The organism is Blastococcus sp. SYSU D00868 (genome assembly GCF_054050575.1).
Genome location: NZ_JBJGZO010000005.1, coordinates 1 through 112,843 on the forward strand (window position 1 = coordinate 1; position 112,843 = coordinate 112,843).

Annotated in this window: 112 protein-coding genes and 1 riboswitch (1 of these 113 cut by a window edge); of the genes, 66 read left to right on the forward strand and 46 right to left on the reverse strand. The window is 75.6% G+C overall.

The annotated features are described in order from the left end of the window. On the forward strand, positions 1-181 hold a 181-nt coding region (locus ACI79F_RS05845; protein ID WP_456546182.1), incomplete at its 5' end, for a DUF2382 domain-containing protein. Positions 182-239: 58 nt separating this feature from the next. On the opposite strand, the gene ACI79F_RS05850 is transcribed toward ACI79F_RS05845, so the two are convergent. Continuing rightward, positions 240-1,511: a M18 family aminopeptidase gene (locus ACI79F_RS05850; RefSeq protein WP_456546181.1), complete on the reverse strand. Its 1,272-nt coding sequence runs from the start codon at positions 1,509-1,511 to the stop codon at positions 240-242. A gap of 52 nt (positions 1,512-1,563) precedes the next feature. Here ACI79F_RS05850 and ACI79F_RS05855 point away from each other — a divergent pair, with 52 nt between their 5' ends. The 6 genes from ACI79F_RS05855 (at position 1,564) to ACI79F_RS05880 (ending at position 6,813) form a co-directional block, all read left to right on the forward strand. After that, positions 1,564-2,475, forward strand: a complete 912-nt coding sequence (locus ACI79F_RS05855; RefSeq protein WP_456546180.1) for an AAA family ATPase — start codon at positions 1,564-1,566, stop codon at positions 2,473-2,475. Next, a complete protein-coding gene (locus ACI79F_RS05860) occupies positions 2,468-3,613 on the forward strand; it encodes a vWA domain-containing protein (RefSeq protein ID WP_456546179.1) in 1,146 nt (381 codons plus the stop codon). The genes ACI79F_RS05855 and ACI79F_RS05860 overlap by 8 nt, the downstream gene beginning before the upstream one ends. A gap of 65 nt (positions 3,614-3,678) precedes the next feature. After that, entirely contained in the window at positions 3,679-4,800 is a 1,122-nt protein-coding gene (locus ACI79F_RS05865) for an XdhC family protein (protein WP_456546178.1), read from the forward strand. A 44-nt stretch (positions 4,801-4,844) separates the two neighbouring features. Continuing rightward, on the forward strand, positions 4,845-5,372 hold the full coding sequence (locus ACI79F_RS05870) for an MOSC domain-containing protein (protein ID WP_456546177.1): 528 nt from the start codon (positions 4,845-4,847) through the stop codon (positions 5,370-5,372). A gap of 65 nt (positions 5,373-5,437) precedes the next feature. Beyond that, complete coding sequence (locus ACI79F_RS05875; RefSeq protein WP_456546176.1) at positions 5,438-6,112, forward strand: hypothetical protein; 675 nt, start codon at positions 5,438-5,440, stop codon at positions 6,110-6,112. A gap of 5 nt (positions 6,113-6,117) precedes the next feature. Further along, a complete protein-coding gene (locus tag ACI79F_RS05880) occupies positions 6,118-6,813 on the forward strand; it encodes a hypothetical protein (RefSeq protein WP_456546175.1) in 696 nt (231 codons plus the stop codon). Between the two features lie 11 nt (positions 6,814-6,824). On the opposite strand, the gene ACI79F_RS05885 is transcribed toward ACI79F_RS05880, so the two are convergent. Then, on the reverse strand, positions 6,825-7,448 hold the full coding sequence (locus tag ACI79F_RS05885; RefSeq protein WP_456546174.1) for a hypothetical protein: 624 nt from the start codon (positions 7,446-7,448) through the stop codon (positions 6,825-6,827). Positions 7,449-7,684: 236 nt separating this feature from the next. Here ACI79F_RS05885 and ACI79F_RS05890 point away from each other — a divergent pair, with 236 nt between their 5' ends. After that, positions 7,685-8,824: an NDMA-dependent alcohol dehydrogenase gene (locus ACI79F_RS05890; RefSeq protein WP_456546173.1), complete on the forward strand. Its 1,140-nt coding sequence runs from the start codon at positions 7,685-7,687 to the stop codon at positions 8,822-8,824. A 76-nt stretch (positions 8,825-8,900) separates the two neighbouring features. Next, positions 8,901-10,796 (forward strand): AAA family ATPase, encoded by a 1,896-nt coding sequence (locus ACI79F_RS05895; protein ID WP_456546172.1) that lies wholly within the window; start codon positions 8,901-8,903, stop codon positions 10,794-10,796. Positions 10,797-10,863: 67 nt separating this feature from the next. Here the strand turns inward: ACI79F_RS05895 and ACI79F_RS05900 are convergent, their stop codons facing one another. After that, positions 10,864-11,742 (reverse strand): LuxR C-terminal-related transcriptional regulator, encoded by an 879-nt coding sequence (locus ACI79F_RS05900; RefSeq protein ID WP_456546171.1) that lies wholly within the window; start codon positions 11,740-11,742, stop codon positions 10,864-10,866. Between the two features lie 151 nt (positions 11,743-11,893). Here ACI79F_RS05900 and ACI79F_RS05905 point away from each other — a divergent pair, with 151 nt between their 5' ends. After that, positions 11,894-13,594, forward strand: coding sequence for an AMP-binding protein (locus tag ACI79F_RS05905; RefSeq protein ID WP_456546170.1), 1,701 nt, complete (start codon positions 11,894-11,896; stop codon positions 13,592-13,594). A 51-nt stretch (positions 13,595-13,645) separates the two neighbouring features. Here ACI79F_RS05905 and ACI79F_RS05910 read toward each other — a convergent pair whose 3' ends face one another. After that, complete coding sequence (locus ACI79F_RS05910; RefSeq protein ID WP_456546169.1) at positions 13,646-14,773, reverse strand: NDMA-dependent alcohol dehydrogenase; 1,128 nt, start codon at positions 14,771-14,773, stop codon at positions 13,646-13,648. A gap of 164 nt (positions 14,774-14,937) precedes the next feature. On the opposite strand from ACI79F_RS05910, the gene ACI79F_RS05915 reads away from it, so the two are divergent. Beyond that, a complete protein-coding gene (locus tag ACI79F_RS05915; protein WP_456546168.1) occupies positions 14,938-16,338 on the forward strand; it encodes a bifunctional 3-(3-hydroxy-phenyl)propionate/3-hydroxycinnamic acid hydroxylase in 1,401 nt (466 codons plus the stop codon). 62 nt (positions 16,339-16,400) lie between these two features. Further along, the gene (locus ACI79F_RS05920) at positions 16,401-16,604 is read left to right on the forward strand and encodes a hypothetical protein (RefSeq protein ID WP_456546167.1); all 204 of its coding nucleotides are present in this window, start codon (positions 16,401-16,403) and stop codon (positions 16,602-16,604) included. Positions 16,605-16,673: 69 nt separating this feature from the next. On the opposite strand, the gene ACI79F_RS05925 is transcribed toward ACI79F_RS05920, so the two are convergent. Further along, positions 16,674-17,153: an SRPBCC family protein gene (locus tag ACI79F_RS05925; RefSeq protein WP_456546166.1), complete on the reverse strand. Its 480-nt coding sequence runs from the start codon at positions 17,151-17,153 to the stop codon at positions 16,674-16,676. Between the two features lie 64 nt (positions 17,154-17,217). Between ACI79F_RS05925 and ACI79F_RS05930 the strand changes: the two genes are divergently transcribed. Continuing rightward, positions 17,218-18,420 (forward strand): cysteine desulfurase-like protein, encoded by a 1,203-nt coding sequence (locus ACI79F_RS05930; RefSeq protein WP_456546165.1) that lies wholly within the window; start codon positions 17,218-17,220, stop codon positions 18,418-18,420. A 62-nt stretch (positions 18,421-18,482) separates the two neighbouring features. Here the strand turns inward: ACI79F_RS05930 and mftR are convergent, their stop codons facing one another. Next, entirely contained in the window at positions 18,483-19,085 is a 603-nt protein-coding gene (gene mftR, locus ACI79F_RS05935) for a mycofactocin system transcriptional regulator (protein WP_456546164.1), read from the reverse strand. Positions 19,086-19,209: 124 nt separating this feature from the next. On the opposite strand from mftR, the gene mftA reads away from it, so the two are divergent. The 5 genes from mftA (at position 19,210) to ACI79F_RS05960 (ending at position 22,884) form a co-directional block, all read left to right on the forward strand. Beyond that, a complete protein-coding gene (gene mftA / locus ACI79F_RS05940) occupies positions 19,210-19,329 on the forward strand; it encodes a mycofactocin precursor MftA (RefSeq protein WP_456546163.1) in 120 nt (39 codons plus the stop codon). Positions 19,330-19,337: 8 nt separating this feature from the next. Beyond that, positions 19,338-19,664 (forward strand): mycofactocin biosynthesis chaperone MftB, encoded by a 327-nt coding sequence (mftB, locus tag ACI79F_RS05945; RefSeq protein WP_456546162.1) that lies wholly within the window; start codon positions 19,338-19,340, stop codon positions 19,662-19,664. Next, the gene (mftC, locus tag ACI79F_RS05950) at positions 19,661-20,887 is read left to right on the forward strand and encodes a mycofactocin radical SAM maturase (protein ID WP_456546161.1); all 1,227 of its coding nucleotides are present in this window, start codon (positions 19,661-19,663) and stop codon (positions 20,885-20,887) included. The genes mftB and mftC overlap by 4 nt, the downstream gene beginning before the upstream one ends. Before the next feature lie 341 nt (positions 20,888-21,228). Then, on the forward strand, positions 21,229-22,044 hold the full coding sequence (locus ACI79F_RS05955; RefSeq protein WP_456546160.1) for a mycofactocin-coupled SDR family oxidoreductase: 816 nt from the start codon (positions 21,229-21,231) through the stop codon (positions 22,042-22,044). Between the two features lie 9 nt (positions 22,045-22,053). Continuing rightward, the gene (locus ACI79F_RS05960; protein WP_456546159.1) at positions 22,054-22,884 is read left to right on the forward strand and encodes a mycofactocin-coupled SDR family oxidoreductase; all 831 of its coding nucleotides are present in this window, start codon (positions 22,054-22,056) and stop codon (positions 22,882-22,884) included. A 10-nt stretch (positions 22,885-22,894) separates the two neighbouring features. On the opposite strand, the gene ACI79F_RS05965 is transcribed toward ACI79F_RS05960, so the two are convergent. Next, on the reverse strand, positions 22,895-23,374 hold the full coding sequence (locus ACI79F_RS05965; protein WP_456546158.1) for a pyridoxamine 5'-phosphate oxidase family protein: 480 nt from the start codon (positions 23,372-23,374) through the stop codon (positions 22,895-22,897). Between the two features lie 222 nt (positions 23,375-23,596). Between ACI79F_RS05965 and ACI79F_RS05970 the strand changes: the two genes are divergently transcribed. Both ACI79F_RS05970 and mftE read left to right on the forward strand, forming a co-directional pair. Continuing rightward, positions 23,597-24,889 carry a multidrug effflux MFS transporter gene (locus ACI79F_RS05970; protein WP_456546157.1) on the forward strand — a complete coding sequence of 431 codons (1,293 nt, stop codon included), beginning with the start codon at positions 23,597-23,599 and terminating at the stop codon, positions 24,887-24,889. 20 nt (positions 24,890-24,909) lie between these two features. Continuing rightward, positions 24,910-25,647, forward strand: a complete 738-nt coding sequence (mftE, locus tag ACI79F_RS05975) for a mycofactocin biosynthesis peptidyl-dipeptidase MftE (protein ID WP_456546156.1) — start codon at positions 24,910-24,912, stop codon at positions 25,645-25,647. A gap of 24 nt (positions 25,648-25,671) precedes the next feature. On the opposite strand, the gene ACI79F_RS05980 is transcribed toward mftE, so the two are convergent. Continuing rightward, the gene (locus ACI79F_RS05980) at positions 25,672-26,682 is read right to left on the reverse strand and encodes an iron-siderophore ABC transporter substrate-binding protein (RefSeq protein WP_456546155.1); all 1,011 of its coding nucleotides are present in this window, start codon (positions 26,680-26,682) and stop codon (positions 25,672-25,674) included. 84 nt (positions 26,683-26,766) lie between these two features. Between ACI79F_RS05980 and ACI79F_RS05985 the strand changes: the two genes are divergently transcribed. The 8 genes from ACI79F_RS05985 (at position 26,767) to ACI79F_RS06020 (ending at position 36,730) form a co-directional block, all read left to right on the forward strand. Then, positions 26,767-27,309, forward strand: a complete 543-nt coding sequence (locus ACI79F_RS05985; RefSeq protein WP_456546154.1) for a cysteine hydrolase family protein — start codon at positions 26,767-26,769, stop codon at positions 27,307-27,309. Between the two features lie 26 nt (positions 27,310-27,335). Further along, entirely contained in the window at positions 27,336-28,784 is a 1,449-nt protein-coding gene (mftF, locus tag ACI79F_RS05990; RefSeq protein WP_456578890.1) for a mycofactocin biosynthesis glycosyltransferase MftF, read from the forward strand. A gap of 82 nt (positions 28,785-28,866) precedes the next feature. Next, positions 28,867-30,177: a GAF domain-containing protein gene (locus ACI79F_RS05995; RefSeq protein WP_456546153.1), complete on the forward strand. Its 1,311-nt coding sequence runs from the start codon at positions 28,867-28,869 to the stop codon at positions 30,175-30,177. 105 nt (positions 30,178-30,282) lie between these two features. Then, positions 30,283-31,542, forward strand: a complete 1,260-nt coding sequence (locus ACI79F_RS06000; RefSeq protein WP_456546152.1) for an MFS transporter — start codon at positions 30,283-30,285, stop codon at positions 31,540-31,542. A gap of 193 nt (positions 31,543-31,735) precedes the next feature. Next, a complete protein-coding gene (locus ACI79F_RS06005) occupies positions 31,736-32,224 on the forward strand; it encodes a (2Fe-2S)-binding protein (RefSeq protein ID WP_456546151.1) in 489 nt (162 codons plus the stop codon). Next, positions 32,221-34,713, forward strand: coding sequence for a xanthine dehydrogenase family protein molybdopterin-binding subunit (locus ACI79F_RS06010; RefSeq protein WP_456546150.1), 2,493 nt, complete (start codon positions 32,221-32,223; stop codon positions 34,711-34,713). Before ACI79F_RS06005 ends, ACI79F_RS06010 begins: the two co-directional genes overlap by 4 nt. Continuing rightward, positions 34,710-35,567, forward strand: coding sequence for an FAD binding domain-containing protein (locus ACI79F_RS06015; protein WP_456546149.1), 858 nt, complete (start codon positions 34,710-34,712; stop codon positions 35,565-35,567). Before ACI79F_RS06010 ends, ACI79F_RS06015 begins: the two co-directional genes overlap by 4 nt. 95 nt (positions 35,568-35,662) lie before the next feature. Continuing rightward, positions 35,663-36,730: an SRPBCC domain-containing protein gene (locus ACI79F_RS06020; protein WP_456546148.1), complete on the forward strand. Its 1,068-nt coding sequence runs from the start codon at positions 35,663-35,665 to the stop codon at positions 36,728-36,730. Between the two features lie 69 nt (positions 36,731-36,799). Here the strand turns inward: ACI79F_RS06020 and ACI79F_RS06025 are convergent, their stop codons facing one another. Genes ACI79F_RS06025 through ACI79F_RS06035 form a run of 3 tightly spaced genes read right to left on the reverse strand, consistent with a single transcriptional unit; the run spans position 36,800 to position 38,791 of the window. Further along, positions 36,800-37,432: an alpha/beta hydrolase family protein gene (locus tag ACI79F_RS06025; RefSeq protein ID WP_456546147.1), complete on the reverse strand. Its 633-nt coding sequence runs from the start codon at positions 37,430-37,432 to the stop codon at positions 36,800-36,802. Further along, positions 37,429-38,091, reverse strand: coding sequence for an HAD-IA family hydrolase (locus ACI79F_RS06030; RefSeq protein ID WP_456546146.1), 663 nt, complete (start codon positions 38,089-38,091; stop codon positions 37,429-37,431). Before ACI79F_RS06030 ends, ACI79F_RS06025 begins: the two co-directional genes overlap by 4 nt. 4 nt (positions 38,092-38,095) lie before the next feature. Beyond that, positions 38,096-38,791 carry a DedA family protein gene (locus ACI79F_RS06035; protein WP_456546145.1) on the reverse strand — a complete coding sequence of 232 codons (696 nt, stop codon included), beginning with the start codon at positions 38,789-38,791 and terminating at the stop codon, positions 38,096-38,098. 90 nt (positions 38,792-38,881) lie between these two features. Here ACI79F_RS06035 and ACI79F_RS06040 point away from each other — a divergent pair, with 90 nt between their 5' ends. From ACI79F_RS06040 to ACI79F_RS06050, 3 genes are all read left to right on the forward strand, one after another. Next, on the forward strand, positions 38,882-40,180 hold the full coding sequence (locus ACI79F_RS06040; protein WP_456546144.1) for an amidohydrolase family protein: 1,299 nt from the start codon (positions 38,882-38,884) through the stop codon (positions 40,178-40,180). A 208-nt stretch (positions 40,181-40,388) separates the two neighbouring features. Then, positions 40,389-40,703, forward strand: a complete 315-nt coding sequence (locus tag ACI79F_RS06045; protein WP_456546143.1) for a hypothetical protein — start codon at positions 40,389-40,391, stop codon at positions 40,701-40,703. 11 nt (positions 40,704-40,714) lie between these two features. Then, a complete protein-coding gene (locus ACI79F_RS06050) occupies positions 40,715-41,317 on the forward strand; it encodes an endonuclease domain-containing protein (RefSeq protein WP_456546142.1) in 603 nt (200 codons plus the stop codon). Between the two features lie 59 nt (positions 41,318-41,376). Here ACI79F_RS06050 and ACI79F_RS06055 read toward each other — a convergent pair whose 3' ends face one another. Continuing rightward, complete coding sequence (locus tag ACI79F_RS06055; RefSeq protein WP_456546141.1) at positions 41,377-42,192, reverse strand: MBL fold metallo-hydrolase; 816 nt, start codon at positions 42,190-42,192, stop codon at positions 41,377-41,379. A gap of 77 nt (positions 42,193-42,269) precedes the next feature. Here ACI79F_RS06055 and ACI79F_RS06060 point away from each other — a divergent pair, with 77 nt between their 5' ends. The 6 genes from ACI79F_RS06060 to ACI79F_RS06085 all read left to right on the forward strand — a co-directional run bounded on the left by ACI79F_RS06060 (position 42,270) and on the right by ACI79F_RS06085 (position 49,367). Then, positions 42,270-44,138 carry a cation:proton antiporter domain-containing protein gene (locus ACI79F_RS06060; protein WP_456546140.1) on the forward strand — a complete coding sequence of 623 codons (1,869 nt, stop codon included), beginning with the start codon at positions 42,270-42,272 and terminating at the stop codon, positions 44,136-44,138. A 29-nt stretch (positions 44,139-44,167) separates the two neighbouring features. Then, on the forward strand, positions 44,168-45,682 hold the full coding sequence (locus ACI79F_RS06065; protein ID WP_456546139.1) for a TldD/PmbA family protein: 1,515 nt from the start codon (positions 44,168-44,170) through the stop codon (positions 45,680-45,682). Next, the gene (locus ACI79F_RS06070) at positions 45,679-47,067 is read left to right on the forward strand and encodes a metallopeptidase TldD-related protein (RefSeq protein WP_456546138.1); all 1,389 of its coding nucleotides are present in this window, start codon (positions 45,679-45,681) and stop codon (positions 47,065-47,067) included. Before ACI79F_RS06065 ends, ACI79F_RS06070 begins: the two co-directional genes overlap by 4 nt. A 171-nt stretch (positions 47,068-47,238) precedes the next feature. Then, a complete protein-coding gene (locus ACI79F_RS06075) occupies positions 47,239-47,541 on the forward strand; it encodes a hypothetical protein (protein ID WP_456546137.1) in 303 nt (100 codons plus the stop codon). A 109-nt stretch (positions 47,542-47,650) separates the two neighbouring features. Further along, on the forward strand, positions 47,651-48,106 hold the full coding sequence (locus tag ACI79F_RS06080) for a hypothetical protein (RefSeq protein WP_456546184.1): 456 nt from the start codon (positions 47,651-47,653) through the stop codon (positions 48,104-48,106). A gap of 253 nt (positions 48,107-48,359) precedes the next feature. Continuing rightward, positions 48,360-49,367: a C40 family peptidase gene (locus ACI79F_RS06085; RefSeq protein ID WP_456546136.1), complete on the forward strand. Its 1,008-nt coding sequence runs from the start codon at positions 48,360-48,362 to the stop codon at positions 49,365-49,367. 97 nt (positions 49,368-49,464) lie between these two features. On the opposite strand, the gene ACI79F_RS06090 is transcribed toward ACI79F_RS06085, so the two are convergent. Next, entirely contained in the window at positions 49,465-50,040 is a 576-nt protein-coding gene (locus ACI79F_RS06090) for a YdeI/OmpD-associated family protein (RefSeq protein ID WP_456546135.1), read from the reverse strand. Then, positions 50,037-51,062: a uroporphyrinogen decarboxylase family protein gene (locus ACI79F_RS06095; protein ID WP_456546134.1), complete on the reverse strand. Its 1,026-nt coding sequence runs from the start codon at positions 51,060-51,062 to the stop codon at positions 50,037-50,039. Before ACI79F_RS06095 ends, ACI79F_RS06090 begins: the two co-directional genes overlap by 4 nt. Positions 51,063-51,146: 84 nt before the next feature. On the opposite strand from ACI79F_RS06095, the gene ACI79F_RS06100 reads away from it, so the two are divergent. Then, positions 51,147-51,725, forward strand: a complete 579-nt coding sequence (locus ACI79F_RS06100) for a gamma carbonic anhydrase family protein (protein WP_456546133.1) — start codon at positions 51,147-51,149, stop codon at positions 51,723-51,725. Between the two features lie 3 nt (positions 51,726-51,728). Here ACI79F_RS06100 and ACI79F_RS06105 read toward each other — a convergent pair whose 3' ends face one another. Beyond that, positions 51,729-52,805 carry a threonine aldolase family protein gene (locus ACI79F_RS06105; RefSeq protein WP_456546132.1) on the reverse strand — a complete coding sequence of 359 codons (1,077 nt, stop codon included), beginning with the start codon at positions 52,803-52,805 and terminating at the stop codon, positions 51,729-51,731. Between the two features lie 110 nt (positions 52,806-52,915). On the opposite strand from ACI79F_RS06105, the gene gdhA reads away from it, so the two are divergent. Beyond that, on the forward strand, positions 52,916-54,265 hold the full coding sequence (gdhA, locus tag ACI79F_RS06110; RefSeq protein ID WP_456546131.1) for an NADP-specific glutamate dehydrogenase: 1,350 nt from the start codon (positions 52,916-52,918) through the stop codon (positions 54,263-54,265). A gap of 74 nt (positions 54,266-54,339) precedes the next feature. Here the strand turns inward: gdhA and metX are convergent, their stop codons facing one another. From metX to ACI79F_RS06140, 6 genes are all read right to left on the reverse strand, one after another. Next, entirely contained in the window at positions 54,340-55,476 is a 1,137-nt protein-coding gene (gene metX / locus ACI79F_RS06115; RefSeq protein WP_456546130.1) for a homoserine O-acetyltransferase MetX, read from the reverse strand. Position 55,477: 1 nt separating this feature from the next. Continuing rightward, entirely contained in the window at positions 55,478-56,770 is a 1,293-nt protein-coding gene (locus ACI79F_RS06120) for a bifunctional o-acetylhomoserine/o-acetylserine sulfhydrylase (RefSeq protein WP_456546129.1), read from the reverse strand. 43 nt (positions 56,771-56,813) lie between these two features. After that, a riboswitch (SAM riboswitch) is annotated at positions 56,814-56,929 on the reverse strand. Positions 56,930-56,985: 56 nt separating this feature from the next. Beyond that, positions 56,986-57,423, reverse strand: coding sequence for a hypothetical protein (locus tag ACI79F_RS06125; protein ID WP_456546128.1), 438 nt, complete (start codon positions 57,421-57,423; stop codon positions 56,986-56,988). 83 nt (positions 57,424-57,506) lie between these two features. Then, positions 57,507-58,397, reverse strand: coding sequence for a mechanosensitive ion channel family protein (locus ACI79F_RS06130; RefSeq protein WP_456546127.1), 891 nt, complete (start codon positions 58,395-58,397; stop codon positions 57,507-57,509). An 87-nt stretch (positions 58,398-58,484) separates the two neighbouring features. Next, positions 58,485-59,285: a thioesterase family protein gene (locus tag ACI79F_RS06135; RefSeq protein ID WP_456546126.1), complete on the reverse strand. Its 801-nt coding sequence runs from the start codon at positions 59,283-59,285 to the stop codon at positions 58,485-58,487. Positions 59,286-59,302: 17 nt separating this feature from the next. Further along, positions 59,303-59,683 (reverse strand): hypothetical protein, encoded by a 381-nt coding sequence (locus ACI79F_RS06140; protein ID WP_456546125.1) that lies wholly within the window; start codon positions 59,681-59,683, stop codon positions 59,303-59,305. Between the two features lie 128 nt (positions 59,684-59,811). Between ACI79F_RS06140 and ACI79F_RS06145 the strand changes: the two genes are divergently transcribed. Next, complete coding sequence (locus ACI79F_RS06145) at positions 59,812-60,204, forward strand: VOC family protein (RefSeq protein WP_456546183.1); 393 nt, start codon at positions 59,812-59,814, stop codon at positions 60,202-60,204. A gap of 60 nt (positions 60,205-60,264) precedes the next feature. Continuing rightward, positions 60,265-61,221 carry an EamA family transporter gene (locus ACI79F_RS06150; protein WP_456546124.1) on the forward strand — a complete coding sequence of 319 codons (957 nt, stop codon included), beginning with the start codon at positions 60,265-60,267 and terminating at the stop codon, positions 61,219-61,221. Positions 61,222-61,266: 45 nt separating this feature from the next. Here the strand turns inward: ACI79F_RS06150 and ACI79F_RS06155 are convergent, their stop codons facing one another. Continuing rightward, positions 61,267-62,283: an ABC transporter substrate-binding protein gene (locus ACI79F_RS06155; RefSeq protein ID WP_456546123.1), complete on the reverse strand. Its 1,017-nt coding sequence runs from the start codon at positions 62,281-62,283 to the stop codon at positions 61,267-61,269. 110 nt (positions 62,284-62,393) lie between these two features. Between ACI79F_RS06155 and ACI79F_RS06160 the strand changes: the two genes are divergently transcribed. After that, positions 62,394-63,377, forward strand: coding sequence for a siderophore-interacting protein (locus ACI79F_RS06160; protein WP_456546122.1), 984 nt, complete (start codon positions 62,394-62,396; stop codon positions 63,375-63,377). A 104-nt stretch (positions 63,378-63,481) separates the two neighbouring features. Here ACI79F_RS06160 and ACI79F_RS06165 read toward each other — a convergent pair whose 3' ends face one another. Genes ACI79F_RS06165 through ACI79F_RS06175 form a run of 3 tightly spaced genes read right to left on the reverse strand, consistent with a single transcriptional unit; the run spans position 63,482 to position 66,497 of the window. Then, complete coding sequence (locus tag ACI79F_RS06165) at positions 63,482-64,327, reverse strand: ABC transporter ATP-binding protein (protein ID WP_456546121.1); 846 nt, start codon at positions 64,325-64,327, stop codon at positions 63,482-63,484. Continuing rightward, positions 64,324-65,415, reverse strand: coding sequence for a FecCD family ABC transporter permease (locus ACI79F_RS06170; protein WP_456546120.1), 1,092 nt, complete (start codon positions 65,413-65,415; stop codon positions 64,324-64,326). The genes ACI79F_RS06165 and ACI79F_RS06170 overlap by 4 nt, the downstream gene beginning before the upstream one ends. After that, the gene (locus ACI79F_RS06175; protein WP_456546119.1) at positions 65,412-66,497 is read right to left on the reverse strand and encodes a FecCD family ABC transporter permease; all 1,086 of its coding nucleotides are present in this window, start codon (positions 66,495-66,497) and stop codon (positions 65,412-65,414) included. Before ACI79F_RS06175 ends, ACI79F_RS06170 begins: the two co-directional genes overlap by 4 nt. Positions 66,498-66,677: 180 nt before the next feature. On the opposite strand from ACI79F_RS06175, the gene ACI79F_RS06180 reads away from it, so the two are divergent. Continuing rightward, complete coding sequence (locus tag ACI79F_RS06180) at positions 66,678-67,151, forward strand: Lrp/AsnC family transcriptional regulator (RefSeq protein WP_456546118.1); 474 nt, start codon at positions 66,678-66,680, stop codon at positions 67,149-67,151. A gap of 43 nt (positions 67,152-67,194) precedes the next feature. Here the strand turns inward: ACI79F_RS06180 and ACI79F_RS06185 are convergent, their stop codons facing one another. From ACI79F_RS06185 to ACI79F_RS06200, 4 genes are read right to left on the reverse strand one after another with little or no spacing between them, the layout of a single operon-like run. Continuing rightward, positions 67,195-68,640: a gamma-aminobutyraldehyde dehydrogenase gene (locus ACI79F_RS06185; protein ID WP_456546117.1), complete on the reverse strand. Its 1,446-nt coding sequence runs from the start codon at positions 68,638-68,640 to the stop codon at positions 67,195-67,197. Beyond that, positions 68,637-69,002: a hypothetical protein gene (locus tag ACI79F_RS06190; RefSeq protein WP_456546116.1), complete on the reverse strand. Its 366-nt coding sequence runs from the start codon at positions 69,000-69,002 to the stop codon at positions 68,637-68,639. Before ACI79F_RS06190 ends, ACI79F_RS06185 begins: the two co-directional genes overlap by 4 nt. Next, positions 68,992-70,542 (reverse strand): FAD-binding oxidoreductase, encoded by a 1,551-nt coding sequence (locus tag ACI79F_RS06195; RefSeq protein ID WP_456546115.1) that lies wholly within the window; start codon positions 70,540-70,542, stop codon positions 68,992-68,994. The genes ACI79F_RS06190 and ACI79F_RS06195 overlap by 11 nt, the downstream gene beginning before the upstream one ends. Further along, entirely contained in the window at positions 70,542-72,017 is a 1,476-nt protein-coding gene (locus ACI79F_RS06200) for a (Fe-S)-binding protein (RefSeq protein WP_456546114.1), read from the reverse strand. The genes ACI79F_RS06195 and ACI79F_RS06200 overlap by 1 nt, the downstream gene beginning before the upstream one ends. A gap of 110 nt (positions 72,018-72,127) precedes the next feature. On the opposite strand from ACI79F_RS06200, the gene ACI79F_RS06205 reads away from it, so the two are divergent. The 5 genes from ACI79F_RS06205 (at position 72,128) to gabT (ending at position 77,794) form a co-directional block, all read left to right on the forward strand. Continuing rightward, positions 72,128-72,943: a FadR/GntR family transcriptional regulator gene (locus ACI79F_RS06205; protein WP_456546113.1), complete on the forward strand. Its 816-nt coding sequence runs from the start codon at positions 72,128-72,130 to the stop codon at positions 72,941-72,943. After that, positions 72,940-73,644 (forward strand): cache domain-containing protein, encoded by a 705-nt coding sequence (locus ACI79F_RS06210; protein WP_456546112.1) that lies wholly within the window; start codon positions 72,940-72,942, stop codon positions 73,642-73,644. Before ACI79F_RS06205 ends, ACI79F_RS06210 begins: the two co-directional genes overlap by 4 nt. 151 nt (positions 73,645-73,795) lie before the next feature. Beyond that, positions 73,796-75,322, forward strand: coding sequence for an APC family permease (locus ACI79F_RS06215; protein WP_456578888.1), 1,527 nt, complete (start codon positions 73,796-73,798; stop codon positions 75,320-75,322). Continuing rightward, a complete protein-coding gene (locus tag ACI79F_RS06220; RefSeq protein ID WP_456546110.1) occupies positions 75,319-76,365 on the forward strand; it encodes an LLM class flavin-dependent oxidoreductase in 1,047 nt (348 codons plus the stop codon). Before ACI79F_RS06215 ends, ACI79F_RS06220 begins: the two co-directional genes overlap by 4 nt. A gap of 79 nt (positions 76,366-76,444) precedes the next feature. Beyond that, positions 76,445-77,794, forward strand: a complete 1,350-nt coding sequence (gabT, locus tag ACI79F_RS06225) for a 4-aminobutyrate--2-oxoglutarate transaminase (protein ID WP_456546109.1) — start codon at positions 76,445-76,447, stop codon at positions 77,792-77,794. Between the two features lie 6 nt (positions 77,795-77,800). Here the strand turns inward: gabT and ACI79F_RS06230 are convergent, their stop codons facing one another. Next, positions 77,801-79,009, reverse strand: coding sequence for a saccharopine dehydrogenase family protein (locus ACI79F_RS06230; RefSeq protein WP_456546108.1), 1,209 nt, complete (start codon positions 79,007-79,009; stop codon positions 77,801-77,803). A 140-nt stretch (positions 79,010-79,149) separates the two neighbouring features. Here ACI79F_RS06230 and ACI79F_RS06235 point away from each other — a divergent pair, with 140 nt between their 5' ends. Beyond that, positions 79,150-80,646 carry an APC family permease gene (locus tag ACI79F_RS06235; protein ID WP_456546107.1) on the forward strand — a complete coding sequence of 499 codons (1,497 nt, stop codon included), beginning with the start codon at positions 79,150-79,152 and terminating at the stop codon, positions 80,644-80,646. Further along, the gene (locus ACI79F_RS06240; RefSeq protein ID WP_456546106.1) at positions 80,643-81,065 is read left to right on the forward strand and encodes a universal stress protein; all 423 of its coding nucleotides are present in this window, start codon (positions 80,643-80,645) and stop codon (positions 81,063-81,065) included. Before ACI79F_RS06235 ends, ACI79F_RS06240 begins: the two co-directional genes overlap by 4 nt. A 31-nt stretch (positions 81,066-81,096) precedes the next feature. Here the strand turns inward: ACI79F_RS06240 and ACI79F_RS06245 are convergent, their stop codons facing one another. After that, the gene (locus tag ACI79F_RS06245) at positions 81,097-82,482 is read right to left on the reverse strand and encodes an aspartate aminotransferase family protein (protein ID WP_456546105.1); all 1,386 of its coding nucleotides are present in this window, start codon (positions 82,480-82,482) and stop codon (positions 81,097-81,099) included. Between the two features lie 195 nt (positions 82,483-82,677). Between ACI79F_RS06245 and ACI79F_RS06250 the strand changes: the two genes are divergently transcribed. Then, entirely contained in the window at positions 82,678-82,908 is a 231-nt protein-coding gene (locus ACI79F_RS06250; RefSeq protein ID WP_456546104.1) for a hypothetical protein, read from the forward strand. 15 nt (positions 82,909-82,923) lie between these two features. Here the strand turns inward: ACI79F_RS06250 and ACI79F_RS06255 are convergent, their stop codons facing one another. From ACI79F_RS06255 to ACI79F_RS06270, 4 genes are all read right to left on the reverse strand, one after another. After that, positions 82,924-83,325: a DUF2237 family protein gene (locus ACI79F_RS06255; RefSeq protein ID WP_456546103.1), complete on the reverse strand. Its 402-nt coding sequence runs from the start codon at positions 83,323-83,325 to the stop codon at positions 82,924-82,926. A gap of 16 nt (positions 83,326-83,341) precedes the next feature. After that, entirely contained in the window at positions 83,342-84,064 is a 723-nt protein-coding gene (locus tag ACI79F_RS06260) for a mycothiol-dependent nitroreductase Rv2466c family protein (RefSeq protein ID WP_456546102.1), read from the reverse strand. A 75-nt stretch (positions 84,065-84,139) separates the two neighbouring features. Then, positions 84,140-85,273 (reverse strand): hypothetical protein, encoded by a 1,134-nt coding sequence (locus tag ACI79F_RS06265; RefSeq protein WP_456546101.1) that lies wholly within the window; start codon positions 85,271-85,273, stop codon positions 84,140-84,142. 93 nt (positions 85,274-85,366) lie between these two features. After that, positions 85,367-86,251, reverse strand: a complete 885-nt coding sequence (locus ACI79F_RS06270) for a hypothetical protein (protein ID WP_456546100.1) — start codon at positions 86,249-86,251, stop codon at positions 85,367-85,369. A gap of 173 nt (positions 86,252-86,424) precedes the next feature. Between ACI79F_RS06270 and ACI79F_RS06275 the strand changes: the two genes are divergently transcribed. Further along, positions 86,425-88,410: an acetoacetate--CoA ligase gene (locus ACI79F_RS06275; protein ID WP_456546099.1), complete on the forward strand. Its 1,986-nt coding sequence runs from the start codon at positions 86,425-86,427 to the stop codon at positions 88,408-88,410. On the opposite strand, the gene ACI79F_RS06280 is transcribed toward ACI79F_RS06275, so the two are convergent. From ACI79F_RS06280 to ACI79F_RS06290, 3 genes are read right to left on the reverse strand one after another with little or no spacing between them, the layout of a single operon-like run. Next, the gene (locus ACI79F_RS06280; RefSeq protein WP_456546098.1) at positions 88,360-89,112 is read right to left on the reverse strand and encodes an NUDIX domain-containing protein; all 753 of its coding nucleotides are present in this window, start codon (positions 89,110-89,112) and stop codon (positions 88,360-88,362) included. The genes ACI79F_RS06275 and ACI79F_RS06280 overlap by 51 nt on opposite strands. Beyond that, on the reverse strand, positions 89,109-89,480 hold the full coding sequence (locus ACI79F_RS06285) for a DUF4406 domain-containing protein (RefSeq protein ID WP_456546097.1): 372 nt from the start codon (positions 89,478-89,480) through the stop codon (positions 89,109-89,111). Before ACI79F_RS06285 ends, ACI79F_RS06280 begins: the two co-directional genes overlap by 4 nt. After that, positions 89,477-90,277: a DeoR/GlpR family DNA-binding transcription regulator gene (locus ACI79F_RS06290; RefSeq protein ID WP_456546096.1), complete on the reverse strand. Its 801-nt coding sequence runs from the start codon at positions 90,275-90,277 to the stop codon at positions 89,477-89,479. Before ACI79F_RS06290 ends, ACI79F_RS06285 begins: the two co-directional genes overlap by 4 nt. A 140-nt stretch (positions 90,278-90,417) precedes the next feature. Here ACI79F_RS06290 and ACI79F_RS06295 point away from each other — a divergent pair, with 140 nt between their 5' ends. Continuing rightward, positions 90,418-91,683: an acyl-CoA dehydrogenase family protein gene (locus tag ACI79F_RS06295; protein WP_456546095.1), complete on the forward strand. Its 1,266-nt coding sequence runs from the start codon at positions 90,418-90,420 to the stop codon at positions 91,681-91,683. Between the two features lie 43 nt (positions 91,684-91,726). Here the strand turns inward: ACI79F_RS06295 and ACI79F_RS06300 are convergent, their stop codons facing one another. Then, positions 91,727-92,938: an Nramp family divalent metal transporter gene (locus ACI79F_RS06300; protein ID WP_456546094.1), complete on the reverse strand. Its 1,212-nt coding sequence runs from the start codon at positions 92,936-92,938 to the stop codon at positions 91,727-91,729. 97 nt (positions 92,939-93,035) lie between these two features. Between ACI79F_RS06300 and ACI79F_RS06305 the strand changes: the two genes are divergently transcribed. Then, a complete protein-coding gene (locus tag ACI79F_RS06305; RefSeq protein WP_456546093.1) occupies positions 93,036-93,557 on the forward strand; it encodes a hypothetical protein in 522 nt (173 codons plus the stop codon). Here the strand turns inward: ACI79F_RS06305 and ACI79F_RS06310 are convergent. Continuing rightward, positions 93,534-94,802 carry a TetR/AcrR family transcriptional regulator gene (locus tag ACI79F_RS06310; RefSeq protein ID WP_456546092.1) on the reverse strand — a complete coding sequence of 423 codons (1,269 nt, stop codon included), beginning with the start codon at positions 94,800-94,802 and terminating at the stop codon, positions 93,534-93,536. The genes ACI79F_RS06305 and ACI79F_RS06310 overlap by 24 nt on opposite strands. Positions 94,803-94,899: 97 nt before the next feature. Here ACI79F_RS06310 and ACI79F_RS06315 point away from each other — a divergent pair, with 97 nt between their 5' ends. The 4 genes from ACI79F_RS06315 (at position 94,900) to ACI79F_RS06330 (ending at position 98,708) form a co-directional block, all read left to right on the forward strand. Next, a complete protein-coding gene (locus tag ACI79F_RS06315; protein ID WP_456546091.1) occupies positions 94,900-95,829 on the forward strand; it encodes an alpha/beta fold hydrolase in 930 nt (309 codons plus the stop codon). A 156-nt stretch (positions 95,830-95,985) separates the two neighbouring features. Next, on the forward strand, positions 95,986-97,113 hold the full coding sequence (locus ACI79F_RS06320; RefSeq protein ID WP_456546090.1) for an amidohydrolase family protein: 1,128 nt from the start codon (positions 95,986-95,988) through the stop codon (positions 97,111-97,113). 48 nt (positions 97,114-97,161) lie between these two features. Next, on the forward strand, positions 97,162-98,313 hold the full coding sequence (locus tag ACI79F_RS06325) for an amidohydrolase family protein (RefSeq protein ID WP_456546089.1): 1,152 nt from the start codon (positions 97,162-97,164) through the stop codon (positions 98,311-98,313). A gap of 53 nt (positions 98,314-98,366) precedes the next feature. Beyond that, the gene (locus ACI79F_RS06330) at positions 98,367-98,708 is read left to right on the forward strand and encodes a Rieske (2Fe-2S) protein (protein ID WP_456546088.1); all 342 of its coding nucleotides are present in this window, start codon (positions 98,367-98,369) and stop codon (positions 98,706-98,708) included. A 138-nt stretch (positions 98,709-98,846) separates the two neighbouring features. On the opposite strand, the gene ACI79F_RS06335 is transcribed toward ACI79F_RS06330, so the two are convergent. Together ACI79F_RS06335 and ACI79F_RS06340 are read right to left on the reverse strand one after the other, a co-directional pair. Beyond that, a complete protein-coding gene (locus ACI79F_RS06335; protein WP_456546365.1) occupies positions 98,847-101,483 on the reverse strand; it encodes a putative bifunctional diguanylate cyclase/phosphodiesterase in 2,637 nt (878 codons plus the stop codon). Positions 101,484-101,591: 108 nt separating this feature from the next. Beyond that, positions 101,592-103,133 carry an acetolactate synthase large subunit gene (locus ACI79F_RS06340; protein WP_456546364.1) on the reverse strand — a complete coding sequence of 514 codons (1,542 nt, stop codon included), beginning with the start codon at positions 103,131-103,133 and terminating at the stop codon, positions 101,592-101,594. Positions 103,134-103,209: 76 nt separating this feature from the next. Between ACI79F_RS06340 and ACI79F_RS06345 the strand changes: the two genes are divergently transcribed. The 5 genes from ACI79F_RS06345 to ACI79F_RS06365 all read left to right on the forward strand — a co-directional run bounded on the left by ACI79F_RS06345 (position 103,210) and on the right by ACI79F_RS06365 (position 106,815). Next, on the forward strand, positions 103,210-103,608 hold the full coding sequence (locus ACI79F_RS06345; protein WP_456546363.1) for a hypothetical protein: 399 nt from the start codon (positions 103,210-103,212) through the stop codon (positions 103,606-103,608). Positions 103,609-103,682: 74 nt separating this feature from the next. After that, positions 103,683-104,201: a hypothetical protein gene (locus ACI79F_RS06350; RefSeq protein WP_456546362.1), complete on the forward strand. Its 519-nt coding sequence runs from the start codon at positions 103,683-103,685 to the stop codon at positions 104,199-104,201. 81 nt (positions 104,202-104,282) lie between these two features. Beyond that, entirely contained in the window at positions 104,283-105,074 is a 792-nt protein-coding gene (locus ACI79F_RS06355) for a DUF4097 family beta strand repeat-containing protein (RefSeq protein WP_456546361.1), read from the forward strand. An 11-nt stretch (positions 105,075-105,085) separates the two neighbouring features. Next, on the forward strand, positions 105,086-106,027 hold the full coding sequence (locus ACI79F_RS06360; RefSeq protein WP_456546360.1) for an ATP-binding cassette domain-containing protein: 942 nt from the start codon (positions 105,086-105,088) through the stop codon (positions 106,025-106,027). Next, positions 106,024-106,815: an ABC transporter permease gene (locus ACI79F_RS06365; RefSeq protein WP_456546359.1), complete on the forward strand. Its 792-nt coding sequence runs from the start codon at positions 106,024-106,026 to the stop codon at positions 106,813-106,815. Before ACI79F_RS06360 ends, ACI79F_RS06365 begins: the two co-directional genes overlap by 4 nt. A gap of 78 nt (positions 106,816-106,893) precedes the next feature. Here the strand turns inward: ACI79F_RS06365 and ACI79F_RS06370 are convergent, their stop codons facing one another. Further along, positions 106,894-108,090, reverse strand: a complete 1,197-nt coding sequence (locus ACI79F_RS06370) for an acyl-CoA dehydrogenase family protein (RefSeq protein ID WP_456546358.1) — start codon at positions 108,088-108,090, stop codon at positions 106,894-106,896. Positions 108,091-108,210: 120 nt separating this feature from the next. Here ACI79F_RS06370 and ACI79F_RS06375 point away from each other — a divergent pair, with 120 nt between their 5' ends. Next, positions 108,211-108,912, forward strand: a complete 702-nt coding sequence (locus tag ACI79F_RS06375) for a hypothetical protein (protein WP_456546357.1) — start codon at positions 108,211-108,213, stop codon at positions 108,910-108,912. 13 nt (positions 108,913-108,925) lie between these two features. Further along, positions 108,926-109,366 carry a DUF4190 domain-containing protein gene (locus tag ACI79F_RS06380; protein WP_456546356.1) on the forward strand — a complete coding sequence of 147 codons (441 nt, stop codon included), beginning with the start codon at positions 108,926-108,928 and terminating at the stop codon, positions 109,364-109,366. Positions 109,367-109,438: 72 nt separating this feature from the next. Here the strand turns inward: ACI79F_RS06380 and ACI79F_RS06385 are convergent, their stop codons facing one another. From ACI79F_RS06385 to ACI79F_RS06395, 3 genes are all read right to left on the reverse strand, one after another. Further along, complete coding sequence (locus ACI79F_RS06385) at positions 109,439-110,392, reverse strand: HpcH/HpaI aldolase/citrate lyase family protein (protein ID WP_456546355.1); 954 nt, start codon at positions 110,390-110,392, stop codon at positions 109,439-109,441. A gap of 97 nt (positions 110,393-110,489) precedes the next feature. Then, positions 110,490-111,383 carry a DMT family transporter gene (locus tag ACI79F_RS06390; RefSeq protein WP_456546354.1) on the reverse strand — a complete coding sequence of 298 codons (894 nt, stop codon included), beginning with the start codon at positions 111,381-111,383 and terminating at the stop codon, positions 110,490-110,492. 71 nt (positions 111,384-111,454) lie between these two features. After that, positions 111,455-112,324, reverse strand: coding sequence for a PhzF family phenazine biosynthesis protein (locus tag ACI79F_RS06395; RefSeq protein ID WP_456546353.1), 870 nt, complete (start codon positions 112,322-112,324; stop codon positions 111,455-111,457). 26 nt (positions 112,325-112,350) lie between these two features. Between ACI79F_RS06395 and ACI79F_RS06400 the strand changes: the two genes are divergently transcribed. After that, positions 112,351-112,843: the start of a magnesium transporter MgtE N-terminal domain-containing protein gene (locus ACI79F_RS06400; RefSeq protein ID WP_456546352.1), read on the forward strand. Its footprint extends 746 nt past the window's final position; the window shows 493 of its 1,239 coding nt (coding positions 1-493); the start codon lies at positions 112,351-112,353; the stop codon falls past the right edge of the window.

Sequence of the window (112,843 nt, forward strand, 5' to 3'; positions counted from 1 at the left end):
GACGCTGCACGCCGAGCGCCCCGTGGTCGCCAAGGAGGCCGTGCCGGTGGAGCGGGTCCGCCTGGACAAGCAGACCGTCACCGACACCGAGACGGTCAGCGACACCGTCCGCAAGGAGCAGATCGAGATGGAGGGTGGCGAGACCACCCTCGACCGCGACCGCGACGGCCGCATCGGCTGACCGTCCGCGAGACCGCCGCGCGGCCCTGCTCCCTCCCGGGAGCGGGGCCGCCGTCGTCTCAGTCGGTGAAGCAGCTGGTCAGCGCGTCCACCACGAGCGGGACGTCGAGGGCCGAGGCCAGCTCCCGGCAGGAGTGCATGGCCAGCATGGGCGCCCCGATGTCGACCGTCGGCAGGCCCAGGCGGGTGGCGGTCAGTGGGCCGATGGTGCTGCCGCACGGCAGGTCGGCCCGGGACACGAAGTACTGGAACGGCACCGACGCCTCCGCGCACCGCTCGGCGAACCACGCGGCGCCGGCCCCGTCGGTCGCGTAGGCCTGGTTGGCGTTCACCTTCACCACCGGGCCGCCGCCCAGCTGCGGCCGGTGCGCCGGCTCGTGCCGGTCGGACCGGGTCGGGTGCACGGCGTGCGCCATGTCCGCCGAGACCAGCCGCGACCGGGCCAGCGCGCGCGGCAGCGCCTGCGGGTCCCCCGGGTCGGTGACGGCGACGAGCCGGGCGACGACGTCCTCCAGGAAGCTGCCGCGCGCGCCGGACATCGAGCCGCTGCCCACCTCCTCGTGGTCGTTGGCCACCAGCAGCTGGGTCCGTGGTCCGGCCGGCGCGGCGAGCAGCGCGGTGACGCCGGCGTGGCAGCTGGCCAGGTTGTCCAGCCGCGGCGCCGCGACCCAGGTGCCGTCCGCGCCGGCGGTGCCGGCCGGCTGGGTGTCGGCCAGGACCAGGTCGTGCCCCAGGACGTCGCCGGCGGCCACCCCCGCCGCCTCCGCGACCGCGGCGGTGAGGTCGTCGGCGTCGGCGAGGTCCTGCGACCACACCGGGACCAGCTCCCGCTGCGGGTCGAGGGTCAGCCCGTCGCGCACGCTCCGGTCGAGGTGGATGGCCAGCGAGGGCAGCCGCACCGGCGCGCCGGGCAGCCGGACCAGCGCCTGGGCGCCGCCGCGCAGCACGACCCGGCCCGCCACCGTGAGCTCGCGGTCCAGCCAGGTGTGCCACAGGCCCCCGCCGTAGGGCTCGACCCCCACCAGCCGGTACCCGGCCTGCCGGACGTCGGAGCGGGGCCGCACCCGGAACGTCGGCGAGTCGGTGTGCGCCCCCACCATGCGCAGGCCGGCCCCGCCCAGCGGAGCGCCGCCCACCCGGAAGGCGATGAGGCTGCCGGACCGGACGACGAAGTGCCCGGCCCCCGGCTCCAGCGCCCAGGCGTCGGCCTCGGCGAGCTCGGTGAACCCGCCCGCGGTGAGCCGTCGGGCCATCTCGGCGACGGCGTGGGCGGGGCTCGGGGCGGCGTCGACGAAGGCGCGCAGGTCGTCGCCGGATCGCGGGTCGGGCATGCCCGCCATCGTGCCCCGACCGGCCGGCGCACGAGGTGGGATGCTCGGCCACGTGACTGAGACCACCGTGCCCCCGGCCGCGTCGGCGGCGGGGTTCGCGGATCCCGACGCGCTGGCCGAGGCGCTGCGGGACACCGGCTACCTGCCCGACGAGGGCCTGGCGACCGCGGCGTACCTCGCGCTGGTGATGCGCCGTCCGCTGTTCCTCGAGGGGGAGGCGGGCGTCGGCAAGACGGCGCTGGCGCGGGCGCTGGCCGAGGTGACCGGCCGCCCGCTGTACCGGCTGCAGTGCTACGAGGGCCTGGAGGCCAGCCAGGCGCTCTACGACTGGGACTTCGGCCGCCAGCTGCTGCACCTGCGCGCCGCGGAGGCCGCGCACGCCACCGGCGACACCGAGCAGCTCGAGGCCTCGCTCTACGACCGCCGCTTCCTGCTGGCCCGGCCGCTGCTGCAGGCGCTGGAGGACGCCCCGAGCGTGCTGCTGGTCGACGAGGTCGACCGCGCCGACGACGAGTTCGAGGCCTTCCTGCTGGAGGTGCTGAGCGACTTCACGATCTCGATCCCGGAGCTGGGCACGGTGCGGGCCGAGGTCCCGCCGCTGGTGGTGCTCACGTCCAACCGCACCCGCGAGGTGCACGACGCACTCAAGCGGCGCTGCCTCTACCACTGGCTGCAGCACCCGGACTTCGACCGCGAGGTGGCGATCCTGCGTACCCGGCTGCCGGAGGTGACCGAGCGGCTGGCGCGCGAGGTGGCCGCGGCGACGGCGAAGCTGCGCGGGCTGGACCTGCTCAAGCCGCCGGGCGTGGCCGAGGCGATGGACTGGGCGAGCGCGCTGCACGCCCTCGGGGCCCGCGAGCTCGACCCGGACCTCGCCGCCCGGACGCTCGGCGCGGTGCTCAAGTACCGCGAGGACACCGACCGGGTGCACGCCCTGGCCCGGGGGGCGCTCTTCGGTGGCTGAGGCGGTCGGGGCAGACCGGGAGGCGAGCGGGGAGGCGCAGCGGGACGTCGTCTCCACCGTCCTCGGCTTCGCCCGCACGCTGCGGGTCGCCGGGGTCGCGGCCTCCCCGGACCGGGTCGAGGCGATGCTGCAGGCGGTCGGCGCCCTCGACGTCCTGGACGCCTCCGACGTCTACTGGGCCGGGCGGCTGACGCTGTGCGGCGGGCCGGACGACCTGGAGCGCTACGACGCCGCCTTCGCCGCCTACTTCGCCGGGGAGGCGCCGCGGATGCGGTCCGTGCCGGCCGAGCAGCGGCAGGTCGTGGCGCTGTCCGCGCCGCTGGAGGCGGGCACCGGCGAGGGGGACGACGAGGCCCCCTCCGACGTCGCCGGGCAGGCCAGCGCCGACGAGGTGCTGCGCCACCGGGACGTCGCCGAGCTCACCCCGGCCGAGCGCGAGGAGATGCGCCGGCTGTTCGCCCTGCTGCGGCCGGCCAGCCCGATGCGGGCCTCCCGGCGGCGGCGGCCGAGCGCCCACGGCTCGGTGCACGCCTCCCGCACCGTGCGCCGGGCGCTGCGCGACGGCGGAGAGGTGACCCGGCTGCTGCACCGCCGCGCCCGCCCGCGCCCGCGCCGCGTCGTCCTGCTGATCGACGTCTCCGGCTCGATGAGCCCCTACGCCGACGCGCTGCTGCGCTACGCGCACGCCGCGGTGCGCGCGCACCCCGCGGCGACGGAGGTCTTCACGATCGGCACCCGGCTCACCCGGGTCACCCGCGAGCTGCGGCTGCGCGACCCGGACAAGGCGCTGGCCGCGAGCGGGGCGGCGATCCCCGACTGGTCGGGCGGCACGCGGCTCGGCGAGGTGCTCAAGGCCTTCCTCGACCGGTGGGGGCAGCGCGGCACCGCCCGCGGCGCCGTCGTCGTCGTCTGCAGCGACGGCTGGGAGCGCGGCGGCACCGAGCTGCTGGCCGAGCAGATGGCGCGGCTGCGCCGGCTGGCGCACGCGGTGGTGTGGGTCAACCCGCACAAGGGCCGGGACGGGTACGAGCCGCTGACCGGCGGCATGCAGGCGGCGCTGCCGTCGTTAGACGCGTTCGTCGCCGGGCACAGCCTGGCCGCGTTGGAGGAGCTGACGGGAGTGATCCAGCGGTGTTGAGGTGTTGTGCGGAGTGCCATAGCGCAGGTCTCCTGCGCTGCGGCACTCCACTGGAGGAGGCGTAGATGCGGGACGTGCTCGACGACCTGGTCGGCTGGTGGCAGGCGGGGGAGACCGTCGGCATGGGGACCGTCGTCGCCACCTGGCGCTCGGCGCCCCGCCCCGCCGGCGCCTCGATGCTGGTCGGCCCGGACGGCACCGCGGTGGGCAGCGTGTCCGGCGGCTGCGTCGAGGGCGCCGTCTACGAGGAGGCCCGCGACGTCGTGGAGACCGGCGTCCCGACGTTGGAGCGCTACGGCGTCAGCGACGACGACGCCTTCGCCGTCGGCCTGACCTGCGGCGGGATCCTCGACGTCTTCGTCGAGCAGGTGTCGCGGGAGTCGTTCCCCGAGCTCGGCGAGATCGCGGAGTCCGTCGACCGGCACGAGCCGGTCGCGGTCGTCACCTGCGTGAAGGGCCCGGAGGACCGGCTAGGCAAGCGGCTGGTGGTCTGGCCCGACCGCGCCTCCGGGACGCTGGGCCTGCAGCGGCTGGACGACGCCGTCACCGCCGACGCCCGCGGCATGCTGGCCGCCGGCCGCACCGGGCTGCTGCACGTCGGCCACGACGGCGAGCGCCGCGGCGACGAGCTGACCCTCTTCGTCAACTCCTTCGCCCCCGCGGCCCGGATGGTGGTCTTCGGCGCGATCGACTTCGCCGCCGCCGTCGCCCGGGTCGGCGCCTTCCTCGGCTACCGGGTCACCGTCTGCGACGCCCGGCCGGTGTTCGCCACCCCGAAGCGCTTCCCGGACGCCCACGAGGTGGTCGTCGAGTGGCCGCACCGCTACCTGCAGGCCGAGGTGGACGCCGGCCGGATCGACGAGCGCACCGTGCTGTGCGTGCTCACCCACGACCCGAAGTTCGACGTGCCGCTGCTGGAGGTCGCGCTGCGGCTGCCGGTCGCCTACGTCGGCGCGATGGGGTCGCGGCGCACCCACGACGAGCGGATGGCGCGCCTGCGCGAGGCCGGCATGACCGACGCCGAGCTGGGCCGGCTCGCCTCTCCCATCGGCCTGGACCTCGGCGCCCGCACGCCGGAGGAGACCGCGGTCTCGATCGCCGCGGAGATCATCGCCGGCCGCTGGGGCGGCACCGGCGAGCGGCTGACCGGCGTCGAGGGCCCGATCCACCGGACGGCGGACCGCTGAGCGCGGAGCTCCCCTTCGCCTACGACGTCGAGGTCGTCGGGCTCGTGGTCTCCCCGGTGCACCGCTACGACGGGCGGCCGGGCGGCGTCGTGCCGGCGCAGGAGGGCGACCGGGTCACCCGCGCCGAGGTGCGGGCCGGGTACGGCGTCGTCGGCGACCGCTACGCCGGCCGGGCCGCGCACCGCGACGCCGCGCTGACCGTGCTCGCCGTCGAGTCGCTGGAGGCGGTCGCCGCCGAGCTGGGCGTGCCGCCGTTCGACCCGCTGCTGGCCCGGCGCACCGTCGTCCTGCGCGGTGCGGAGGTGGAGGCGCTGCGCGGGGTGGAGTTCGCGCTGGACTGCGGCGAGGGCGTCGTCCGGCTGCGCGGCGGGCGGCCGGCCAACCCGTGCGCCTGGATGGACGTCGTCCTCGCGCCCGGCGCGCACCGCGCCCTGCGCGGCCGCGGCGGCGTGCGCTGCGCCGCGCTGTCCGACGGGGTGCTGCGCGTCGGGCCCGCCGTCCTCACCGCGCCCGTGCCGCTGGACCCCGCGCGCGCCGGGGACGCCGTCCGGCCGGTGCGCCGCGCGGTCTGAGCCGCCGACACGCCGTCACCCAGCGCATCCGGCGGCGACACCGCGTGTCACCGGACCATCGGGGCATGCGCCTCCCCCAGCTCGTCGCCGCGGCCTCGGCCGCCCTGCTCCTCACCGCCTGCGGAGGCGGGGACGACGACGCGGCGGCGGACCGCACGGGCCCCGAGGTCGCGGCCGCCGCGGCCGACGCGCTCGAGGAGGCCGGCTCCGTGCACGTCGAGGGCAGCGTCAGCCAGGACGGCGGCGAGGTCTCGATCGACCTGCAGCTGCAGGGGGACGACGCCGCCGGGACCGTCGCCATGAACGGCGTCGAGGTGGAGCTGATCGCGGTCGACGGCGCCCAGTACGTGCGCACCGGGGCGGACTTCTGGGCGTCCTCGGGCGTGCCGCAGGAGGTCGCGGCGACGCTGGACGGGCAGTGGGTCGCGCTGCCCGCGGACGCGTCGTCCGACTTCTCCGACCTGACGCTGGCCGGCATCGTCGACGGGCTGCGCGACCCCGGCAGCCCGATCCGCGACGAGGTGGGCGAGGACGAGATCGACGGCCAGGACGTCCTCGTGGTCGAGCAGGAGGACGGCAGCCGGCTCTTCGTCTCCGCCGACGACCCGGCCTACCCCCTGCGGCTGACCAACGAGGGTGAGCAGGGCGGCTCGATGGACCTCGGCGACTTCGGCGAGGAGCAGGACATCACGGCGCCGGAGGGCGCTCTCGACCTCACCCAGCTCCGCGGCACGGGCTGAACCCCGTGCGCGTCCGAGCCCTGGCCCTCGCCGGCCTGTCCGCCGTCGCGCTGACCGCGTGCGGCGCGACCGAGGTCGCGGGCTCCGCCCGCCCGGCCGCCGACGCCGCCGACGGCGCCGAGGTCGGCCACCGGACCGGCCCGGAGCTCGCCGACGCGGCCGCCACGGCGCTCGAGCACGCCGGCTCGGTCCGGGTGCAGGGCACCGTGGGCATGCACGGCGGCAAGGTCGACGCCGACATGCGCCTGCAGGGCGACGACGTCGACGCGATCATGGACCTCGACGGCACGTCGATGCGGCTCGTGCTGACCGACGGCGAGCTGTTCGTCCGGGCGTCCGCGGGGTTCTGGGCGGCGCAGGGCCTGCCGGAACCGGTGGTGACGCAGGTGGCCGGCGCCTGGGCGCGCACCCCGGCCGACCCGCTGCTCGGCGCGGAGGAGATGACGCTGGCCGTCCTCGCCGCGGAGGTGCGCTCGCCGACCGGCGCCACGATCGCCGACGAGGTGACCGCCGGCGAGGTGGACGGCCGGCCGGTGTGGCTGGTCGAGGCCTCGGACGGCAGCGTCACCTCCGTCGCCGCCGAGGGGACGCCCTACCCGCTGCTCCTGACCACGCCGGGCATGGGCACCGCGCGGCTGAGCGCGTTCGGCAGCGTCGAGCCGGTCGTCGCCCCGGCGGACTTCGTCGACCTCGGGAGCTGAGCCCGGCCGGCTCAGTGCCCGACCGGGAAGGACGCCGAGACGGTCAGCCAGCCGACGCCGCCGTCGCCCGGCCGGCTCATCAGCACCCGCCCGTCGTCGTAGACGCCGACCTCGCTGTAGGGGACCCCGTCGCGGCTGGCGACGAAGTCGTGGTTCCAGGCGGGCCGCGCGGACTCCGGGAGCAGGGCGATCGGCGCGTTCGCGGCCCAGAACCCGTCGGGGTCCCGGAGGTGGACCTGGAGGTAGCAGATCCCGTCCACGACGCGGTAGCGGGCGCCGTCCCCGGTGACCAGGAAGCCGCCGCTCACGTCGAGGGGGCGCCACCCGGTGTCCACCTGCTCGGGAGCGGCCTTGTCGCTGTCCCGGGCGGGGGCGTCGGCGGCCCGGTCGGCCAGCGGGCCGACCGTCATCAGGGCCCACACGACCGCTGCGGAGACCACCGCGGAGGCGAGTGCGGGAGTGAACCGGCGCGTCACGGCCCGCCTCCCGCGGCCGGCCCGCGGTGCGTCGTCCGCGGCGGCGGGCCCGGCGGCCGCCGGCGGCGACCACTCGAGCGTCGACTGCCGGGACCGGACCTCGAAGGGCGTGGTGGCGGCGCGCGGAGCGGGGAGGTCCCAGTCGGGCGGCTGGGTCACGCGGGGTTCCCGGAGGACGTCGGCACGCCGGGATGGTGACCGAACCCGTTCCGGCTTGCCCAGGTCGCTCCCTCCTCCGGGCGAGGCCCGGCTCCCCCCGTCCGGGGGTGGCTGCGGTCACACCCCCGCCGCAGGATGGCGGTCACCCGCCGGGCAGGCTCCACGAACGCAACCGTCGGGTCTCGTCCGTGTAGCACGTCCGGTGCCCGCGTCCGGGGCCGGGGACTGGAGGGTCGATGAAGACCAGGGCAGCCGTACTGCGCGAGGTCGGTCAGCCGTTCGAGATCACCGAGTTGGAGCTCGACGAGCCCAAGGCCGGCGAGGTGCTCATCCGCTTCGTGGCCGCGGGGCTGTGCCACTCCGACGAGCACCTGCGGCACGGGGACATCGTGCCGCGGTTCCCCATCGTCGGCGGGCACGAGGGCGCCGGGATCATCGAGAAGGTCGGCCCCGGGGTGACCCGGCTGCAGCCTGGCGACCACGTCATCTGCTCGTTCCTGCCGGTGTGCGGCCACTGCCGCTGGTGCTCGACCGGCAAGTCGAACCTGTGCGACATGGGCGCGACGATCCTCGACGGGATGCTGGCCGACGGCACGTACCGGTTCCACGACGCCGAGGGCAACGACTACGGCGGCATGTGCATGCTCGGCACCTTCAGCGAGCGCGCCGTGATCAGCGAGAACTCCGCGGTGAAGGTCGACCCCGACCTGCCGCTGGACAAGGTCGTGCTGATCGGCTGCGGCGTCCCCACCGGCTGGGGGTCGGCGGTGCACGCGGCGGCCACCGAGCCCGGCGACACGATCGTCGTCTACGGCATCGGCGGCATCGGCATCAACAGCGTGCAGGGCGCGGCGCTGGCCGGGGCGCGCAACGTCGTCGCCGTCGACCCGCTGCCCAACAAGCGGGAGGCCGCCGAGCAGCTGGGCGCCACGCACAGCTGCGAGACCGCCGAGGAGGCGCACGAGCTGGTCCAGGAGCTCACCCGCGGCGTCGGCGCGGACAAGGCGATCATCACCGTCGGCGTCGTCGACGCGAAGGTGGTCGGCGACGCGGTGAACACCATCCGCAAGGGCGGGGTCGCCGTCATCACCGGCCTGGCCGACCCGACCAAGAACAACATCGAGCTCAACAGCGCGATGCTCACCCTCTTCGAGAAGACGGTGAAGGGCAGCCTGTTCGGCTCCGGCGACCCGTTCCACGACATCCCGAAGATGGTCGAGCTGTACCAGTCCGGGGACCTCAAGCTCGACGAGCTGATCACCCAGACCTACACGCTCGACGAGGTCAACCAGGGGTACAAGGACCTCGTGGACGGGAAGAACATCCGCGGCGTCGTCCTCTTCGACACCCCGCCGCTGGAGGGCGCACCCGCCTGAGCCGCTGGGACCGGCGCACCCGGGGCTGTTCTGCCGCCCCGGGTGCGCCGCCCGCACCGAGCTGGAGAGGGGTCGCGTGACCCAGGCACCACCCGGCACGACGCCGGACAGCGCGCCGCACCCGGTGATCGGCCTGCGGCGGGAGCGCGAGGTGCTCACCGTCGCGCTGCGCACCAACCGGCACGTCGTCCTCGAGGGGCCGCCGGGCACGGGCAAGTCGACGCTGCTGCGCGCCATCGCCGCCGACGTCGGTCAGGAGGTCGTCTTCGTCGAGGGCAACGCCGAGCTCACCCCGGCCCGGCTGATCGGCCAGTACGACCCGGCCGCCGTCCTCGCCGACGGCTACGTGCCGGCCAGTTTCACCGACGGGCCGCTGCTCACGGCCATGCGAGGCTCGGGCCTGCTCTACCTCGAGGAGCTCAACCGCATCCCCGAGGAGACGCTGAACGTCCTCATCACCGTGCTCACCGAGGGCGAGATCACCGTGCCGCGGCTGGGCCACGTGCACGCCGCGGCGGGCTTCCGGCTGATCGCGGCGATGAACCCCTTCGACGCCATCGGCACCGCGCGGGTGGGCCAGGCCATCGCCGACCGGATGTGCCGGGTCGTGCTCGGCTACCAGGACGAGCAGGCCGAGCGCTCGATCACCGGCGCCGTCACCGCGGCCCCCGCGGACCTCACGGCGCTGGCCGTCCGGCTGGTGCGGGCCACCCGGGAGCACCGCGACGTCCGCATGGGCTCCTCGGTGCGCGGCGCGATCGACCTCGTGCTGCTGCTCGGCGGGCTGCTGGAGATGCGCGGGATCGGGCACCTGTTCGCCGACGGCGCGCGGGAGACCACCCGGGACGCCGCGCACGCCGCCCTGTCGGGGCGCATCCGGATCGCCGACGGCGTCGAGCGCACCCCCGAGTCGGTCATCGACGACCTGCTCGACCAGATCTGGCCCGAGGGCGGGCCGCCGCCGGACGCCGACCCGCCCGCCGCCCCCGAGTCCGACCCCGCGGGCGGCGCGGGAAAAGGTGAGGGCCCGCCTGCCGAGCAGGCGGGCCCGGAGTCCGCGTCGTCCCTGCGCCGCGACCGGCGGTCCGGCGGCGCCCGCCGGCAGACGGGCCGCCGCGAGATGGCCGCCCGGCACGAGGCCTTCGCCGAGGTCAGCCCGGAGGTCGGCGAGTTCGACGAGGAGGCGTTCTCGGCGCTGATGGCCGAGGACGCCGACGCCGCCGCGGCGCTGCTCACCGACCTCGCGCTGGCCACCGACCGGGAGCTGCGGGCGGCCGCCCAGCGGGTCGCCGCCCGGGTCTTCGTGCAGGTCGGCCGCGTGGGGCGGACGCGCACCCGCGGCACCCGCCGGCTGGTCCCCGACCGCCGGGGGGACGGCGACCTCGACCTCGACCGCACCCTCGACCGGTGGGACCCGGGCCGGGCGCTGGCGCCGGAGGACCTGGTGACGCGCACCTGGACCGGCGCGCGCCGCGCCGTCTGCCTGGCCGTCGACACCTCCGGCTCGATGACCGGCCTGGGCGTGGCGATCGCCGCGGTCGCCGCCGCCGGCGTGGTGCTCACCGCCGACCAGCGGCTGCAGACCAGCGTGCTCACCTTCGGCCGGGAGGTCGACGTGGTGCAGCGCCACGGTCAGCGGCGGGCGGCCGAGGACCTCGTGCAGCACCTGGTCACCCTGCGCGGGCACGGGATGACCGACCTGGCCGCGGCGCTGCGGGCGGTCCGCGGTCAGCTGCTGCCGGCGGTCGCCGACGAGCGCGTCGCCGTCCTGCTGTCGGACTGCCTGCACACCGCCGGCGACCCGCCGGAGACGGCGCTGGGCGGCATCGACCGGCTGCACGTGCTCTGCCCGCTGCCCACCCCGGAGGCCGAGGCGGCGGCGCGTGCGCTCGCGGCCCGCGGCGGCGGGACGGCGGAGATGGTCCGCTCGATCCGCGACCTCGGCCCCGCCCTGACCAGGCTCCTCGGCTGAGCCGCCGGCGAGATCTGCACACTCGTCGCCATGAGCGGCTGATGGCGACGAGTGTGCAGATCTCGTCTCAGGGGAGCAGCCCGGCGCGGCGGGCGTGGACCACGGCCTCGAGGCGTGTGTGCGCGTCGAGCTTGGCCATCGCCGCGCTCAGGTAGCTCTTCACCGTCTCCGGCCGCAGCGACAGGCGGGTGGCGGCCTCGCGGTTGCTGCAGCCCAGCGCCACCTGCGCCAGGACGTCGAGCTCCCGCGCCGACAGGTGCACCGGCGGGACGTCGGCGGCCGGCTCCGGCGGGGCGGCGAGCGCGGCCAGCCGGCTGCAGGCGTCGAGCAGCCGGGACCGCAGCGCCTCGTCGGCGGTGTCCTGCGCGGCGAGCCGCAGGTCGGCGTGGACCGCGCGGACCTCCTCCCACCGGGCCGGGTCCTCCTCGGCCGGCGGGCCGGCCGGCGCCGCGGCCAGCAACGCGACCCGGCGGTCGACCTCGTCGCGGACGGCCAGCTCCGCCGCCATCCGCCGGGCCGAGCGGGCCAGCGCGTCGCGCACCCGGTCCCCGACGGACCCGCGCTCCCGCGACGCCGCGTACACCACCGCGCGCGGGCGTCCGTCGACCAGCACCGGGACGGCGGCGACCGTGCACAGCCCCTCGGCCAGCACCGGACCGTCGTACTCGTGCGTGATGTCGAGAGCGCGCTCGTAGTGCTCCACCCCCGCCGGCCGGCCCTCGGTGATCACCCGGCCGCCCAGCCCCGCGCCCGCCCGCACCTCCAGACCGCGCAGGTGCGGCGTCCGCGCGCCGAGCAGCTCGCCGATGCGGATCGCCGGCCCGCCGCGGCCGGCCCGCACCGGACCGCCGAAGACGACGCCCATCCCCGACAGCGCGTACACCTCGCGGACGGCGGCGCGTAGCGCGTCGCGGTCGTCCGGCCGTGCGGCCGCCGGGACGGACAACAGCGGCTCCTCCCCGGCGTCGGGCTCGTGACCCGGGTCACGTTAGCGCAGGTCGTCGGCGGGAGGGCGGCCCCGGCAGGCGCGATCGGGGGTGGCGGGCCGTCGCGCCGCCCGCTCAGGATGCGGGGACGACGAGAGGGGACCCGCACCGATGTCCGACAGCCCGGCCACCGCCCGCTACCGCGCCGCCCGCGACCAGCTGCTGGGGCTCAGCGGCGACCACGAGAAGGCGGTCGCGGAGTTCCGCTGGCCGGAGGTCGAGGGTCCGTTCAACTGGGCCGTCGACTGGTTCGACGCGGTCGCCCGGGGCGTCGACCGGCCCGCGCTGGTCATCGCCGAGGAGGACGGCAGCGAGGGCCGCTGGTCGTTCGACACCCTGGCCCGCCGCTCGGACCAGGTCGCCGCGTGGCTGCGCGGGCGCGGGGTGGGCAAGGGGGACCGCGTCGTCCTCATGCTCGGCAACCAGGTCGAGCTGTGGGAGTCGATGCTCGCCGTGACGAAGCTCGGCGCGGTCATCATGCCGACGACCACCGCGCTGGGCCCCGCGGACCTCGCCGACCGGATCGGCCGCGGCGGCGCGCGGCACGTCGTGGCCAACGCGGCCGACACGGCGAAGTTCGCCGACGTCCCGGGCGACTACGGCCGGGTCGTCGTGGGCGGCGCGGCCGACGGCTGGGCCGCCTACGCCGACGCGGACGGCGCCCCCGACCAGCCGCTGGGACACCCCGGCACGACGGCGACCGACCCGTTGCTCCTGTACTTCACCAGCGGCACCACCAGCCGGCCGAAGCTGGTCGAGCACACCCAGGTCAGCTACCCGGTGGGGCACCTGTCGACGATGTACTGGCTGGGCCTGCGCCCCGGCGACGTGCACCTCAACATCAGCTCGCCCGGCTGGGCCAAGCACGCCTGGAGCTGCTTCTTCGCCCCGTGGGCGGCCGAGGCCACCGTCTACCTCCACAACTACAAGCGGTTCGACGCCCCGGCGATGCTCGACCGGATCCGCTCGGCCGGCATCACCACCTTCTGCGCGCCGCCGACCGTGTGGCGGATGCTCATCCAGGCCGACCTCTCCGGCGGCGCGGGCTCGCTGCGCGAGGTCATCGCCGCCGGGGAGCCGCTCAACCCCGAGGTCATCGAGCAGGTGCGCCGGGCCTGGGGGCTCACCCTGCGCGACGGCTACGGCCAGACCGAGACGACGGCGTCGGTCGGCAACACCCCCGGCTCGGTGGTCAAGCCCGGCTCGATGGGGCGGCCGCTGCCCGGGGTGCCGGTCGTGCTGGTCGACCCGGTCAGCGGCGAGCCGGGCGACGACGGCGAGATCTGCCTGGACCTGTCGCGGCGGCCGCTGAGCCTGATGACCGGCTACCAGGGCGACCCCGAGCGGGCCGCGGAGGCCATGGCCGGCGGGTACTACCACACCGGCGACGTCGCGACCCGGGACGCCGAGGGGTACATCACCTACGTCGGGCGGACCGACGACGTCTTCAAGGCCAGCGACTACAAGATCAGCCCGTTCGAGCTGGAGAGCGTGCTCATCGAGCACCCGGCGGTCGTGGAGGCCGCCGTCGTCCCGGTGCCGGACCCCGTGCGCGCCGCCGTCCCCAAGGCGTACGTGACCCTGGCTCCCGGCTGGGAGCCGACCGCGGACACCGCCCGGGCGGTGCTCCGGCACGCGCGCGAGCGGCTGGCGCCCTACCTGCGCGTGCGCCGGCTGGAGTTCGCGGAGCTGCCCAAGACCATCTCGGGGAAGATCCGCCGGGTCGAGCTCCGCGAGCGGGAGGAGCAGCTGGCGCCGGCGGGCAGCGGCACCGAGTTCAAGGACAGCGACTTCCCCGAGCTGCGCGGCTGAGCGGAGTCGCTCGAGCGCGGAAACCGCGCTCGAGCGACTCCGACAGGGCCGTCAGCGGTCGGCGTCGGTGTAGACGATCATCCCGCGGATGTTCTTGCCGTCCCGCATGTCCTGGTAGCCCTGGTTGACCTCCTCCAGGGAGTACTTCGTGGTCACCAGCTCGTCGAGCTTGAGCTGCCCCTCCTGGTAGAGCGACAGCAGCTCGGGGATCGCCGAGCGCGGGGAGAGGCCGCCGAAGATCGCGCCCTGCAGGTCCTTCTGCAGCAGCGCGAGCTCGAACAGGCTGAGCTTGACGTCGACGTTGGCCGCGTTGCCCATGCCGGTGACGACGGCGCGGCCGCCCTTGCCGGTGACGCTGAGCGCGGCGCCGACGTCCTCGCCCTGGATGTCGCCGACGGTGATGATCACCTTCTCCGCCATCCGGCCCCAGGTCAGCTCGTTGATCGGGCCGGTCGCCTCCTCGATGCTGGCGAACGCGTGGGTGGCGCCCATCTCCATCGCCCACTCGCGCTTCTGCGGCACCGGGTCGATCGCGAACACCCGCTTCGCCCCGGCCGCCGCGGCCCCCTGGACGGCGTTCATGCCGACCCCGCCGACGCCCATGACGACGACGTTCTCGCCGGGCCGGACGTCGGCCACCTTCGTCGCCGAGCCCCAGCCGGTGGTCACGCCGCAGCCGACGAGCGCGGCGACCTCCAGCGGGATGTCGGGCTCGATCTTCACCACCGACGCCTGGTGGACGGTGATGTAGGGGGAGAAGGTGCCGAGCAGGCACATCGGGATGACGTCCTTGCCGCGGGCCTTGACGCGGTAGCTGCCGTCGGAGATCGACGTCCCGGCGAGCAGGTTGGCGCCCAGGTCGCACAGGTTCTGCATCCCCTTCGAGCACGGCGGGCACTGGCCGCAGGCCGGGATGAACGCGGTGACGACGTGGTCACCCTCCTGCAGCCCGGTCACCCCGGGGCCGACCTTGGTGACGACGCCGGAGCCCTCGTGCCCGCCGATGACCGGGTAGAAGGCGACCGGTGTGCCGCCGGTGACCAGGTGCTCGTCGCTGTGGCACAGGCCCGAGGCGGCGAGCTGGACCTGGACCTCACCCTCCTTCGGGTCGCCCAGCTCGATCTCCTCGATCGACCACTCCTCGCCCACGCCCCACAGCAGCGCACCCTTGGTCTTCACGCAGTCGTCCTCTCCCCGGCCCGTCACCGTCGACGGGCACCCCGGTCCGCCGCGTCCCGGCGGTCCGCGCCCAGCCTCGGCACGGCGGGCGGGCGCGGCAACCGCAGGGCCGGGAGCTGCAACCTGCGCTGCAACGTCGGGCGGCGTTCCCGCAGACTGGCGCGGTGTCCGGCGCCCCCGTGGTCGTGGTCGGCGCCGGGCCGGTCGGGCTGACGGCGGCGCTGCTGCTGGCCCGCCGCGGGCTGCCGGTGCTCGTCCTGGAGCGACACGCGGCGCCCTACGGCGAGCCGCGGGCGGTGCACCTGGACGACGAGGCGCTGCGCGCGCTGGCCGACGCCGGGGTGGCCGGGGACTTCCTCCGGCTCAGCCGCCCGGCGCAGGGGCTGCGCCTGGTCGACGGCGGCGGGCGGGTGCTCGCCGAGTTCGGCCGGGACCCCGGGGCCGGCGTGCACGGCTGGCCGCAGGCGTCGATGTTCCACCAGCCCGACCTCGAGCAGCTGCTGCGTGCGGCGGTCGCCCGCGAGCCGCTGGTGCGGCTGGAGACCGGCGTGACGGTGACCGGGCTGGCGCCGGGCGGCGTCCACGCGGGGGACCGGTTCGTCCCGGCCGCCGCGGTGCTCGGCTGCGACGGCGCCAACAGCACGGTGCGCCGGCTGATCGGCGCCCGGATGCGCGACCTCGGGCGGGCCGACCGCTGGCTCGTGGCCGACCTGCGCGCCGCCGGGCCGCTGCCGGTCTGGCCGGGCGTGCACCAGGTCTGCGACCCGGCGCGGGCGGCGACGTTCATGCCGGTGTCCGGGGACCGGTACCGGGTCGAGGCGCGACTCGCGCCGGGGGAGACGGCCGCCGACCTCGACCTACCGGGCCTGCTCGCCCGCTTCGGCGCCGACCGGGCGGAGGTGGTCCGGGTCGCCGAGTACGTCTACCGGGCGCGGGTGGCCGACCGCTGGCGGGCCGGCCGGGTGCTGCTGGCCGGCGACGCCGCCCACCTGACCCCGCCGTTCGTCGGCCAGGGCCTCGGGCTGGGGCTGCGCGACGTGCACCAGGTGACCTGGAAGCTGGCCGCCGTCCTCGCCGAGGAGGCCGGGGAGTCCCTGCTGGACACCCACCAGGCCGAGCGCGCGCCGCACGCCCGGGCGCTGGTGCGGCTCGCCGTCCTGGTCGGCGCGCTGATGACCGGCGGCGGGCGGGGCGCGGCCGGCGTCCGGCGGGCGGTGCTCGCGGGGGTGGACCGGGTGCCGGCGGTGGCCGCCTTCGCCACCGACAGCCGCACCCCGGCGCTGCGCCGCGGGCCGCTGGTCGAGCGCACCGGCCGGGCCGGACGGCGGCTGGCCGGCACGCTGCTGCCGCGGGCGCGGGTGGCCGCCGGCGGCCGGACCTGCCCGGTGGACGACGTCCTGGGCCCCGGGACGGCGACGCTGACCCGGGCCGGCGGGGGGCTGGTGGTGCACGCCGGCGGCCGGCGGGTCGAGGTGACCGACGTCGACGGCGTGCTGACCGCGTGGCTGGGCGGCGCGCGCTCGGTCGTCGTCCGCCCGGACAGGGTGGTCCGCTCGGCCCGCTGAGCCGGTACGACTGGGTCCCGGCCGTGCGGGTGGGGGCGGGGGAGAGGGGTACCGCAGCGCCCATGCAGACCGACAAGTCCCAGATCGTGGACCTCCTCCGCACCCGCGGCGACGACGCGGCGGCCGAGCGCGCCGACCGCGAGCTGCCCGACTCCGTGGACATCCACGAGCACCGCGGCGTCCTCGGGGAGCTGGGTCTGGACCCGCTGAAGCTGGCCGGTGAGTTCGCCGGCGGCGGTGGGCTGGGCAACGTCGCCGGCACCTGACGGCCCCTGCCGCCCCAGCCGCGGCGCGGCGGTGCCGGGTCGGAACTGCCGGCGGGGGACGGCGTCCGGTCAGCCGGCCTCGGCGACGCGCCTGATCGCTCCCAGCGTCGCCGGGATGCCGTCGTGCGCGGCGCGGGTGCGGTCGGCGACCTGGGCCGCCGCGCCCTCGCCGTAGCGCTCGACGAACAGCTCCTGGCCGGCCGGCAGGAACTCCCACGACTCGGTCAGCCGGGTGCCGCCCTCGACCGGCTCGAGCGTGAACGACCAGCGCACCAGCCGGCCCCCGACCAGCCAGGCGAACTCCCGTCCCCGGTCGGCGACCACCACCTGGCTGCGGGTCTCCCACGTCCGCCCGGGCACCTCGTTGCGGCCGGTGAACCACGCGCCCACCCGCGGCCCGCCGTCCTCGCCCTGCCAGCCCTCGTCCCACCAACAGGCGCGGCAGACGGGGCTCCACTCGCCGGTCCGGGTCACGTCGGACACCAGGTCGTACAGCGCCTCCGGGGAGGTCCGGACGACGATCGAGTCGGAGTGCGTCAGCGAGTCCACGGCGCGGATGCTGCCAGCCCGGTCCGGCGGGCGGCGCCGGCGGCGGGGCAGCCATGCTGGCCCGGTGAGCTACGACGTCGCCGCCGTCCGATCCGCCTTCCCCGCCCTGCGCGCCGGCGCGGCGCACTTCGACGGGCCCGGCGGCTCGCAGGTGCCCACGCCGGTGGCCGAGGCGGTCGCCGCCACCCTGACCGCGCCGATCGCCAACCGCGGCCGGCTCACCCGGGCCGAGCGGAACGCCGACGACGTCGTCCTCGCCGCGCGGGCCGCCGTCGCCGACCTGCTGGGCGGCGACCCCCGCGGCGTGGTCTTCGGGCGCAGCATGACCCAGCTGACCTACGACCTCTCCCGGACGCTGGCCGCCGGCTGGGGTCCCGGCGACGAGGTCGTGGTGAGCCGCCTGGACCACGACGCCAACGTGCGGCCGTGGGTGCAGGCCGCCGCCGCCCGCGGCGCGACGGTGCGGTGGGCCGACCTGGACCCGGCCACCGGGGAGCTGGAGCCGGCCGCCGTGGCCGCCGTGCTGTCGGAGCGGACGCGGGTCGTCGCGGTGACCGGCGCCTCCAACCTGATCGGCACCCGGCCCGACGTCCCGGCGATCACCGCGCTCGCGCACGAGGCCGGGGCACTGGCGTACGTCGACGGCGTGCACCTCGCCGCGCACGCGCCGGTCGACGTCGCCGCGCTCGGGGCGGACCTCCTCGCCTGCTCGCCGTACAAGTTCCTCGGCCCGCACCTGGGCTGCGTGATCGCCGCCCCGGAGCTGCTGGAGACGCTGCACCCGGACAAGCTGCTGCCCTCGACCGACGCCGTCCCGGAGCGGTTCGAGCTGGGCACGCTCCCCTACGAGCTGCTCGCCGGGACGACGGCGGCGATCGACTTCCTCGCCGGGCTCGGCGGCCCCGAGGGCGACCGGCGGGCCCGGCTGCGCGTCGGCCTGGCCGCCGTGGAGGAGCACGAGGACCGGCTGCGGGTGCGCGCCGAGGAGGCGCTGGCCCAGCTGCCCGGCGTCACGCTGTGGTCGCGGGCGGCGCGCCGCACGCCGACGCTGCTGCTCACCGCCGAGGGCCGCCCGGCCGCCGAGCTCTCCCGGGGGCTGGCCGAGCGGGACGTCAACGCCCCGGCCGGCTCGTTCTACGCGATCGAGCCCGCCCGCCGGCTCGGCCTCGGGGACACCGGCGGCCTGCGCATCGGCATGGCCCCGTACACCGACGACGAGGACGTCGACCGCCTCCTCGCCGGCCTGACCGAGCTCCTCGACGGCTGACCCGGGCGACACCGCCGTTCCGCCCCGCGCCGAACCGCCGCTCCGCCCGGGGCGGAGGTGCGCTATCGCCCGGGGCCGGTGCTCAGCAGGGCGGGGAAGCCGGCGGCGAGCTCGTCGAACGCCCGGCGCAGGGCGGCGGCCAGCTCGTCCTGCCCGGCCAGCCACACCTCGAACGCGGTGGTCGCCGCCGCGCGGGTGCTGGTGGCGACCAGCCGGGGCACGAGGTCGGTCGGCGCGACGCCGGTCCGCCGGGCCACGTGCGCGGCAACCACCCGGTCGACGTCGGCGTACCGCAGCTGCGAGTGGGCCAGCAGCGCCGGCTCGCCGAGGATGAGCGACATCCGCTGGCGCAGCACCGGGAGCTGGCCCGGCGGGTAGTCGTTGGCCTCCAGGTAGGCCGCGCAGATCGAGGCGAGCACCGGCTGCTCCGGGGCGGTGGCGGCCAGCCGCGCCTCCAGGCGGGCGACGTGCCCGGCGAAGTCGCCCCACACCGCGTCGGCCTTGGTGGGGAACCAGCGGAAGAACGTGCGCCGGCTGATGCCCGCGGCCTCGGCGATCTCGTCGGCCGTGACCCGCTCGAAGCCCTCGGCGGCGAACAGCTCGAGCGCCACCTGCTCCAGGCGCGCGCGGGTGTCGGCGCGCAGGTCGGCCGGGACGGCGGTCACGCCTCCATCCTGGACCGGCCCGTCCGCCGCGGGAACGACCGCGGCCCCGGTTCACCCGGTTGCCTGTGGCACCCGGTGTCACTAGCGTCCGGGGCGACCCAGGTCACCCACCCGAGGAGGCGTCATGCCCGAGCAGGCCACCGTCAGCACCGAGACCGAGACCCCGGCCGCCGTCGAGGAGGAGCTGGTCGAGGAGACCCTCGTCGAGGAGGTCTCCATCGACGGGATGTGCGGCGTCTACTGAGCCGCCCGGTGACCACCGCCGAGCCCGCCGTCGTGGGTGAGATCCCCGGGGACGCGCCAGCGTTCGACCCGGAGCTGCCGTGGCAGCGGGCCCGGTCGGTGGCGATGCGCCCGGAGCCCTTCGGGGCGCTGGTCTACCACTTCGGGAACCGCAAGCTGTCGTTCCTGAAGTCGAAGCTGCTGGTCAGCGTCGTCGAGGCGCTGGAGCACCACCCGAGCGTGTCGGCCACGCTCGCTGCCTGCGCGGTGCCCGAGGCGCAGCGCCCCGCCTACGTGAAGGCCCTGGCCGACCTGGCCCGCTCGCAGATGATCGAACGCAGGGAGCTGCCCGCATGACCGCCGTCCTCCCCTCCCGCCCCGCCGCGCCCGAGCGCCCGGTCGGCGGCCGCCTGATCGACCAGTTCGAGTACGGCCTGGACGCGCCGATCTGCCTGACCTGGGAGCTCACCTACGCCTGCAACCTGGCGTGCGTGCACTGCCTGTCCTCCTCCGGGCGGCGCGACCCCCGGGAGCTGAGCACCGCCGAGGCCGAGGGCGTCATCGACGAGCTGCAGCGGATGCAGGTCTTCTACGTCAACGTCGGCGGCGGCGAGCCGACCGTGCGCCCGGACTTCTGGCACCTGCTCGACTACGCGATCGACCACCAGGTCGGGGTCAAGTTCTCCACCAACGGCGTCAAGCTCGACAAGGCGCGCGCCGCCCAGCTGGCCGGCACCGACTACGTCGACGTCCAGATCTCCCTGGACGGCGCCACCGCCGAGGTCAACGACCGCGTCCGCGGCACCGGCTCCTTCGCCACCGCCACGCGGGCGCTGGAGAACCTCGCCGAGGCCGGGATGAAGGACTTCAAGGTCTCGGTCGTGGTCACGCGGGAGAACGCCGGCCAGCTCGACGAGTTCAAGGCCCTCACCGACCGCTACGGCGCCCAGCTGCGGATCACCCGGCTGCGGCCCTCGGGCCGCGGCGCCGACGTCTGGGACACCCTGCACCCGACCCAGGCCCAGCAGCGCGAGCTGTACTCGTGGCTGCTGGCCAACGGCGACCGCGTGCTCACCGGCGACTCGTTCTTCCACCTGTCCGCCTACGGGCAGGCGCTGCCGGGGCTCAACCTGTGCGGCGCCGGGCGCGTGGTCTGCCTGATCGACCCGGTCGGCGACGTCTACGCCTGCCCGTTCGCGATCCACGAGAACTTCCTGGCCGGCAACGTCCGGGACGAGGGCGGCTTCCAGCGGGTCTGGCAGACCTCGGACCTGTTCCAGGAGCTGCGCTCCCCGCAGACCGGCGGCGCCTGCACGAAGTGCGCGCACTTCGACGCCTGCCGGGGCGGCTGCATGGCCGCGAAGTTCTTCACCGGCCTGCCGCTCGACGGCCCCGACCCCGAGTGCGTCCAGGGCCACGCCGAGTCGCTGCTCGCGGCGCGCGACCAGGACACGGTCAAGCCGAAGAGCCACCTCGACCACTCGCACACCGGCCCGGTGCGCGGGCAGCCCACCCTCCTCGGCATCCCGAGCATCCCCGCCAAGATCTGCGACGAGTCGCCCCTGGCGGGCATGCAGTAGCCCGCCGGCGCCCCTACGGCAGCCGCACCAGGCCCCGGCCCTGCTCCGGCAGCAGTGCCGGGGCGAGGTCGGCGAGCGTCATGGTGAGCAGCAGTGCGACGAGCACGGCGACGATCAGCACGGTGCACCTCCCGGGGTCGTGCCCCGAGCCTCGTCGCGCCCGCTGGTGGTCGGCTGGCAGTCCGCTGGGAGGAGTTGTCCCGATCGGGCGGCCGCCCTAACGTGTGAGCCAGGTCACGGTTGCCGACTGCAACGTCCAGGGGCCGCCCCGCCGCGACCGGGCCGGAGTGCCGCGTGTGCCTCCGAGCCGGGACGGCCCCCGCCGAGGAGGGGCGGGTGCCATGGGCAAGCTCGAGGGCAAGGTCGCGTTCATCACCGGGGCCGCACGGGGGCAGGGGCGCAGTCACGCGATCCGGCTCGCCGAGGAGGGCGCCGACGTCATCGCCGTCGACATCTGCGCGCAGATCGACACCGTGCCCTACCCGATGGCCACCCCCGAGGACCTGGAGGAGACGGTCCGGCAGGTCGAGAAGCTCGACCGCCGGATCGTGGCCAGCCAGGCGGACGTCCGCGACCTGGCCGCGCTGGAGCGCGCCGTGCAGGACGGCGTCGCCCAGCTGGGTCGGCTCGACATCGTGCTGGCCAACGCCGGCATCGCCCCCATGGGCGGCGAGGGCAACGCGGCGCAGGAGTTCGCCGACGTCGTCGACGTCAACCTGACCGGGGTCTGGAACACCCTGCGGGCCACCACGCCGGTGATGGTCGAGCAGGGGGACGGCGGCGCCGTCGTCATCACCAGCTCCACCGCCGGGCTGAAGGGGATCGGCGGCGACTCACCCGGCGGGCAGGGCTACACCGCGGCCAAGCACGGCGTCGTCGGCCTCATGCGGTCGTTCGCCAACACGCTGGCCCAGCACCGGATCCGGGTGAACTCGGTCCACCCGACCGGCGTGAACACGCCCATGGTCGTCAACGACTTCATGCAGAAGTGGCTGGAGGAGGACCCCACCATCGCCGGCGCGATGGCCAACCTGCTGCCGGTCGAGATGATCGAGGCCGTCGACATCAGCAACGCGATCGTCTGGCTGGTCAGTGACGACGCCCGCTACGTCACCGGCGTGACCCTGCCCGTCGACGCCGGCTTCACGGCGAAGTAGGAGGCGGTCGTGGCCGGACGGGTCGAGGGCAAGGTCGCGTTCATCACCGGGGCGGCGCGCGGGCAGGGGCGCAGCCACGCGCTGCGGCTGGCCGAGGAGGGCGCCGACGTCATCGCGGTGGACCTCTGCGGCCCCGTGCCGTCGATCGAGATGTACCCACCCGCGACGGAGGAGGACCTGGCGGAGACCGTGCGCCAGGTGGAGGCGCTGGACCGGCGGATCGTCGCCACGAAGGCCGACGTCCGGGACGCCGGGGCCCTCGAGGCGGCGCTGCAGGAGGGGATCTCCCAGCTCGGGCAGCTCGACATCGTGCTGGCCAACGCCGGGGTGTTCGAGATCCACCCCGCGCTCGAGGTCACCGACGAGGCCTGGCGGGAGATGATCGACGTCAACCTGACCGGGGTGTGGAACACCTGCAAGGTGGCGCTGCCGCACCTGCTGGAGCGCGGTGGGTCGATCGTCATCACCAGTTCGGTGGCCGGCCTGAAGGGGACGCCGAACACGATCCACTACACGGCGGCCAAGCACGGCATCGTCGGCGTCATGCGGACGCTGGCCAACGAGTTCGCGCCGCAGTCGATCCGGGTCAACACCGTCCACCCGACCGGGGTGGACACCCAGATGATCCAGAACCCGAAGACCTGGGGACTGTTCATGCCGGACGAGCCGAACCCGACCCGGGAGGGCGCCGAGCCGGTCTTCGCCTCGACCAACGCCCTCCCGGTGCCGTGGGTGGAGCCGCGCGACATCAGCAACGCCGTGCTGTTCCTCGTCTCCGACGAGGCGCGCTACATCACCGGCGTCACGCTGCCCGTGGACGCGGGCTACACCGTCAAGTGAGGTCCCTGCCTCAGAGGTCCACGACCTCGTTCTCGCCGGAGTCGATGCGCTGACCGGTGGCCTTCGCCTTCACGAAGCTGAAGGCGGTGGCCAGCCGGCCGCCCGGGCTGTCCCAGTACTCGGCCGTGTCGCCGTCCACCTTCACCAGGACGACGGACGGGTCCTCCGGGCCCTGCGGCAGCCACGCCTCGACCCCGCCGTTCCACAGCTCCTTCTTCTTCGCCACGTCGTCGACCACGGCGGCGCGGCCGGTCAGCGACACCCAGGTGCCGCCCGAGCCGATGCCGACGTTGACCTGCGGGCTGGACCGGACGTGGTCGAGCCAGTCGGCGCTGCGCTCGGCGAAGAACCACAGGTCGCCGTCGAACTCGACCTCCTGCAGGGTCATCGGCCGGCTGGTCAGCGTGCCCGTCGGGGTGGTCGTGGTGAGGAAGCCGAAGCGCTCCCCCTTGATGAGCTCGGCGACCTTGCGGGTGTCCTCGGTGGTCATGTCCGTCCTCTCTCGTCGTCGGTCCGTCCCCGGGTGCCCGGCCGCCCGGCGCGTGACACCCCGGCCCGTCTCTGATAGAGAGGCGAGCGGGAAACCGAAAGGCATACGAGAACCGGCGCACCGACGCGCGGGGACCGGGAATGCCGGGGCGGCCCGCCCACTTGGGCCCTGACGAGCCGGTGGCGTGCTGCCGGGAAGCGACCCGGACACAGGAGCACCCCCGTGACGACCACGCACGACCGGCCGGAGGCCACCGCGGCCCCGGCCGGCCCCGCCCCCGCGGAGGCGCCCGCGCCGCCCGGCATGGCGCGCACCGCGCTGACCCTCGGCGCCTTCGTGGCACTCGGGCCGCTGACCATCGACATGTACCTGCCGGCCCTGCCGACCGTGGCCGACGACCTGATGACGACGAACTCGGCGGTGCAGCTCACCCTCACCGGCACGCTGGTCGGGATGGGGCTGGGCCAGATCGTCATCGGCCCGCTGTCCGACGCGCTGGGCCGCCGCAACCCGCTGCTGATCGGCACCGCGCTGCACGTCGTCGCCTCGCTGCTCGTGCTGGTCGCCCCGAACATCGCCGTCCTGGGAGTGCTGCGGCTGCTGCAGGGGGTCGGGACGGCGGCCGGGATGGTCATCGCGATGGCCGTCATCCGCGACCTCTACGACGGCCGGGCGGCGGCCACGATGATCTCCCGGATCATGCTGGTCATCGGGGCGTTCCCGGTGCTCGCGCCGACGCTGGGCGGCGAGGTGCTGCGGTTCACGTCGTGGCGCGGGGTCTTCCTCGTCCTGGCCGTGTTCGGGTCGCTGCTGCTCGTCATGGGCTGGTTCGCGCTGCGGGAGACCCTGCCGCCGGCCCGCCGGGTCCCGGTCGGGGTCCGCAGCACGCTGCGCAGCTACCGGGGGCTGTTCCGCGACCGGGTGTTCGTCGGGCTGGTGCTCGTCGGCGGCCTGGTGATCGCCGGCCTGTTCAGCTACGTCTCCGGCGCGGCGTTCGTCTACCAGGACCAGTTCGGCCTCGACGAGCAGGAGTTCGGCCTGCTGTTCGGCGCCGGGGCGATCTGGCTGATCGTCGCCACCCAGCTCAACCCGGTCTTCCTCAAGCGGTGGGCGACCGGGCAGGTGCTGCTCGCCTCGACGATCGGCGGGGCGGTCGCGGGTCTGGTGCTCGTCGTCCTCGCGGTGGCCGACACCGGCAGCATCTGGGCCGTCGCGCTGCCGATGTGGGCCGTGCTGTTCGCCGCCGGCCTCGGGCTGCCCAACGCGCCGGCGCTCGCGCTCTCCCGGCACGGCGAGGCCGCCGGGACCGCGGCCGCGCTGCTCGGGGCGGTGCAGTTCGTCGTGGGCGCGGCGGTGGCCCCGCTGGTCGGCGTCCTCGGCAACGACGCGCTGGCGATGGGCGTGATCGTGGTGGCCGCGCTCGCGCTGTCGCTCGCCGTCCTCGTCTGGCTGGTGCGGCCCTGGGAGCTGCCCGACCCGACCGACGACGACGAGGTCCTGGTCGTCGCCCACTAGCCGGCTCCTAGGCTGCCGCGGTGCGCTCCCTCGCCGCGGCGGCCTGGCCGGACCTGCCCGAGTCGGCGCTGCTGCTGGTGCCGCTCGGTGCGGTCGAGCAGCACGGCCCGCACCTGCCGCTGATCACCGACTCCGCGGTCGCCGGGGCCGTCGCCGACGCGGCGGTGGACCGGATCGACGCGGCGCTGCTGGCCCCGGCGCTGGCGTACGGCGCGAGCGGCGAGCACGAGGACTTCCCCGGCACGATCTCGCTCGGCACGGAGGCGCTGACCGGCCTGCTGGTGGAGTACGGCCGGTCGGCGTGCCGCTGGGCGGGGCGGGTGCTGCTGGTGAACGGCAACGGCGGCAACCTCGACGCGCTTCGGGCGGCGGGCACGCTGCTGCGGACCGAGGGCCGGGACGTCGCGTGGTGGCCCTGCGGCGTGCCGGGCGGCGACGCGCACGCGGGCCGGACGGAGACCTCGCTGCTGTTGCACGTGGAACCGGGGTGGGTGCAAGGGGAGCGGGCGGAGGCCGGTGATCGCACGCCGATCGCCGAGCTGCTGCCCCGGCTGCGGGCCGAGGGGGTGCGGGCGGTGAGCGGCAACGGCGTCCTCGGCGACCCGGCCGGGGCCAGTGCCGAGGAGGGCGCCGAGCTGCTGGCGGGGATGGCCGACCGCCTCGTCACCGCGGCCGCGGCCTGGCAGGTCGACCCGACCGGTCGGCTGCGCGAGGCATGGGAGGCTCTACGCACGTCCTCGCCGGGAGGACGTGGGTAGAGCTTCCTGTGCCTCAGCGGGGGATCAGCCGGCCAGCGCCTCGGCGAACAGCGGGACGGTGCCGTCGAGGGCGTAGAGCAGGCCGGGGGCCGACGCGCTGGAGAAGGCGTTGAGCAGCGTCAGGTCCTCCAGGACGACGGCGCGGCCCTCCTGGACCGACGGCAGCGCGTTCCACAGCGGGTTGCCGGTGAACTCCGCGGCCTCCACGAAGATCGGGAAGACGACGGTCAGCTCGGCGTCCAGCAGCGACAGCTGCTCCTCGCTGACCGGCACGAAGAAGTTCTCCGTCGCCTGCTCCTCGATCTCCTCCTTGTTCACGAACCCGAGCTGCTCCATGAACTGCACGCGGGAGTCGCCGCTGACGTAGGCGCCGAAGCCCTCGGAGGTGAAGGCGCCGACGGCGACCTCGGTGCCGGCGAACTCCGGGTGCTCGGCCGCGGCGTCGGCGAACGCCTGCTCGACCTCGTCCTGCAGGGCGGCGGCCTCGTCGCTCCTGCCCAGCGCCTGCCCGACCATCTCCAGCTGCTGCTGCCAGGTGGTCTGGTACGGGCCGACGCCCTCGGGCTGGCCCACGGTCGGCGCGATCGCGCTGAGCGCGTCGTAGCGGTCCTGGTCGCCGGAGGAGCGCGTGTCGAGGATGAGGTCCGGCTCCAGGGCGGCGACCGCCTCGTAGCTGGGCTCGAGGGTCTCGATGATCTCGGGCGCCTCGTCGTAGGACTCCGGGACCCAGTCGCCGAGCCCGTCGTCGCCGCCGACGGCGAGCCAGTCGCTGGCGCCCACCGGCTGCACGCCGAGGGCCAGCGCGGTCTCGGCGTCGGACCAGCCGAGCGCGACGACGCGGGTCGGCTCCTCGTCGATCGTGACGTCGCCGAACGCCGTCCCGATCGTCACGGGGAACGCGCCGGACGACGAGCCGCCGCCCCCCTCCCCGCCGGAGCCGGCGCCGTCGTCGGAGTCGTCGTCCCCGCACCCGGCGAGGACGAGGGCGGCAGCGGCCACGAGAGCGGCCGCGCGGAGCGGGGGTCGGGACGGCATCGGATCTCCAGGGGGCGAGTAGGTGAGGCTCACCTAACCACCGGGCGGTCACGGGTGGGTCACGGGCCCCGTTAGGCTCGACCGGTGCGTCCCGAGGGGTGGCTGGTCGTCGTCGACCTGCAGCAGGTGTTCCGCGATCCCGGCTCCCCCTGGACGGCGCCCCGCTTCGACGACATCCGGCCCAACGTGCGCCGCCTGGTCGCGGCCTTCGGCGACCGCGTCGTGTTCACCCGGTTCGTCGCACCGGAGAAGCCCGAGGGCGCCTGGGTGGACTACTACGAGCAGTACGACTTCGCCCTGCAGCCGCCGGACGCCCCGCTCTACCGGCTGGCCGAGGACCCCGGCGCCGCCCCGGTGCTGGACGCGACCACCTTCGGCAAGTGGGGGCCCGAGCTCGCCGCGATCGTGGACGACGGGCCGCTCACCGTCACCGGCGTCGCCACCGACTGCTGCGTCCTGTCCACCGTGCTGCCGGCCGCCGACGCCGGCGTCCCGGTGCGCGTGGTCTCCGACGCCTGCGCCGGGGCCGACGACGCCGCGCACGAGGACACCCTGCGGATCCTCGGCTGCTACGCGCCCCTGGTGCAGGTGGTGACCACCGCGCAGGTGCTGGGCGGCGCGGCCTGAGCCTGCCCCCGCCGCCGGGCGAGCGGCTGCCCGACGGCTGGACCGTCCGGCTCGACCCGGGCGTGCGCCGGCGGGACGGCGGGACGGCGCTGCTCGGCGGCTCGCCGCTGCGCCTGCTGCGGCTGCGCCCGCGCGCGGTCGACCTGCTGCGCACCGGCCGCCTGGGAGTCACCGGTGCCGCCTCGGCCGCGCTGGCCGACCGCCTGCTCGACACCGGGATCGCCCATCCCGACCTGGGCGCGCTGCCGGACCCGGGGACGGCGGTGACCGTCGTCGTCCCGGTGCGCGACCGGACCGACGGCGTCGCCCGGCTGCTGGCCGCCCTGCGGGCCGACCCGGACACGGCCGCGGTGCCGGTGCTCGTCGTGGACGACGGCTCCGCGGACCCGGTCGCGCTCGCGGCGGTGGCCGCGGCCGCCGGCGCGCGGGTGCTGCGCAGCCCGGTCTCGCGCGGGCCGGCCGCCGCCCGCAACACCGGCCTGCGGGCCGCCGGCACCCCGCTGGTGGCCTTCCTCGACTCCGACTGCGTGCCGCGGCCCGGCTGGCTGCCCCCGCTGCGCCGGCACCTGGGCGACCCGCGGCTGGCCCTGGTCGCCCCCCGCGTGGTCGCCCTGGGCGCGGGGCCGGATGCGGAGTCGCTCGAGCGCGGAAACCGGCACCGAGCGACTCCGCGCGGGCGGCTGGCGGCCTACGAGGCGGCGGTGAGCGCCCTGGACATGGGGCCGCGGCCGGCCGCCGTCCGTCCGCTGGCCGCCGTCTCCTACGTGCCCAGCGCCGCGCTGCTGGCCCGCCGGGAGGCGCTGGGCGCGGGCTTCGACGAGTCGATGCGGGTCGCCGAGGACGTCGACCTGGTGTGGCGGCTGGCCGCGGCGGGCTGGCGGGTCCGCTACGAGCCGGCGGCGCAGGTCGCCCACGAGCACCCCGCCGGGGCCGGCGCGTGGCTGCGCCGCCGCGCCTTCTACGGCACGGGCGCCGCGCTGCTCGCGCAGCGGCACGGCGCGGCGGTGGCGCCGGTCGTCGTCTCCGGGTGGGCGGCGGCCGCGGTGGCGCTGGCCCTCGCCGGGCGCGGGCCGGGACGGCTGGCCGCCGCCGGCGTCCTGGGCGCCGCCGCGGTGCGGCTGGCCCGGCGGCTCACCCCGCCGGACGGGCGCCCGCCGGCCGCGCTGGCCGCCGTGCTGGTGCTGCGCGGCACCGCGACCGCCGGCCGGACGCTCGCCCGCGCGGCGACCCGGCACCACTGGCCGCTGGCCGTGGCCGGCGCGCTCGTCTCCCGCCGGGCGCGGGTGGTGCTGGGCGCCGTCGCGGTCGCCGACGGGCTCGCCGCGTGGTGGCCGCACCGGCGCGCCGTCGACCCGGCGACGTTCGTGGCGGCCCGCCGGGCGGAGGACCTGGCCTACGGCGCGGGGCTGTGGGCGGGGGCGCTGCGGGCGGGCAGCCCGCGGGCGCTGCTGCCCGCGAGCCCGCCACGGATCTGACCGGGCAGCGGATGCCCTGGTGCGTTCGGCGTTTCCCGGAGACGATGGAGGGTGACATGAGCCACTTCCCGGGTCCGAGACCGTGACCTCCTCGCCGTGGCTCGCGCTGCCCGAGGGGCGGCCCGACGCCGCGCTCACCCGTCGGCTGCGGGCTGCGCACGAGGCGCTGGTGACCTCGGCCGCGCGCCCGCCGGCGCCGGTGCGCCCGGTGGTGTGGGAGTCGTGGCGGCGCAGCCTCGGCAGCGGCGTCGACCCCGACGGCGCGTCCCCGCCGGTGGACCTGCTCGACGACGACCTCGAGGCCTACCGCGCCGCGCACCCGCTCGCCCCGGTGCTGCCGGTGATCCGGCGGCTGCTGGTGGAGGACGCCGAGGACGACCGCATGATCGTCGCGGTGACCGACGCCGCCGGCCGGATGCTGTGGGTCGAGGGCGACGCCCGGCTGCGCTCGCAGGCGGCGGGGATGAACTTCGTCGAGGGCGCCCGCTGGTCCGAGGACGTCGCCGGCACCAACGCCCCGGGCACCGCGCTGGCCCTCGACCACGCCGTCCAGTTCTACGGCAGCGAGCACTACCGCCGGTCGGTGCAGCCGTGGAGCTGCTCGGCCGCGCCGGTGCACTCCCCCGTCACCGGCGAGCTGCTCGGCGCGATCGACGTGACCGGCGGCGACCACGTGGCCAGCCCGCACGTGTTCACCCTCGTCCGGGCGACCGTGGCCGCGGTCGAGGCCGAGCTGCGCTGGCTGCACCGGGCGTCGTTGGAGACGCCGGCCGCGCCCCCGCCCCCGAGGCCGCGCCCGGCGGTGCGGCTGGAGGTGCTGGGCCGCGACCGGGCCCGGCTCGTGCTGCCCGCCGGTCCCGTCCAGCTGTCGCTGCGCCACTCCGAGCTGCTCCTGCTGCTGGCCGAGGCCGCCGCCGCGGGGGAGGGCCGGACGGCGGAGCAGCTGGCCGCCGAGTGCCACGGCGGGGACGCCGCCGTCGTCACCGTCCGGGCGGAGCTGTCCCGGCTGCGCCGCCTCGTCGGCGCCCACCTCATCGGCTCCCGGCCCTACCGCCTGCTCGGCCGCCTCGACACCGACGTCGACCGGGTGCGCCGCCTCATCGACCTCGGCGCGCTGCCCGAGGCGCTGGAGCGCTACCCCGGCCCCGTGCTGCCCCGCTCGACCGCGCCCGGCGTCGCCGCCGCCCGCGACCGGCTCGCCACGGCCCTGCGGCAGGCCGTCCTCACCGCCCGCCGGCCGGAACTGCTGCTGCGCTACGGCCGGCTGCCGGAGGCCACGGCCGACGTGGCCCTCTGGCAGACCTGCCTGGAGGTGCTCCCGGCCGGTTCCGCGCGCCGGGCGGCCGTCGCCGCCCACCTGGGCCGGCTGCGCCGGGGCGGCCGCGGGGCCTGACGGCGCCGCGGGGGCCCCGGCGGCGGCCGCGGGACCCGGCGGCTGTGGCCCAGCGCTCCCCCACCCGGGGAATGCGCCGCCCGGGCCGGGCATTGGCCTGTGCACGTGAGTGCCGACGTCTCCGCGACCCCCGACGCGTCCACCGCCCGGGAGGCCGACGTCGAGGCGCCGCTGCCGGCCCGCCGGCGGCTGGTCGCCGCCATCGCCGCGCTGGCGGTCGGCGGTTTCGCGATCGGCACCACCGAGTTCGTGACCATGGGCCTGCTGCCCGACATCGCCGACGGCGTGGCGGTCGACATCCCCACCGCCGGGCACGTCATCTCCGCCTACGCGCTCGGCGTCGTCGTCGGGGCGCCGGTGATCGCCACCCTCGGCGCCCGGGTGCCCCGCCGCCGGCTGCTGATCGGCCTGATGGTGGCGTTCCTGGTCGGCAACGCGCTCAGCGCGCTGGCCGCCGGCAGCGGGGCGCTGCTGCTCGCCCGCTTCGTCAGCGGCCTGCCGCACGGCGCCTACTTCGGCGTGGCCTCGCTGGTCGCCGCGTCGCTGGTCGCCGAGGGGCAGCGCGGCCGGGCGGTCAGCTCGGTGATGCTCGGGCTGTCGGTCGCCAACGTCGTCGGGGTCCCCGCCGCGACCTGGCTGGGCCAGCACCTCGGGTGGCGGGCGGCCTACTGGGCCGTCGTCGTCCTCGCCGTCGTCACGATCGCCGGGGTGGCCGCCCTGGTGCCGCCGCTGCGGGCCGCGGCGGGGGCGTCGGTCGCCACCGAGCTCGGCGCGCTGCGCCGGCCGCAGGTGCTGCTCACCCTCGCCGTCGGCGTCGTCGGGTTCGGCGGGATGTTCGCGCTGTACAGCTACATCGCGCCGCTCACCACCGACGTCACCGGCCTGTCCCGGGGAGCGGTGCCGTGGGTGCTGTTCGCCTTCGGCGTCGGCATGGTGGCCGGCACGGTGCTGGGCGGGCGGCTGGCCGACCGCGCCCTGTTCCCGTCGCTGGTCGGGGGCGCGGTCGCGATGGGCGTCCTGCTGGCGTTGATGCCCCTGGCGGCGCGCAGCGGCGCCACCCTGCTCGGCGCGGTGTTCCTCGTCGCGGTCGCCTCCTCGGTGCTGGTCGTCTGCCTGCAGCTGCGGCTCATGGAGGTCGCCGCCGACGCCCGCATGCTGGGCGCCGCGCTCAACCACTCGGCGCTCAACGCGGCCAACGCCCTCGGCGCCTGGCTCGGCGGCCTCGTCATCGCCGCCGGGGCCGGCTACACCGCGCCCTCGACGGTGGGCGCCGGGCTGGCCGCGGTGGGGCTGGTCGCCCTGGGCGCCTCCGCGCTGCTGCAGCGCCGCGAGCGGCTCGCGACGTCCGCCACGACCGGCGCCTGACGGCGTCCCACCGGGGGACTGCAACCCCGCTGCAACGTTGCCACCCGCCGCTGACCTGCGGGAACGCGCCCGCCGGTCGGACCCGGCGGGAAGTTAGCGTGGCCTGAGTCACTCCGCCGTTGCCAGACTCCGCGCCAGCGCCCGGCCGAGCCGGGGCGCGGCGTCATGTCCTGCAAGGAAGCGGAGGCTCTCGGTGACGTCCATCAACGTGCGGGTCGACGGGGTGTCGTACAGCGACGACGTCGAACCGCGGACCCTGCTGGTCCACTACCTGCGCGAGCAGCTGGGCAAGGTCGGCACGGTCGTCGGCTGCGACACCAGCAACTGCGGCGCCTGCACCGTCCACCTGGACGGGCAGGCCGTGAAGTCCTGCACCGTCTTCGCCGTCCAGGCCGACGGCAGCGAGGTCACCACCATCGAGGGCGTGGCGAGCAACGGCGAGCTGCACCCGGTGCAGAAGGCCTTCCACGAGATGCACGGGCTGCAGTGCGGCTACTGCACCCCCGGGATGATCATGGCCTCGATCGACCTGCTCAAGGAGAACCCGAGCCCGAGCGAGACGGAGATCCGCGAGGGGATCGAGGGCAACCTCTGCCGGTGCACCGGCTACCAGAACATCGTCCGCGCGGTGCAGCAGGCCGCCGGCGAGCTGTCCGGCCAGACGACGGGGGCGCAGGCATGACTGCCGTCGAGGACGCCCCGGCCCAGGCGCCGGCCCGGGAGGTCGGCCAGCCGCGCCGCCGCAAGGAGGACGCCCGGCTGATCACCGGCCGGACGACGTGGACCGACAACCTGGTCCTGCCCGGCATGCTGCACCTGGCCGTCGTGCGCAGCCCGATCGCGCACGCCAAGATCCGCAGCGTCGACGTCGAGGCCGCGCGGTCGGCGCCGGGCGTCGTCGCCGTCTTCTCCGGCCGCGACTTCGCCGAGGAGCAGGGCTCCATCCCGTGCGCCTGGCCGGTCACCCCGGACATGGTCAACCCCGGCCACCCCTCCGTGGCGGTGGAGGAGGTCAACCACGTCGGCGAGGCCGTCGCCGTGATCGTCGCCCGCAGCAAGGCCGCGGCCCAGGACGCCGTCGAGCTCGTCGACGTCGACTACGAGCCGCTGCCGGTCGTGCTGGACATGGAGCAGGCGCTCGCCGAGCAGCCCGAGCTGTGCCACGACCACCTGAACTCGAACGAGAGCTTCCGGTTCGTGTTCGACGCCGGCGAGGCCGGCACCGGCCAGGACACCGAGCAGGCGTTCGCCGACGCCGACGTGGTGGTCAGCCGCCGGTTCGTGCAGCAGCGGCTCATCCCGGCGTTCATGGAGCCCCGGGCGACCGTGGTCCAGCCGCAGGGCGACAACTACACGATGTGGTCCTCGACCCAGGTGCCGCACATCCTGCGGCTGATGCTGGCGATGGTCACCGGCACGCCCGAGCACAAGCTGCGGGTGATCGCCCCCGACGTGGGCGGCGGGTTCGGCGGCAAGCTGCAGGTGACGCCGGAGGAGGTCATCACCCTCCTGGTCGCCAAGCGCCTCGGCAAGCCGGTCAAGTGGACCGAGACCCGCAGCGAGTCGCTGATGAGCGCCCACCACGGCCGCGACCAGATCCAGTACATCGACATCGCGTCCGACCGCGAGGGCAACGTCAAGGGCCTGCGGGTGCACATCCTCTCGGACATGGGCGCCTACCTGCGCCTGGTCAGCCCGGGCGTGCCGGTGCTGGGCGCCTTCATGTACGTCGGGATCTACAAGTTCCCGGCCTACCGGTTCGACTGCCAGGGGGTCTTCACCAACAAGACGCCCACCGACGCCTACCGCGGCGCGGGCCGGCCCGAGGCGACGTTCGCGATCGAGCGGATCATGGACGAGCTCGCCGTCGAGCTGGGCATGGACCCGCTGGAGCTGCGCCGGAAGAACTGGATCGGGGCCGACGAGTTCCCGTTCACGACGGCGGCCGGGCTGGAGTACGACAGCGGCGACTACGACACCGCCACCCAGAAGGCCCTCGAGCTCCTCGGCTACGACGAGCTGCGCGAGGAGCAGCGCCGGCGCCGCGAGTCCGGGGACCCGGTGCAGCTGGGCATCGGCTTCTCTACCTTCACCGAGATGTGCGGCCTGGCGCCCTCCCGGGTGCTCGGCTCGCTGAGCTACGGCGCCGGCGGCTGGGAGCACGCCTCGATCCGCATGCTGCCCACCGGCAAGGTCGAGGTCGTCACCGGTTCCACGCCGCACGGCCAGGGCCACGAGACGGCGTGGAGCCAGCTGGTCGCCGACGAGCTCGGCGTCCCGTTCGAGGACGTCGAGGTGCTGCACGGCGACACCTCCATCTCCTCCCGCGGCCTGGACACCTACGGCTCGCGGTCGCTGGTCGTGGGCGGCGCTGCGGTGGTCAACGCCTCGCAGAAGGTGGTGGCCAAGGCCCGCACCGTGGCCGCGCACCTGCTGGAGGCCAGCGAGGACGACCTGCAGTTCGAGAACGGGAAGTTCTCCGTCCGCGGCACCCCGGGCACCTCGCTGTCGATCCAGGAGATCGCGCTGGCCACCTTCGCGGCGCACAACTTCCCGGAGGGCGTGGAGCCCTCGATCGACGCGGACGCCACCTTCGACCCGGTGAACTTCTCGTTCCCGCACGGCACGCACGTCTGCGCCATGGAGGTCGACACCGAGACCGGCATGGTGAAGATCCGCAAGTACGCCTGCGTCGACGACGTCGGGACGATCGTGAACCCGCTGATCGTCGAGGGGCAGGTCCACGGCGGGCTGGCGCAGGGCATCGCGCAGGCCCTGTACGAGGAGGCGGTCTACGACGCCGACGGCAACCTGACCACGGGCACGTTCGTGGACTACCTGGTGCCCTCGGCCGCCGACCTGCCGCACTTCGACACCGCCAACACCGTGCACGTCGCGCCGGGCAACCCGATCGGCGCGAAGGGCGTCGGCGAGGCCGGCTGCATCGCCAGCACGCCGGCGGTGGTCAACGCCGCCCTGGACGCCGTCCGGCACCTCGGCGTCTCGGACATCCTCATGCCGCTGACCCCCGAACGGGTCTGGCGGGCCGTCCACCAGGGCGGGGACGGCGGTGATCGGGCCGCCGCCGGCACCAACGCCTACGGCGGCGCGCAGACCGAGACCACGGCCGGCGTCTCCACCCCCCAGTCCGCGCTCGGAGGCGACCAGTGATCCCCGCACCGTTCTCCTACGCCCGGCCGACCACGGTCGACGAGGCGCTGCAGGCGATCGCCGAGGGCGGCGAGGACGTCAAGATCCTCGCCGGCGGGCAGTCGCTGATCCCCGTCATGCGGCTGCGCCTGGCCGCCCCGGAGACGGTCGTCGACCTCAGCCGCGTCAGCGAGCTGCGCGGCGTCCGGGAGGAGGGCGACGCGCTGGTCATCGGGGCCATGACGACGCACGCCGACGTCGTGAAGGACCCGCTGATCCAGCAGTACGCGCCGCTGATCGCCGAGGCGACCGAGACGGTGGCCGACCGGCAGGTGCGCCACCGCGGCACCTTCGGCGGGGCCCTGGCGCACGCCGACCCGGCCGGCGACCTGCCGGCGGTCGCGCTGGCGCTGGACGCCGAGTTCGTGGTCGCCGGGCCGAACGGACGGCGGACCGTGCCGGCCGCGGACTTCTTCGTCGACTACCTCACCACCGCGCTGGAGGAGGGGGAGCTGCTCGTCGAGGTCCGCGTCCCGAAGCTGACCGGGCAGTGGGGCATGCGCTACGAGAAGTTCAACCGGGTGGCGCAGGCCTGGTCGATCGTCGCGGTGGCGGCGGCGGTGCGCCGGGAGGACGGGCACATCGCCGAGGCGCGGATCGGGCTGACCAACATGGGCCCGACCCCGCTGCGGGCCCGGGCGACCGAGGAGGCCCTCGCCGGCGCCGCGGCGAGCCCGGAGGCGATCGCCGAGGCGGCCCGCCGGGCGGCCGAGGGCACCAGCCCCAGCAGCGACCTCAACGCCCAGGCCGACTACCGCGAGCACCTCGCCCAGGTGCTGACTCGGCGGGCGGTGTCGGCCGCCGCCGGGCTGTAGCGTTCGACACACCGCCCACACCCGTTCCACCGGCTCGGCCGGCCCGTCCCCTCCGGGCGGGCCGGCCGAGCCGTCACCGTCAGGAGGTCGCACCCGTGCAGCTGGAGAACTCGTTCACCGTCCCGGTCCCCATCGACGAGGCCTGGCGGGTCCTGCTGGACATCGAGCGGATCGCGCCGTGCATGCCCGGGGCGGCGCTGGACTCGGTCACCGGCGACGACTTCACCGGCCGGGTGAAGGTCAAGCTCGGCCCGATCAACCTGACCTACCAGGGCAAGGCGTCGTTCGTGGAGAAGGACGAGGCGGCGCACCGCGCGGTCATCGACGCCCGCGGCAAGGACCAGCGCGGCAACGGCACCGCGGCCGCGGTCGTCACCGCGACGCTGGCCGCCGAGGGCTCGGTCACCCGCGTCGACGTCCTCACCGACCTCAACATCACCGGCCGCCCGGCCCAGTTCGGCCGCGGCGTGATGACCGACGTCGGCAACAAGCTGCTGGGCCAGTTCGCCGACAAGCTCGCCGCGCAGCTCGGTGAGGGCGACGCGGGCGCCGCGACCGCACCGGCGGGCGCTGCTGGGGGGGCCGGCGCGGCGGCCACCGTGAGCGGGGTGGCCGAGGAGGTCGCGGCCTCGGTGGAGCAGACGCCGGGCGACAACGCGGCCGCCGAGGCCGTGCGGAAGGCCGGCACGGCGGCCAAGAAGACGGCGGCGAAGAAGACCGCGGCCGCGAGCGCCGCCCCCTCCGCCACGGACACGGCCCCGATCACGCTCGACGCCGCTCCCGCGGCCACCGACCTGGCGCCGGCCGCGACGGACACCGCGCCGGCCGCCTCGCCGGCCGCCGCGGGCACGCCGGTCGAGGCGGACACCCCGCCGCCGGACGCCACCCTGGCCGACCGGGTGCCGGGCGCCTCCGACGTCCCGGCCCGGCCCAGCACCCCGCCGTCCGGCCCGACCGCCCCGCCGACCCGGCCCGCGACCGGCGGCCCGGCGAAGAGCTCGCCGGCCACGCTGCGCCCGCCGGTCGCCGAGCCCGAGCCGATCGACCTGCTCGAGGTCGCGGGCGGGGCGGCGCTGACCCGCTACGCCAAGCCGCTGGCCGGCGTCGCCGCGGTGCTGTTCCTGCTCAGCCTCGTCGTCCGCCGGCGCCGCAACCGCCTCTGACCCCTCGACGAGATCTGCACACTCGTCGCCATCAGCAGCTGATGGTGACGAGTGTGCAGATCTCGCGCGTCAGCTGCGGGGGTGGACCTCGTCCAGCCAGGCCAGCGCGGCCGCGGCGACGACGTCGGGGTTCTTCTTGAGCGAGTGGTCGCCGGGCACCGCGTAGACCGACGCGGTCGCCCGGCCCCGCAGCACCGCCGCGACCTCGGCCGGCGCGCCGAACGCGTCGGTCTCGCCCTGCACGACCACCAGCGGCAGGTCGACGCCGGTCACCTCGTCGGCGCGGCTGCGCTCCGGCCGGCCCGGCGGGTGCAGCGGGAACGCCAGGGTGAGGACGCCGTCCGCGCCGAGGGCCGCCGCCGTCCGGCAGGCCACCCGCGCGCCGGCGCTGCGGCCGCCGACCACCAGCGGGCCGCGCAGCCGCCCGTCGGTGCGCAGCGAGTCGAGGACCGCCGTCCACCCCTCGTCCAGCCGCGCGGGGGCGGGGGCGATCCGCCGGCCGGCGACCCGCCACGGCTGCTCCACCCGCAGCACGCGCCAGCCGGCGTCGACGGCGTCCCGGGCGACGGCGACCAGGTCCGCGGACTCCACGCCGCCGCCCGCGCCGTGCCCGAGCACCAGCGTGCCGCGGACCCGCGCCGGCTCGTCGGCGTGCACCCGCGCCGGCCCGTGCGGGGTGGCCACCTCGTGCGAGCCGCTCATGCGCCGAGCAGCGCGTCCACCGCGCCGGCGAGGTCGGCGGCGACCAGGGCGGCCGGGTCGTAGACCGCCGGGTAGCCGCGCTCGGCGCGGGGGAACCAGACGCCGGTCAGCCCGGCCCGGACGGCGCCGTGCACGTCCCAGCCGTGGGCGGCGACCAGCGCCATCCGCGCCGGCTCGACGTCGCACACGCCGGCGGCCCACAGGTAGACCTCGCGGGCCGGCTTCCAGGCGCGGATGACCTCGCTGGACAGGCACCGCTCGACCAGCGGCGCGATCCCGCCGCGCTCCAGCCCGGCCTCGGCCACGCCGGGGGAGCCGTGGCTGAGCGTCACCACCCGGACGCCGGCCTCCACCAGGCGGCGCAGGGCGGGCTCCACGTCGGGGTGCGGGCCGAGCTCGAGGAAGGTGTCGGCGAGCCGGCCGCGGTCGGCCGCGGGGAGGTCGGTGAGCTGCACCAGGGCGGCGTCGAAGGCGTCGCGGAACCGGCACCACGTGCCGGCGGTGGCCGCGGCGAAGCCCGTCAGCAGGGTGCGGGCGAAGACCGGGCCCAGCAGTTCCGGCGGGTGACCGAGCTCGACCAGACCGGCGCGGATCGGCGCGAGGTCGAGCAGGGTCTCGTTGACGTCGAGGGCGACGACGTCCGGGCGGGGTGCGCTCACCCGGTCATGCTGCCGGGCGGCCGGTGCGCTCGCTCGCCGTCCCCTCCCGGTCGGCCGTCGTCCGGCCCGCGCGGCGGTGCCGGCGGACGTCGCGGTAGCGCTTGACCACCAGGTAGGCGATGCCCAGCGCCACCACGGCGACCACCACGTAGTCCAGGTAGTGCAGGTTCGCCTCGATGAAGTCGCGGGCCAGCCAACCGAGGGTGACCAGCAGGGCGTTCCAGATCAGGCTGCCGCCGGCGGTGTACAGCAGGAACTGGCCGAACGGCATGCGCACGACGCCGGCGGGCACCGAGATGAAGCTGCGGACGATCGGCACCATCCGGCCGAAGAACACCGCCGCCCGCCCGTGCTTCTCGAACCAGGCGAAGGTCTTGTCCACGTCCTCGGTCTCCACCAGCGGCAGCCGGTCGAGGAAGGCGTGCGAGCGGCGCGGGCCCAGCGCGCGGCCCACGTAGTAGAAGAAGATCGCGCCCAGGACCGACCCGAGCGTCGCGCAGAACAGGACGGCGGCGAAGTCCCACGGGGTGTCGATCAGCACGCCGGCCGCACCGAGCACGGCCTCGCTCGGGATCGGCGGGATCACCGTCTCCATCAGGATGCTGAACCCGACCCCGACCGGCCCGAGGGTGTCCACGAGGTCGAGCAGCCAGGCGGTGAGACCACCCTCGTCGGTGGCGGCAGCGGCGAGGAAGGACATGCGCCCCACGGTAGAGGCGGCTCCTGGACGCCGCCCGGACCGCGCCCGGCGGTCCGGGTCCCGCGGGGCCGGTGGGGCTAGCGTGCCCGCATGCGCCAGCGATTCACCGCCCGGGCGGTCGTGGTGGGGGACCGGTCCGGCACGGTCGTCTCGGACGCCGTCGTCGACGTCGCGGACGGCCTGGTCAGCTGGGTCGGGCCCGCGGCCGACGCCCCGCCGGCCGGGGACGCCGAGGTGGTCGCCGTCCCCGGCGTGCTGCTGCCGGGGCTGGTCAACACCCACTCGCACGCGCCGATGGTGCTGTTCCGCGGCCAGGGCGAGGGCCTGCCGCTGGACCGCTGGCTGCAGGAGGTCATGTGGCCGCGCGAGGCGCGGCTGACCGGGGACGACGTCGAGGTCGCGATGACCGCGGCGTCGGCCGAGATGCTGCGCGCCGGGGTGACCACCAGCGTGGAGATGTACTTCTCACCCGATCGGATCGCCGCCGCCGTCGGCCGCACCGGCGCCCGCGCGGTGATCGCCGCGCCGCTGGTGCCGCTGCCGGGCATGCCGCCGCTGGAGGAGCAGCTCGCCGCCGCGGTCGAGCTGGCCACCGGCGCCCCCGGCGACGGCACCGTCGAGTACGGCCTGGGCCCGCACGCCGCCTACACCGTGCCCCTGCCCCTGCTGGGCAAGGCCGCCGGCCTGGCCCGCGAGCACGGGATGCTGCTGCACCTGCACGTCGCCGAGACCGCCACCGAGGGCGCCGACCTGCTGGCCGCCCACGGCCTGTCGGTGCCGGCCCTGCTGGCCTCCCACGACGTCCTCGGCGGCCGGGTGCTGGCCGCGCACTGCGTGCACATGGACGACGGCGACCTGGAGCTGTGGCAGGAGTACGACGTCGCCGTGGCGCACTGCCCGGCCAGCAACGCCAAGCTGGCCAGCGGCGTGGCCCGGCTGCGGGAGATGCTCGACCGCGGCATCCGGGTGGGGCTGGGCACCGACGGCCCGGCGTCCAACGACGGGCTCGACCTGCTGGCCGACGCCCGGCTGGCCGCCCAGCTGGCCCGGCTGCGCGAGTCCTCGGCGACCGCGCTGACCGCCGCCGAGGCGCTGTGGCTGGCCACCGGCGCGGCCGCGGACGCGATCGGCCGGCCCGATCTCGGCCAGGTCGCCGTCGGCCGGCGGGCGGACCTGGTGCACGTCGACACCCGCGACCTGGCGTTCGAGCCGGTCGGGGAGCTCGCCGACCTGGTCACCCACCTCGTCTGGTCGGGCGCCTCGCGGCTGGTGCGCGACGTCTGGGTCGGCGGCCGGCAGGTCGTGGCCGGCGGCGCCTGCACGACCGTGGACGCCGACGCGCTGCGGACCGACGTCGCCGCCCGCGCCGCCCGCCTCGCCGGCGTCTGAGCGGGGCCCCCGCGCCGTCCGCCCCGCCCCCGCCGCCCCGCCCCCGCCGCCCCGCCGCCCCCGGTCACGGGCACTGTGCGCTGCCTGCCTACTCGGGGTTCGCATCGGTCTCCTGGCGCACGCTGCCCGTGTCCTCCACAGGGCGGTGCCCCGCCCACGGGTCGTCGCCGGCGCCTTCCGCAGCGGCGCCGGACCACACGCTGCCGTGGTGGTGGTCGATCTGCGCGAGGTGCTGGGGCCCGACGGCGCGATGCGGATCGCCGACGCCGCGGCGCGGACCGGCTCGACGAGCGTCTCCCGGTGGGTCCGGGAGGGGCGGCTGCTGCGGCCGCTGCCGCACGTCGTCGTCCTCCCCGAGCACGCCGGTCGCTGGCGGACGCGAGCCGTGGCCGCCGTCCTCTCCACCCGCGGCCTGCTGAGCCACACCTCCGCCCTCGCGCTGTGGGGCCTCGCCGAGGAGGCCGGCCACGTGCACGTCTCGATCGAGGCCGCCGGCGCGCGCCGGAGCCGGTCGGCTGGCTGACCGTGCACCGGGTGGCCGACCTGCCCTCCCGCCGGCGGGCCGGCCTGCCCGTCACCCCACCCGCCCGCAGCGTGACCGACGCCTGGGGGACGGCGCAGGGAGGGGCGGGGTCAGCGGTCGCCCGGGAGGCGGCGCGGGCCGCCGTGATCACCGCCTTCCGTCGGCGGCTGGTGACCGCGCCGGAGCTCCGGCGGGAGCTGGCCCGGCGACCGGAGCTGCCCGGTCGCGCCGCGCTGTTCGACCTGCTCGGCATGGTCGCGGCAGGAGCACGGAGCGAGCTGGAGATCTGGGGGATGCTGCACGTCACCGAGGTGCCCGGCCTCCCACCCTGCCGACGCCAGCACCGCGTGCTGTTCCCCCACGGCCACGCCGACCTCGATGCGGCCTGGCCGGAGGCGCGACTCGCCGTCGAGCTCGACGGCGCCGCCTTCCACGGCAGCCCCGAGCAGCGCGAACACGACCTCCGCCGGGACGCGGCGCTCGCCGCGGCCGGCTGGCTGGTCCTCCGGTTCAGCTACCGCCGGCTGACCCGCGAGCCGGATGCCTGCCGTGCCCAGATCGCCGCGGTGTACCGCACCCGGCTGGCGGCTCCGGCCACGAGCGCCGTGCGCTGAGGGACCACTCCGCGGTCCGAACGGTCCCGCACCGCACACCGCCCGTGGCGGTCGAGCCGCTAGGGGCGGAGGCTGATCGTCTCGCCGCGGGTGACCGTGCGCAGCTCGCCCGGCGCCCGCCGCTCGGCCACCTCGCGCACGAAGTCGCCCAGCGGGCTCGCGAACCGGTCGTAGTCGTCGAAGTGCACCGGCACGGTCACCGGCGGCTTCAGCAGCTCGACGAGGTCGGCGCCCTGCCGGCCGTCCATCGTCACCGTGAACCCGAGCGCCTTCGTGCCGCCGAGGTGCGGGATGAGGACGTCGAGCGGCCCGCAGCGCTGCAGCACCTCGGCCAGGTACGGCCGGAAGAGGGTGTCGCCGCTGATGTACCCGCGCCAGCTCACCGCGCCGTCGCGGACCAGCTCGAGCACGCTGCCCATCACCGGCGGCAACACCTTGGCCAGCAGGCCCGGGCCGTGCTCGCCGGGGACCGAGGTGATCCGCAGCGTCTCGCCGCCGCGGGTGACCTCGTGCCGCTGCCAGGGGGTGAGGTCCAGCGTCTGGGCGAAGCCCCGCCGGCCCAGCGCCTGCGCGGCCTCCTGCGTGGTGACGACCGGGGTGTCCTTGTCGAGGGTGCGGGTGGCGATCCGGTCCCAGTGGTCGGCGTGCAGGTGCGACAGCAGGATCGCGTCGAGCGGGGGCAGCTGGGTGGGCTCCAGCGCCGGCTCGGTGAGCCGTTTGGTCCACAGCCCCTTGCCGAGGTAGGCCCGCTGCCCGCGGCGCAGGAAGTTCGGGTCGGTGAGCAGCGTGAACCCGCCGATCCGCAGCAGCGTGGTGGCGTTGCCGCCGAACGTGAGCGTGACGTCGTCGGCGGGGACGGGCGGGACGGCGGCCATGACCTGCGGGCTACCCGGACGCCGATCCGGCGACACCGCCGCGGCGCGCGGGTGGCCCGGGACGGGAAGCTGGCGGCGTGGACGTGATCTCCCAACTGGTGGCCCTGGTGATCGCGGTCGGGGTGATCGCCGGGCTGTGCGAGCGCTTCGGCTGGCCCACGCCGCTGGTGCTGGTCGTCGCCGGCGCCGCGGCGTCGTTCCTGCCCGGGGTGCCGGAGGTCCGGCTGGACCCCGACCTGGTGCTGCACGCGCTGCTGCCGCCGCTGCTCTACGCGACCACGGCGCGCACCTCGCTGTTCGACTTCAAGCACGACAAGCTGAGCATCTTCTCGATGTCGGTGGTGCTGGTCGTCTTCACCACGCTCGTGGTCGGCTGGGTGACCTGGCTGCTGCTGCCCGGTGTGGCCCTGGCCGCGGCGCTGGCGCTGGGCGCGGTGGTCGCGCCGCCGGACGCCGTCGCGGCCTCGGCGATCGGCCGGCGGCTGGGCCTGCCCCGGCGGGTGGCGACCCTGCTGGAGCAGGAGAGCCTGGTCAACGACGCCGCGGCGCTGATCGCGCTGTCGGTGGCCGTCTCGGCGCTGACGTCGTCGCCGTCGCCGCCGCAGGTCGCCGGCGAGTTCGTCTGGGCGGTCGTGGGCGCCGTGCTGGTCGGCGGGGCGGTGGCCGCGGTGCTCGCCGTCCTCCGGGCGCGGCTGCGCGACCCCGTGCTGGACACCCTGGTCTCCTTCGTCGCCCCGTACCTGGCGTTCCTGCCCGCCGAGGAGATCCACGCCTCCGGCGTGCTGGCCACCGTCGTCACCGGGCTGACGCTGGCGCAGCTGTCGCCGCGGGTGCAGACGGCGTCCGCGCGGGTCACCGAGGCGATCACCTGGCGCACCGTCGCGTTCGTGCTGGAGAACGCGGTCTTCCTGGTCATCGGCCTGCAGCTGCCCGGCCTGCTCTCCGGCCTGCAGGACAGCGACCTGGGCGGCTGGCGGATCGCCGGCGTGTGCGCCGGGGTGCTGGTCGCCACGATCGCCGCCCGCTTCGTCTTCGTCTTCGGGACGGCGGCGGTGCTGCGGGCCGGGACGCCCTGGATGCGCCGCCAGGCGTGGAGCAGCCCGGTCGCGGGCCTGGTCTCCTGGGCCGGCATGCGCGGCGTGGTCACCCTGGCCGCCGCCCAGCTGCTGCCCGAGGACCTGCCCGACCGCGACGTCCTGCTGCTGGCCGCCTTCACCGTCGTGGTCGGCACGCTGCTGGTGCAGGGCTCGACGCTGCCGTGGCTGGTCCGCCGGGTCGGCCTGCCGCCGCCCGACCCCGCCGAGGACGCGCTGCGGGCCGCCGAGATCGGCGACGCCGCCAGCGCGGCCGGCCTGCGCCGCCTCGACGAGCTCCTGACGGGGGACGAGCCCGCGGGCGTGGTCGAGCGGCTGCGCGACCGGTCGGAGGCGCGGTCGCACGCGGCCTGGGAGCGGCTGGGTCGGCCGCTGGCCGACCAGGACACCCCGTCGGCCGTCTACTGCCGGCTGCGGCTGGAGATGCTCGCCGCCGAGCGCGACGTGGTGGTGCGCGCCCGGGACGAGGGCCGGGCGCCCGGGGAGGTGCTGGCCGCGGCGCTCGCCGCGATCGACGTCGAGGAGTCGCTGCTGGACCGCAACGAGGAGCTCGAGGCCCTGGAGCGGGAGCAGGCGCTGGCCCCGCGGCCGGACCCGGCGCACTGCGCCCACCTGCGCGCGGCGCCGGCGGGGGAGTCGCACCCGGCGGCGGCCTGCGAGGACTGCCTGGCCGAGGGGACGACGTGGGTGCACCTGCGCACCTGCCTGTCCTGCGGGCACGTCGGCTGCTGCGACTCCTCGCCGCGGCGGCATTCTCGGGCGCACTACGAGCGGGCCCGGCACCCGGTGGTGGTCAGCGCCGAGCCGGGGGAGGCGTGGCGCTGGTGCTGGGTGGACGAGCAGCTCGGCTGACGGACCCACCCGGCTGGTAGACAGGGGCCGTGGCCGGACAACGCGACGTCGACGCGTCCTTCCTCGCCCTCCCGCTCTCCGCGCTCACCGAGGCCGCGCTGACCCGCGCGGTCGACCTCGGCTGCGAGCACGCCGACATCCGGGTGGAGCGCATCCGCACCCAGACGATCAGCCTGCGCGACGCCCGGCTGGAGAGCCTCGCCGACGGCGAGGACCTCGGCCTGGCCGTCCGCGTCGTGCACGAGGGCACGTGGGGCTTCGCCGCCGGCGTCGTCCTCACCGCGGCCGAGGCGGTCCGGCTGGCCGAGGAGGCGGTCGCGGTCGCGCAGGTGTCCGCGGCGCTGAGCACCGACCGTGTGGAGCTCGCCCCCGAGCCGGTGCACCCCGACGCGGTCTGGGTGTCCGAGCACGAGATCGACCCGTTCACGGTGCCGGACGCGGAGAAGACCGCGCTGCTCGTGGAGTGGTCCGAGCGGCTGCTGGCCGCCGACGGCGTCGAGCACGTGCAGTCGGGCTGCACCGCGGTCAAGGAGCAGAAGTACTACGCCGACACCGCCGGCACGCGCACCCGCCAGCAGCGGATCCGCATCCACCCGCAGTTCACCGCACTGACCGTCGACCGCACCACCGGCGCCTTCGAGAGCATGCGCACGCTCGCCCCGCCGGCCGGCCGCGGCTGGGAGTACGTCACCGGCGGCTCCTGGGACTGGGCCGGCGAGCTGGCGGAGATCCCCGAGCTGTTGCGCGAGAAGACCAAGGCCCCGAGCGTCGAGGCCGGCCGCTACGACCTGGTGGTCGACCCGTCCAACCTGTGGCTGACCATCCACGAGTCGGTCGGGCATGCCACCGAGCTGGACCGGGCGCTGGGCTACGAGGCCGCCTACGCGGGCACCTCGTTCGCCACCGTCGACAAGCTCGGCACCCTGCAGTACGGGTCGCCGCTCATGCACGTCACCGGCGACCGCACCGCCGTCCACGGGCTGGCGAGCGTCGGCTGGGACGACGAGGGCGTCGAGGCCCAGCGGTGGGACATCGTCCGGGACGGCGTCCTGGTCGGCTACCAGGTCGACCGGAACATGGCGCGCCTGCGCGGGATGGAGCGGTCCAACGGCTGCGCGTTCGCCGACTCCCCGCGGCACGTGCCGGTGCAGCGGATGGCGAACGTGTCGCTGCAGCCGGCCGCCGGCGGCCCCTCCACCGAGGAGCTCATCGCCGGCGTCGACCGCGGCGTCTACGTCGTCGGCGACAAGAGCTGGTCGATCGACATGCAGCGCTACAACTTCCAGTTCACCGGCCAGCGCTTCTACCGGATCGAGGGCGGGAAGCTGGCCGGGCAGCTGCGCGACGTCGCCTACCAGGCGACGACGACGGACTTCTGGGGCTCGATGCGCGCGGTCGGCGGCGAGCAGACCTACGTGCTCGGCGGGGCGCTCAACTGCGGCAAGGCCCAGCCCGGCCAGGTGGCGCCCGTGTCGCACGGCTGCCCGTCCGCCCTGTTCGAGGGCGTCAGCATCCTCAACACCGTGCAGGAGGGCGGCCGGTGACTCGGTACCGCGCGCAGGACCTCGTCGAGCAGGCGCTGGCCGCCTCGACCGCCGACGGGCAGGTCGCCTACGTCGTCGACAGCTCCGAGGCCAACCTCCGCTGGGCGAGCAACAGCCTGACGACCAACGGCGCGATGCGCTCCCGCCAGGTCGTGGTGATCTCCTTCGTCGACGGCGGCGCCGGCATGGCCGCGGGCACGGTCGCCCGCTCGGGCACCCCGGACATCGCCGAGCTGGTCGCCGCCAGCGAGCAGGCCGCCCGCGACGCCGGCCCCGCCGAGGACGCCGTCCCGCTGGTGTCGGACCCCCCGCCCGGCGGCGGGGACTGGGACGCCGACCCCGCCGAGACCTCGATCAGCGTCTTCGAGGAGTTCGCGCCCGCCCTGGGCGCCGCCTTCGGGCAGGCCCGCGACCGCGGCGACCTGCTGTTCGGCTACGCCGAGCACGCGATGTCGACCACGTACCTCGGCACCTCCACCGGCCTGCGGCTGCGCCACGACCAGCCCACCGGCCGGGTCGAGCTCAACGGCAAGAGCAGCGACTTCAGCCGGTCGGTGTGGGCCGGCGTGGGCACCCGCGACTTCCTCGACGTCTCGGTGGCCGGGCTGGCCGCCGAGGTCGAGCGCAAGCTCGCCTGGTCGCAGCGCCGCGTCGACCTGCCGGCCGGCCGCTACGAGACGCTGCTGCCGCCGTCGGCGGTGAGCGACCTGATGATCTACGCGTACTGGACGATGGAGGCCCGCGACGCCGACGAGGGCCGCAACGTCTACGCCAAGCCCGGTGGCGGCAGCCGGATCGGCGAGCGGCTGGCGGCGCTGCCGCTGACGCTGCGCAGCGACCCGCACGCCCCGGGCCTGGAGACGGCGCCGTTCCAGGTGGTCGGCGGTTCGTCGGGTGCGGCCTCGGTGTTCGACAACGGCATGGCCGTGCCCGCGGTCGACTGGATCCGCGACGGCGTGCTGACCAACCTGGTCCGCCCGCGCGCGTGGGCGCTGAAGACCACCGCGCCGGCCACCGCCGCGGTCGACAACCTGATCCTCGAGGACCCCAACGCCACGGCGAGCCTGGAGGAGATGGTCGAGTCCACCGGCCGCGGCCTGCTGCTGACCACGCTCTGGTACATCCGCGAGGTCGACCCGCAGACCCTGCTGCTCACCGGCCTGACCCGGGACGGCGTCTTCCTCGTCGAGGACGGCGAGGTCACCGGCGCGGTCAACAACTTCCGGTTCAACGAGTCGCCGGTCGACCTGCTCGGGCGGATCACCCAGGCCTCGCGCACCGAGCGCACCCTGCCCCGGGAGTGGAACGACTGGTTCACGAGAGCCGCGATGCCGGCCGTGCGGGTGCCGGACTTCCACATGAGCTCGGTCTCGCCGGCCAGCTGACCGGGCGGCGGGGCGGCAGACCCCGCGTGGGACCCGTGTGACCGCTGCGGCCGGAGTGGGGAGAACCACTTGATTTACCTCGCAGGGGTGCCGTTGAAACACGGCAACGGGGATATTTTTCTCCGGCAGAGCACGCGGGCCCCGGCGGGGCCGTCGAGGGGAGCCATCCCGATGAGCAGGACGCAGAAGCCGTCGGTCTTCCAGGTCGGTCAGGTGTGGGACGACGGCCGCACCGTCGTCGTCTCGGGATGGGGCCTGGGGCTGTGCGCCTCGGCCTGCACCTGCCACCGGCATCCCTCCGCGGGGCACCTCGCCATCGACGAGGACCAGGCGGCCGGCCGGCTCGGCCTGGTCAGCTACCGCGAGGGCGGCTGCGACTGCTGCGAGGCCTGGACCGCCGACGAGCTGTCCGCGGTGCTCCGCGACTTCGAGTCCGTCTCCGGGCTCGACGCCCAGGAGCCGCTCGCCGGCTGACGGCGCCCCGCCTCCCGGGTTCCCGGGCCGCCCCGCGGGTAGGGCCGTCCCCATGCTGGGACGCGCTGCCCTCCGCGGGGCACTGGCCGGGCTGGCCGGCACCGCGGCGATGACGCTGGCCGAGCAGGTCGAGCAGCGGGTCACGCACCGGCCGGACAGCTACGTGCCCGGCCGGACGCTGACCGCGCTGACCACCGGACGGCGGCTGCCCGGACGGGCTCGGCCGCCGGTGCGCAACCACCTCATGCACTGGGGCACCGGGGCGGCGGTGGGCGCGCTGCGGGGCGTCTGGTCGGCCAGCGGGCTGCGCGGCTGGCGGGCGTCGGTGTGGCACACGTCGGTGCGGCTGGCCACCGACCAGACGCTGGAGAACGCCACCGGCGTCGGCTCCCCGCCGTGGACGTGGTCGCGGCTGGACCGGGTCGTCGACGTCGGCGGCAAGGCCGTCTACTCGCTCGTCACCGGCGCGGTCGCCGACCTGCTCGTGCCGCTGCCGCCGGACCGCGGGCCCGACGGCACCGCCCGCGGACCCCGCGGGACCTCCGGCGCCGACCTCTGGCGCTGAACCCCCGCGCTGAACCGCCGCGCTGACCTCCGGCGCCGACCCGTCCCCGGGGTGGGACGGAGGGGTCCACTCCCGGTGGCCCCTGCGACGCCGGGGTCCTGCCGCGACGGGTGTGACGGACGGGGTTCGTGAGCCCCGCCCGGGCCCGCGTGGCCTCCTCACGTGTCGACACGTGGTCCTTACCGTGCGTACCGACGCGCACGACACCGCCCCTTCCCCGGGCGGGGCGCGGAGCACGCGAGGAGAGCCGACGATGCAGCGCAACCGGACGACCAGCCGACGCTGGGCCGGTGCCGTGCTCGCCGCCGCAGCAGCCGTCGCCGTGGTGCTGGGCCCGACCGCCGCCACCGCCGCGCCGACGACCGCGGACGAGGCGGCCGACCTGGTCGCGCAGGCCGGCCAGGAGCTCACCCAGCTCGACGAGCAGGTGCACCAGGCCGAGCTGACCGTGGCCGAGCTGGAGCAGGCCGCCGCGGACGCCCGCGCCGCCGCGGTCGCCGCGCAGGCCGAGGTCGCCCGGTACGAGCCGCAGCTGGTCGCCATCGCGCAGACCGGCTACACCGGCGGCAGCACCTCGGGCGTCGCCGCCTTCCTCACCAGCGAGTCCGCCGAGGACTTCATCCAGCAGATGACGACGCTCGACATGATCGCCGCGCACACCGACAGCGTGCTGGTGGCCGTCTCGGCGGCCCAGGAGGAGGCGCTCGCCGCGCAGGCCGAGGCCGAGCAGGCCGCCGCGCAGGCCGAGGCGGCGCTGGCCACGCTGCGCGAGCAGCAGGCCGAGGTGCAGGGCCGGGTCGACCAGTACGAGGCCGACTTCGCCCGCCTCTCGGCCGCCGAGCAGGTCCAGGTGACCACGTCGCTGGGCGGCCCGGTGCTCGAGGTGCCCACGACCCTCGCCGCGCCGCCGTCGGCCGCCGCGGGCGCCGTCGTCGAGGCCGCCCTCGCCCAGGTCGGCGACCCCTACGTGTGGGGCGCCTCCGGTCCCAACGGCTTCGACTGCTCGGGGCTGACCCAGTTCGCCTACGCCGCCGCCGGCGTCTCGCTGCCGCACTCCAGCCGCGCGCAGGCGGGGATGGGCGTGGCGGTGTCCCGCGCGGAGCTGCAGCCGGGCGACATCGTCTACTTCTACTCGCCGGTGAGCCACGTCGGCCTGTACATCGGCAACGGCCAGATGGTCCACGCCCGGACGCACGGCCAGCCGGTCGCCGTCACCACCGTGGACATGCGCGGCTACGCCGGCGCCCGCCGGATCCTCTAGCGGCGCGACCGGTCCGGGTGGAGCAGGTGGACGCCGACGTGAACGGCGTCCCCTGCGAGACCGTCTTCGCCGACGTGGCGCGCTACCTGCCGCAGTACTACTGAGCCGGCCCGGCGGTCAGCGACTCGACCGCCGCGGCGATCCGCCGGGCCCGGGTCTGTGGGGTGGCGGCCGTGTGCACCCGCCACAGGAGGGAGTACCGGCTCTGGGCGTCGAGCGCGTCGAGGGCCGCCCGGGCGCCGGGGACGGCGTCCAGCGCGGCGGCCAGGTCGTCGGGGACGGTCATGTCGGCGCTGCCGGGATAGGCGCGCTCCCACCGGCCGTCGGCCTGCGCGGCCTCGACCGCGGCCAGCCCCGCGGGGCGCATCCGGCCGGCCCCGAGCAGCCGGCCGACGGCGTCGACGTTCTTCTGCGACCACACGCTGCGCGCCCGCCGGGGCGTGATCCGCTGCAGGTAGGTGGCCTCGTCGAGCCGGTTGGACCGGCCGTCGATCCAGCCGAAGCACAGGCAGCTCTCCACCAGCTCGGCGTAGGTCACCGACGGGATGCCGGAGCCCTTCTTGGCCAGCCGCACGTAGACGCCCGGCGCGGTGTCGCCCTCCGCCTCCAGCCAGGCCTCGAGCGCGGCCTGGTCGGGGAAGGCCAGCACCGGCAGGTCGGTCGGCAGGGTCACCCGAGCTCCCGGCGCAGGGTCTGCGCGGCCAGCGCCAGGGAGCGCATCTTCCCGGCCGCCGACTCGCGGGGCAGGTACTTCAGGCCGCAGTCGCTGGTGAGCACGAGCCGCTCGGCGTCCACGTCCTCCAGGGCCCGGCGCACCCGGTCCGCGACGACCTCCGGCGTCTCCACCTCGGGGGTGGAGAGGTCCAGCACGCCGAGGGCGATGCCCTTGCCGCGCAGTGGCCGCAGCTGCGCCGGGTCCAGGTGCGACTGCGCCGTCTCCACCGCGACCGTGTCGACCGGGGTGTCGGCCAGCTCGGGCAGGAACGAGTAGCCCTCCGGCCGGTCGGCGACCATGGCGGCGTAGCCGAAGCACAGGTGCAGGTGCACCGGGCCGGGTGCGCCCTCGACCGCGCGGGTGACCGCCTCGGCGCCGTACCGGCGGGCGACCTCGGGCCGGGCCTGCAGCCAGGGCTCGTCGATCTGGACGACGTCGGCGCCGGCCGCGAACAGGTCGGCGATCTCGGCGCGGACGACGTCGGCGTAGGCCAGCGCCAGCGCCCGGTCGTCGCCGTAGTGCTCGTCGGCCGACTGCTGGGCCATGGTGAACGGCCCGGGCACGGTGATCTTCACGGTGCGGTCGGTGTGCGCCCGCAGGAAGCGGACGTCGTCGGCCTGGATCGGCCGCGGCCGCGCGATGTCCCCGACCACCCGCGGCACCGGGATCGGCTTGCCGGAGCGGTTGAGCACCGTGCCGGGGGTGTCGACGTCCACGCCGTCCAGCGCCGTGGCGAAGTGGTTGGAGTAGGACTCCCGGCGGATCTCCCCGTCGGTGACGACGTCGAGCCCGGCCTCCTCCTGCGCCCGGATCGCCAGCAGGGTGGCGTCGTCCTGGGCCTCGGCCAGCAGGTTCGGGGCGACCCGCCAGATCTCCCGCGCCCGCACCCGCGGCGGGAACTGGCCGGCCAGCTTCGCGTGGTCCACCAGCCACCCGGGCTGGGGCAGGCTGCCGACGATCGAGGTGGGCAGGGCGGGCATCGGGGTCCTCCCGGGGGACGGCGGCGTCGGCGGGCAGTCTGCCCGACGGGTGCGACGGCGGCAGCCCTGTGCTGAGGTGACCGGGTGGCGGAGAACTACATCGGGGAACTGGAGTTCGGGGCACCGCGCATCGACCCGGAGGCGTTCGTCGCGCCCACCGCGGTCGTCGTGGGGGCGGTGACGCTCGGCCCGCAGGCCAGCGTCTGGTACGGCGCCGTCCTGCGCGCCGACGCCGAGGTGATCGAGATCGGGGCCGGCTCCAACGTGCAGGACGGCAGCACCCTGCACTCCGACCCCGGCTTCCCGCTGGTGGTCGGGTCGGGGGTCACCGTCGGCCACCGGGTGGTGCTGCACGGCGCGCGGGTGGACGACGACGTGCTGGTCGGGATGGGCAGCATCGTGATGAACGGCGCGCACATCGGCTCGGGCTCCATCGTGGCCGCCGGCGCCGTCGTCACCCAGGGCAAGCAGTTCCCGCCGCGGTCGGTCATCGCCGGGGTGCCGGCGAAGGTCGTCCGCGAGGCGACGGACGACGACCTGCTGCACATCCGCGGCAACGCGCTGTCCTACAGCGAGCGGCTGCCCTCGGCGCGGAGGGTGCGTCCCGTCGTGCGCGGCAAGCTGCCCCCGGCCGGCGTGACCTACGGCGACGCCGAGGACTGAGGGTCAGCCGGCGCCGGCCAGGGCCGCGACGGCGGCGCGGACCTCCGCGACCGTCAGCGCCATCGTCGCGTCACCGACCGAGAGCTCGGCCTTGAGCACGGCCGGGTCGTCGGTCGACATCGTCTGCTGCCAGGTCCACAGCCCCTCCTCGGCCAGCCGCACGGCCGCGGCGGTGAAGGCCTCGCGCGACGTCGCCAGCAGCAGGTGCAGCATCGGCGTCTGCGGCGGGTCGGGGACGACGCGCACGCCGGGCAGGTCGCGCAGCGCCGCCGCGATCTCGCGGGCCCGCTCGAGGTAGGCCGGCATCAGCGGCAGCCGCCGGCGCAGGCAGGTCAGCGCCGAGGCGGCGCCCGGCCACAGCCCGAACAGCGTGCCGCCCATCCGCTGCCGCCACTCCCGCACCTCGGCGACGACGTCCTCCGGGCCGGCCAGGCAGCAGCCGGCGAGCGCGCCGATGCCCTTGTAGAAGCTGACGTAGACGGTGTCGAACAGGGCGGCGACCTCGGCCGGCGGGCGGCCGTAGCCGGCGGCGGCCTCCCACAGCTGGGCGCCGTCGAGGTGCGCGGCGGCGCCCCGCTCGCGGGCCCAGGCGACCTGGGCCGCCAGGTCGTCCCGGTCGACCAGGGGCCCGCCGATCTCGCGCTGCGGCAGCTCGACGACCAGCGCGGCCGGCGCCTCCGCGACGTCGTCCAGGTCGGCGCGGGTGAGGACCCGGTGCGGGTCGCCGACGGGCCGGCCGGTCAGGCCCTGCACCCGCTCCAGCGCCCCGCCCTCGCCGATGAACAGGTGGCACCGCGGGTGGGCGACGACGGTCCGCCGGCCGCGCCGCCCGGCGTGCACCCGCAGGGCGAGCTGCTGCGCCATCGTGCCGCTGGGCAGGTACAGCGCGGCGGGGAACCCGAGCAGGCCGGCGACCTCGTCCTCGAGCTCCTCGACCACGCCGCCGTCGCCGTAGCGGTCGACGGCGGCGTCGGGCGGGATCGTCGCCAGCAGGTCGGCCACGCGCGTCGGGCCGTGCAGGTTCAGGGCGCGGTCGCAGCCGGCGCGCAGGGCGTCCCAGTCGGGCTCCTCCTCGGTCACCCCGCCAGTCTGGTCAGCCCGGGTGGGCGGCGCCGGGGGGAGGTGCGGGACGGTTTTCGGACGGCGTCGTAGCGTTCTCCGCGTCCGGTGGACGACGCGAGGAGCGAGCAGTGGTCGACGAGGTGCCTGCGACGGTGCAGGGAATCTACGAGGAGGTCCTCCGGCGCAACCCGGGGGAGACCGAGTTCCACCAGGCGGTCCGGGAGGTCCTGGAGTCGCTGGCCGTGGTGCTCGACCGGCACAGCGAGTACAGCGAGATGAAGACCGTCCAGCGGATCTGCGAGCCCGAGCGGCAGATCATCTTCCGCGTGCCGTGGCAGGACGACAGCGGCGAGGTGCAGATCAACCGCGGCTTCCGGGTCGAGTTCAACTCCGCGCTGGGTCCGTACAAGGGCGGCCTGCGCTTCCACCCCTCGGTCAACCTGGGCATCGTCAAGTTCCTCGGCTTCGAGCAGATCTTCAAGAACGCGCTCACCGGCATGCCGATCGGCGGCGGCAAGGGCGGGTCCGACTTCGACCCCAAGGGCCGCTCCGACGCCGAGGTCATGCGGTTCTGCCAGTCGTTCATGACCGAGCTCTACCGGCACCTGGGCGAGTACACCGACGTGCCCGCCGGCGACATCGGCGTCGGCGCCCGCGAGATCGGCTACCTGTTCGGTCAGTACAAGCGGATCACCAACCGGTACGAGTCCGGCGTCCTCACCGGCAAGGGGCTGGGCTGGGGCGGCGCCCTGGTGCGCACCGAGGCGACCGGCTACGGCGCCGCGTTCTTCGCCGATGCGATGATGCGGGCCCGCGGCGAGTCCTTCGACGGCCGCCGGGTGGTGGTCAGCGGCTCGGGCAACGTCGCCGTCTACGGCATCGAGAAGGTGCACCAGCTCGGCGGCACCGTCGTCGCGTGCTCGGACTCCACCGGGTACGTCGTGGACGAGAAGGGCATCGACCTCGAGGTCCTCAAGCAGGTCAAGGAGATCGAGCGGGCGCGGATCGAGGCGTACGCCGACCGCGTCTCCTCGGCGTCCTTCGTGGCCGGCGGCAGCGTCTGGGACGTGCCCTGCGACGTGGCGATGCCCAGCGCCACCCAGAACGAGCTCGACGCCGACGCGGCCACGACGCTGGCCCGCAACGGCTGCCGCTACGTGGTGGAGGGCGCGAACATGCCGACCACGCCGGACGCCGTCCGCGTGCTCAAGGAGGCCGGGGTGGCCTTCGCGCCGGGCAAGGCGGCCAACGCCGGCGGGGTGGCCACCTCGGCGCTGGAGATGCAGCAGAACGCCTCCCGCGACCGCTGGACGTTCGAGCACAGCGAGGCGCGGCTGGAGGAGATCATGCGGGCCATCCACGCCCGCTGCCACGCCACCGCCGAGGAGTACGGCGCCCCGGGCGACCTGGTGCTCGGCGCGAACGTCGCGGGCTTCCTGGAGGTGGCCGAGGCGGTGCACGCCCACGGCCTCATCTGAGCCGCCGCGAGATCTGCACACTCGTCGCCCTCAGGGCCTGCTGGCGACGAGTGTGCAGATCTCGTCGAGGCGGGTCAGGTGCCCAGCAGCTCGCGGACCAGCGCGCCGACGGCGTCGACCTCGATGAGGAACCCGTCGTGCCCGTACGGCGAGGAGACGACCCGCAGCGGGACGCCGAGCGCGTCGGCCACCCGCTGCTGCAGCGCCAGGGGGTAGAGCCGGTCGCTGTCCACGCCGGCCACCACCGCCCGCGCGGTCACCCGGGCCAGCGCCGCCTCGACGCCGCCCCGCCCGCGGCCGACGTCCCAGGTGTTCATCGACTCGGTGAGCACCACGTAGCTGCCGGCGTCGAAGCGGGCGACCAGCTTGGCGGCGTGGTGGTCGAGGTAGGAGGCGACGGCGAACCGGCCGTCGTCCTGCACGACGGCGCCGAACCGCTCCTCCAGCTCCAGGTCGCTGCGGTAGGTGAGGTGGGCGATCCGCCGGGCGACGCCGAGCCCGGCGACCGGTCCGGGGGCGGGGAGGTGGTCGCCGCCGGCCCAGGCGGGGTCGCTGCGGATCGCCGTCTGCTGGGTCGTCTGGGTGCCCAGCTGGTCGGCGGTCACCGCGGCGCCGGAGGCGAGGAAGAACAGCGCACCGACCCGATCGGGGTGCGCGACGGCCCACTCCAGCGCGCGCATCCCGCCCATCGAGCCGCCCAGCACCGCGGCCCAGCGGCGGACGCCGAGCGCGTCGGCCAGCGCCGCCTCCACCGCCACCTGGTCGGCGACCGTCACCGCCGGGAAGCGGGAGCCCCAGGGGGCGCCGTCCGGCGCGGTCGAGGAGGGGCCGGTGGTGCCCTGGCAGCCGCCGAGCACGTTGGCGCAGACGACGAACAGCCGGTCGGTGTCCAGCGGGGCGCCCGGCCCGACCAGCCCCTCCCACCAGCCGGGCGTGGGGTGCCCCGGCCCGGCCGGGCCGGCCAGGTGGCTGTCGCCGGTCAGGGCGTGCTCGACCAGCACGGCGTTGCCGCCGTCGGGCGCGAGCGTCCCCCACGTCTCGTAGGCGACGCGGACGCCGGGCAGCACCCCGCCGCGCTCCAGGGCGAGCGGCCCCTCCAGGACCGTGTCCAGGTCGAGGAACAGCCGGTCCCCGGCCGGGTCGCCGTCCCGCCAACCGCCGGTGCGCGGTGGGGTCCGGGACGCCGGGCCGGCGTCCCGGACCCCGGGCACGTCAGGCCTCCTTGGCGGCGCGGAAGCCGGCCTCCAGGTCGGCGAGGATGTCCTCGATCCCCTCCAGGCCCACGGCGAGGCGCACCAGGCCCGGGGTGACCCGGGTGGTCAGCTGCTCCTCGGGCGTGAGCTGCGAGTGGGTGGTCGACGCCGGGTGGATCACCAGGCTGCGCACGTCGCCGATGTTGGCCACGTGGCTGTGCAGCTCCAGGGCGTCGACGAAGCGCTTGCCGGCCTCCACGCCGCCGTGCAGCTCGAAGGTCAGCACCGCGCCCGCGCCGCGGGGCGCGTACTTCTGCTGCGCGGCGTGCCACGGGGAGGACGCCAGGCCGGGGTAGTTGACCCGGTCGACGGCGTCGTGGCCCTCGAGGAACTCGGCCACCCGCTGAGCGTTGGCGACGTGGCGCTCCATCCGCAGCGACAGCGTCTCGATGCCCTGCACCACGAGGAAGGCGTTGAACGGGCTGATCGCCGGGCCGAGGTCGCGCAGCAGCTGCACCCGGGCCTTGAGCGCGTAGGCCGGCGCGCCGAGGTCGGCGTAGACGACGCCGTGGTAGGTCGGGTCGGGCTCGGTGAAGCCGGGGAACTTGCCGCTGGTCCAGTCGAAGTTGCCCGAGTCGACGATCAGGCCGGCGATCGCGGTGCCGTGCCCGCCCAGGTACTTGGTCGCCGAGTGGACGACGACGTCGGCGCCGAACTCGATCGGCCGGATCAGGTAGGGCGTGGCGATGGTGTTGTCGACGATCAGCGGGACGCCGTTGCGGTGCGCGACCTCGGAGACCGCGCTGATGTCGAGGACGTCGCCCTTCGGGTTGCCGATCGTCTCGGCGTAGAAGGCCTTGGTGTTCTCCTGGACCAGCGACTGCCAGTTCTCCGGGTCGTCGGGGTCCTCGACGAAGGACACCGTGACGCCCAGCTTGGGCAGCGAGTGGTGCAGCAGGTTGTAGGTGCCGCCGTACAGCGACGCCGACGCCACGATGTGGCTGCCGGCCTCGGCGACGTTCAGGATCGCCAGGGTCTCGGCGGCCTGGCCGCTGGAGACGGCGAGCGCCGCGACGCCGCCCTCCAGCGACGCCACGCGCTGCTCCAGCGCGTCCTGCGTCGGGTTCATGATCCGCGTGTAGATGTTGCCCATCTCGGCCAGCGCGAACAGGTCGGCGGCGTGCTGGGCGTCGCGGAACTGGTAGCTCGTCGTCGCGTAGATCGGCAGGGCGCGGGCCCCGGTCGTCGGGTCCGGGCTCGTGCCGGCGTGGATCTGCCGGGTCTCGAAGCTCCAGCTCTGCGGGTCGGTCATGCGCCGGTCTCCTCTCGGTCGGGAGGCCCGGCGGCGCACCGGGGACTCCGTCTTGCCGGGCGGCGGGCGCCGTCCGACCGGCTCTTCCCCTGGAGCACCTCGGACGGAGTAGAGGTTGCCGGGCAGCCAGCCAGGTGCTTGTCACTGCCTCTCGTGAGCCAGCCGGAATCTAGCGGCCGCCGCGCACCGCCCGTCACAGGGGTCCCGCGGGCCCCTCAGCCGGTCGGCGCGGAGCTGGTCCCGCTGGTGGGGGCGCGGGTGCCGGTGGGGGTGCGGGTGGCGGTCGGCTCCGACGAGGTCGGCGGAGGCTCGGCGGTGGGGGTCTCCTCCGCCGGCGTCGCCTCCTCCTCGTCGGAGCCGCCGGTGGTGGAGGGGGCGGTCGTCGTCGGCCGCGTGCCCGTCGGCGACGCGGTCTCCGGCTCGGTCGTCGGCGCCGGCTCGGTGGGCTCGGTGGTGGGAGCCGGCGCGGGGACGACCTCGGAGGTCTCCCCGGCCGGCGCGGGGTCGGTCGTCTCGGGGCGGACGTAGAGGTAGAGCAGCCCGAGCGACACGAACAGCACGGCGAGGACGACGGTCGACGTGCGTGCCCGGCCCAGCCGCCGCGGGATCGCCGCCCACCAGCGGCGCGGGCCCTCGGCCGGGGCCGTGGACATGGTCGGCGCGGGGGCCGTCGGCATGGACGGGGCGGGTTCCGGCCGCGCGCCGGGCTCCCGGCCGGGGTCCGGGGTGGGGCCGGTCACCGGCGGGCCTCCGACCGGACGCCGTTCCCGGCCTGCCCGTCGCCGTCGGCCACCGGCACGGCGACGCCCAGCCGGCGGAACGCCAGGACGATGCGGGCGCGCAGGTCGCGGCCGACCTCGAACTGCTTGCCCGGCAGCGTGCGGGCGACCACCCGGACGTTGACCTCCTCCAGGCCGAGGCTCTCCACGCCCATCACGGTCGGCTCGTCGAGCAGCAGCTGCCGCAGGTGCGGGTCGGCGAACGCCTCCCGGCCCACCTCGCGCAGCAGCTCGTTGGCCCGGTTGACGTCGACGCTGGTCGGCACCGGGACGTCGATCACCGCGCGCGCCCAGTCGCGGGAGAGGTTGACGACCTTGACGATCTGCCCGTTCGGGACGGTGATGACCTCGCCGTTGGGCGAGCGGACCCGGGTGACCCGCAGCGTGACGTCCTCGACCGTCCCGTTGGCCGGCTCCGCGGCGCCGGTGACGGCGATCGCGACGACGTCGCCGAAGCCGTACTGCCGCTCGGTGATGATGAAGAACCCGGCCAGGACGTCGCCGACGATCCGCTGGGCGCCGAAGCCGAGGCCGACGCCGAGCACGGTGGCCGGCGCGACCAGCCCGGTGACCGGGACGCCCAGCCGGTCGAGCACGAAGAAGACCGCGACGGCGTAGACGAGGACGATCAGCGTCCAGGTGATGACCTGGGTCAGCGAGTGCCGGTGCTTGGCCGCCTCGGAGCGGACGAGCGCGTCCCCGCCGGTGGAGCGCCGGTCGATGCTGTCGGTGATCTTGCTGCCCACCCAGGCCACGAACCGGGCCAGCAGCACCGAGGCCAGGATGATCAGCACGATCTCCAGGCCGCGGCCCGCGAGCCACTCCAGCAGGTCCTCCAGCGGTTGCACGCGCGTCCTCTCTCGCCGGGCCGGGGGCGGGGTCGGCGTCCACCCTCCCGCCCCCCCGGCGGACCGGCCAGTCCGCTGCGGGGCCGCTCAGCGGGGCTCGACGAACAGCGACGCCGCCGACCGGCCGATCCGGCCGGTGCCGTCGAACAGGTCGGCGAAGCACTGCGCCGCGCCGGCCGGGCCGAGCGCGGTGGTGGCGTCCATGGCCAGCCACTCGCCGGCCGGCGGCCGGTACAGCGAGACGGTCAGGTCGACGTTGGCGAAGGTGGCCCGCGACCAGTCCAGCTCGGCGGAGATGCCGCTGGCCGCGTCGGTCATCACCAGCAGGTGCTCCAGCGGGGTGATCGGCTCGCCGGCGACGAGCGGCGCCAGCGGACGGGTCCAGGCGGCCGCCGGACCGGGGGAGTTGAACGAGCCGGCGGTGAACCGCCACTCCAGCGCGCGGTGGTAGGCCACGTCGGTGGCGAAGACGCCGGGCACCTCGGCCCGGCCGTCCTCCGGCCCGGTGGGGTGCGGCGCGTCCGGGGCGAGGACGTCGACCGGCGACGTCTCCCGGGTGCGCATCCGCCACGCGGTCGCCCGCATGCACGCCCGGCCGTCGGCCTCGAGCGTCGCCTCGACCAGCTCGACCCGCCGCCCGGGCCGCAGCACCCGCGACGCCACCCGGACCGGCCCGACCGGCACCGGCCCGAGGATGTCGTAGGCCAGCCGGACCGTCTGCCCGCCCGGCAGGCCGCCCGCCCGCTCCACCGCGCGGGCCAGCAGTGCCGCGGGCGGCCCGGCGTGCTGCACGTCCGGCTCCCAGGGGCCGATCGTGAGCGCCGTGGCCGTGAACCGGCCGGGGTGGCCGCCGTCGTCGGGCAGGTACAGCGCCGGGGGGAGCTCCACCCCGGCAGTGTCGCCCGTCAGCCGGCGGGGCCGTCGCGGCGGGTCAGCCAGAACGCCGTCCCCACCCAGCCGGCGGCGGCCAGCGCGGCCAGCACCCACACCCAGCGCAGCGGCTCCCCGGCGGTGGAGAGCACCAGCAGGACGGCGACCACCAGCGCCGCGCCCGAGATGGTCAGCGAGCGCAGCAGGACGTCGACGGTGCCCGGCCCGGGGATGGCGACGAACACGACGACCGCCACCACCAGCAGGAACGCGGCCAGCGCGGCGAGGAACACCGAGGCGACGCCGTACTGGTCGGGCAGGGCGATGCCGGCCAGCCCGAGCAGGACGGCGGCCAGGGCCAGGACCACCAGCGTGCGCCGCCGGCGGGACGACCACGGCGGGCGCGGGGAGGTCACGGCTCCGAGGGTCCCCGCTGCCCGGACGGCGCGCATCACACCCCGGGCCGATGACTTCCCGGCCGGTGGTCCGTCTCTCCTCCGACGGGGCCGCCCGGGCCCCCCGACGACAGGAGCACACCGTGCGCATGGTCTTCCTCAACCTGCCGGTCGCGGACCTCGCCGCCTCGCGGGCGTTCTACGCCGGGCTGGGCTTCAGCTTCGACGAGCGGTTCTCCGACGAGCACGCGACGTCGGTGGTGGTCGACGACAACGTCGTCGTGATGCTGCTGACCCGCGAGCGGTTCGCCGACTTCGTGACCGGCCCGGTCGGCGACCCGGCGGCGGCGACCACCCAGCTGACCGCGCTCTCGGCCGCCAGCCGCGAGGAGGCCGACGGCCTGCTCGCCAAGGCGCTGGCCTCCGGCGGCAAGCCGTGGCGGCCGGCCCAGGACCACGGGTTCATGTACGGCGTGAGCTTCGCCGATCCGGACGGGCACGTCTGGGAGGTCGTGTGGATGGACCGGTCGCAGGTCGGCTGACCCCCGGTGCAGGCGGGGCGGTAGGGGGCACGGGGCGGTACGGGGACTACCGTCCCGGCCGTGACCCGTCCCGTCCGCCCCGGCCTGGGCTACGCCGCGACCATCGGGTCCGCGGCTCTGTTCGGCGTCAACGGGACCGTCTCCACGCTCGCGCTCCAGGCCGGCGTCGAGCCGACCCGGCTGGTGGCGCTGCGGTGCGCCGGTGCCGCCGTCGGCCTGCTGGCGCTGCTGGCGGTCCTCTCCCCCGGGCGGCTGCGGCTGACCTGGCGCGAGGTGCCGTTCCTCGCCGCCTTCGGTGTGGTGGGCGTGGCGCTCACCCAGTTCCTCTACTACGTCGCCATCGACCGGCTGCCGGTCGGCATCGCGCTGGTCTTCGAGATGACCGCCCCGGTGCTCATCGCGCTCTACGTCTGGCTGGTGCGCCGGGAGCGGGTCCGCAGCCGGCTGTGGGCGGCCCTCGGCCTCTCGCTGTCCGGGCTGCTGCTGGTCGCGCAGGTGTGGGAGGGCGGCGGCTCGCTGTCGGCGACCGGCGTCGCGGCCGCCTTCGGGGCGGCGGTGTGCCTGGCGACGTACTACCTGATGGGCGAGCGGGGGACGACGACCCGCGACCCGGTCGCCCTGACCTGCTTCAGCTTCGTCGCGGCCGCGCTGTTCTGGTCGGTCGCCGCCCCGTGGTGGGAGTTCGACGCCGGGCTGCTCACCGAGCCGGTGCCGGTGTCGATCGGCTCGCTGGAGGTGCCGCTGGGCGTCCTGGTGGCCTGGATTGTCGTCGCCGGCGCGATCGTGCCGTTCTGGCTGTCGATCGGCGCGCTGCGGCACCTGCCGCCGACGACCGCGGGCCTGGTCGCGACGGTCGAGCCGGTGTTCGCGTCGATCGTGGCGTGGCTGTGGGTGGAGCAGGTGCTCACCGGCTGGCAGGTGCTCGGCGGGCTCGTCGTCCTCGCCGGGATCGGGCTGGCGCAGACCGCCCGCCACGCCCCCGCCGCGGCGCCCATGGCCGAGGTCGCGCCGTCCTGAGCGGAGTCGCTCGGGAACGGGGACCGTCCCCGAGCGACTCCGCACTCAGGCGACCGGCTGCGCCTCGGTGAGCCAGCCGGCCAGCTCCTCCATGTAGGCGGCCTGGGCGACGTAGTCCGGCCCGATGTACTTCCACGGGTACAGCTGGCCGGCCTGCACGGCGGGCAGCAGCGCGGCGGTGGGCTGGGCCGCGATCTCCTCCGGGCTCATGCTGAAGCGCAGCGAGTAGAGGATCACGTCGCTCGGGTACTCCGGCACGCTCTCCCAGCCGACGGCGTTCCAGAAGTACTCGTCGCCGCCCGGGTCCACGAAGTCCACGCCGAGGTCCTGGTACATCCGCAGCTGCGGGTCGTCGGGGGCCTTGCCCATGTACCAGCCGTCGCTCTCGGTGGCGTAGACCGGCAGCACGGTGATGCCGCCGGCCGCCGCCTCGCGCAGCGCCTCCGACGCCGCCTCGAAGTCCGCGCGGGCCTGCGCCACCGCGCCGCCCCGGGTGTCCACGCCCAGGGCCTCGGCGAGCTCGACCACGCGCTCGATGACGTCGGCGCCGGAGCCGGTGTAGGCGACCTGGATGATCGGGGCGATCTCGGCCACCTGCTCCTGCTGGGCGGCGTCGGTGAAGCCGTAGGCGACGGCGCCCTCGGGGATGTCGCCCGAGGAGTCCTCGGGGTAGACGGTCGTGACGATGACGTCGGGGTCGGCCGCGGCCAGCGCCTCCACGTCGATCTCGCCGTAGCTGGACCCGACGACGACGACGTCGTCCAGGTCCCGGCCGTCGAAGGCGACGTCGTCCTGGGGGGAGGTCTGCCCGAACGTGGCCACCGGCGCGATGCCGTAGTTCCACAGCGAGGCGGCCAGGTCGGTCAGCCCGGCGACGCGGGTCGGCGTCTCGTCCAGCTCCACGGTCGCGCCCACGTCGTCGGTGAAGGACCAGGCGGCATCGCCGGGGCCGGAGCCGGAGCCGGAGCCGCCGGAGTCGTCGTCGCTGCCGCAGGCGGCGGCCGCGGTCAGCGTGACCAGCGCGATCGCCGCACCGAGCGCGCGGCGGGGGGTGGGGGACACGGTCTCTCCTCGTCGTCCGTCGGCGGGGTTCCCTTGGAAGGCGGGAGCAGGTTAGCCTCACCTAAGCAGCCGTCCGCAAGGGGTCGGCGCCGAGGGATCGGGGACCGTCCGTGACCACCACCGAGGCCGTCGCCACGGAGCAGCCGCAGGTCAGCGCCGAGGTCGCCGCCCCGGTCGAGGCGCCGGGGTGGCGCTTCTTCGACACCGTGGTGACCGGGACGCGCCGGCTCGGCCCGAGCACCGTCCGGCTGACCCTGGGCGCCCCCGACCTGGCCGGCTTCGGCGCCGCGGGCGACGACCAGCGGATCAAGTTCGTGCTGCCGCAGCGCCCCGGCACCGACGTCATGGAGCTGCTCGTCCCCGGGCCCGACTGGTACACCGCCTACTGCGCGCTGCCCGACGACGTCCGCCCGCACCTGCGCACGTACACGATCCGGGCGGCCCGCCCCGAGCGGGCCGAGCTGGACGTCGACGTCGTCCTGCACGGCGTGGACGACGGCCACGCCGGCCCGGCCGCCACCTGGGCCGCCGCGGCCGCCCCGGGCGACCGCCTGGTGCTGCTCGGCCCCGACCGCCCCGGCCGCGGCCGGATGTGGGGCGTGGAGTGGGCGCCCCCGGCGACCGCGCGCACGCTCGTGCTGGCCGCCGACGAGACCGCGGTGCCCGCGGTCGGCGCGATCCTGGAGGGCCTGGCCGCCGACGGCGCCGTCCCCGGCCGCCGCGTCGTCGCCCTGCTCGAGGTGCCCGGGCCCGGCGACGAGCAGGCGCTGGACGTGCCCGGGGGCGTCACGGTGCGCTGGCTGCCGCGCGGGGGCCGCCCGCGGGGCGAGCTGCTGGTGCCGGCGGTGCAGGCCGCGATGCGCGAGCTCGGCATCGCCCGGCCGGAGGCCCACCAGGACGTCGAGGACGTCGACGTGGACGCCGAGCCGCTGTGGGAGGTGCCGGAGGTCGACCCGACCGCCGGCTGCTACGCCTGGCTGGCGGGGGAGGCCGGCGTGGTCAAGCAGCTGCGCCGGCACCTGGTCTCCGACCTGGGCGTGCCGCGCAACGCGGTGGCGTTCATGGGCTACTGGCGGGTCGGCGTCGCCGGCTGACGCCACGCGCTCGGATCAGCTCCCCTGATCGTGCAGCGTCCTCCCTCACCGCACACCGTGAGGGAGGACGCTCGATGATCAGGTGAGCTGATCGTGGCCGCGCGTCAGCGGAGGCGGCGGACCGGCACGACCATCGGGGTGCCGGCGACCGGGTCGGGCACGATCCGCGCGTCGAGCTCGAACACCTCGCTCATCAGTTGCTCGGTGAGCACCTCCGCGGGCGTCCCGGAGGAGACCAGCACGCCGTCGCGCATCGCGACCAGCCGCTGCGCGTAGCGGGCGGCCAGGTTGAGGTCGTGCAGGACGACGACGACGGTCCGGCCCCGCTCGGCGTGCAGCCGGGCCACCAGCTCGAGCACGTCGATCTGGTGGGCGAGGTCGAGGTAGGTGGTCGGCTCGTCGAGCAGCAGCAGGTCGGTGCCCTGGGCCAGCGCCATCGAGATCCAGGCCCGCTGCCGCTGGCCGCCCGACAGCGCCTCCACCGGCCGGTCGGCCAGCTCGCTCATGTCGGTCCAGGCCAGCGCCTCGGCCACGGCCTCCTCGTCGTCCCGGGACCACTGGCGCAGCCAGCTCTGGTGCGGGTGCCGGCCGCGGGCGACCAGGTCGGCGACGGTCAGCCCGTCCGGGGCGACCGGCGTCTGCGGCAGCAGCCCCAGCACCTTGGCGACCTCACGGGTCGAGGTCTTCGTGATCGCCCGCCCGTCGAGCACCACCTGCCCGGCCGTCGGGCGCAGCAGCCGGCCCAGCGCCTTGAGCAGCGTGGACTTGCCGCAGCCGTTCGGGCCGACGATCGCGGTGAACGAGCCGTCGGTGAGGGCCAGGTCGACGTCGTGGACGACGACCCGCTCGTCGTAGGCCAGCCGCACCGCCTCGGCGGCGAGCCGGACCGGTCCGTCCGGGCCGGGGGTCGCCGCGGCGGCGCTCGTCCCCGGCGCGAGGTGCGTGGTCACAGCGTCGATCGCCGCCTTCCGCGGAGCAGGAGCCAGATCAGGTACGGGGCGCCGACGATCGCGGTCAGGATCCCGACCGGGAGGGCGGCGGGCAGCACCGTGCGGGTCAGCAGGTCGGCGGTGACGACCAGCAGCGCGCCGACCAGGCCGGAGGCCAGCAGCGGCGGCCGGGAGCCCACGGTCAGCCGGACGGCGATCTGCGGGACGACGAGCGCGACGAAGGCGATCGGGCCGGCCGCGGCCACCGCGGTGGCAGTCAGCGCGACCGCGAGCAGCACCACCCCGCCCTGGGCCAGCGAGAGCCGCACCCCGAGCCCGCGCACCGTCTCGTCGCCGAACTGCAGCACCCCGAGCGCCCGCGACGCGGCCAGGGCCAGCGGGACCAGCACGAGCAGCGACAGCGCCAGCGGGACGGCGTGGTCCCAGGTGCGGGCGTTGAGCGAGCCGGTGATCCACACGTAGGCCGCCGACGCGTCGTGGATCTCGGCGCGGGTGAGCAGGTACTCGACGGTCGCGCTGCCCAGCGACCAGAGCGCGATGCCGACCAGGACCAGCCGGAAGCCCTCGATCCCGGCCCGCCAGGCCAGCACGAACAGCAGCAGGCCGGCGACCAGCGCCCCGAGCAGCGCCGACAGCGGGATGCCGAGGCCGCCGAGCAGGTCGCCGGTCGCCGTCGTGTCGCTGAGCACGATCGCCGCCACCGCGCCGACCGACGCGCCCTGGGTGATGCCCAGGACGTCGGGGGAGGCGAGCGGGTTGCGGGCGAAGGTCTGGAACAGCGCGCCGGCCAGCCCGAGGGCGAGCCCGACCAGCACGCCGACGACGATCCGCGGCGCCCGCAGCTCCAGGACGATGAACTCCGAGCTGCCCTCGCCCAGCCCGACGAGGGTGCGCAGCACCTCGGTCACCGGGATCGGGAAGTCCCCGCGGCCCAGGCTGACCGCGCTCACCAGCACCAGCGCGACCGCCGCGGTCAGGGGGACGACCAGCTGCCGCCAGCGGATCCGGGCGGACGCCGGGCCGATCCGCACCACCGTCGTCCCGCGGCGGGCCGGGACGTCCGCGGGACGCTGCTGGACGGCGGTCACGGCCCGGCCAGCCGGCGGCGGCGGATCAGGGCGATGAAGAACGGCGCGCCGACGAACGCCAGCACGATGCCGACCTGCACCTCCCCGGGGCGGGCGAGCACCCGGCCGAGGACGTCGGCGCCCAGCAGCAGCACCGCGCCGAGCAGCGCCGCGCCAGGCACCAGCCAGCGGTGCCGCGGCCCGGTGAGGGCCCGGACGACGTGCGGCACGACCAGCCCGACGAAGGCGATGGGCCCGCAGGCGGCGGTGGCCGCGCCGCACAGCAGCGTCACCCCGGCCAGCCCGACGAGCCGGGCCAGCCACACCCGCTGGCCCAGGCCGCGCGCGACGTCCTCACCCAGTCCCAGCAGGTCCAGGGCGGGCGCGTTGAGCAGCGCCAGCACCAGCCCGACGACGATGAAGGGCGCGACCTGGGCGGCGACGTCGGCGTCCCGGCCGGCCAGCGACCCCACCACCCAGAACCGGTAGCCGTCGAGCGTCTCCTGGTCGCTGACCAGGACGGCCTGCACCATCGCGTACAGCAGGGCCGTGACGGCGGCGCCGGCGAGCGCCAGGGTCACCGGGGTCGCGCCGCCGCGGCCCGCCGAGCCGAGCGCGAAGACGACGACGCTGCCGGCCAGGGCGCCGCCGAAGGCGAACCAGACGTAGCCCGACGGCGTGCCGACACCGAGCAGCCAGATGGACAGGACGACGGCGAACGACGCCCCGGCGGTGACCCCGAGCAGGCCCGGGTCGCCCAGCGGGTTGCGGGTGTGGCCCTGGGTCAGCGCGCCGGCCGCGCCGAGGGCCAGCCCCACCAGGAGCCCGAGCAGGGTCCGCGGCACCCGCAGCTCGCGGACGACGACCGCCTCCTCGGTGCCCAGGCCCGGGGTGGTCAGCGCCTCCCAGACCGTCCCGAGGGGGATCGACCGCGAGCCGACGGCGACGCTCAGTGCGGCGGCGACTCCCAGCAGCGCCAGCAGGACCAGCAGCGTGGCCGCCCGCCCGCCGGTGCCCCGCAGCAGCCCGCGGCGCGAGTCGGCGACCGCCGCGGCCGCGGGGGCGGGGGCGTCGGGCGCCGCGGCGTCGGTCACGGCGCTCACGGCGGCTCCCGGACGGACGGCGGAGGGGGACGGACTGCAGGGAATCGAGTAGGTGAGGCTCACCTTACTGGCGGATCGGGCGACGCGGCACCCCGCCGTCACCGGCCGCCGGCGGCGGATACGCTCGCCCGCGCCGCGGCCGCCCCCGGTCGACGGATCCGCGGCGGAGAGGCGGTGGGCGTGACGACCCGGCCCGGCCTGGCGCTCGACGACGTGTCGCGGGCGATCATCGAGCAGCTGCAGCAGGACGGCCGCCGCTCCTACGCGCGGATCGCCGCCGCGGTCGGGCTGAGCGAGGCCGCCGTCCGGCAGCGGGTGCAGCGGCTGCTGGACACCGGCGTCGTGCAGATCGTCGGCGTCACCGACCCCATGCAGGTCGGCTTCCCCCGGCAGGCGATGGTCGGCGTGCGCGCCCGCGGGGACGCCCGGAGGGTCGCCGACGCGCTGGCCGCCTTCGACGAGGTCGACTACGTGGTGGTCACCGCCGGCTCGTTCGACGTCCTGGTCGAGGTGGTCTGCGAGGACGACGACCGGCTGCTGGAGACGGTCAGCCGGATCCGCGGGGTGGAGAACGTGGAGACCACGGAGACGTTCGTCTACCTGGGGCTGCGCAAGCAGACCTACACCTGGGGCACCCGGCGCCCCCAGGCCTGAGCGGAGTCGCTCGAGCGCCGGAACCGCGCTCGAGCGACTCCGCTCACGACTCGATGTTCGCCATGACGTGCTTGACGCGGGTGTAGTCCTCGAGGCCGTAGAGCGACAGGTCCTTGCCGTAGCCGGAGTGCTTGAAGCCCCCGTGCGGCATCTCCGCGACCAGCGGGATGTGCGCGTTGATCCACACGCAGCCGAAGTCCAGCCGCTTGCTCATCCGCATCGCCCGGCCGAAGTCGCGGGTCCACACGCTGGAGGCCAGCCCCAGCTCGACGCCGTTGGCCCAGCGCACCGCCTCGTCCTCGTCGGTGAACCGCTGCACGGTGATCACCGGGCCGAAGACCTCGCGCTGCACCATCTCGTCGTCCTGGCGCAGTCCGGCCACGACGGTCGGCTCGACGAAGAAGCCGTGGTCGCCCTGCCGGTGCCCGCCGACGGTGACCTCGGCGTGGTCCGGCGCCCGGTCGAGGAAGCCGGTCACCCGGGCGAGCTGGTCGGCGTTGTTCACCGGCGGGACCAGCGCGTCCTCGTCCCCGGCGCCGTTGGCGTACGTGGTGGCGGTGTTGCGGGCCTGCTCGGTGAGGGCGGCGACGAAGTCGTCGTGGATGCCCGGGCCGGCCAGCACGCGGGAGGCGGCGGTGCAGTCCTGCCCGGCGTTGAAGTAGCCGGCGACGGCGATCGCCTCGGCCGCGGCCTCGAGGTCGGCGTCGTCGAAGACCACGACCGGCGCCTTGCCGCCGAGCTCCAGGTGCACCCGCTTGACGTCGCGGGCGGCGGCGCCGGCGACCTCCATGCCGGCCCGCACCGAGCCGGTGATGGCCACCAGCTGGGGGATCGGGTGCTCGACCAGCGCCCGGCCGGTGTCCCGGTCGCCGCACACGACGTTGAGCACGCCGGGCGGCAGCACCTCGGCGGCCAGCTCGGCCAGCCGCACGGTGGTGACCGGCGTGGTGTCCGAGGGCTTGAGGACGACGGTGTTGCCCGCGGCCAGCGCCGGCGCGATCTTCCAGACCGCCATCATCATCGGGTAGTTCCACGGGGTCACCTGGCCGACGACGCCGATCGGCTCGCGGCGCACCCACGAGGTGTGCCCGGCCATGTACTCGGTGGCCGCCTTGCCCTCGAGCGTGCGCGCGGCGCCGGCGAAGAAGCGGATCTGGTCGACCATCGGCGGGATCTCCTCGCTCGCGGTCAGCCCGATCGGCTTGCCGGTGTTGCGGCTCTCCAGGGCGACGAGCTCCTCGGCGTGCTCCTCGACCAGGTCGGCCAGCCGCAGCAGCGCCCGCTGGCGCTCGGACGGCGTGGTGTCCCGCCACGTCTCGAAGGCCTCGGCGGCCACCCGGTAGGCGCGGTCGACGTCCTCGGGACCGGACAGCGGCGCGCTGGCGAACACCTCCCCGGTGGACGGGTCGACCAGGTCGGTGCGCCGCCCCTCCGCGGTGTCGGCGGGCTTGCCGCCGACGACGTTGCGCAGCTCGGTCTTCTCGCTCACGCCGTGCTCCCTCCGGCTCGGTCCTCGGCCTGGTGTCCGGCCCGGTGTTCGGCCTCCACCTCGGCGAGCAGCTCCGACCCCGCGACGACCCGCTCGGCGAAGTGCCGGTGCATCCAGGTCAGGTGCTCGTGCCGACTGCGCATGATCCGCAGGGTGTCCCAGTTGGGGAAGACCTGCTGGAGCACGTGCTGCTCCATCAGCCGCGGGTCGACCTCGTAGACGTGCTCGAACGTCGTCCGCGCGACCTCGCTGGCGGGCCCGGCCGGCGGCGGGGTGTGCTGCTCGGCGAACCGGTAGGGCGCGGCGGACCGGGGGCCCTCGGGGTTCGGCGGCGGCGTGGGCGGGGGGTCCTCAGTGGGCACGGCCGTCTCCCTCCTCGTAGGCGCGGTCGAGCAGGTACTTGCCGGGGTTCATCACGTTGTTCGGGTCCAGCGCCCGCTTGACCTGCAGCATCACGTCGAAGCCGCGGCCGAGCTCCTCGGGCACCAGGTCCACCTCGCCCTCGCGGCAGGAGCCGTGGCAGGCGCTGATCGAGCCCCCGACGGCGATCGCCGCGGCCGCGATGTCCTTCTTGGCCTGCACCCACGCCGACCAGGCGGCGTCGTCCAGGCGCTGCTCCCAGATGCCGACGTCGATCTCGGTGAGGTAGTCGACGCCGGTGTCGGCCGAGGTGTAGGCGAACATCCCCCAGTCGTCGAACACGTCGGTGCGCCGCCGCAGGTCGGCCACGACGTCGTGCCAGGCCCTGGTCACCGCCGGCACCTTGGAGTACGGGATCGCGGCGTCCTCGCAGTGCCAGGACATCGGCACGACCTGGCCGGCCTTGGTCCGCCCGTGCAGCGGGGTGGCGTAGCGGTCGTGCCGGGCCGCCCAGTCGCCCTCGGAGATCTCGTCGCCCAGGTAGCGGGCGCCGTGCTCCCGGGCGATGCGGAACAGCCGGCGGCCGCCGGCGCGCACCTCGTCCTCGTAGCCGTAGAGCACCGCGCAGACCAGCGCCCGCACGTCGGCCGGCTGCGGGATGTAGGCCTCGTCGTCGCGCCGCAGGTAGGCGACCTTGTACTCGTCGAACAGCACCGCGCCGGCGAAGGTGGCCACGCCGGCGCGGGCCAGCGCGCCGGTGAACCGGTAGGCGGCGTCGTAGTCGTCGAAGGCCCAGAACGGCGACAGCTCGGCCTCCGGCTTCGGGTACAGCTTCAGCGTCGCCCGGGTGGCGATGCCGAGGGTGCCCTGGTGGCCCATGAACAGGTGCTTGAGCTGGTAGCCGCTGGAGGACTTGCTCACCTTGCCGCCGATGCCGTCGCCGACGTGGACGACCTCGCCGGTGGGCAGCACGTGGTCGAAGCTGAGCACCAGGTCGCGGGTGTGCCCGTACCGGGAGCCGATCAGCGACCAGCCGCTGGTGCCGATCCGCCCGCCGACCAGCGAGCACGGGTAGGACGCCGGGTCGTCGGGGTAGATCAGCCCGTGCGCGGCCAGCCGCTCGTTGAGCTTGAGCATGTTGATCCCGGTGCCGACGGTGACCGTCCGGTTCTCCAGGTCCAGCTCGTGCACCTGGTTCATCCGCTTGACGTCGACGACGATGCCGCGGCGCAGCGGCACCGCGCCGTCGGTGAGGCCGGTCCCGCCGTCCCGCGGCACGACGGGCACCCGCAGGTCGTTGGCGATCCGCACCACCGCGGCCACCTGCTCGGTGGAGGTGGGCAGGACGACGACGTCGGGCACCCGCTCCGACCAGCGGTGCACCGGGAACGGCGCGGGCACCCGGGCCCGGTTCCAGCGGTCGGGCTTGCCGGTGAGCACCTGGTCCTCGGCCAGCACGCCGCGCAGCGCGGTGAGCAGCAGGTCCAGCCGCTCGCCCTCCAGCGGCGGGGTGTCCAGCCGGCCGGGCAGGGTGGCGGTCATCAGTGGCCCCCCATGCCGCAGCCGCAGGCGCCGTCGCCGTCGCAGTGCCCCCGGGTGCGGCGGGCCCGGCCGGGGGTGCCGCCGCGCTCGGTCGCCAGCCGCCGGTCCCCGACCTCCCCGCGGGAGCCGCCGACGTCGATGCCGAGGGACTGCGCGAGCAGCTCGTGCAGGTCGACGACGTCGATGTCCTGCGCGTCGCCGGCCTCCGACAGCGGCCGCTCGGACCACGGGCAGGCGCTGACCAGGGTGTCGACGTCCAGCCGGGCGGCGTGCTCCATGCGGTGGGCGCTGATCCGCGCGGTGAGCTCGGGCTTCTCGATCGGCAGGCCGCCGCCGCCCCCGGAGCAGTAGGACCACTGGGTGACCCGGTCGACGTCGGTGAACCGCAGGCCGGGGATGGCGCGCAGCAGCTCCCGCGGCTCGGCCCAGATGCCCTTGCGCTTGTTGAGCCGGCACGGGTCGTGGTAGGTCACGGCCCGGTCGATCGGCACGGTCGGGGTCAGCCGCCCCTCGCGGACCAGCCCGGCGAGGACGTCGAGCACCAGCACGACCTCGATGTCGAACTCCGCCCCGAAGTAGCGGGGGTAGTCCTCGGTGAAGCTGATGTAGTCGTGCGGGTCGAGCACCAGCACCCGCCGGGTGCCGCTGGCCCGCCAGTCGTCGAGGTTGTGCCGGGCGAACCGCTCCGCCTGCTCGGTGTAGCCCATCTCGGCCGCCGGCCCGCCGCAGCACCACTGCTCGCGCATCAGCCCGAACTCGTAGCCGGCCATCTGCAGCATCTGGGCGACCGCGCGCGGCACCGACGTGCGGTAGAACGCGGCCTCGCAGTCGACGAACAGCACCGTCTCCCCGCCGACCGGCAGGTCCAGCCCGGCCGCCCAGTCGCGCACGGTGTCCTGCCCGACCGGGGTCTCGCCGAGGACGGGCTCGTGGGTGCGCAGGTCGGTGCGCTCATTCCACACCCGCCAGTTCGGCTGGTGCACGCCGCTGTCGACGGCCAGCGCCCGCACCGCCTTGACGACGTCGACCGTGCGGGTGCGGAACCGGTAGAAGTCGCCGGTGAACAGGGTGTTCGGGCAGCGCAGCTCGCAGGCGCCGCACTGGGTGCAGTTGACGTAGTCGGCGGCGACGTCGGCGATGTCGAGGTCGCCGCGCTCCATGGCGACGACGTTGGCGTGGAAGGCCGTCGGCGTCCACGACTCGTTGCGCTCCACCTGGGTCACCGGGCAGACCTCGCGGCAGAACTTGTGGCCGGAGGAGAAGCAGTTGTAGGCGGCGTTGCGCCACTCCTCGACGAACTCCCGGGTGCGTGGGTCGGCCGGCGGTTCGGGGAGGGGGGCGGCGAGCGTCTCGGGGAAGCCGATCAGCTCCGGGGGGTTGGCCGGGACGCCGGGGGTGAAGGGCGCGGCGAGCGCGTCGGGGGCGTCGCTGCCGGGCCGGGGCTGCGGGACCTTCTCGGGCTGCACCTGGGTCACGGGTGTGCTCCTCGTCACAGCGGGGCAGGTGTGGTCACGCTAGTGGCGCAAACCTATGGGTTCAATGGTCAAGGGCCGGAGCAGACTGGGCCCGACCGGGAGGGGGCGCGGTGCAGCTGCTCAGCGGGGACGCGCGGCGGGCGGTGTTCGCCCCGCTGGACGACGGCGCACCGCGCAGCGAGGCCGTCGTCCGCCGAGTGGGCAGCGCCATCGCGCTCGGGCTGCTCGGGGACGGCGAGCAGCTGCCCGCGGAGGCCGACCTCGCGCCGCTGCTCAACGTCTCGACGGTGACCCTGCGCGACGCGCTGGCCGAGCTGCGCGGGCTGGGGCTGGTCGAGACCCGGCGGGGCCGCGGCGGGGGCAGCTTCGTGCGGGCCCGCGACGACGTCCTCGCCGAGCTGGCCGGCGCCCGGCTGGCCCGGCTGGGCACCGCCGACGTCCGCGACCTGGGCGACGTGCACGCCGCCGTGGCGGCGGCCGCGGCGCGGCTGGCCGCCGGGCGCGCCTCGCCGCGGGAGATCGCCCGGCTGCGCGAGGTCGTCGACCGGCTGGCCGGCGAGGCCTCGACCACCGGTCAGCGGCGGGCCGACGGGCGGTACTACGTGGAGATGGCGGCCTGCGCCCAGTCGGTGCGGCTGACCATGCAGGAGATGGAGCTGCACCTGGAGCTGGGGCAGCTGCCGTGGCCGCCCGCGGACGCGCCGCAGCTGCTGGCCGACATCGTCGCCGGGCACCGCGCGGTCGTCGACGCCGTCGAGGCGCGCGACGCCGCCCGTGCCCGCGAGCTCACCGAGCGGGCGGTGGACCGGCGCACCCGCTGGGCCGTGGACCTGCACCTGGCCCGGCTGCGCGGCGCCGCCCCGCCCGAGGCCGAGGCCGGGACCGGACCCGAGGCAGGTCCCCGGCCGGTGCCGGCGGCGCGGTGACCGTGCTGCCGGGGGAGGGCGCGGCGGTCGCCGCCGTCGTCGCCGGCGCGGTCGAGCGGGTCTTCGCCGCGGTGGCCGCGCTCGACCCGCCGGCCCGGGTCGTCCTCGGCGTGGCCCCCGGCCGGGCCGACGACGGCGGGGCGGCGCTGGAGCAGCGGGCGCGGGCGCTGCTGGCCGAGCCGGGGACGCCGGCGGCCGGGCTGGGCCTGGTGGCGGCCCCGCGCGCCGACCGCGGCCTGCGGCTGCTGTGGTGGCAGGACGACGGGGCGCACGACCGGCCCGCCGCGCTGCACCCCGACCTGCGCCCGGGCAGCGCCGGCTTCTACGACTACCCGGCCGCGGACTGGTTCGCCGTCCCGCGGGCCACCGGGGCCCGGCACGTGGTCGGCCCCTACGTCGACGTGCACGGCACCGGCCGCTACCTGCTGACGCTGACCGCGCCGGTGGTCGCCGGCGGGCGCTTCCTCGGGGTCGTCGGGGCGGACGTGCCGGTGAGCCGGTTCGAGGCCCACGTGCTCGGCGTCCTCGGCACCGCCGGCGGGTCCTTCGCCGTCGTCGGCGCCGACGGGCGGGTGGTGCTGTCCACCTCCGCGCGGTGGCTGGTCGGCGCCCTCGCCCCGGACCTGCCCGCCGCCGAGGGGGCGCCCCTGCCGGGGCTGCCGTGGCGGCTGCACCTGCTCGACCGGCCACCCCGCCCCTGAGACGCGGGTGCGGGGCCCTTGCCCGCAGACCTGTGGCTCTATAGGTTTCGCCGCACCGTGTGACCCGTGCCACAGGCCGGGCCGGTCGGCCCGGTCCCCGCGCTCCTCGACCTGCGAGGTGATCCCGGTGACCCGCTCCGCCGTTCCACCCGTGCCTCCGGAGCGCTCCGGCTCGGAGGACGAGACGCAGCTGGCCGCCCTCGGCTACCGCGGCGAGTTCGACCGGGGCATGGGCCTGTGGGCGAACATGGCGCTCGGCTTCACCTACCTGTCGCCGCTGGTCGGCGTGTACTCGCTGTGGGCCTACAGCCTGAGCATCGGCGGCCCGCCGGCGATCTGGTGGATCGTCATCGTCGGCGCCGGCCAGCTGCTGGTGGCGCTGGTGTTCGGCGAGGTCGTCTCCCAGTACCCGCTGGCCGGCGGCATCTACCCGTGGACCCGGCGGCTGTGGAACCGGCGCTACGCGTGGCTGGTCTCCTGGGTCTACATCTGGGCGGTCATCGTCACGATCACCGCGGTGGCGGAGTTCGGCGGCGGGTTCGTCGCCGCGCTGTTCGACGTCACGGCGACACCCGGCGTCGTGCTGCTCACCGCGGTCGGGCTCCTCGTCGTCGCCTTCGCCCTCAACCTCGGCGGCACCCGGGTGCTGGCGCGGGCGGCGAAGATCGGCCTGGCCGCCGAGCTGGTCGGCGTCATCGTCCTGGGGCTGTACCTGCTGCTGTTCCAGCGCGAGCAGCCGTTCTCGGTCTTCTTCGACTCGATGGGCGCCGGCGGGGACGACGCCTACCTCGTCACCTTCCTCGCCGCCGCGCTGTCCGGGCTGTTCCTCTTCTACGGCTTCGAGGCCTGCGGCGACGTCGCCGAGGAGGTCTCCGACCCGACCCGGCGGATCCCGCGGGCCATGATCCTGACGATCCTCGTCGGCGGCGTGTCCGGCCTGCTCTCCTACGCCGGCTACGTGCTCGCCGCGCCGGACCTGCCGGCCATCGTGGCCGGCGAGGACCCCGACCCCATCCCGGCCATCCTCGAGGACTCCCTCGGCACCGCGGGCTCAAAGGTCTTCCTCGTCGTCGCCGTCACCGCGTTCGTCTCCTGCGTGCTCTCGCTGCAGGCGGCCGGCAGCCGGCTGCTCTACGCCTTCGGCCGCGACCGGATGCTGCCGGGCAGCCGGTGGCTGGCGACGGTGTCCGAGCGGCACTCGGTCCCGGCGAACGCGCTCGTCGTGGTCAGCGTCGTGCCGATGGTCATCTGCCTGTACGTCTACTGGCAGCCGGACTCCCTCGCCCGGGTCACCGCCTTCGCCGTCTGCGGCATCTACGTCGCGTTCCAGTCGGTCGTGCTCGCCGCGCTGCGCCAGCGGCTGATGGGCTGGCGCCCCGCCGGGCGCTGGAACCTGGGCCGGGCCGGCCTCGCCGTCAACGTGCTGGCCCTGGCCTACGGCCTGTTCGCCATCGTCCTGCTCGTCAAGCCCGCGCCGGGCACCGAGACGTTCCTCGACCGGTGGATCGTCGCGATCGGCCTGGCGATCGTGGCCCTCGCCGGCCTCCTCTACCTGCTCGTCGCACGGCCGGACGCCCGGTCCGACGGCATCCCCGAGGGCGACGCGCGCGAGGTCGCCGCCCGCCTCCAGCAGATCCGCCGCAGCCAGCCCCCCGTCCCCAGTGAGGAGATCCGATGAGGTTCAGCTACGCGATGCTGCCCGACTACCCGCTCGAGGAGTCGCTGCGGGCGATCGAGGTGGCCGACGAGCTCGGCTTCCACGCCGTCTACGCGGCCGACGAGACCTGGCACAAGGACCTGTGGCTGCTGTTCGCCGCCGCGGCGGCGCGGACCAGCCGCATCCGGATGGGGCCCAGCGTGTCGTCGGTGACGCTGCGCGAGCCGACGCTCATCGCGCAGGCCGCCGCCACACTCGACGAGCTCACGGGCGGCCGGGCCGAGGTGGTGCTCTCCAGCGGCAACTTCGGGCTGCTCGCCGAGTACAAGATCGACTGGAAGGACACCAAGCCGCTGTCCCGGGTGATCGAGGGCGTGCAGGTCGTCCGCACCCTGCTGGACGACGGCGCGATCACCTTCGACGGCGAGTTCTTCCGCTACGACGGGCTGTTCACCTTCGCCCGGCCGGTGCAGGAGCGGGTGCCGGTGAAGATGGGCGCCATGCGCGGGCCGCGGTCGTTCGAGGCCGCCGCCGAGCACTCCGACGGCTGCCACCACGCGCTCAGCTACACCCGCGAGGCCTACGAGTACGCCGCCGAGCACCTGCGGGTCGGCGCGGAGCGGGCCGGCAAGGACTGGACGACGCTGGACTTCGGCGCCTGGGTGGTCGTCTCCGTGGGCCGGGACTCGGCCGCGGCCAAGGACGCCGCCCGCAGCATGGTCGGCATCTACGCCTCCTCCATGCCGGCCGAGCAGCTCGAGCGCAACGGCGTCGACCCGGCCAGCCTGCAGCCGATCATCGACGCCATCGCCGGCGGCGACCTCGCCCGCGGCGTCGAGCTGACCACGCCGGAGATCACCGAGAAGCTGTCCTTCGCCGGGACCCCGGACGAGGTGACGGCCAAGATCAAGGAGATCCAGCCGACCGGAGTCAACCACCTCATCGCCGCGATCACCGACGCCTCGATGGTCAAGGCGTTCACCGGGCGCGAGCTGCCCGGGGTGGCCACGGTGGAGGAGCAGCTGCGGCTGATCCACGACGAGGTCATGCCCGCGTTCGGCTGATGGAGGACCCCCCTGCCCCCCACCGCTCGCGAGCCCGCAGCGGGCCCCTGCAGGGGGGCCACACCCGAGGAGGTTCCCGATGACCGACGTGCTGGCCCGCGCGCAGGACCCGGTGCAGGAGCGCCGCCTCGTCACCGAGGTGCCCGGGCCGCGCTCGCGGGAGCTGGCGGCCCGGCGCGCCGCGGCGGTGACCGCCGCGGTGTCGTCGGTGCTGCCGGTGTTCGTCGAGCGCGCCGGCGGCGGCGTGCTCGTCGACGTCGACGGCAACTCGCTCATCGACCTCGGCTCCGGGATCGCCGTGGTGAGCGTGGGCAACGCGGCGCCGCGGGTGGTCGCGGCGGTGCAGGAGCAGGTGGCCGCGTTCACCCACACCTGCTTCATGGTCACGCCGTACGAGGGCTACGTCGCGGTCTGCGAGGAGCTGGCCGCGCTGACGCCGGGCGACTCCGCGAAGCGGTCGGCGCTGTTCAACTCCGGCGCCGAGGCGGTCGAGAACGCCGTCAAGGTGGCCCGGATGGCGACCGGGCGCTCCGCCGTCGTCGTGTTCGACCACGCCTACCACGGCCGCACCAACCTCACGATGGCGCTGACGGCCAAGGCCATGCCCTACAAGTACGGCATGGGGCCGTTCGCGCCCGAGGTGTACCGGGTGCCGATGTCCTACCCCTTCCGCGACCCGGCGGGCATGACCGGAGCCGAGGCCGCGGCCCGGGCGCTGCGCGCGGTGGAGACGCAGATCGGCGGCGCGAACGTGGCCGCGGTGCTGGTCGAGCCGATCCAGGGGGAGGGCGGCTTCGTCGTCCCGGCGCCGGGGTTCCTGCCGGCCGTGGCCGAGTGGTGCCGCGCGTCGGGGGCGCTGCTGGTCGCCGACGAGGTCCAGACGGGCTTCTGCCGCACCGGCGACTGGTTCGCCTGCGGGCACGAGGGCGTCGTCCCGGACCTGGTCACGCTGGCCAAGGGCATCGCCGGCGGGCTGCCGCTGGCCGCGGTCACCGGGCGGGCGGAGGTGATGGACGCCGTCCACCCCGGCGGGCTCGGCGGCACGTACGGCGGCAACCCGCTGGCGTGCGCGGCGGCGCTGGCCGCGTTCGAGACCATGCGCGCGCAGGACCTCGCGGGCGCGGCGCGGGCCATCGAGGCGGCGATGCTGCCCCGGCTGCGGGCGCTGCAGGAGCGGCACCCGGCCGTCGGGGACGTGCGCGGGCGCGGGGCGATGCTCGCGGTCGAGCTGGTCCGCCCCGGCACGCTGGAGCCGGACCCCGCCCTGACCGGCCGGCTCGCGCGGGCCTGCCACGCCCGCGGGGTCGTCGTCCTCACCGCCGGCACGTACGGCAACGTGCTGCGGTTCCTGCCGCCGCTGGTGATCGGGGCCGACCTGCTCGCCGAGGCGCTCGACGTGCTCGACGAGGCGTTCGCCGCCGAGTGCTGAGCCGGGTCAGCCGCCCTCGCGGATCGCCCACGGGCTGCCGTAGGCGGTCAGCAGCTCCAGGAAGGGGACGGCGTCGAAGGCCTCGGGCCCGAGCACGCCGGCGCCCCGCCACACCCCCGTGGCGAGCAGCTCCAGCGCGACGACCGGGTTCACGGCGGTCTGCCAGACGACGGCCTGCGCGCCGTACTCCGCCATCGACCAGGCGTTGTCGACCAGGTGGTACAGGTAGACCCGGCGCGGCCGGCCGTCGGTCCCGGTGCCGGTGACCAGCAGCCCGGCACAGGTGCGCCCCTCCATGAACTCGCCGAGCGTCGCGGGGTCGGGCAGCGCGGCGGCGACGACGTCGCGGGGGGAGACCTCGACGTCGCCCACGCGGACCGGCTCCGTGGAGTCCAGCCCGGTCTCGTGCAGCGTCTTCAGCACCTCGATGAAGTGGCTGCCCAGGCCGTACTTGAACGTCACCCGCCGGGCGTCGACCCAGCGGGGCATGAGGAGCACCTCCTCGTGCTCCACGTTCACGCACTCGACCGGGCCGATGCCGCCGGGGAAGTCGAAGACCTCCGGCTCGCTGAACGGCGGCGTGGTGAACCAGCCGCGGTCGCGCTCCCACACCACCGGCGGGTTGAGGCACTCCTCGATCGTGGTCCAGATGCTGAAGGACGGGGCGAAGCCGTGGCCGCGCACCGTGAGGTCCGAGCCGTCCCGGACGCCGAGCTCGTCGATCGCGGTGAACAGGTGGTCGGCGGCGTAGCGGGCGAAGACGTCGGAGAGCCCCGGCTCCACCCCCATGCCGACCAGGGCCAGCTGCCCGCGCGCCGCCCACCGGTCGGCCAGGGCGAACTGCTCGTCCCCGAGCTTGACGCCGGGCAGCTCGTGCGGCCGCTCGGGGTGGGGGCGCGACAGCGACATGGCCATGTCCAGGTAGGTCGCCCCGCCGGCCAGCGCGGCCCGGAACAGCGGCATGACGAAGCGCGGGTCGGTGGCGTTGAGCAGCACGTCGCAGCGGTGCTCGGCCAGCAGGGACGCGACGGCGCCCTCGTCCGCGGCGTCCACGCGGGCGGCGGTGAACCGGGCGTCGCCGACCGCGGCGACGGCCTTGCCCGCCCGGGCCGGGTCGTAGTCTGCGACGACGACGGCCTCGGGGAACGCGCGGCGGGCCGCGATGCCCACGATCGCGCTGCCGACGCCGCCGGCACCGACCAGCAGGATGCGCACGGGGGTCTCCCTCCGCCGGGTGAGCGGCCCACCGTAGGCGACGGCTTCCGTCGCAGTACAGGACTTCGAATGTGGAGATGGCTTGTGCACAGCGGCAACGGCTGCGATAACCGTGGCATGACGGCACTACAGGTGCTCCCGTGACCGAGGCGCGGGACCGGGCGTCGGTGTCGGCGGGCCAGGCGCAGCCCGGCCTCAAGCCCGACGCGATCGGCTTCCTCGACGCGCTCGTCATCGGCCTGGCCTCGACCTCGCCCGCCTACTCGCTGGCCGCGATCATCGGACCGGTCGTCGCCCTGGTCGGGGTGTACGCGCCCGGGGTGCTGCTGGCCTCCTTCGTGCCGATGGCGCTGATCGCCTCGGCGTTCTACTACCTGAACAGGGTCGACCAGGACTGCGGGACGACGTTCTCCTGGGTCACCCGCGCGATGGGGCCCTGGCTCGGCTGGATCGGCGGCTGGGCGATCACGATGACCGGCGTCCTGGTCGTCGGCTCGCTGGCCGACACCGCCGTCCGGTTCACCCTGCTCACCGTCGGCCTGGACTCGATCGCCGAGTCCACGGCGTGGGTGACGGTCCTGGTCGTGCTCGTCATCGTGGTGATGACGGCGATCTGCGTGATCGGCACCGAGTTGTCGGCGCGGGTGCAGAACGTGCTGATCCTCGCCCAGGTGGGCGCCCTGCTGGTGTTCGCGGTCGCGGCGCTGTGGCAGGCGCTGGCCGACGACGGGCTGGCCGGCGCCCTCACCCCGTCGCTGTCCTGGCTGGACCCGTTCGCCGAGGGCGGCGCCGCGCTGACCGGCGGGCTGCTGCTCGGCGTCTTCGCCTACTGGGGCTGGGAGTCGGCGGTCAACCTCACCGAGGAGACCGAGGACTCCGCGACCGCCCCGGGCAAGGCGGCCGTCTGGTCCACCGTCGTGCTGCTGGTGACCTACCTGGCCGTGGCGTACGCGGTGGTGGCCTTCGCGGGCACCGAGTTCCTCGCCGAGAACGAGGGCGAGGAGGAGTTCATCTTCGCGCTGCTCGGCACCGAGGTGTTGGGCGGCTGGGACTGGGTGCTGCTGCTCTCGGTGGCGACAGCGGCGCTGGCCTCCACCCAGACCACGATCATCCCGGCCTCGCGCACCGGCCTGTCGATGGCCCGGCGGGCGGCGCTGCCGCGCACCTTCGGGCACGTGCACCCGCGCTTCCGCACCCCCGACGTCTCGACCTGGTGGGTCGCCGGCATCGCGGCCGTCTGGTACGTCGTGGTCACGCTGATCAGCGAGAACGCGCTGTTCGACTCGCTGACCGCGCTGTCGCTGCTGATCGCCTTCTACTACTCGCTGACCGGGATCGCGTGCGCGGTCTTCTACCGGCGGCAGCTGCTGCGCAGCGCCAGGTCGTTCCTGCTCATCGGGCTCGGCCCGCTGGTCGGGGCGGGGCTGCTGATCTGGCTGCTGGTGGAGTCGGTGGTCGACCTGTCCGACCCGGCCAACTCGAACCTGGGCGAGTCGTGGTTCGGCCTCGGGCCGCCCCTGGTGATCGGGGTGGTCGTCATGCTCATCGGCGTGGTGATCATGCTGGTCTGGCGGTACGTCAGCCCCCGGTTCTGGGACGAGCGGCCGACGGTGGCCGAGGACGTGGAGGCCCGGTGACCGTCGTTCTGGGATATGACGAGTCGCCGGGCGCGCGCCGGGCGCTGCAGCTGGCCATCGAGGTCGCGCAGCGCTTCGACGTGCCCCTGGTGGTCGTCTACGGGGCGGCCCCGCCCGGGGTGGTGGGCGAGGAGGCGGCGGTGCACGCCGAGGCGCTGGCCGAGCTCGGCCGGGCGACGGTCGCGCACGCCGCCGCCGACGCCGAGGCCAGCGGGGTGCCGGTGGTCGTCGAGCTGCTGGACGAGAAGCCGGTGCAGGCGCTGCTCGACGCCGCGGAGCGGCACGACGCGCAGGTGATCGTCGTCGGCACCTACGGCGAGAGCCCGCTGCGCGGCGCGATCCTCGGCTCGGTCTCCTACCGGCTGCTGCACCTGTCCACCCGGCCGGTGCTCTGCGTGCCGCCGGCCGCGGGGGACTGACCGGCCCGGGGGCCTCCGGGCGCCCGGGCCGTCAGAGCTGCGACCAGGCATCGGTGAGCACCCCGCGCAGGATCTGCTCCATCTCGTCGAACTCCGCCTGCCCGCAGATCAGCGGCGGCGCGAGCTGGACGACGGGGTCGCCGCGGTCGTCGGCCCGGCAGTAGAGGCCGGCCTCGAACAGCGCGCCGGAGAGGAACCCGCGCAGCAGCCGCTCCGACTCGGCGGCGTCGAAGGTCTGCTTGGTCGCCTTGTCCTTGACCAGCTCGATCCCGTAGAAGTACCCGTCGCCGCGGACGTCGCCGACGATCGGCAGGTCCAGCAGCCGCTCCAGCGTCGCGCGGAACGCGGCCTCGTTCTCCAGCACCCGCCGGCCCAGCCCCTCCTCGGCGAGCAGGTCGAGGTTCTCCAGCGCGACCGCCGCGCTCACCGGGTGGCCGCCGAAGGTGTAGCCGTGCGCGAAGGTCGCGGTGCCCTGCAGGAAGGGCTCCATCACCCGGTCGGAGGCGATCATCGCGCCGATCGGCGAGTAGCCCGAGGTCATCCCCTTGGCGCAGGTGATCATGTCCGGCACGTAGCCGAACTTCTCGCAGGCGAAGGTCGTGCCGAGCCGGTCGAAGGCGCAGATCACCTCGTCGCTGACGAGCAGGACGTCGTGGCGGTCGCAGATCTCCCGCACCCGGTCGAAGTAGCCGGGGGGCGGCGGGAAGCAGCCGCCGGCGTTCTGCACCGGCTCGAGGAAGACGGCGGCGACGGTGTCGGGGCCCTCGAACAGGATCTGCTGCTCGATCTGGTCGGCGGTCCACCGGCCGAAGGCCTTGGGGTCGTCGCCGAACACGGGCGCCCGGTAGATGTTGGTGTTGGGCACCCGGAACGTGCCGGGGACCAGCGGCTCGAAGGGCTCCTTGAGCGCCGGCAGCCCGGTGATCGACAGCGCCCCCTGGGTGGTCCCGTGGTAGGCCAGCGCCCGGCTGATCACCTTCGTCTTGCCCGGCTTCCCGGTCAGCCGGAAGTACTGCTTGGCCGCCTTCCACGCCGTCTCCACCGCCTCGCCGCCGCCGGTGGTGAAGAAGACCCGGTTGAGGTCGCCGGGCGCCGCGGCGGCCAGCCGGTGGGAGAGCTCGACGGCCGCGGGGTGGGCGTAGGACCACACGGGGAAGAAGGCCAGCTGCTCGGCCTGCCGTGCGGCGGCCTCGGCGAGCCGGCGGCGCCCGTGCCCGGCCTGCACGACGAACAGGCCGGACAGCCCGTCGAGGTAGCCGCGCCCGCGGTCGTCGTAGATCCGCGCCCCCTCACCGCGCACGATCACCGGCGGCGGCGTCGTCGCGTAGCTGCTCATCCGGGAGAAGTGCAGCCACAGGTTGTCGGTGACGCCGGCGGGGGAGCCGGTGCCGGGGACGTCCTGCTCCGTGGTGGTCATCTGCGGATCCCGTCGTGAGGGTGCGGTCGGGGTGCGGGAATCGTAGCGACCCGGCCGCCGGGCGAGTGAGGACGACGGCGGGGCGCCCGCCCGCCGCGACCGGCGGCCGGGCGGCTGGTCCCGCCGCCGGGCGCCGGCGCTGGCGCTGGCGCCGGCGGCGGTGCGCGTCGCGGGACTCGAGGGCGGAGGGTGTCGATGGCCGGGTGGCGGCAGTGGGGCGAGCTGACGGCGGGCCAGCGGCGGCTGGTGGTGGCGGGGGTGGTGGTCGACTCGGTGGCGAAGGCCGTGGCCCTGCGCGACCTGCGCCGGCGGCCGGCCGCGCAGGTCTGCGGCCCGCGGTGGCTCTGGGGCACCGCGATCGCGCTGACCGGCTCCGCCGGCGCCGTCCCGCTGGCCTACCTCCTGCTCGGCCGGCGCGCGGCCTGACGCCCGGCGGCGGGGTCAGTCGAGGCCGCTGAGGTCGTCCGGCACGTCGACGGCGTGCTGCCGCAGCGCCTCCAGGGGCAGGACCTCCAGCGCGCGGACGTTGGTCGCCGCCAGGACGACGCCGGCCGCGGCGCCCGCCTGGTAGGCCTGCAGCCACCGGGCGGCCACCACGCACCACCGGTCGCCCGGGACCAGGCCGGGGAAGCCGTACTCCGGCCGCGGCGTGGTCAGGTCGTTGCCCAGCTCCCGCTGCAGGGCGAGGAAGTCGGCCGACACCACCGCGCAGACGGTGTGCCGGCCGAGGTCGTCGGGCCCGCTGCGGCAGCAGCCGTCCCGGTAGAAGCCGGTCATCGGCTCGGTGCCGCACGGCTCCAGCGGGCCGCCCAGCACGTTCCGCTCGTTCTCCGGTCCGCTCATGTCAGCCCTCCCCCGGTCACCGGTGCTGCCGACGGCTGCCACCGTGCCAGTCCTCCTCGCGGCCCACCTCGTCGGGAGCGACGCCGGCGGCGGCCAGCTGCGGCCGCTCGCGCAGGCTGCGCTTGAGCTCCGCGAAGCCCGGGAAGCCGGCCAGCGCGACGACGTGGTCCCACAGCGCGAGGGCGTCGTCGCCGTCCGGGACGCGGCTGATCACCGGCCCGAAGAACGCCGGCCCGTCCGGCGGGCGGAACTGCAGGATCGGCGTCCCCACGTCGCGGCCGGCCAGCCGCAGGGCCTCGTCGGTCTCGGCCTGCACGACGGCGTCCCAGCCGTCGTCGTCCAGCGCCGCGGCCAGGTGCGCCGGGAGGCCCGCGGTCGCCAGGGCCGGCCGCGCGAACGCCGCCGTCCGGCCCTCGCCGGGCGCGGGCGCCCGGTCGGGCGGCACGTCGTGGATGCGCTCGCCCAGGGCGAGGTACAGCGCGTCGACCGCCTCCGGGCCGTGCTCGTCCCGGACGCGCGCGGCCAGGCGCAGGAGGTGCAGCCCGTCGGTGTGGCCGGCCTCGTACTCGGGCGGGAACTGCGCGGCGTAGTCGACGGAGGCGTTCAGCAGCCGCAGCGAGACGAACCGCCACTCCACCCGGTACGCGCGCCGGGCGGCGACCTGCCGCACCCACCGTCCGGTCAGCCAGGCGAACGGGCAGACGGGATCGAACCAGAACCGCAGATCGGCCGCTGCCACGACCAGCAACCTAGTCCGCGCGCGCCGGACCGGCGGCGGGGCGCCCGGGGGAGCCCGCCGCCGGCCCGGTGCCGGTCAGTCCTGCTCGACGCCCACCGGGCGGCGCAGCCCGACCACGGTGCCGAGGCCCGCGACCAGGCAGAGCACCGCGATGAGCAGCCAGGAGGCGACGTCCACGCCGGTGTAGGCCAGCGCGCCGTCTCCCGAGGTGCTCGACCCGCCGGCCCCGACCGGGGTGCCGGCGTCGGCGGGCCAGGCGTGGGCGGGCCAGGCGTGGGCGGACCAGGCGTGGGCGGACCAGGCGCCGGCCGGCCCGCCCCAGTGCGCAGGGGAGGCCGCGTCGCCGGGCCGGCCGGGACCGGCCGGCCAACCCGGCTGCCCGGGGGCGGTGGGCCCGTCGGGGCCGTCCGGGGTGCCCGGGCCGGCCGGCCCCTCGCCCCCGCAGTCGCCCGAGCCGCCGCCCAGCAGGCCGATCCCGGTGCCGCAGACGGTCACCGGGACGTCGACGTCCACGCCCGGACCGGTGGGACCGCCCGGGCTGCCCGGACCGCCGGGGGTGCCGGAGCCGGGGCCGGCCGGCGCGGGCGTGCAGCCGCCCTCGCCGGTCCCGAGCAGGCCGACGCCGTTGCCGCAGACGGTGACCGGGACGTCGACGCCGACGAGCGGCCCACCGGGTCCACCCGTCCCCGGCGCAGCGGGTGCGGCCGGCGCGGGCGTGCAGCCGCCCTCGCCGGTCCCGAGCAGGCCGACGCCGTTGCCGCAGACGGTGACCGGGAGGGAGACGCCCAGCAGGCCGCCGTCCGGCCCGGCCGGCGCCGGCGCGGTGCCGGACGCCTGCGCGTCGCCGAGCACGCCCACGGCGTTGCCCGCGACGGTGACCGGGACGCTGACGTCCGCCGGGCGCGGCGCCGGCGCGGTGGCCGGCGCCTGGGTGGCGGTCGTGCCGAGCAGGCCGACGCCGTTGCCGCCGACCGTGACGGGCACCGACACCGAGACGGCGCCGAGGTCCACGCCGACGTCGGCGCGCAGGGCGGGCAGGTCGATCCCCGGTGCGGGGACCTCGCCGAGCACGGCGAGCGCGTTGTCGGTCACGGTGACCGGCACCGTGACGTCGAGGCCGTCGTCCGCGGACGCGACCCCCGTGCCGACGGCCCACAGGCCGCCGGTGAGCAGCGCGGCCTGCAGGCCGCGACGGATCCAGGTGTGCATGCGAGTACCCCTCCTGACGACTGGGTCCCCGGTCCCGGAGGCGGGACGGCGGGGCGGGACGCGACGCCGGCACGTGGGCCGGCGGCGCGGCCGTCAGTCGGGAGAGGTGGCGGGGTCCGCCGCGGCGGAGCAGGGCAGGGCGGCGGCCGGGCCGCCGGCCGGCAGCCGGAGCGGCGCCCCGGCCGGGAGCATCCGGGCCGGCAGCACGCCGGCCGGCTGGTCGGCCGGGCCGGCGCCCGGGCCGGAGGCGGTGCCGGACGCCGGGACGGCGGGCGGCACGGACGCCGGCGGCAGCGGGACCGCGGGCGCGCCGGGGGAGGCCGGCCCGGCCGGGAGGAGCGCGCGGGCCGCGGCGTCCGGTCCGGCGGCCGCGGGCGACCCGGCGACCGCCAAGGGCGCGGGCGGCGCGGTGACGGCCGCGGGCGGCGCGGTGACGGCCGCGGCCGCCGGGGCCGGCTCCGGAGCGCCGGTCACCCCGCCGCCCGGCAGGGCCGGCAGCGGCGGGACCGGCGGCTGCGGCAGCAGCCGCACCGGCGCGGCCCCGGCGACCAGCTCCACGGCGGGCCGGACGACGCCGTCCGCGACGGGGGCGGCGGGCGTGCGCGCCAGCAGGTCGAGCGCGGGGTCGGCGACCGCCCGGACGACCGGGGCGACGACCGCGGTGCGCACCGGCTCGAGGACGGGCGACACCACCTCGGTCACGGGCGGCACGGACTCGATTCCCGGCGCCACCAGGTCGGGTCCCGGCGGCAGCGCGTCGACCACCGGCTCGGCGACCCCGGTGGTCAGCCCGGTCACCGCGCCGACCGCTCCCGGGAGCAGGCCGGGGCCCTCGTCGGCCGCCGCCGTCCCCGACAGCTGGCCGGCGAGCCACAGCCCGGCGCCGAGCCCGGTGACCACGGCGGCGCGGACGGCGGCCCGGACCGCGGCACGGCGCAGCCGGGCGCCGCGCCCGTCGCCGCCGTCCACCGCGTCCATGAGCCCTCCGTAGTTCCGCTACTACGCAGGGTGAGACATGGGGCACGGCCCGCGCGAGCCGAGAGGCGTCCACCGATCGGGTGGAGCACGGGACGGACGGGTCACACCCCGTGACCGAGACCGCCGCGGTGGTGCCACGTGAAACGTGCCGACGCGGGTGGCAGGGTGCGCTCGTGACCGCCGACGACGTCCTCTGGCAGCCGACGCCGGAGTCGATCCGCGCGACCCGCCTGGCCGAGTTCGCCCGACGGGTGCGCGAGCGGCGCGGCGTCGACGTCGGCGACCCCGTCGACTACGACCGGCTGTGGCGCTGGTCGGTCGGGCACCTCGACGAGTTCTGGGCCGAGGTCGCCGACTGGAGCGGCGTGCTGCCCGGTGTCCCCGACGACCGGGTGCTGACCCGCCGCGCGATGCCCGGGGCCGAGTGGTTCCCCGGGACGACGGTGAACTACGCCGAGCAGGCCCTCCGGCACGCGACCGACGCGACGCCGGCGCTGATCGCGGTCACCGAGGAGGCGCTGGCCGGCGACGCGGAGCCGGAGGAGGTCTCCTGGGCGTCGCTGCGCCGCCAGGTGGGCGCGTTCGCCGCGACGCTGCGCCGGCTCGGGGTGCGCCGCGGCGACCGGGTCGCGGGCTACCTGCCCAACGTGCCGGAGGCGGTCGTCGCGTTCCTGGGCGCGGCGTCGATCGGTGCCGTCTGGGCCTCGTGCGCGCCGGACTTCGGCACCCGCAGCGTGCTGGACCGCTTCGCGCAGATCGAGCCGACGGTGCTGGTCGCCGTCGACGGCTACCGGTTCAACGGCCGCCCGCACGACCGGCGGGAGGTGGTCGCCGAGCTGCGTGCGGCGCTGCCCACCGTGCGGACGACGATCGCCGTCCCCCGGCTCTTCCCCGGCGAGCTCCCCGAGGGCGCCCTCGCCTGGGCCGACGCCGTCGCCGGCGAGCAGGAGCCGGAGTTCGAGCCGCTGCCCTTCGACGCGCCGCTGTGGATCGTCTACTCGTCGGGGACCACCGGGCTGCCCAAGGGGATCGTGCACGGCCACGGCGGCGTCGTCCTCGAGCAGCACAAGCAGCTGGCGCTGCACGGCGACGTCCGCCCCGGCGACCGCTTCTACTGGTACGCCTCCACCGCCTGGATCATGTGGAACATCGCGACGTCGGCGCTGCTGGTCGGCGCCACGGTGGTGGTCCACGACGGCGCCCCCGCGTACCCGGCCGTCGACGCGCAGTTCGCCCTGGCCGCGCGCACCGGCGTCACCTACCTCGGCACGAGCGCCGGCTACCTGACCGCCTGCGAGAAGGCCGGCCTGCGGCCGGGGGAGACGCACGACCTGTCCCGCGTGCGGGCGATCGGCTCGACCGGCTCCCCGCTGCCGGCGTCGGCGTTCCGGTGGGTCTACGACGCGGTGGGCCGCGACGTCTTCCTCGGCTCGCTGTCCGGCGGCACGGACGTGGCCACCGGCTTCATCGGCAGCTCGCTGCTGCTGCCCGTCGTCGCCGGCGAGCTGCAGCGGCCGATGCTCGGCGTGGCCGCGGCGGCATGGGACGAGGAGGGCCGGCCGGTCGTCGGCGAGCTCGGCGAGCTGGTGGTCACCGAGCCGATGCCGACCATGCCGCTGTACTTCTGGGCCGACCCCGACGGCTCCCGCTACCGCGAGGCCTACTTCGAGCCGTGGCCGGGCGTGTGGCGCCACGGCGACTGGCTGGAGGTCACCGAGCGGGGCACCTGCGTCATCACCGGCCGCTCGGACTCCACCCTCAACCGCGGCGGCGTCCGGATGGGGACGGCGGACATCTACGCCGCCGTCGAGTCGATCCCGGAGATCGCCGACTGCGTCGTCCTCGGCGTCGAGCAGCCCGACGGCGGCTACTGGATGCCGCTGTTCGTGCAGCTGACGCCCGGCGCGGAGCTGACCGACGACCTGGTGGCGCGGATCCGCGAGGCGATCCGCACCCAGGCCAGCCCGCGGCACGTGCCCGACGAGGTGGTCCTGGTGCCGGGGGTGCCGCACACGAAGACCGGCAAGCGGCTCGAGGTCCCGCTCAAGCGGCTGTTCCAGGGCGTCGACCCGCAGAAGGCGGTCAACGCCGGCGCCGTCGACGACCCGTCACTGGTCGACCACTACGTCGCCCTCGCCCGGGACCGCGCCGCCCGGTGACCCCGCCGGGGCGAAGGGGCCGCGGAGCGCCGCCCACTGCAGCAGCATGATCGTCTTGGCGTCGGCGATCCGGCCGTCGTCCACCATGGCCAGGGCCTCGTCGACGTCGAGTTCCAGCACCTCGATGTCCTCGCCCTCCTCGGCCACGCCGCCGCCGGCCGAGACCCGGTCGCCCGGGGTGTACGGCGCGGCGAAGAAGTGCAGCCGCTCGGTCACCGAGCCCGGGCTCATGAAGACGTCGAACACGTGCGTCAGCGCGCCGACCGCGACGCCGAGCTCCTCCTCGGCCTCCCGGCGGATCGTCGCCTCGGGGTCCTGGTCGTCGAGCAGGCCGGCCGCCGCCTCGACCAGCAGCCCGTCGGGGTGCCCGTTGACGTAGACCGGGTAGCGGAACTGCCGGGTGAGCAGCACGGTCCGCCGGGCGGTGTCGTACAGCAGCAGCGTCGCCCCGTTGCCGCGGTCGTAGGTCTCGCGCTGCTCGGTGGTCCAGCGGCCGTCGCGGCGGCGCTGGTCGAACGTCGTCCGGCGCAGCACGTGCCAGCCGCTGGCCAGCAGCTCGACGTCCCGGATCAGCACGTCCGGGTTGCCCGTCAGGTCCCGACCGGTCAGGTGCAGCCCGGTCCGCCCGCGGGCGTCGGGGACGTCGACGCCGGGGACGCCGGTGGGAGCGGGAGCGGGGGTGGGGACCACCGCGCCGGTCACCGCGCCACCGCCGGCACCTCGTCGACGCTGCGGTAGACGGCCGCGCCGCGGGCCCGCGCCAGGGCGACCATCTCGTCCGAGCCGGCCGAGGCGCCGGGCAGCCGCAGCACCGCGTCGCAGCGGGCGACCAGCCGGCGGCCCATCGGGTGGAAGACCTCGTCGAAGGCGGCGTCGCCGACCCGAGTCGAGCCGGCCAGCTCCGCCAGCGGCAGGGCGAGGTCCTCCCCGTTCACCGCGAGGTGGCCGGCCCGGAACAGCGCCAGGCAGGCCTCCTGGATGGCGCGGTGGTTGGCCGCGATCAGCGCCGGGTCGTCGCCGGTGCCCCCGCGGTAGGGGCCGGCGACCAGGATCATCAGGGGCTCGGTCATGCGCACTCGACCTCCACGTCGGCTGCGGCGAGGGCGGCGAGGGTGTCCTGCGCCGCGGGGGAGAGCCGGGGGTCCCGGGCGCTGGGGTCGGTGACCAGCCGGCCGACCGCGCCGAGGGGAGCGACGGACGCGAAGGCGCGCACCCCGAGCTTGGAGGCGTCGGCCACGACCAGCGTCTCGCGCGCCTGCGCGAGGGCGACCTGCTTGACCGCGGCGTCCTCCAGGGTGAACTCCGACCAGCCGGCCTCCGCGCTGACCGCGCCGATCGACATCACGAACAGGTCGAAGGTGAGCTGGCGGAGCACCGCGGCGGCGAGCGGGCCGGAGAGGCTCTGCTCGCCGGGCCGGGACTCCCCGCCGACGACGAGCAGCCGGACGCCCGGCCGGTCGGCCAGGGCGGCGGCCACCGGCAGGCTCAGCGCCGCGACGGTGAGCGGCCCGTGCCCGGCGGCGGCGCGGTCGGCGAGGTGGCGGGCGACGTGCACCGTCGTCGTCCCGGCGTCCAGCAGCACGGTCGCGCCCGGCTCCACCCGCTCGGCCACCGCCCGGCCCAGCCGGTCCTTCACCCCCGCCTGCCAGCCGGCGCGCGCGGCGAAGCCGGCGGCCGACTCCGGCTCGGCCACCGCCACGGCGCCGCCGCGGACCCGCTCCACGAGCCCCCGCCGCTGCAGCGCGTCCAGGTCGCGCCGGACGGTCATCTCCGAGACGCCGAGGCGGGCGGCCAGGTCGGCCAGCGTTGCGCGGCCGGCGTTGCGCACCAGCCGCAGCGTCACGTCGAGTCGGTCGGGGACGGCCACGGCGACGTTCCTATCAGATTGCTGTGAGAACTGTGAAGTCCTTGTGATCTCCGTGGCGTCGATCACGACCGCGGATACCGGCGTGCTGCGGCGGGCACCCCCTGCGGCCACAGTGGGCCGCAGCCGAGCAGGAGGCGACGATGACGTCGAGCGACAGCGCACCCGGGGAGTCGAGCGAGCTGCGGGAGGCCCGCCCGCCGGAGCTCCTGCCGCCGTGGCACACCCCGGAGCGCGAGGCGCTGCAGCTGCAGGCCCGCCGGTTCGCCATGGACGAGGTGCTGCCGGTCGCCAACGAGCTGGACCCGCAGAAGGGGCTGATCCCCGCGTCGCTGCTCGAGCGGCTGGCCGAGCTGGGCTACTTCGGGATCACCGTCCCGGCCGAGGACGGCGGCCTGGGCCTGGGGGTCTTCGAGTACTGCATGGTCGCCGAGGAGCTCGCCCGCGCCTGGATGAGCACCGCGAGCATCCTGGCCCGGGCGCAGGGCCTCGGGACGACGCTGCCCGACGCCGGCCGCCGCCGCGAGCTGCTGCGCCGCAGCGCCCGCGGGGAGTGGATCGGCGCGATCGCGCTGTCCGAGCCCGACGCCGGCTCCGACCTCGCCGGCGTCTCGACCCGCGCCGTCCTCGAGGGCGACGAGTGGGTGGTCACCGGCCGCAAGCGCTGGTGCGGCAACGCCGAGGCCGCCGACTTCATCCAGGTGCTGGTCCGCGAGCGCGACCCCGAGGAGGGGGAGCCGCGCTCCCGCGGGCTGCGGACCCTGCTGCTGGAGAAGAAGCGAGGCGAGTTCCCCGAGGGGCTGACCGGCTCCCCGATCGACAAGGTCGGCTACCACGGCTTCCTGACCTGGGACCTGACCTTCGACGGGGTCCGCATCCCCGCCGGCAACGTGCTCGACGACGCGAACGCGGCCGACGGGGAGGGTGAGGAGGCGGCCCGGGCCGGCATGCGCAAGGCCAAGGAGTTCCTCGACACCGCCCGGGTGCACACCGCCGCCCGCGCCGTCGGCCTGGCCCGCGCCGCGCTGGAGGACTCGGTGGTCTACCTGCAGGAGCGCGAGCAGTTCGGGCACCCGATCGGCGACTTCCAAGCGCTGCGCTTCGCCGTGGCGGAGATGGCCGCGCAGATCGAGCAGAGCCGCGCCTTCTACCGGCAGGTCGCGCACCTGCTCGACCTCGGCGTCCCCTGCGGGCGGGAGGCCGCCATGGTCAAGCTCGAGGCGACCGAGATGGCCGTGCGGGTGACCAACCAGGCCATGCAGCTGCACGGCGGCAACGGCTACACCACCGAGCGGCAGGTGGAGCGGCACTGGCGCGACGCCCGGCTCACCACGATCTTCGAGGGCACCAGCGAGATCCAGAAGCGGATCATCAGCGACCGCCTGCTGCCCCGCTCGCCGCTGGCCTGAGCGGAGTCGCTGGGTGGCGGAGACCGTTCCCCGGCGACTCCGCTCAGCCGAGGAAGGTCAGGTACAGCAGGGCCAGGTTGAGCGTGATGACGGCGGCGGCGACCACCGCGGCCGCCGCCGTCGTCCCGCGCCGGTTGACGTGCTCGCCCATCACGTCCCGGCGGGCGGTCAGCACCACCAGCGGCACCAGCGCGAACGGGATCCCCAGCGACAGCACGACCTGGGAGACGACCAGCGCCTCGCTCGGGTCCGCGCCGACGGCGAGCACCACCACCGCCGGGATCACGGTGACGACGCGGCGCACCAGCAGCGGCACCCGCCGCCGCAGCAGGCCGCGCATCACCTCCGCGCCGGCGGCGCTGCCCACCGACGTCGACGCCAGCCCCGACCCCAGCAGCGCGACGGCGAACAGCAGCGCGACCCCGGCGCCCAGCTCCGAGGACATCAGCGCGTGCACGCCCTGCAGCGTGTCGGTGCCGGGGAACCCCTGCAGGCTCGACGCCGCCACCACCAGCAGCGACAGGTTGAGCACGCCGGCCAGCACCAGCGCCGAGACGACGTCGCCGCGGGTCGCCGAGAGCAGCCGGCCCACGCCCAGCCCCGCGCCGCGGGCGCCCAGCCGCGTCGTCGTCAGGCTGGAGTGCAGGTAGATGACGTGCGGCATGACCGTGGCGCCGATGATCCCCGAGGCGAGCAGCACGCTGTCGGCGCCGGCGAAGTCGGGCACGAGGCCGCCGGCCAGTGCCGCGCCGTCCGGTGGGTCCACGACGAGTCCGGCCATGAACCCGACGGCGATCAGCGCCAGGAAGCCCATGACGACGCGCTCCAGCGCCCGCTGCCCGCGGGCGTCGCCGACGCGCAGCACGAGCAGCGACACCGCCGCGGTCAGCACCGCGCCCAGCACCAGCGGGACGTCGAACAGGATGGCCAGTGCCAGCGCCCCGCCGACCACCTCGGCCATGTCCGTGGCGACCGCGATCGCCTCGGCCTGCAGCCAGTAGCCCACCCGCGCCGGCCCCGGCAGGCGGGCGCCGAGCTGCTCGGGCAGCGAGCGGCCGGTGACCAGGCCCAGCTTGGCCGACAGGTACTGGACCAGCACCGCCATCACGTTGGCCAGGACGACGACCCAGACCAGCGTGTAGCCGTAGCGCGCGCCGGCGGTGACGTTGGTGGCCACGTTGCCGGGGTCGACGTAGGCGACCGCCGCGATGAAGGCCGGCCCGAGCAGGGCGAGCCGGCGCGTCGGCTGCAGCATCGCCCTCCTCCCCGTCGCGGCCGGACCGGCGGACAGCCTGCCATGGCGGAGCAACTGTTCGTTCCGGTGACGGCCCGGGTCCGGTAGCTTCCGGTCCGTGCGCACGGCCGTCATGCGGGTGGTCATCGACGCGGACGGCGTGCTCGGGCCGGACGCGTACGAGGCCGGTCTCGTCGCGCTCCGCCGGGAGTCGCTCGAGGTCGTCGCCAGTCCGCCGGCCCACCTGCCGGAGCGTCACCGCGAGATCGAGCTGATCCTCGACGAGTCGCAGCTGGCCGACCGCGACGAGTACGTCGGGCTGTGCGCGCGCGCCTTCGGCCTGCCCGCGGCGCCCGGCGTGGTGACGTTCATCAGCCGCGGTACCGACGACGACGCCCGCGGCGTGCTGGCCGGGTTCGGGGTGGAGGCGCCCGTCGAGCGGTGGGTGGAGGACGGCGACGAGGTGGTCCGCGTCGTCCTCGACCGCGAGCAGGCCCGCCGCGTGCCCGAGGGCCGGCTGCACACCGCGCTGGAGGCGGCGCTCAACTGCGAGGTGCGGATCGTGGTCGCCGACCCGGCGGCACAGGGGACGGCGCACGGGGCGGCGCCGCCGGTGTCAGCCGCGGAGGGCGCCCCGTAGCAGAGCGGCACGCAGGAAGGCGTGCGCGCGAGCCGTCCCGGTCCGCGCGTGCTGGTGGAACGGCAGCCACAGGACGGAGCGGATGTGCAGAGCCGTGTCGGGCACCGCGCGCAGCCGGCCCTCCGCCGCCCCGCGCCGCAGCAGCTCCTCGAGCGCGCCCAGCCGGCCCTGCGTCTGCAGGTAGTAGTCGTGGAAGGGGCTGTGCACGGCCTCCCGGCCGCTCCAGCTGTAGCGGAGGATGCAGGACTCCGCCTCGAACCGCCGGCTGGCGTGCACGAACACCCGGGCGAGCCCGTCCAGGGTCTCCACCTCGGTCGACCCGGCGGCGAAGACCGCGCCGAACGCGTCGCCGAGGTGCCCGGAGTAGCGCGCCAGCACCTCGCGAAGCAGCGCCTCCTTGGACTCCACCCGCCGGTAGAGCGTGCCCATGCGGACCCCGGCCGCCGCGGCGATGTCGCGGACGGTGGTCGCGTCGTACCCGCGCCGGGCGAACTCGGTCCGGGCGGCGGCCACGATCGCGTCGCGGTCGCGGGGGCCGTCGGGCGGCTCGTCGGCCCGCCACCGGGACAGCGCCTCGGTGGCCGCCCGCGTCGCGGCCGACGCCTCGAGCTCGGCGGCCGTCGGGCAGTCGACGGCGACCCCCTGCAGCAGGACGTCGCACAGGTGGGCGGCGAGCTCCCGCGGGTCCCGGTCGCCGGGGTAGCTGCCCGGGGCGTCCAGGGTCGACTGCTGCAGCGCGAACCGCAGCAGCGCCGGGTCGGCGGCGTCCTCCCCGCCCGCGAGGGGCAGCCCGTCCACCGCCTCCCGCCAGGCGCGCTCCAGCGACGCGGTGGGCAGCCGCATCGCCGAGCGCAGCCGGGGGGTGGCCACGGCCGGCGGCTCGAAGGCCCGCAGCCGGACGGCGGCGGCGTGCCGGAAGGACAGGGCCATGACGTCGGCGGTCAGCTGCCGCACGCGCCGCTCGGCGGGGGGGCCGGGCTCCGGCGGGTCGGCGACGGCCGCGTGCGCGACCTCGCCCAGGGCCGCGCCGAACGCGGTCAGCAGCTCGGCGGCGAGCTGCTCCTTGGACGCGAAGTGGTGGTAGAGGCTGCCCGGCAGCAGGCCCACGGCCTCGGCGATGTCGTTCATCGTCGTGCCCGCGTAGCCGGCGGCCTCGAACAGCCGCGCCGCCGTCTCGCGCACGGCCTGCGCCCGGGCGCTGTCGCCGGGGGCCGTGCGCCCCGCGGTTCCACCGACGCCGGCCACGGCGTCGAGTATGGCCGCCCCGCGTGCCGCCGAGGAGCGGCGGTGCGCCGGGGCCGGGGGTTTCGTGCAGATCACCCGATGATGAGGAGAGGTGCAGGTGGCTGAGACCGAGACAGAGGTCAACGGCGGGATCGTCGTCCACGAGTTCGTCGGTCCCGAGGACGGCGAGGTCGTCGTCCTGACGCCGGGAGGGCGGTTCAGCAAGGACTTCCCCGGCGTCCGGGAGATGGCGGAGGGCATCGCCGCGGGCGGCAAGCGCGTCCTGCTGTGGGACCGGCCCAACTGCGGGAAGTCCGACATCCAGATCTTCGGGAGGTCCGAGTCGCACATGCGCGCGGAGACCCTCGGGGGCCTCCTCGACGCGCTGGGGATCGACCGGGTGGTCAAGTTCGGCGGGTCCGGCGGCGCCCGCGACTCGATCGTGTTCGCGCTGATGTACCCGGAGCGGGTCACCCGGCTGGCCCTGTGGAACATCGTCGGCGGCAACTTCAGCACCATGTCGCTGGCCGGCGTCTACATCCTCAACGAGCTGCGCACCGTCCGGGCGAAGGGCATCGAGGGGATCCTCACCCTCGGCGGCGCCGCCGGCGGCTGGGGCGACCTGGTCGCGGCCAACCCGCGCAACGCCGACCGGCTCCGCGCGCTCGGTGCCGAGGAGTTCGAGCGGGTCATGTACCGCTGGCTCGACGCGTTCATCCCCAAGCCGAACGAGGCCATCCCCGGCGTCGCCGACCACGAGTTCGGGGAGATCGACGTGCCGACGCTGATCATCCGGCCGGGCGTGAACGACCACGACCACCCGCCGACGACCTCGTTCCGGGTGCACACGCTCATCAAGGGCTCCCGGCTGATCGAGCCGCCGTGGCCGGAGGACGCCTGGGAGCAGGGCGGGGCGGCCCGCGAGGCGGGCACCGGGAACATCTTCGACTCCTGGGTCCTGGCGTCCCCGATCCTCGTGGACTTCATCGACGGCAAGGAGGCCGGCGAGGCCACCACGATCAACTGGAACGGCCGGCCCACCGGCTGACGCCCGTGGCGTGCCCGGGGGCGGCGCCTCCGGGCACGCGGTGGGGGCGGCGGGTCGCGGACCCGGCCTTGTGAGGGCGGTCACCCGCGACTACGGTGGAGCGGAGCAATCGTTTGGTCCGGCTGGAGCGGCCGGGGAGCACCGGGAGGACGCGCGTTGGATTCCGAGGGTCAGCCGGTGATCGACGCCAGCGTGCACGTCTTCTTCGCCTCGGACCGGGACCTGCGCGGGTACCTGCACGAGCCGTTCAAGAGCCGCGGGTACCCCGACGTGGACGTCGCGTGGTTCGCGCCGCCGGACGGCGTCCGCTACGCGCCGGGCACCGAGGCGCAGGACGAGATCACCGGGCGCGCCTTCGGCGGGGCGGTCTCCACCGTGAAGGGCCACCCCGGCTCGGACCCCGAGCTGGTCGGGCGGCAGCTGTTCGAGGAGCGCGGCGTCGACGTCGCCGTCCTGCACCCGATGTCGAACGCGGGGATCCTGCCGGACTGGCACCTGTCCACCGCGATCTTCGCCGGCTACAACCGGATGCTGGTGGAGCGCTGGCTGGACTCCGGCACCTACGCCGACCGCTTCCGCGGCACGATCCGGGTCAACCCGAACGACGTCGACGGCGCCGTCCGGGAGATCGACCGGTGGAAGGACCACCCCAGGGTCGTGCAGATCGGGCTGCCGATGCAGACCCAGCACCCCTACGGCCGGCCGCACTTCCGGCCGCTGTGGCGCGCTGCCGTCGAGGCCGGCCTGCCGGTCGCGGTGCACATCGAGATGGGCGTGGGGATCACCCACCCGCCCACGCCGTCGGGCATCACGCGGACCTTCTCGCACCTGACCGCCTACCAGCCGATGACCTTCGTCTGGCACCTGCTCAACATGATCGCCGAGGGCGTCTTCGAGGAGTTCCCCGAGCTGAGGATCGTGTGGGCCGACGGCGCCGCCGACATGCTGACGCCGTTCATCTGGCGGATGGACTCCTTCGGCCGGCCGCACCTGGAGCAGACGCCGTGGGCGCCGAAGATCCCCAGCGCCTACCTGGAGGACCACGTCTACTTCGTGCACGGCTCCCTCGACGGGCCCGGCGCCGACGCCGAGTTCGCCGGCGAGTGGCTGCGCATGACCGGCAAGGAGGACCACCTGGTGTTCGGGTCGAGCTACCCGGACTGGCAGATGCACTCCCCCGCCGACCTCCCGCGGGCCTGGACGCCCGAGCAGCGGGAGAAGGTCCTGTGGCGGACCGCCGCCCGGCTCTACGGCATCGAGTCACCCGTCCCCGCGTCCGCCTGAGGCGCTCGTTCCACCCGACCCGTCCGGCAGCGACGAGAGGAACCCGGCATGACCATCGAGATGCAGCGCCCCACGACGGTCTCCACGGAGATGACGGAGGTGCGGGTCGTCGACAGCGACATCCACCCCACCCCGAAGCGGGGTGAGCTGACGCCGTTCCTGCCCCCGAGGTTCCGCAGCCTGTTCGAGAACCGGGCGAAGGGCGCCGGCAGCCCGGTCTACTACGACGCCCCCGACTTCGCGTACTCGTTCGCGATGCGCACCGACTCGTTCCCCGCCGACGGCAACTTCGCCGGGTCCGACCCCGAGCTGATGTTCCGCCAGGTGATCATGGAGGCGGGCTGCGACCTGCTGATCCTCGGCCCGCTCAACGGCGGCGGCCAGACCGAGGAGGAGCACCACGCGGTCACCCAGGCGACCAACGCCTGGCAGGACGCCTGCTGGCTGGACAGCGAGCACAACTGGCACGGGCGCTTCCGCGGCTCGATCGTCGCCGCGATGGAGCACCCGGAGGCGGCCGCCCGCGAGATCGAGCACTGGGCCGGCCACCCCTACATGTCCCAGGTGCTGATCGGCGCCGAGCTGCGGCCGGCGTGGGGCGACCCGCGGTACGACCCGGTCTGGGAGGCCGCCACCCGCAACGGCCTGCCGGTGGCCTGCCACCTCGGGCGCGGCCAGCACAACGAGCTGCCGATGTCGCCGGTCGGGTTCATGACCTACAACCACGACCTGATGGTCAGCTACTCGATGCTGGCCGCGAACCAGGTGATGAGCCTGGTCTTCGACGGCGTCTTCGACCGCTTCCCGGACCTGCAGATCGTCTTCATCGAGCACGCCTTCAACTGGCTGCTGCCGCTGATGTGGCGGATGGACGCCGTGTACGCCAAGCGCGGTCCGGAGAACGGCCTCAAGCGCAAGCCGTCGGAGTACGTCAAGGACCACATCTGGTGCACGACGCAGCCGCTGGACATGCCGGAGGACAAGCTCGAGTTCACCCGCGCACTGGAGTGGATGGAGGCCGACAGGCTCCTGCTGTTCTCGTCGGACTACCCGCACTGGACCTTCGACGACCCGCAGTGGGTGGCCAAGCACCTGCCGCTGCACATGCGCGACAAGATCATGTACCAGAACGCGCTCGAGGTCTTCCCCAACCTGCCCAGCACCGTGCCGGCCCTGCCGGGGCAGAAGCGGGCCCTGTAGTGCGCGAACGCTCGACCGTCCGGGCCCCGCTCGCGCGGGGGCGGGAGCACGTGGTGGCGACCGTCGAGGAGATCCCGCCCGGCTCGCACAAGGTCGTGCCGATCGGGCGGTGGGGCGTCGGCGTCTACAACGTCGACGGCCGCTTCTACGCGATCGCCAACTACTGCCCGCACGAGGGCGGCCCGCTCTGCTCCGGCCGCACGCACGGGCTCACCGTCGTCGACCCGGAGCGCCCGGGCGGCGCGGCCGAGTCGCGCGCCGGCGAGTTCATCTACTGCCCCTGGCACCAGTGGGGGTTCGAGCTGGCCACCGGCACCACGGCGGTGAAGCCGGAGTGGAGCATCCGCACCTACCCGGTGCGGGTGCAGGGCTCCGACGTCATCGTCACGGCCTGACCCCAGCCCCTCGCGGCCGGCGGGCGACCCCGCCCGCCCCGGCGCGGGCGGCCCCGCCCCCCCCCGGCCGCCGCCGGCAGCCCCCCCCCCGGGGGGGCACCCCACGACGGAGCCCGAGGTGGGGGTGCTGCGGGAGGCTCAGGCCCCCGCGCGGGCGGCGCTGGCCAGCAGCAGCAGGGAGGCGTCGGCCGGCTCCAGCGGCCGGGCGAACAGGTAGCCCTGCGCCAGGTCGCAGCGGCCGTCGGCCAGCAGCCGCCGCTGCGCCTCGGACTCCACGCCCTCGGCGACGATCTCCAGGCCCAGCGTGCGGCCGAGTTCGATCATCCCGCGCACGATGGGCGGCATCACGCCGTCCTCACCGATGGTGGCGACGAACGAGCGGTCGATCTTCAGGACGTCGACCGTGAACTGCCGCAGGTGGGCCAGCGACGAGTAGCCGGTGCCGAAGTCGTCCAGGGCCAACCGTACCCCGAGCCCGCGCAGCGCCGCGAGGCACTCGCTGGCCCGGTCCGGGTCGCCGACCAGCGCCGTCTCGGTCACCTCGAGCACCAGCGCCGCCGGCGGCAGGCCGCTGACCCGCAGCGCCTCGGCGATGTGCCCGACCAGCTGCGGGGACGCCAGCTGCACCGCCGACACGTTGACCGCCATGGTCAGGTCCCGGCTGTGCTCGGCCCGCCACGCCGCGGCGGCGGTGCACGCCTCGCGCAGCACCCACGCGCCGATCTCCTCGATCAGCCCGGCGGCCTCGGCCACCGGCACGAACCGCTCCGGCGGCACCGCGCCGAGGGCGGGCGAGTCCCAGCGCAGCAGCGCCTCGAAGCCGGTGACCGTGTCGCCGGCGAGGTCGACCACCGGCTGGTAGACCAGCCGGAACTCCCCCGCCGCGAGCGCGCCCTGCAGCTCCTGCTCGAGCTCCCGCGCGGCGACGGCCGAGGCGCGCATGGCCGGGTCGAAGACCACCGAGCGGCCGCGGCCGGCGAGCTTCGCCGCGTACATCGCGATGTCGGCGTCGCCGAGCAGGGAGGCGCCGGTGGCCCCCGCGTCGCCGACGGCGATGCCGACGCTGCCGGAGACGGTGACGGACCGCCCGTCGAGCGGGATGGGCTCGGCCAGGGCGGCGAGCACCCGCCCGGCGGTGGCCACGGCCTCGTCGGGCCCGCCGCCGCACTGCTCGACCAGGACGGCGAACTCGTCGCCGCCCAGCCGGGCCACGGTGTCGTCGGCGCGGACCACCGAGCGCAGCCGCGCCGCGACCTCCCGGAGCAGGGCGTCGCCGGCCGGGTGCCCGAGGGTGTCGTTGACGCCCTTGAACCCGTCCAGGTCGATGAAGACGAGGGCCGGCTGCCCGTGGCCGCGGGCGCCGCGGCGCAGCGCCTGCTCGACCCGGTCGGTGAACAGGGCGCGGTTGGCCAGCCCGGTGAGGGAGTCGTGGAACGCCTGGTGGGCCAGGGCCTCCTCGGCCCGCTTGCGGTCGGTGATGTCGGTGACGTGCACGACGACGCCGCCCACGTCCGGGTCGTCGGTGAGGTCGACGACGCGGGTGCCGATCCAGCGGTCCTCCCCCGCGACGCGGCACCGCAGCTCCGCCCCGACGACGGCGCCGCCGGCGCGCAGCGCGCGCTGCCAGACCGTTCCGGCCTCCGTGGGCTCGGCGCCGCGCAGCTGCACGTACGAGCCGGCGGAGACCGGCTCCCCCGCCTCGTCGACGAAGACGTCGGCGACGCCGGCCGGGTCGCCCAGCAGCCGGCCCTCGCGGGTCAGCACGACCACCGCGTCGGACGAGTGGGCCGCCAGCGCGGCGCTGTACCGCTGCTGGGAGGACAGCCGGGCCCGGGCGGCGGCCTCGCCGCGCACCAGCAGCGCGGCCCGGACGAAGACCAGCACGGTCACCGCCAGCGTCGCCGACAGCAGCAGGCCGGGGGTCTCCTCGGCGCCTCTCGCGTCCAGGAGGAACTCCATGGCGGCGGGGACGAGCAGCGCCCCGAGACAGACCGCCAACCGGCTCAGGCCGCTGCGCACGGCGCTGCGGTGGTCCTCGACGAGCGCCGGCCCCTCGCCGCGGGGCAGCGTCGAGAGCGCGAGGAGCACCGCACCGGCCATCCAGCCGGTGTCGAGCCACAGGTTCATCAGGCCGGCGTCGGCGCCGAGCAGGTAGCCGAGGTCGCAGACCATCCAGACCCCTGCCCCGGCGGCCACGGTCAGCCCCGCGACCTCGCCGCGGCTGCGCTGCACCAGCAGCCGGATGACCAGCCCGACGAGCGCGGCGTCCAGCGCCGGGTACAGCGACCAGACCAGGCGGGTGCCGACGGGCAGCGCGGCGTCGGAGACGATCGAGGCGAGCGACAGCTGCCACACCAGCGCCAGCGCGGCGACGAAGACGACCAGGGCGTCGATCCAGCCCGCGACGATCTCGTCGCGGGTGCGCTCCCGCGTCCCGGCCAGCCGCCACAGCCCGGCGCCGAGCGCGGCATAGCCCGCGAGGTAGAAGCCGTCGGACGGCGCCACGTCGGCGCCGAGCTCGAGCCGGGCCTGCACCCACCAGCTCACGTCGCCGAGGAAGTACAGCGTCACGCCGAGCGCGATCAGCGAGACCGCGGGCCGGGTGCGCGCCGGCTGCCGGCAGCTGCCCCACCAGGCCAGCACCACGGCGGCCAGTTCCACCCCGTGGTAGATCGCCGAGCCGGCCAGGCTGCCGTAGACGGCGGCGTACACCGACAGCACCGCGACCACGGCGAGCACACCACCCGCCAGCCACGCCCACCTGTCTCGCGCCACGCATGCCTCCGTCGGCCGACGTCCTCGTCCGGGGAGGCATCGGTCCGGGAGGTGCGGGACTACACGAGCCGAAACCGACCCTCCCCCGGAGGGGTGAGGGCGGTGCGGTCAGCGCAGGACGGCGTCGACCAGGTGAGGGCCCGGCTCGGCGAGGGCGGCGCGCAGCTGGTCGGCGAGCTCCTGGGCGGTCGTCGCCCGGGTCGCCGGCACGCCCATGCCCTGCGCCAGCGCGACGAAGTCCAGGCCGGGCCCGCCGAGGTCCAGCAGCTTGCCGGCCCGCTCGCCGCCGCCGGAGGCGCCGACCCGGCCCAGCTCGTGCTCGAGGATCGCGTAGGAGCCGTTGTCGCAGACCACGACGGTGACGTCGAGCTGCTCACGGGCCATCGTCCACAGCGCGGAGATGGTGTACATGGCGCTGCCGTCGGCCTGGATGGCGAGCACCGGCCGGTCGGGGACGGCGACCGCGGCGCCCACCGCCAGGGGCAGACCGTCACCGATCGCGCCGCCGGTGAGCGACAGCCAGTCGTGCCGCGGCCCGCCCGACGTCAGCTCGGCCAGGCCGACGCCGGAGGTCAGCGCCTCGTCGACCACGACCGCCCGCTCGGGCAGCAGCGCGCCGATGACCGCGTTCATCGTCCGCGGGGTCAGCGGCCCGCTGGGCAGCTCCGGCCGGGACGCCTCGAGCAGCTCCGGCTCGGCCTCCTCGGCGACCAGCTCCGCGAGCTGCTGCAGCGCCGCGACGCCGTCCTCGCCGGGCTCGGACAGCACGTGCAGCCGGCAGTCCTCGGGCACCGGGGTGCCGGGGGTGTCGGGATAGGCGAAGAAGTGCACCGGCGGCTGCGCGCCGGCCACCACCAGGTGCGCGGTGCCGGCCAGGGCGGCCATCGCCATCTCCGGCGGGTAGGGCAGCCGCGGCAGGTCGGGCAGCCCGGCGCCGCGCAGGGTGCGCGCGGGGAACGTCTCGCTCATCAGCCGGGCGCCGGTGCCCGCCGCGACCTGCGCCGCCGCCCGCAGCCCGGCCTCCGACGCGACGACGTCCCCGCCGACGAACAGCACCACCGGCTCCCCCGAGCGCAGCGCCGCGGCGACCGCCGTGAGCCGGTAGCCGGTCGGGGCGGGCGCGTAGCGGGACCCGGGCGGGCCGGCGGGCTCGGCGCCCTCGGACCAGGAGACGTCGGCCGGCAGCAGCAGCGTGGCCACCTGGCCGCGCGCCGCGGCGGCCACCGCGTCGACCGCGTCGGCGGCGACGTCGGCCGGCGACAGCGACCGGCGCACCCAGCCCGAGACGGTGCCGGCGAGCGCGTCGACGTCGGACTCCAGCGGCGCGTCGAGCCGCTTGTGCGAGCGGGCGTGGTCGCCGACCACGTTGAGCACCGGCGCGCCGCCCCGGCGGGCGTTGTGCAGGTTGGCCAGCCCGTTGCCCAGCCCCGGCCCGAGGTGCAGCAGCGTCGCCGCGGGCCGCCCGGTCATCCGCGCGTACCCGTCGGCCGCGCCGGTCGCGACGCCCTCGAACAGGGTCAGCACGCCGCGCATCTCCGGGACGTCGTCCAGGGCGGCGACGAAGTGCATCTCCGAGGTGCCGGGGTTGGCGAAGCAGACGTCGACCCCCGCGGCCACCAGCGTGCGGACCAGGGCCTGTGCACCGTTCACGACCGCGACCCTCGCACGCCGACGCGGGCGCCGCTGGGCCAGACTGACGGCGCCGACGCCGACCGGACGAGGAGCCATGGCCGCCCCGCAGCACACCCCCGCCCCGCAGACCCGCCCGCACCCGGCGTTCAGCGCGCTGGTCGGGCTGACCTCCCTCGGCGTGCTGCTCCAGGGCCTGTGGGCCGGGCTGTTCCTCCGCCGGGACGGCGACCGGGACACCTGGGTGTCGGTGCACCAGCACGCCGCCGAGGCCACGATCGTCCTGGCCCTCCTGGCCATGGTCGCCGCGCTGGTGTGGATGCGGCACAACCGGCCCGCCGTCGTCGGGACGGTGCTGCTGCTCGTCCTGCTGGTGGTCGAGTACCTCCTCGGGCTCGCCGGCAACGAGTCGGTCGCCGTCGTCTTCCACGTGCCGCTGGCGCTGCTGCTGATGGCGCTGGCCGTGTACGTACCGGTGCTCGCCCGCCGCCGCTGACCCGCTCGGCGGTGACACCACCGCTGACACCACTCACGCTTGACGTGACACCACAGTGGTGTCACAGTGACGTCATGGACCTCACCCCCTTCATCGACCAGCTCCGCCGCGACCTGCTCACCGCGGCCGACGCCGGGGGCGAGGAGGCCCGCGCCCTGGCGGAGCGGCTCACCGCCCCGCTGGAGTCCTCGGTCCGCCTGGCGCTGCTCAGCGCGCTCTCCCAGGCGGCCGAGGAGATCACCGCCGGCCTGGCTCCCGGCGCCGTCGACGTGCGACTGCGCGGCAGCGAGCTCGGCTTCGCCGTCACCCCTCCCCCGGTCGAGGCGCCGGCCGCCGCCGACCCCCCGGCGCCGGAGGCCACCGAGGCCCCGGTGGTCGACCTCGACGAGGGCGGCACCCTGCGCATCACCCTGCGGCTGCCCGAGCAGCTCAAGGGCCGGGTCGACGAGGCGGCGACCCGCCTCGGCGTCTCGGTGAACACCTGGCTCGTCCGGGCCGTGGCCACCGCGCTGGAGCCCGGCCCCCGCCCGTCGTCCGACGCCCGCCGCGGCCGTCGGTCCGGCGGCTCGCAGTACACCGGCTGGGCGCGCTAGCGCCGGCCCGCCCCACCCGCACCGCCCACCCCGGCCGACCGGTCCGGGGGCGATCCCCCCTGCCCTGAGGAAGGCGCAGCCATGCCCACGTTCGACACCCCCGGCCCCATCGCGGCCCGCATCGAGGTCGTCTCCGGCACCGTCTCCGTCCGCGCCGACGACCGGCACGACACCGTCGTCACCGTCCGCCCCCGCAACGAGCGCAGCGCCGCCGACGTCAGCGCCGCCGAGCAGACGCAGGTCACCTTCGTCGCCGGCGAGCTGCTCGTCCGGTCGACCACCCGGCCGCGGCTGCTGTTCTTCGGCTCCGGCCCGGAGATCGAGGTGGACGTCGTGCTGCCCGCCGGCTCCTCGCTCGACGTCCGCACGACCGCCGGCGAGATCACCTGCACCGGCCGGCTCGGCGCCGTCGACCTGCAGAGCCGGCACGGCGACCTGCGCCTGGACCGCGCCGGCAGCCTGCGCGCCCGCACGTCCAGCGGCAACGTCTCCGCCGCGGCCGTCGGCGGCGAGACCGAGGTGAGCACGTCCTACGGCAACGTCCGCGTCGGCGAGACCGCCGGCCCGGCCCGGCTGGGCACCGGCTACGGCGACGTGACCGTCGACCGGGCGCTGGGGTCGCTGAGCGGCAGCACCAGATACGGGCAGGTGCGGGTCGGCGAGGCCGTCCGCGGCTCGCTGGTCCTGGAGACCGCCTACGGCGAGGTCGAGGCCGGCGTCCGCGAGGGGACGGCGGCCTGGCTCGACGTCTCCTCCGGCGCGGGGCGCATCCGCAACCTGCTGACCGAGAGCGACGGGCCCGAGGACGCCACGGAGACCGTCGAGATCCACGCCCGCACCTCGTACGGCGACATCCTCATCCGCCGGGCCTGAGAGGACCTGACATGACCCCCGCCATCGCGGTCACCGGACTGCGCAAGTCCTACGGGCCGACGGTCGTCCTCGACGGCCTCGACCTCACCGTGCCCGAGGGAACGGTGTACGCCCTGCTCGGCCCGAACGGGGCCGGCAAGACCACGACCGTCGACGTCCTCTCCACCCTCGTCCGCGCCGACGCCGGGGAGATCCGCATCGCCGGGCACGACCTCGCCCGCGACCCGGCCGCCGTCCGCGCCGCGATCGCGCTGACCGGCCAGTTCTCCGCCGTCGACGGCCTGCTCACCGGCGCCGAGAACCTCCGGCTGATGGCCGACCTGCATCACCTCGGCCGGGCCGAGGGCCGGCGCCGGGCCGCCGAGCTGCTCGACCGCTTCGACCTCGCCGCCGCGGCCGACCAGGTGCCCAGCACCTACTCCGGCGGCATGCGGCGGCGGCTGGACCTCGCGATGGGGCTCATGGGCGACCCGAGCGTGGTCTTCCTCGACGAGCCGACGACCGGGCTGGACCCGCGCAGCCGGCGCGCGATGTGGGACGTCGTCCGCGGGCTGGTCGCCGACGGGGTGACGATCCTGCTCACCACCCAGTACCTGGAGGAGGCCGACCAGCTCGCCGACCGGATCGGCGTCCTGGACGGCGGCCGGCTGGTCGCCGAGGGCACCGCCGACGAGCTCAAGCGGATGGTGCCCGGCGGGTCGGTCCGCCTGGAGTTCGCCGCACCTGGGCCGCTGCACCGGGCGGCCCGCGTGCTGGGTGTGCCGGCGGGCGACGAGGGCGCGCTCGCCCTCGAGGTGCCCGGCGACGGCGGCGTCGTCGCGCTCAAGGCCCTGCTCGCCCGGCTCGACGACGCCGGCGTCGAGGTCGCCGGCCTCACCGTGCACACGCCCGACCTGGACGACGTCTTCCTGGCCCTCACCGGCCGCCCGGCCATCCTCGAGGGGATCGCATGACCGCCCTGGCCCTGACCGCGCGCGACTCGGCGACGATGCTGCGCCGCAACCTCCGGCGCGCCCTGCGCTACCCGGGGCTCACGGTGATCGTCGCCGCGATGCCGATCGTCTTCCTGTTGCTGTTCGTCTACGTCTTCGGCGGGACGCTCGGCGCGGGGCTGGGCGGCCCGGCCGGCGGCCGTGCCGAGTACCTCGACTACGTCGTCCCCGGGATCCTGGTCCTGGCCGTCACCGGCGGCGCCCAGGGGACGGCGATCGGCATCGCGATGGACATGACCGAGGGCGTCATCGCCCGGTTCCGCACCATGTCGATCGCCCGGGCGTCGGTGCTCACCGGCCACGTCGTCGGCGCCGTGGTCCAGACGGTGGTCGGCCTGGCCCTCGTCGTCGCCGTCGCGCTGCTCGTCGGGTTCCGGCCGGACGCCGGCGCGCTCGAGTGGCTGGCCGCGGTCGGCGTCCTGGTGATGGTCGCCTTCGCGCTCTCCTGGCTGTCGGTCGCGATGGGGCTGGCCACCAAGACCGTGGAGGCGGCCAGCAACGTGCCGATGCCGCTCATGCTGCTGCCCTTCTTCGGCAGCGGGTTCGTGCCGGTGGACTCCATGCCGGCCGGCCTGCGCTGGTTCGCCGAGTACCAGCCGTTCACGCCGATGATCGAGACGCTGCGCGGGCTGCTGACCGGCACGGCGATCGGCTCGAGCGCGGCGCTGGCGGTCGCGTGGTGCGCGGCCATCGCGCTGGCCGGCCATGCGTGGGCGCGGCGGAACTACGAGCGCCGCCCCGCCCGCTGACCCTCCCGCGACGAGATCTGCACACTCGTCACCATCAGCGGCTGATGGCGCCGAGTGTGCAGATCTCGTCCGCGTGGGTCAGCGCTTGAGCTGGTAGTCCTTGAGCAGGGCGCGGCTGATGATCGTCTTCTGGATCTCGCTGGTGCCCTCGCCGATGAGCAGGAACGGCGCCTCGCGCATGAGCCGCTCGATCTCGTACTCCTTGGAGTAGCCGTAGCCGCCGTGGATGCGGAACGCCTCCTGGGTGACCTCGGCGGCGTACTCGGAGGCGAGCATCTTGGCCATGCCGGCCTCGACGTCGGAGCGCTCGCCGGCGTCCTTCAGCCGGGCGGCGCGGACCATCATCGTGTGCGCGGCCTCGACCTTGGTGGCCATCTCGGCGAGCTTGAACGCGATCGCCTGGTGCTGGGCGATCGGCTTGCCGAAGGTCTCCCGCTGCTGGGCGTACTGGATGCCGAGCTCGAAGGCGCGGATGGCGATGCCGCAGCCGCGGGCGGCGACGTTGACCCGGCCGACCTCGACCCCGTCCATCATCTGCGCGAACCCGCGGCCGGGCTCCCCGCCCAGGATCGCGTCCGCGCCGATCCGGTAGCCGTCGAACACCAGCTCGGTGGTGTCGACGCCCTTGTAGCCCATCTTGTCGATCTTGCCGGGGATGGTCAGGCCGGGGGCGACCTCGCCGAAGCCGCGGGGCTTCTCCACCAGGAACGTGGTCAGGTTCTGGTGCGCCCGCTCGTGGCCGAGGTCGGTCTTCACCAGCGCCGCGACCAGCGAGGAGGAGCCGCCGTTGGTCAGCCACATCTTCTGGCCGTCGATGACGTAGTCGTCGCCGTCGCGCACGGCCTTGGTGCGGATCGCGGCGACGTCGGAGCCCAGGCCGGGCTCGGACATCGAGAACGCGCCGGTCACCTCGCCGGTGGCCATGCGTGGCAGCAGCCGCTCCTTCTGCTCGGCGGTGCCGTGCTGGCGGAGCATGTAGGCGACGATGAAGTGGGTGTTGATCACGCCGGAGACGCTCATCCAGCCGCGGGCGATCTCCTCGACCGCCAGCGCGTAGGTCAGCAGCGACTCCCCCAGCCCGCCGTACTCCTCGGGGATCATCAGCCCGAAGATGCCGAGCTCCTTGAGCCCCTCGACGATCTCGGTCGGGTACTCGTCGGCGTGCTCCAGCTCCTGGGCGGCCGGGATGATCTCCTTGTCCACGAAGGTCCGGACCGTGGACAGGATCTCCTGCTGCACGTCGGTCAGGTCGGCGGTCTGGGCGAGACGGGCCATCGGTTGCGCTCCTCCGGGACTCCGGTGTCCGTTGTTACTCGCGAGTATGCGGGACGGACAGCCGCCCCTCAGCATGGCGCCGGTCACCCCCGGCGTCCCCCGCGGCTAGCGTCGGTGCGGATGACCCGCTCCCGTCCGCTCCGTCGCGCCGCGCTCGCCGCCACCCTGGCCGCCGTCCTGCTGACCGGCTGTGGTGGCGACGGCGGGGACGACGCCGGCGGCGCCACGCCGACCGGCGCGCCGGCTCCCGCGCAGGCGGCCGAGTCCGCGGGCGCCGCGCTCGACCCCGCCACGGTGCGCAACGCCGGCGAGGCGGCGCTCGCCCTCGCCCTGCGCTCCTCGGACCTGCCGGCGGGCTGGTCGGTGCAGGCCAACCCGGTGCCCGAGGGCAGTGACCTGGCCGGCAACCCGAGCCTCGAGGGGATCTGCGGCGTCACCTTCGCCTCCGAGGAGCGGCGGGTGCTGAAGTTCCCCGTCGTCGGGCTGGACCCGCGGGACGCGCCCGCCGTGGCCTCGGAGGCGATCGCCTACGACTCGGCGGCCTCGGGCGCCCTCGCGCTGACCGAGCTGCGCGACGCCCTGTCGGCGTGCCCGGCCGACGACCGCACGTTCGCCGAGCCGCCGCTGGTGGAGGGCCTGGCCGAGGACGTCGTGGTGGCGCGCTACCGGCTCGCCGACGGCACCACCCAGGACGTGATCGCCCAGGGGCGTGGCGCGGTGGTGTCCGTGCTGATCGCGGAGGATCCTGCGGCGGGCGCGGCAGCCGCCCAGGGCATCGCGGCGCGGCTGCGGGCCCTGCCGCCGGCCGCGGTCGGCCAGTGACCGGGAGGACTCCGTGAGCAGCGACGACTTCTACCGCGGCGACCCGCCGCCGGCGTACGGGCAGCCGGTGTACGGCCAGCCCGCGTACGGGGAGCCGGTGTACGGCCAGCCCGCGTACGGGCAGCCGGTGTACGCACCGCCGGCCTACGGCCCGCCGCCCGGTTACGGCCCGCCGGGGTACGGCCCGCCGGGGTACGGCCCGCCGCCGGGGTACCCGCCGTTCGCCTACCGGCGGCCGACCAACACCCTGGCGATCCTGGCCCTGGTGTTCATCTTCGTGTTCGCGCCCGCGAGCCTGGTCCTCGGCCTGGTCGCCCGGCGGCAGATCCGCGAGACCGGCGAGGAGGGCGACGGCATGGCGCTGGCCGGCGTGATCGTCGGCGGGATCGCGGTCGGCTTCTTCGTGCTGGCGATCCTGTTCTTCGTCGTCGCGGCGGTCTCGTTCAGCCCCTGACCCGCCGCCGAGATCTGCACACCCGTCGCCATCAGCCGCCGATGGCGACGGGTGTGCAGATCTCGTCGGGGCTCAGCCCTCCGGCGGGGTGAAGGTCGAGGTGCGCTGCATCCCGGCGGCCCGGCCCTTGCCGGCGATCACCAGGGCCATCTTGCGGCTCGCCTCGTCGATCATCTCGTCGCCGAGCATCGCCGAGCCCTTCTTGCCACCGGCCTCGGACGTGTACCAGTCGTAGGCGTCGAGGATCAGCTCGGCGTGGTCGTAGTCCTCCTGGCTCGGCGCGTAGATCTCGTTGGCCGCGTCGATCTGGCCCGGGTGCAGCACCCACTTGCCGTCGAACCCGAGGACGGCGGACCGCTTGGCCACCTCGCGGAACGCGTCGACGTCGCGCACCTGGAGGAACGGCCCGTCGATGGCCTGCACGCCGCGGGCGCGGGCGGCCATCAGGATCTGCATGAGGATGTAGTGGAACGGGTCGCCCGGGTAGTCCGGGTGCAGCGCCCCGACCACCAGCGACTTCATGTTGATGCTGGCCATGAAGTCGGCCGGGCCGAAGATGATCGTCTCGATCCGCGGGCTGGCGAACGCGATGTCGTTGACGTTGATCAGGCCCTGCGCGGTCTCGATCTGCGCCTCGATGCCGATCCGGCCGACCTCCAGGCCGTTGGCCTTCTCGATCTGGGTGAGCAGGAAGTCCAGCGCCCGCACCTGGGCGGCGTCGGCCACCTTGGGCAGCATGATGCAGTCCAGCTCGGCCCCGGCGCCCTCGACCACCTCGATGACGTCGCGGTAGGTCCACTCCGTCGTCCAGTCGTTGACCCGGACGGTGCGGATCTTGTCGCCCCAGCCGCCCTCGTTCAGCGCCGCGACGATGTTCTTGCGGGCGCCGGGCTTGGCCAGCGGCGCGCAGGCGTCCTCCAGGTCCAGGAACACCTGGTCGGCGTCCAGCCCCTTGGCCTTCTCCAGGAACCGCGGGTTGCTGCCCGGGACGGCCAGGTTGGAACGGCGGGAACGGAGCTCGGCCACGGTGCCTCCTGCTGCTGGGGTCCGGCGGCGTCCACACCGCCTGTTCGGTTACCGGAGGGTAATGACGGCGTGATCACCGCGCCCTGCCGGGGCGGGACTACGTGGCGGGTTCCACGAGCGTCGCCGGCCGGCTGCCCCGGACCACCAGCGCCACCCCGGCCACGACGAGGGCGACGCCGGGCAGCGCCAGCAGCGGCGGCAGCTGCCCGAGCAGGACCAGCGCGAACAGCAGCGCGCCGGGCACCTCCAGCAGCACGACCAGGCTGACCATGGTCGGCCCGACCGAGGCCAGCACCAGGTTGAGCAGCGTGTGCCCGAGCAGCTGCGCGCAGAAGGTGATGCCCGCGATCAGCCACCAGTCCTCGGCCGGGAACCCGCCCAGCGGGGTCGAGGTGACCGCGGCGGCGACGGCGATCGCGGCCGCGCACACGCCGTAGCAGACGACGGCGTAGGCCGAGGTCGACAGCCGCTGGCGGGCCCGGGCCCCGGCCAGCACGTAGCCGCCGGCGCAGATCGCGCCGAGCAGCGCCAGCGCGTCGCCGAGCAGCGCCTCCCCGCTGACGGTGACGTCGACGCCCGCGATCAGCGCGACGCCGACCACCGCCAGCACCAGCCCGCCCCACACCGCGCCGGGCAACCGCACCCCGGCGATCCGCGCCGCCAGCGCCGTCCAGATGGGGGTGGTGGTGACCAGCGCCGTCGAGGCGGCGACCGTCGTCATCGACAGGCTGGGCAGCCACGAGGCGAAGTGCGCGGCCAGGAACAGCCCGGCGACGACGGAGCTGCCGAGGTCGCGCGGCCGCAGACCGCGCAGCGTCGCCCGCTCGCGCAGCAGCAGCACGGGCAGCAGGACGGCGGCGCCGGCGGCGTTGCGCCAGAACGCCAGCGCCAGCATCGGGGCGCCGAGCAGCGTGGTGAGCGGGGCGGAGAGGCTGATCCCGACGACGGCCAGCGACAGCAGCCCGACGTCGCGCGGCCCCGGCCGGTGCACCGCCCACGCGGCGGCCCCGTTCGGAGGCTCGCGGCGAGCGGAGCGAGGCGTGAGAGGAACGGGGTCCTTCGTCACGAGGGGACGCGGATCCGCCCGGAGGCCACCGGGACGACGGAGCCGGCCACCGTCGCCGCCGTCACGCGGCCTCCCGCCGCGGTCACCGTGCAGGTGAGCAGCGAGGGGCGGCCCATCGCCTCGCCCTGGTGGACGACGTAGTCGCTGGTGCCCTCGCCGGCGAGCAGGCCGTTGGCCACCAGCCAGACGCCGGTGCCCAGCGCGGCCGACCCCGTCGCCGGGTCCTCGGCCCAGCCCAGCCCCTCGGCGAAGACGCGGGCGCGGGCGGTGGAGGTGGCCCCGTCCCAGGCGAGCACCGAGACGCCGTGGGCGACGCCGAGCGCGGCCAGCGCGGCGGCGTCGGGGGCGGCCGTGTCGACGACCTCCGGGTGGACCGCGAGGTAGGTGAAGGGCAGGCCGCAACCGGCCACGTCGGCGCGCGGGCCCGCGACGTCGGCGGCCGACAGACCCATCGCCTGCGCCAGCGCGCCGGGTGGCGGGCCGTCCTCGAGCGTGGGCCGGCCGCCGGTGAGGCGGGCGCCGTCGGCGTCCACGACGACGTCCAGCACGCCGGCCCCGCACTCCTGGCGGACCGTGCCGGCCGGCAGCCGGCCGGTGCGCACCAGCGTGTGCGCGGCGCCGACGCTGGGGTGCCCGGCGAAGGGCAGCTCGACGTGCGGGGTGAAGATCCGCACCTCGTAGTCGCCGCCCCGGCGCGGCGCGGACAGGAACGACGTCTCCGACAGGGAGAACTCGTTCGCCAGCGCCTGGCACTGCGCGGTGCTCAGCCCGTCGGCGTCGAACACGACCGCCAGCGCGTTCCCGGCGAACGCCCGGGGGGCGAACACGTCGACGATCTCGTAGGCCAGCTCTGCCGGGGCGGTCACGGCCCCCGACGGTAGCCTCAGCGGCCATGACGACGGTGACGCGGGCATACGTCTCGCGGCTCGCCGGTCTGGCGGTCTTCGACCCGAACGGCGACCGGGTGGGCAAGGTCCGCGACGTCGTCATCGCCCTGCGGGTCGGCACCGCCTCCCCGCGGGTGCTCGGGCTGGTGCTCGAGGTGGTCGCCCGCCGCCGGATCTTCGTGCCGATGGGCCGGGTGACCTCGGTCGACCCCGGCGCGGTGGTGCTCGCCTCGGGCACGATCAACCTCAAGCGCTTCGAGCAGCGCCGCGGCGAGACGCTGGTGCTCGGCGAGCTGCTCGACCGCACCGTCACGATCACCGAGTCCGGCCGGCGGGCCACCGTCGTCGACGCCGGGATGGAGCAGCAGCGCACCGGCGAGTGGCTGATCACCCGGCTCGCCGTCCAGGAGCCCGGCCGGCTGGGCCGCCGTGGGCAGCTGCACCAGCTGGCCTGGGACGAGGTCACCGGGCTGGGGCTCTCCGAGCACGGGCAGGGCG

Bases quoted from the DNA above. Each gene is read 5' to 3' on its own strand.
- ACI79F_RS06270 (WP_456546100.1), bottom strand. From the start codon at position 86,251: ATGGACGCGGTGGACGGCGGCGACGGGCGCGGCGCCCGGCTGCGCCGT.
- ACI79F_RS06295 (WP_456546095.1), top strand. From the start codon at position 90,418: ATGACGTCGAGCGACAGCGCACCCGGGGAGTCGAGCGAGCTGCGGGAG.
- ACI79F_RS06085 (WP_456546136.1), top strand. From the start codon at position 48,360: ATGCAGCGCAACCGGACGACCAGCCGACGCTGGGCCGGTGCCGTGCTC.
- ACI79F_RS06355 (WP_456546361.1), top strand. From the start codon at position 104,283: ATGCCCACGTTCGACACCCCCGGCCCCATCGCGGCCCGCATCGAGGTC.
- ACI79F_RS05865 (WP_456546178.1), top strand. From the start codon at position 3,679: ATGCGGGACGTGCTCGACGACCTGGTCGGCTGGTGGCAGGCGGGGGAG.
- ACI79F_RS06265 (WP_456546101.1), bottom strand. From the start codon at position 85,273: ATGCACACCTGGATCCGTCGCGGCCTGCAGGCCGCGCTGCTCACCGGC.
- ACI79F_RS05920 (WP_456546167.1), top strand. From the start codon at position 16,401: ATGCAGACCGACAAGTCCCAGATCGTGGACCTCCTCCGCACCCGCGGC.
- mftC (WP_456546161.1), top strand. From the start codon at position 19,661: ATGACCGCCGTCCTCCCCTCCCGCCCCGCCGCGCCCGAGCGCCCGGTC.
- ACI79F_RS06120 (WP_456546129.1), bottom strand. From the start codon at position 56,770: ATGACCGACCCGCAGAGCTGGAGCTTCGAGACCCGGCAGATCCACGCC.
- ACI79F_RS05905 (WP_456546170.1), top strand. From the start codon at position 11,894: ATGTCCGACAGCCCGGCCACCGCCCGCTACCGCGCCGCCCGCGACCAG.
- ACI79F_RS06250 (WP_456546104.1), top strand. From the start codon at position 82,678: ATGGCCGGGTGGCGGCAGTGGGGCGAGCTGACGGCGGGCCAGCGGCGG.
- mftA (WP_456546163.1), top strand. From the start codon at position 19,210: ATGCCCGAGCAGGCCACCGTCAGCACCGAGACCGAGACCCCGGCCGCC.
- ACI79F_RS06375 (WP_456546357.1), top strand. From the start codon at position 108,211: ATGACCCGCTCCCGTCCGCTCCGTCGCGCCGCGCTCGCCGCCACCCTG.
- ACI79F_RS06370 (WP_456546358.1), bottom strand. From the start codon at position 108,090: ATGGCCCGTCTCGCCCAGACCGCCGACCTGACCGACGTGCAGCAGGAG.
- ACI79F_RS06285 (WP_456546097.1), bottom strand. From the start codon at position 89,480: ATGACCGAGCCCCTGATGATCCTGGTCGCCGGCCCCTACCGCGGGGGC.
- ACI79F_RS06245 (WP_456546105.1), bottom strand. From the start codon at position 82,482: ATGACCACCACGGAGCAGGACGTCCCCGGCACCGGCTCCCCCGCCGGC.
- ACI79F_RS06195 (WP_456546115.1), bottom strand. From the start codon at position 70,542: ATGACCGCCACCCTGCCCGGCCGGCTGGACACCCCGCCGCTGGAGGGC.
- ACI79F_RS05890 (WP_456546173.1), top strand. From the start codon at position 7,685: ATGAAGACCAGGGCAGCCGTACTGCGCGAGGTCGGTCAGCCGTTCGAG.
- ACI79F_RS05965 (WP_456546158.1), bottom strand. From the start codon at position 23,374: ATGACCACCGAGGACACCCGCAAGGTCGCCGAGCTCATCAAGGGGGAG.
- ACI79F_RS06325 (WP_456546089.1), top strand. From the start codon at position 97,162: ATGACCATCGAGATGCAGCGCCCCACGACGGTCTCCACGGAGATGACG.
- ACI79F_RS06010 (WP_456546150.1), top strand. From the start codon at position 32,221: ATGACTGCCGTCGAGGACGCCCCGGCCCAGGCGCCGGCCCGGGAGGTC.
- ACI79F_RS06345 (WP_456546363.1), top strand. From the start codon at position 103,210: ATGGCCGCCCCGCAGCACACCCCCGCCCCGCAGACCCGCCCGCACCCG.
- ACI79F_RS06220 (WP_456546110.1), top strand. From the start codon at position 75,319: ATGAGGTTCAGCTACGCGATGCTGCCCGACTACCCGCTCGAGGAGTCG.
- ACI79F_RS06075 (WP_456546137.1), top strand. From the start codon at position 47,239: ATGAGCAGGACGCAGAAGCCGTCGGTCTTCCAGGTCGGTCAGGTGTGG.
- ACI79F_RS05875 (WP_456546176.1), top strand. From the start codon at position 5,438: ATGCGCCTCCCCCAGCTCGTCGCCGCGGCCTCGGCCGCCCTGCTCCTC.
- ACI79F_RS06035 (WP_456546145.1), bottom strand. From the start codon at position 38,791: ATGTCCTTCCTCGCCGCTGCCGCCACCGACGAGGGTGGTCTCACCGCC.
- ACI79F_RS06365 (WP_456546359.1), top strand. From the start codon at position 106,024: ATGACCGCCCTGGCCCTGACCGCGCGCGACTCGGCGACGATGCTGCGC.
- ACI79F_RS05980 (WP_456546155.1), bottom strand. From the start codon at position 26,682: ATGCCGTCCCGACCCCCGCTCCGCGCGGCCGCTCTCGTGGCCGCTGCC.
- ACI79F_RS06055 (WP_456546141.1), bottom strand. From the start codon at position 42,192: ATGGCCGCCGTCCCGCCCGTCCCCGCCGACGACGTCACGCTCACGTTC.
- ACI79F_RS06125 (WP_456546128.1), bottom strand. From the start codon at position 57,423: ATGTCCACGGCCCCGGCCGAGGGCCCGCGCCGCTGGTGGGCGGCGATC.
- ACI79F_RS06095 (WP_456546134.1), bottom strand. From the start codon at position 51,062: ATGCCCGCCCTGCCCACCTCGATCGTCGGCAGCCTGCCCCAGCCCGGG.
- ACI79F_RS06360 (WP_456546360.1), top strand. From the start codon at position 105,086: ATGACCCCCGCCATCGCGGTCACCGGACTGCGCAAGTCCTACGGGCCG.
- ACI79F_RS06145 (WP_456546183.1), top strand. From the start codon at position 59,812: ATGGTCTTCCTCAACCTGCCGGTCGCGGACCTCGCCGCCTCGCGGGCG.
- ACI79F_RS05850 (WP_456546181.1), bottom strand. From the start codon at position 1,511: ATGCCCGACCCGCGATCCGGCGACGACCTGCGCGCCTTCGTCGACGCC.
- ACI79F_RS06255 (WP_456546103.1), bottom strand. From the start codon at position 83,325: ATGAGCGGACCGGAGAACGAGCGGAACGTGCTGGGCGGCCCGCTGGAG.
- ACI79F_RS06080 (WP_456546184.1), top strand. From the start codon at position 47,651: ATGACGCTGGCCGAGCAGGTCGAGCAGCGGGTCACGCACCGGCCGGAC.
- ACI79F_RS06350 (WP_456546362.1), top strand. From the start codon at position 103,683: ATGGACCTCACCCCCTTCATCGACCAGCTCCGCCGCGACCTGCTCACC.
- ACI79F_RS05955 (WP_456546160.1), top strand. From the start codon at position 21,229: ATGGGCAAGCTCGAGGGCAAGGTCGCGTTCATCACCGGGGCCGCACGG.
- ACI79F_RS06300 (WP_456546094.1), bottom strand. From the start codon at position 92,938: ATGCTGCAGCCGACGCGCCGGCTCGCCCTGCTCGGGCCGGCCTTCATC.
- ACI79F_RS06040 (WP_456546144.1), top strand. From the start codon at position 38,882: ATGCGCCAGCGATTCACCGCCCGGGCGGTCGTGGTGGGGGACCGGTCC.
- ACI79F_RS06025 (WP_456546147.1), bottom strand. From the start codon at position 37,432: ATGAGCGGCTCGCACGAGGTGGCCACCCCGCACGGGCCGGCGCGGGTG.
- gabT (WP_456546109.1), top strand. From the start codon at position 76,445: ATGACCGACGTGCTGGCCCGCGCGCAGGACCCGGTGCAGGAGCGCCGC.